Genomic DNA, 109,401 nt, shown 5'->3' with positions numbered 1-109,401 from the left:
CCGTGGCATCCGTGATGGCGACAACGTCAAGCTGAAGTCGCCGGAAGGCGCAGTTATCGGCATGAAGGCGATGGTCACTGAGCGTGTGACGGTGGGCGAGACCTTTATGCCCTACCACTTCGCCGGTGTGTTCGAAGGTGAGGAGCTGCAATACCCCGAGTCCGGTGGCGTCAGCACCAAGCCTTACGTGGTGGGTGAGTCCGCCAACACCGCATTGACCTACGGGTACGACCCGGTGACCCAGATGCAGGAAACCAAGTGTTCCCTGTGCGAAATCGTCAAAGCCTAACGTCGGCCTAAGGAGATAAGCCCATATGGCGACCATGAAATTCATGTGTGACACCAAGCGCTGCATCGAATGTAACGGCTGCGTCACCGCTTGTAAGAACGAAAACGACTCCGCCCTGGAGTGGGGCATTCAGCGCCGTCGCGTTGTGACCATCAACGATGGTAAGCCCGGCGAAGCCTCCATCTCCGTCGCTTGCATGCACTGCGCCGACGCCCCCTGCATGAAGGTGTGCCCGGTCAACGTGTTCAGCAAGACCGAAGACGGCATCGTGCTGCACGACAAGGAACGCTGCATCGGCTGTGGCTACTGCCTGTACGCCTGCCCCTTCGGCGCCCCGCAGTTCCCGAAGCAGTCCGCCTTCGGTTCCAAGGGCAAGATGGACAAGTGCACCTTCTGTGCCGGTGGTCCGGGCGTCGAGGCCGGCTCCGCCAAGGAGAAGGCCCTGTACGGTGCCAACCGTATTGCCGAAGGCAAGCTGCCGATGTGCGCCGAGTTGTGTTCCACCAAGGCCCTGCTGGCGGGCGATGCGGGCATGGTGTCCGACATCTACCGTGAGCGTGTGGTCACCCGTGGTCACAAAGACGGTGCCTGGGGCTAAAGCGGCCCGCTGAAACCGGGGGCGGTCCTAGGGCTGCCCCCTCAGTCCTTTGTGAAGGAGCAACTATGTTCACAAAACTGCTGAAGCCGCTGTTGATGCTGCTGGTGATGGCACCGGGCCTGGCCCTGGCGTCGGATCCCGGCACCGTGGCGGCCCAGTCCGGCAACGAAGCCGAGGTGGTGTGGCAGGCGATCCAGCAGGGCGCCGAGGGCCGTACCGTGTCCGAGGTGGAGTACCACGCCCAGCTGATCAATCCCCAGGATGAGCGCCTGCTGCCCCTGCGCAGCGACGTGCTGGCCCCGGGCATGGCCCTGGCGCTGTTTGGCATGATCGCCGCCTTTGCCGCCTTTATCGCGGTGAACGGGATCTCCAAGCTGCACGGGGGCTTCTCCGGCAAGATGGTGTACCGCTGGTCCAAGGCGGACGTGGCGATCCACTGGCTGGGGGCCATCCCCTGCCTGCTGCTGATCCTCACCGGCCTGACCCTGCTGGCGGGACGCCTGATCATCGAGCCCTACCTGGGCCAGCAGGCGTTCGCCACCATGGCGGCGGTCGCCAAGCCGGTGCACGACTACATGGCGATCCCCTTCCTCATCGGCTGGGTGCTGATGACCGTGAAGTGGGCCAAGAACCAGATCCCGGCCAAGTACGACCTGGCCTGGTTCATGGTGGTGGGTGGCTACATCAACTTCGGGCCCTTCAAGGGCAAGCACCCGGACGCGGGCTTCGCCAACGCCGGTGAGAAGGTGTGGTTCTGGACCTTCGCCTTCTGCGGCGCCATCATCGCCGCCACCGGGGTGATCCTGCTGTTCCCGGAGTACGTGGAGCCTTCCCGCAGCCTGAGTCTGCTGGCGCTGATCATCCACGCCGCCGCGGCGATCATCGTCACCGCTTTCTCCATCGTCCACATCTTCATGGCCACCGTCATGTCCGAAGGTGGCATGGAGTGCATGGTGTCCGGTTACTGCGACGAGAACTGGGCCAAGCAGCACCACAACGTGTGGTACGACGAGATCAAGGCCAACGGCACCCTGAAGTACAAGGAGTAAGGTGGCCGGCTAGGCCCTTTGCCCCTGCGCTGACAACCAAGCCCCGCCATTCGGCGGGGCTTTTTTGTGGCCTCAGATCTGGTCAGGGCCCTAGAGGGTTTTCATCAGGTTGCGGATGTGGCCGGCGACGTTGCCCCCCTCGATGCGGTTGCTGAACCACACCGCCACCGCGTCCCGCCGTGGCGAGAGGTAGATCCCCTGGCCCCGCATCCCCCCTTTGAACAGATCGCCGTCCGCCCACACGGCGTCGAACTGGTAGCTGGCCCCCAACGGGCGGTCCTCGGTCAGGGCCAGGAAGGGGCCGGCGGCCTCGCTCACCCCATACACCCCCGGCGTCACCGACCCCTGGAGGGTCTCCACCACCGCTTTGGGGATCAGCGGTGCGTCGGCGGTGGCGGCCCAGCTGTCGGTGAACAGCAGGGCATAGCGGGCCATGTCCTCCAGGTTGGAGCTGAACAGGCCGTGGACCGCCTCGTATCCGTCCGGGGTGAGGGTCATGGAGGCGTCGGCGCTCATCCCCGCCCGGGACCAGACTCGGGCTTCGATCACCTCCGACAGGGAGCGCCCCTCCACCCGGGCGATCAGCTGGCCCAGGATCTGGGTGTTGGCGGAGCTGTACTCGAACGCCTGGCCCGGCGGGCGCTTGGCGGGGATCCCCCGAAGCACCTGCGCGTAGTCGCCCCCCTCGCCGAATTCGGTGCGAAACAGCCGGGTGATGGCGGCGTCGGGATCGGCCCGGGCGGCGTCGTTCTCCTCGGCGTCGATCCCCGACTGCATGTTGAGCACGTCGATCACCCGGATGGGCCCCCAGGCGGTGTCGGTCAGCTCCGGCAGGTAGTGGGCCAGGGGCCGGGTCACCTCGATGCGCCCCTCCAGCTCCAGCAGTGCCACCAGGGTGCCGGCCAGGGTTTTGGCGTTGCTCATCCACACGTGCTGGGTGTTGGCGGGCATGTTGTAGTGTTCGAACACCACCTTGCCCCCCTGGAGGATCATCAGGCCGTTGATGGACGGATGGTCGCCGTGCAGCCACTCCCCCAGGGTGTGCCCCTGGAAAGGCGCGCGGTGAACCCGGGCGGGATCCATCAGGGCCCGGGCCAGGGGGCGGCAGGGACCGGCCCGCTTGATGCGGGCGCTGGGCAGCACCTGCTCCAGGTTGCGCCAGTACCAGCTGGCCTGCTCGCTCGGGTACATGAACTGGGTCAGGGAGAACTGTTCGCGGTAGAGCTGGCGGGTCTCGGTGTCCAGGGCCCCGGCACCGGGATCCAGGGCCAGGGTCAGGGCGACGGCGGATTTGCGTAGCATGGGCGACTTCGGTTGGCGGACTGGGCCCCCAGACTAGGGGGCGGCCCCATCCCAGGCCCTATCCTTTCACGACAGCCCGACGGCCATGGAGCAAGTTGTGGCCTCAGCCACCTTGGCGGTACTGGGAGGGGGTTTGGGCGCTGAAGCGGCGCATCGCCCGGGTGAAGTTGGCCGGCTCGGAGTAGCCCAGGCGCTGGGCCACCTGGTGCACCGCCAGCCCCTGGTCCAGAAGGGCGCGGGCGCGGGTAAGACGGCGTTCGTTGAGGTAGGTGCGAAAGGAGCGCCCCTCGGCCTGAAACAGGCGCTGCAGCGTCCGCTCCGACACCCCGAACAACTGGGCCACGAACGCCAAGCTGAACTTGTCGTGCTCCAGGAAGATCTCCACCACCTGCTTGACCCTGTCGAGACTGGAACCCACCACCTCCAGCTGGGCCGGCTCCGCGATGGGCTCCGACATCAGGGCCAGGGGCACGAAGCTGTCCGGGCAGCCGGTCAGCACCCGGCGCTCCCGGGTTTGCCCCATCAGCGCCAGGGTGGGTCGGGTGTTGAAGGCGAACCCCAGGTAGTCCGGACGCCACTGGGCGCCGAGAAACTGCCGCACAATGCCGACGATCTTGAAGGCGGTGAACTGGTTGGCGTGATCGTAGCCCCGGCTGCTGGCGGGCAGGGCGCTGCGGTGGAAGATCTTCAGCTCCCCCTGCTCGTGGCGCAGCCAGAGGCGAAAGTGGGTGCCCTGCAGGGCGTTGAGCCGCTGCAGGCTGCACAGGCACTCCAGTAACCCCTGGCTCTGGCCTAGCACCTGGCCGATTTTGGGGTGAAGATCCGGCATCCCCTTGAACTGGGCCGCGTGCAGGCCGATGTCCGGCTGCTCACTGGCCTGGGCCAGGGCTTCCGCCGCCAGACCCAGGGTGTGGCTGGGCAGCAGATCACTGGCCCGCATCAGCTGGGGCAGGGTCTGTCCGCCGGGCATCAGGATCCGGTGCGGCGCCCCGCCGCGCTCCTCGAGGTAGCGCAGGAAGGGCGTCAGGATGAGCGTCCGTCCAAGGGGCAGTGAAGTCATGGGTAAAAGAGGTCAAATGTTCGCCGTTTCAGGGCGGCGGATTGTAGCGCAGCTGGGTCGGTAAAAGCTGAACCCAGGCTGAAGATTCGACTTTGGCGAACGTTAGGCCCGGGTTTTTGCGATTTTAATTCTTATTAAACGGACTAATCTGGGGACAGACGTAACGGACAGGATGGAGAGTCCCATGAACGACACCAAACACGCGGCCCTGGCGGCCCCCACGGATCTGCTGGCCCGGGCCCTGATGGCCTTTATCTTTATCGCCGCCGGCTACCACAAGCTGGGGGGCTTTGCCGGCACCCAGGCCTGGATGGAGTCCATGGGCGTGCCCGGCGTGCTGCTCTACCCGGTAGTGGTGCTGGAACTGTTCGGCGGCATCGCCCTGTTGGTGGGGCTGAAAACCCGCCTGGTGGCCTTCCTGCTGGCCGGCTTCTGCGTGCTCTCGGCGGTGATTTTCCACGGGGATCTGGCCAACGACTTCAACGCCTTTGCCAAGAACCTGGCGATGGCCGGCGGCTTTTTGCTGCTCACCCTGCACGGTCCGGGCCGTTGGAGCCTGGACGCCAAATTGGCGAAGTAACCGCCCCCTAACCGCGCCTCAGGCGCCCAGATTGAGGAGCCCACCATGGGACAGCTGGTCAACGGCGTCTGGCAGGACGTCTGGTACGATACCAAGAACAACCGGGGCGAGTTCGTCCGCGAGCAGGCCCAACTGCGCAACTGGATCACCCCAGATGGGGCACCGGGGCCCACCGGCGAGGGCGGCTTCAAAGCCGAAAAGGGGCGCTACCACCTGTACGTCTCCTACGCCTGCCCCTGGGCCCACCGCACACTGATCTTCCGGGCCCTCAAGGGGCTGGAGGAGTACATCGGCGTCTCCGTGGTCAGCCCGGACATGCTGGACAAGGGCTGGAGCTACGACACCGATGCCGGCTCCACCGGCGATGCCCTCCACGGCTTCGACTACCACTATCAGGTCTACACCGCCAACCAGGCGGATTACAGTGGTCGGGTAACGGTGCCGGTGCTGTGGGACACCCAGACCCGGCGCATCGTCAACAACGAGTCGTCGGAGATCATCCGCATGCTCAACAGCGCCTTCGACCACCTGACCGGCAACACCGAGGATTTCTGGCCCGAGGCACTGCGCGAGGAGATCGAGGCGGTCAACCAGGACGTCTACGACAACGTCAACAACGGCGTCTACCGGGCGGGCTTTGCCACCAGCCAGGACGCCTACGAGGCCGCCTATGACCGGTTGTTCGCCGCCCTGGACCGGCTGGAAGCCCGGCTGGCCACCCGACGCTACCTGCTGGGGGCCCGGATCACCGAGGCGGATTGGCGGCTGTTCACCACCCTGGTGCGCTTCGACGCGGTGTACTACGGCCACTTCAAGTGCAACCGCCAGCTGCTGGCCAGCTTTCCCAACCTGTCCGGCTACGTGCGGGAGCTCTACCAGTGGCCCGGGGTGGCGGCCACCGTCCACATGGACCACATCAAGCGCCACTACTACTACAGCCACCAGATGATCAATCCCACCCGAGTGGTGCCCAAGGGGCCGCAGCTGGATTTCCTGGCCCCCCATGATCGGGATCATCTGTGACCGTGATAGTCCACCGCAATTGGCCCTCGCCGCCCGCCAAACCGGGGCAGAGGGCCTAAAATTAAAGGTGTCCCTGACCCACTCAGGAGGTACCTTATGGCCGTAGCCATTCGCGTCAGCGACTATCTCAAAACCCTGGGCGTCCAGTACCAGCTGGTGTCCCATCCCCACAGCCAGTCGGCCATGCAATCCGCCATCAGTGCCGGGGTGCCCGCACGGCAGACCGCCAAGGCGGTGATGCTGGAGGACCACGAGGGGCGCCGCGTCATGGCGGTGGTGCCCGCCGCCAACCGGGTGATCCTGCACAAGCTCAACCAGCAACTGGGCCGCGAACTGCACATCGTGCCCGAGACCAAGCTTAAGGACACCTTCGACGACTGCGAACTCGGCGCCCTGCCGGCGGTCGGCGATCCCTACCAGGTCCAGGCGGTGTACGACGATCAGCTCAGCGACGAGGCGGAGATCTTTATGGAAGCGGGGGATCACGAGAACCTCATCCGCATCCCCAAGGAGGCCTTTATGGCCCTGGTGGCCAACCACCAGCACGGCCGCTTCAGCGTCAACCGGGCGGTGGATTATGGCCAGCCCCGGCGGGGCTGGGATTGGCAGTAACGCCCTCGGCGTTCAGTCAGGAGGCCAGCCCAGCGGCTGGCCTCTTTGTCTGGGCTGACACTGCGTGAGCGATGACGCATAATGGCGGCCAATTGAGACCATTACGGGCAGGGACCATGCTGGCAGTACTGCAGGGCCGCGTTGACGCTTACTGGCGCCTGGCGCGCCTGGATAGACCCATAGGCACCTTTCTTCTGATGTGGCCGGCCTTGTCCGCCCTGTGGCTGGCGGCGGACGGCATGCCGGATCCCGTGGTGCTGGGGATCTTCTTCGTCGGCGTCTGGTTGATGCGGGCCAACGGCTGCATCATCAATGATTTTGCCGATCGCAAGCTCGATGGCCACGTGGCGCGCACCAAGTCCCGCCCCCTGGCCAGCGGCGAGATCCGCGCCAAGGAGGCCCTGGCGCTGTTCACCGTGCTGGGGCTGGTGTGCTACGCCCTGGTGCTGCAGCTCAATGCCCTGACGGTCCAGCTGGCCTACGTGGGCATCGTGCTGACGGTGATCTACCCCTTTACCAAGCGCTTCCTGCCGGCGCCGCAGATGTTTCTCGGCATCGTCTGGAGCTGGTCCATCCCCATGGCCTTTGCCGCCCAGACCGGTGAAGTGCCCACCCTGGCCTGGTACCTGTTCGCGGCCAACTGGTGCTGGACCGTGGCCTACGACACCATGTACGGCATGGTAGACCGGGAGGACGACCTCAAGGTGGGGATCCGCTCCAGCGCCATCTGGTTCGGCCGCTGGGACCGCGTCTGGATCGGGGTGTTCCAAGTGGCCACCCTGATACTGCTGCTGGGGATCGGTCTGCGCCTGGATCTCGGGGGGATCTACCTGCTGGGCCTGGCGGTCATGGCGGGGCTGTTCCTCTACCAGCAGGGGCTGATCCGGGCCCGGGAGCCCCAGCGCTGCTTCCAGGCTTTTCTCAACAACAACTGGGCCGGCCTGGCGCTGTTCCTGGCGGTGGTGGGCCACTACGCGCTGCAATAAGCGGCGGCGAATGACCCCTGCGGGCGGCCCAGGGGCCGCCCGTTTTGCGTGGGGGCGCCGGCCACTGCTATGGTGGCTCGACGGACGCTGAAGGAGCCGCCATGATCCCCTGTGCGCTGTACGACTACATCGAGATCGCCTGCCTGTTCCACTACCCGGTGACCCTCACCCTACGCAGTGGCGAGCAGCTCTGCGGCCAGGCGATGGACACGGTGCGCGATGCCGCCGGCCGGGAGTGCCTCAAACTGGCCCAGGCCGAGGGCGAGCAGCTGGTGGTGCTGGACCAACTGGCCCGGCTCCAGGTCACCGTCGACAACCCCCATTTTCGCGACGTGAACTTCTCCTAGGAGGGCCGATGCAGCTGCTGGTACGCAACAAGGTCAAGGACTTTGCCCACTGGCGCCGCCACCTGGAGGCGGACCGGGCGCGGGCGGCGGAGTATGGCCTCACCCTGGTGGCGCTGTGGCAGGGGGTCGATGATCCCAACGACGCCTTCTTCCTGCTGGCGGTGGCCGAGCGGGCCCGGGCGGAGGCCTTTATGGCGCTGCCAGAGTCGGCGGAAGTAGGTCGGCGCTCCGGGGTGCTGGAGGGGGAGGCAGTGTTCGTGAACGACCCGAACCGGCCCGCGTAAGGCAAAACAAAAAACACCGCCCTGGGGCGGTGTTTTTTGTAGGCGCGTCAGGCCGCCACCGGCGCCCGACGCAGCTGGGCGTCCCGGGCCACCGCCTCGGAGCGGCGGTACTGGGCCTCGGTCAGGGCAAACCAGCAGCGGTCCACGGTGCCGTTCTCGAAATGGCCGTACTCTTTGACGGTGCGGCCCAGGCCGGATTTCTCCAGCACCCGCTTGCTGGCCCGATTGCTGTCGTAACAGTCGGCCTTGACCTCGCCGGCACCCAACTGGTCGAAGGCGATGGCCAACAGCTGGCGGGCGGCGGCGGTGGCCAGCCCCTGACCCCAGCATTCGGGGCTCAGCTGGAAACCCAGCTCCAGCACGCCGGGGGCGTCGGACTGCGCCAGGGCCACCATGCCGAGGAAGCGACCGGCCGGGTCCCGCAGCGCCAGCACCGGGGCCTGAGCCTGGGCCTCGGCGCTCAGCCGCGGCAGCAGGTACTGGGCGATCACCGCCTCCGATGCCGGGGCAAAGAACAGGAACTGATGGACCTTGGGATCGTTGAGCAGGGCGGCGTAGGCGGGCAGATCCGCTGGCTGCATCAGGGTCAGGTGGTGTGAGTGGCTGAGGGGCAGCGCCTGGCCATTTAACGTGTTTTTCAAAGTCATAACGATCCTACGGGTCCGGGTCAGAGGGGCGGCGGGATTATCCATAAATGGGCCGTGGGGATCTGTGACCCCTGTACAAATAGGCGACAGTGAAAAACAAAAAACGGAACCGTTTGGTTCCGTTTTCTCGAAGGTCTGACCTCAGCGGGCACTCACTTCATAAAGGCGTAGGCGTCGCCATAGAGGTGGGCTTCGTCCACCCCGTGCTGGCGGAACCGCTCCCTGGCGGCGCCGGCCATGTCGAAACGCCCGGCGATGTAGACGTCGTAGTCGTGCAGGCTGACAAAATCCTCGCACACCGCGTCGATCACCGTGCCCTGGCGGGCGCCGGCCACCGGCTCGTCAAACACCGGCACAAAGGTGAGGTGGGGGTAGCGCTGGGCCCAGGCGTCGGCGACCGGGCGCAGGTACATCGCCTCGGCGTTGCGGGCGCCCCAGTAGAGGAAGGTGGTGCGGGTGTCGCCCTGGCGCAGCAGGGTGTCCAGCAAGCTGTGGATGTAGGAGAAGCCGGTGCCGCCGGCGATCAGGATCCGCGGGCGCTCGCTGTCGCTGCGCAGTTGCGCCTCGCCGAAGGGGGCCTCGATCTCGATGTGACTCTCGGTTTTCAAGCGCTCCACCACCTGCATCGGGTAGCTCTCCGCCACGGCGGCACCGATGTGCAGCTCCAGACGCTCACCGTCCAGGGGGCTGGAGGCGATGGAGAAGGGGCGCTTGTCCTCCTCGCCCATCACCACGGTGAGGTACTGACCGGCCTGGAAGGCCAGCGGCTGTTCGGGGACCAGCACCGCCTTGAAAACGGTGTCGCACAGGGGGGTAAGGGCGTCTATCTGACAGCGGATACGGCTCATGGGGTTCTCGTTATGGTTTTGCGTCATGCTTGGGATCGGCGTCCAGGCCCAGCTCGGCCCAGCGCTCAGTCACCCGGGTTTTGATCGCCTCGTTCATGACGATGGGTTCGCCCCATTCGCGATCGGTCTCCCCGGGCCACTTGTTGGTGGCGTCCATGCCCATCTTGGAACCCAGGCCCGCCACCGGTGAGGCGAAGTCCAGATAGTCGATGGGGGTGTTTTCGATCATCACCGTGTCCCGGGCGGGATCCATCCGGGTGGTGATGGCCCAGATCACGTCCTCCCAGTTGCGGGCGTCGACGTCGTCGTCGCACACCACGATGAACTTGGTGTACATGAACTGGCGCAGGTAGCTCCAGGCGGCCATCATCACCCGCTTGGCGTGGCCCGGGTACTGCTTCTTGATGGTGATCACCGCCATCCGGTAGGAGCAGCCCTCCGGCGGCAGGTAGAAGTCCTGGATCTCGGGAAACTGCTTGCGCAGGATGGGCACGAACACGTCGTTCAGCGCCACCCCGAGCATCGCCGGCTCATCCGGCGGCCGGCCGGTGTAGGTGCTGTGGTAGATGGCGTCTTTGCGCAGGGTGACGTGGGTGACCGTCAGCACCGGAAAGGACTCCACCTCGTTGTAGTAGCCGGTGTGGTCGCCGTAGGGGCCCTCCGGCGCCTCCAGGCCCGGCTCCAGGTAGCCCTCCAGTACGATCTCGGCGGTGGCAGGCACCTCCAGATCGCAGCTGACCGCCTTGGCCACCTGGGTGCGCTCGCCCCGCAGCAGGCCGGCAAAGGCGTACTCGCTGAGGCCATCGGGCACCGGGGTCACGGCGCCGAGGATGGTCACCGGATCCGCTCCCAGGGCCACGGCCACCGGGTAGCGCTCACCCGGGTGCTTCTCCTGAAAGTCGCGGTAATCCAGGGCGCCGCCCCGGTGGGCCAGCCAGCGCATGATCAGCTGGTTCTTGCCCAGCAGCTGCTGACGGTAGATCCCCAGGTTCTGGCGTTTCTGGTTGGGACCCTTGGTGATGGTCAGGCCCCAGGTCACCAGGGGGGCGACGTCGCCGGGCCAGCAGTGCTGGATCGGCAGCTTGGTCAGGTCGACCTCGTCGCCCTGCCAGACGATCTCCTGGCAGGGGGCCTTGCTGACCCGCTTGGGAGGCAGGTTGAGCGCCTGTTTGAACATCGGCACCTTGGCGATGGCGTCCTTGAAGCCCGAGGGCGGCTCCGGCTCCTTAAGGAAGGCCAGCAGCTCCCCCACCTCCTTGAGGGCGGAGGTGTCCTCCCGGCCCATGGCAAGGGCCACCCGCCGGGGGGTGCCGAAGAGGTTGGCCAGCACGGGCATCTCGCTGCCCTTGGGGTTCTCGAACAGCAGCGCCGGGCCACCGGCGCGCAGCACCCGGTCGCAGATCTCGGTCATCTCCAGGTGGGGATCCACCTCGGCGGTGATCCGCTTGAGCTCGCCCTGTTGCTCCAAAAACCCGATAAATTCTCTTAAGTCACTGAACTTCATTAGATTTTATTCTCTGGCCAGGTGTGACCTTCGTCAAAGTGCGCAGCTATTATAGCGATGCGGCCCGGCCCGGGACAGGGCTGGGGGAGCAAGGGAACCCGAAGCCCCCTCTGGCGGCCTAAACTGGCACTAGGCGCGAAAAGGAGTGAGCATGGTGACAATAAGCCAGCTGGCATTGGTGTGGCTGGTGCTGGCGAGTCCGCCGGCCAATTGGAACGCCGGCTACAAGGCCCAGCGCCCCATAGGCGCTCCGCCGCTGGAGCAGCGCTGGCAACAGCAGCGCCAGTGGCAGGAGAATCAGCGCTGGCAGCAGCAGACCTGGCAGCATCAGTATCAGCAGCGTCATGATCCGGCCCGCTGGCAGGGGCTGGACGACGCCACTGCGGCACCGGAGCCTCGGCTGCGCCTGGAGGGCGACGCCCGACCCCGCACCGAGCTGGACGCCCTGGTGACCGCTCCGGCCCCGGTCAACCCCGCCCGGGGCAACCCGCCCGCCGGCGCGGTGGAACGAACCTCGCCCCAGGGCCCTTACTGGCAGAACGAGCTGGGCTGCTACCGACGCAACTGGATGACGACTGACTATGTGCCGATCCCCTGTCCTTAAACCCCTGTTGCTGCTGACGGCCCTGCTGCTGGCGGGTCCGGCCCAGGCCGGTGGCAGCTGGGGCTGGTCGGTGCATTACGGCTCCCCCAGCTGGAGCTATGGCCACTACCGGTATGGCGACCCCTACTGGAACAGCCGCTGGCGCTACCCCTGGTACCGGCGCTCCTGGCAGCGCAGCTACTGGGACGATTACCGTCGCTACACCTACCCCCGCCGGCCCCGACCGGCCCCCGCCCCCAAGGTGGTGACCGCCGCCAGTGAACGCACCCTGAGCCAGGAGGCGGTGCCCGGCGGCAGCCGCGCCAGCCTGCCGGCCAACGCCCGCCTGTTGATGACCCCGGACGGCCCCCGCTACCAGTGGCAGGAGAAGTGCTATCGCTTTGATTATCTTGGCGATCGCTACCTGCCGGTGTCCTGCCCCTCGCCCTGACTCAAGTTTGCCCCCCGTTCGGTCGTTAACAGGACGGGGGTGCTGCGCTGCCCAGAGGTTAATCGCTTGGTGCCTGGGCGTGATGTTCTCCCCGAAAATCCGTCCCTTGCTTGGGTATAATCCGTCCGCCTTTTGGACAAGGAAGTAGTACGATGAAAGCGATTTACCTCGGGGCCCTGGCCCTGACTCTGGCCCCGGCGGTGTCCGCGGTGCCCTTTGCCGATGCCCGCTCCGGCGGCATGGCCGGCGTCGGGGTGGCCTCCGGCGACTTCACCCGCGCCAGCCAAAACCCCGCCCTGTTGACCCGATTCGAAGCGGATGACGATTTCTACTTCCAGCTCGGTGCCGGCGCCCTAGCCCGGGATTACGAGGAGGTGGTGGACGACATCGATGCCCTGCAGGCCAACCTGGATGCCTTCGAAGCCCTGATTGACCGGGGGGACCCCAATGATCTGCCCGCCGCCACGGCGCTCAAAGATGAGATCATCGGCCAGCTTAATGCCCTGGATCAGAGCCGGCCGGAAGGGGCCGCCGGCGCGCTGCTGGGCTTTTATGTGCCCAGCAAGAGCCTGGGCTTCGGCCTGAGCGTCAACGGCTACCTGGTGGGCAACGGCCTGGTTAACTACGTGCAGGAGGATGAGCAGCTGCTGGACGACGCCCTGATGGGGCAGCCGTTTGATCAGGACGACATCCAGTCCAACGCCGACGTGCATGCCGTGGGGGTGACCGAGGTGGCCCTGAGTTTCGCCCGGGAGTTCCAGAGCCCCTGGCTGGGGCAGTTCTCCGTGGGGGTGGCGCCGAAGTTCCAGCGCATCGACACCTACTACTACAACGCCACCGTCAGCAACTTCGACGAGGACGACATCACCTCCAACGACAACATGACGGACCGCTCCGACTTCAACCTGGACATCGGTTTCCACGGCGGCCACGGCCCCTGGCAGTTTGGCCTGGTGGGGCGCAACCTCATCAAGCAGAACCTGCGCAACGTCAATCATGAGGACGTGGAGCTCAAGCCCACCCTGACCGGGGCGGCGGCCTTCCAGCAGGGCGGCTTCACCGCGGCGCTGGACCTGGATCTCATCGCCGACGAGTCTTTTGCCCTGTTCGCCGAGTCCCGCCAGTGGGCCCGTTTCGGGGTGGAGTACGACTTTGGCGGCCACGCCCAGCTGCGGGCCGGCTACCGACATGATCTGGAGGGCAACTACGAGGACGTGCTGGCGGTGGGCCTTGGGATCTCTCCCGGCGACGTCTTTACCCTGGACCTGGCCGGCCAGTTCGGCAGCGACGACGAGCGCGGCGCCCAGCTGCAGCTGGGGCTGAAGTTCTAAACGGCAGCGAGTCGAAGCCTATCGCGCCCCGGCCTGTGCCGGGGCGTTGTTTTATCCGTGGCCTGCGGCCCGGTCGTCGTGGCGGCGATCGCTGATGCGGCGGTCGCCCTTGTCGTCATCAAAGCGGGCGTCGCCGCGCCGCTCCTGGTGTTGACGCCGCTCCTGCAGCTGGCGGCGCTCCTGTGTCGATTGGGATGCGGTCATCAGGGTCTCCGGGGCTGGGCCTTATAAGGGGTATAGCAGCCCCGCTGCCCTGAAAACAAAAAACACCGCCCGAAGGCGGTGTTTTTTTATGGCCGTGACCGGACTGGGACTCAGGACTTCGCCCGCTTCATGGCGTCGAAGAACTCGTCGTTGGTCTTGGTCATCGCCAGCTTGTCGATGAGGAACTCCATCGCTTCGATCTCCTGCATGGGGTGCAGGATCTTGCGCAGGATCCACATCTTCTGCAGCTCTTCGCTGCCCGCCAGCAACTCTTCGCGGCGGGTGCCGGAGCGGTTAAAGTCGATGGCCGGGAAGACACGCTTCTCGGCGATCTTGCGGGAGAGGTGCAGCTCCATGTTGCCGGTGCCCTTGAACTCCTCGTAGATCACCTCGTCCATCTTGGAACCGGTGTCCACCAGGGCGGTGGCGATGATGGTCAGGCTGCCGCCCTCCTCCACGTTCCGCGCGGCGCCGAAGAAGCGCTTGGGACGGTGCAGGGCGTTGGCGTCCACACCCCCGGTCAGGACCTTGCCGGAGCTGGGGATCACTGTGTTGTAGGCGCGGGCCAGACGGGTGATGGAGTCGAGCAGGATCACCACGTCCTTCTTGTGCTCCACCAGGCGCTTGGCCTTCTCGATCACCATCTCGGCCACCTGGACGTGGCGGGAGGCGGGCTCATCGAAGGTGGAGGCCACCACTTCGCCCTTCACCAGGCGCTGCATCTCGGTCACTTCCTCGGGACGCTCGTCGATCAGCAGGACCATCAGGACACAGTCCGGGTGGTTGTAGGCGATGGATTGGGCAATGTTTTGCAGCAACAGGGTCTTACCGGCTTTCGGCGGTGCCACGATCAGGCCGCGCTGACCCTTACCGATGGGGCTGGCCAGATCCAGAACCCGGGCGGTGATGTCCTCAGTGGAGCCGTTGCCCCGCTCCATGCGCAGCCGGTCGTTGGCGTGCAGGGGGGTCAGGTTCTCAAACAGGATCTTGTTGCGGGAGTTTTCCGGGCGGTCGAAGTTGACCTCACTGACCTTCAGCAGGGCGAAGTAGCGCTCACCCTCTTTCGGCGGCCGGATCTTGCCGGCGATGGAGTCGCCCGTGCGCAGGTTGAAGCGCCGGATCTGGCTGGGGCTGACGTAGATGTCGTCGGGGCCGGCCAGGTAGGAGGAGTCGGCACTGCGCAGAAAGCCGAAGCCATCCTGCAGGATCTCCAGTACCCCGTCGCCAAAGATGTCTTCACCGCTCTTGGCGTGGGCCTTGAGGATGGCGAACAGAATGTCCTGCTTCCGTGCCCGAGCGAGGTTTTCCAGGCCCATGGATTCCGCCAGGGCAACCAACTCGGAGACCGGTTTCTGTTTCAGTTCGGTAAGGTTCATATGGTGGGTCTTTTGATTTGTGCGCCCAAGGGACGAGCGCGGCTATGTCACTGTTGCTGTGATTTAAAAAAAGGAGAGTGGCCCAGCTAGGGCGAGAAATGTACTGGGTATTAAGCTAGCACCATTGGGCGGGAGCGTCCAGCGCTTTGGGCACGAAAACGGGCCGCCCCGAAGGAGCGGCCCGACCAAGCAATCTGTGCTAACTCGACTGCCCGATTCTGCGGCGCCGACCGGTTTACAGGTGGGCGTCGATAAACTCTTTGAGCTGGGTTTTGGAGGCGGCGCCCACTTTGGTGCCGGCCAGCTCACCGCCTTTGAACAGCAGCAGGGTGGGGATGCCACGGATGCCGTACTTGGGCGGGGTGTCGGTGTTCTGGTCGACGTTCAGTTTACCGATGGTGATCTGGTCGCCGTACTCGTCCGCCAGCTCGTCCAGTACCGGGGCGATCATCTTGCAGGGACCACACCACTCAGCCCAGAAATCCACCAGTACCGGCTTGTCGGCTTTCAGTACGTCGTTCTCAAAGCTGTCGTCGGACAGCTGTACAATCTTGTCGCTCATTCTTGGCTCCGTTTGTTGATCGGCACGCGCCTTCGCAGACGTCCCATGACATCCTATATGGGTCCACCGAATTCGGCTTTCAACCCCGGTGGATTAGCCGGGGCTAAAGTGGCGCCGAAGCCGGCGAGATATGGCGATTATTTGACTTGATTAGGTTCCCAATGGCAAGCGCTTCCGATATGCTGCACCGTTATGACTAAGACCCATCTGACCGAAACGAAATTCGCGGACTTTCCGTTGGCTCCCCAAGTGGTTGAAGCCCTGGATTCCGCCGGTTTCACCCATTGCACGCCGATCCAGGCGCTGACCCTGCCCATCCTGCTCTCCGGTAAGGACATCGCCGGCCAGGCCCAGACCGGGACCGGCAAAACCCTCGCCTTCCTGGTGGCCACCTTCAACGAGCTGTTGAACAAGCCGGCACCGGAGGCCCACGACGGTAAAAGCCCCCGCGCCCTGATCATGGCCCCCACCCGGGAGCTGGCGATCCAGATCTTCAAGGACGCCGAGCCGCTGTCTCAGACCACGGGTCTGAAGCTGGGTTTGGCCTACGGTGGGGAAGGCTACGACAGCCAGCGTCAGACCATCGAGGCCGGCATCGACATCCTGATCGGCACCACCGGTCGACTGATCGATTACTACAAGCAGGGCACCTACAAGCTCAACGGCATCCAGGTGATGGTGCTGGACGAAGCGGACCGCATGTTCGATCTGGGCTTCATCAAGGACATCCGTTACCTGTTCCGTCGCATGCCGGCCCCCGACGAGCGCCGTAACATGCTGTTCTCCGCCACCCTCTCCCTCAAGGTGCAGGAGCTGGCCTACGAGCACATGAACGAGCCGGAGCACGTTCAGGTGGAGCCGGAGCAGAAGACCGGCAAGCGGATCAAGGAGGAGCTGTTCTACCCCTCCAACGACGACAAGATGCGTCTGCTGCTGACCCTGATTGAAGAGGATTGGCCGGATAAGGCGATCATCTTCGCCAACACCAAGCACCGCTGCGAGGACATCTCCGCCTGGATGGCCGGCGATGGTCATCGGGTTGGCCTGCTGACCGGCGACGTCCCGCAGAAGAAGCGGGTGAAGATCCTCGAGCAGTTCAAGGCCGGTGAGATCGACTTCCTGGTGGCCACCGACGTGGCGGCCCGGGGGCTGCACATCGCCGACGTGACCCACGTGTTCAACTACGATCTGCCGGACGACGCCGAGGACTACGTCCACCGCATCGGCCGGACCGGCCGGGCCGGCGCCACCGGGCACTCCATCAGCTTTGCCTGTGAGCAGTACGCCCTCAACCTGCCGGCCATCGAGGAGTACATCAGCCACAGCATCCCGGTGTCCAGCTACGACGCCAGTGCACTGCTGACCGACATCCAGCGTCCCCAGCGGATCCAGCGCCACCGTCGCCCCGGTGGTCGGGACGGTCAGCGTCGGGACGGCCCGCGCCGCGACGGTCGCGGTGGCGGTGGCGGCCGCGGCCGGCCCCGCCGCTAAGCTCAGCACGCAGGACGGCGACCTCAGGGTCGCCGTTTTTTTTGCCCGCCGGCGATGGACGCCCTATCGACCCGGGCCTCGGGGGCTGGTACCTTCGAAGGCTCTGGAGTCGGCCTCAGGGCCAGGAGGAATCGTCCCTTTGATGTCCACACACAACCCCACTTCCCCTACCTCGGCCCCCCTGGTGGCGGCCATCACCCTCGGCTCCAACAGCTTCAACATGCTGCTGGCTACCCCCGACACTCCGGTGCCCCAAGTGGTGGCCAAGCACAAGCGCAAGGCCCGCCTGGCCCGAGGGCTGGCGGTGAGTGGCCACATCGGCGACGAGGCCATGGCCGAGGGACTCGACTGCCTGGCCTGGTTTGGCGAGCTGCTGCGTCAGTACCGGCCGGCCAAGGTGGCGGTGCTGGCCACTGCGGCCCTGCGCCAGGCGGACAACGCCGCCCACTTTATCGCCCAGGGGGAGCCACTGCTGGGTCACCCCATCGAGGTGATCAGTGGCGAGCGGGAAGCCACCCTCATCTACCAGGGGATGCGGGCCGCCACCGAGGTGAGCGGCCGGGCCCTGGTGCTGGACATCGGTGGCGCCAGCACCGAGGTGGTGGTGGGGGACGAGCAGGGGATCGAGTTCAAGCACTCCTTCGAACTCGGTTGCGTCACCACCAACCAGGGGGCCCTGGCCCAGGGGCTCAGTGAGCGCGCTTTCGCCGAGGTGGCCGAGCAGGTGGCTGTCGCCCTGGCCCCCTTTGCCGACGCCCTGGCCCCCTACCGCGGCGTCAATGCCCTGGGGGTGTCCGGCGCGGTGCGCAGCCTGTTCGAGCTGGCCGTGGCCCGGGGCGAGCCCATGGAGGCGATCACCCCGGCCCTGCTGGCGCAGGTGCAGGCGGAGATCCTGAGCCTGGGCCACACTGAACTGACGGGGCTGGACCCGGAACGGGTGCCCACCTTGGCCGCGGGGGTGGCCCTGCTGGCGGGCTTTATGGCGGCCCTGGGCCTGCCTAAGCTGACCCTGGCCGGAGGCGCTCTGCGGGAGGGGGTGCTGGTGGAGCTGACCCGGAGCGTGACGGAGTCGGTGGCGTAATAATCCAAATGGACTTTGATATGCCATTTGGGCATAAAGGATCCGGCGTCCCTTTGGGTATGCTGCGCGTCTGAGGGAGGACCCAGAGGATTGCTTTGGGTCGAAGGAAAATTACAATCACTCCCGCCACCATTTAAAGGCGAACCGGGATAACTGCCCGGATAAGGTACGAAAACTATGAATTTGTTTGTCCTGCTCAACGTCGCAGTGATGTTGGGTCTGTTCGTTCTGCTGTTCAAGATGCAGCAGAACCACGTCAAGTTTACCCGTCGGGTGTTTGTCGCCCTGGGACTGGGGGTGGCCTACGGTGCCATCCTGCAGTGGATCTACGGCGCCGGCTCCGCCACCGTGGCGGCCTCCATCCAGTACTTCGACATCGCCGGGCGCGGCTACGTCCAGCTGCTGAGGATGATCATCGTGCCCCTGGTGATGGTTTCCATCATCTGCGCCATCCTCAAGCTCAAGGACGGCGAGTCCCTGGGTAAGATCAGCGGCCTGACCATCGGTGTGCTGCTGGGCACCGTGGCGGTGGCCGGCCTGATCGGCTTCGCCGTGGCGAACCTGTTCGGCCTGACCGCCGAAGGCCTGGTGGAGGGCAGCCGCGAGGCACAGCGCGCCGCCGATCTGCTGGCCCGCGAAGGCACCGCCGAGGGAATTTCCATCGCTAAGACCCTGGTGGACGTCATCCCCGCCAACCCCTTCCTGGATATGACCGGGGCCCGGGACACCTCCATCATCTCCGTGGTGATCTTCTCCGCCTTTATCGGCGTGGCGGCCTTGGGGGTGAACAAGAAGCAGCCGGAGCTGGCGGCCAAGTTCGACAGCTTTATGCAGGTGGCCTACGCCATCGTCATGCGCATCGTCACCCTGGTGCTGCGCCTGACCCCCTACGGCGTGCTGGCGCTGATGACCAAGGTGCTGGCCTCCTCCAATTTTGCCGACATCCTGAACCTGTTTAACTTCGTGCTGGCCTCCTACTTCGCCCTGCTGCTGATGTTCGGCGTCCACCTGCTGCTGGTCTCCCTGGCCGGTGGCAACCCCTGGACCTTCGTCAAGAAGGTGTGGCCGGTGTTGACCTTTGCTTTCACCAGCCGCTCCAGCGCCGCCACCATCCCGCTGACGGTACAGACCCAGACCCGTCAGCTCGGGGTGCCCGATGGCGTGGCCAACTTCGCCGCCTCCTTCGGGGCGACCATCGGCCAGAACGGCTGTGCCGGCATCTACCCCGCCATGCTGGTGGTGATGGTGGCGCCGGTGATCGGCCTGGACATCATGAGCCTGGAGTTCCTGGCCACCCTGATCGCGGTGATCGTGGTGGGCTCCTTCGGCGTGGCCGGGGTGGGCGGTGGCGCCACCTTCGCGGCGCTGATCGTGTTCTCCGCACTGGGGCTGCCCAACGAGGCGATCGCCTTGATTGGCCTGCTGATCTCCATCGAACCGCTGATCGACATGGGCCGCACCGCGCTGAACGTCAACGGCGCCATCACCTCCGGCTTCATCACCAGCCGGGTGCTGGGCCAGACCGACATGTCCGTCTACAATGGCGAGCAGGAGTTGGAACTGGACCTGGAATCCGTATCCTAAGCCCTAACCGAATGCCCAGGGCCGTCCCGTGGGACGGCCCTTTTTTGTTGGAAGCCCTATGAAAATCCTGATCATCGGTGCCGAGGCCGCGGGCATGAGCGCCGCCGCCAAGGCCCGCCGCAGCGCCCCCGAGGCCAGCATCACCGTGTTCGAACAAAGCGACGTCGTCTCCTTCGGCGCCTGCGGCCTGCCTTACTACGTCGGCGGCTTCTTCGATGAGCCCGGCTACATGGCCGAGCGCAGCGTCGAGCAGTTTCGCCAGTCCGGCATCGATCTGCGGGTGCGCCACCGGGTGGAGCGCATCGACGCCGAGGCCAAGGTGGCCACCGTCATCAACCTGGACAGCGGCGAGACCTTCGAGCACGGCTACGACAAGCTGATGATCGCCACCGGCGCCAGCGTGGCCCGGCCCCCGGTGGCCGGGCTGGAACTGGAGCGGGTGTTCTTCCTCAAGACCATGGCCGACGGCCTGGCGCTGCGCGCCCTCACCGAGCGGCCGGAGATCCAGGATGTGGTGGTGATCGGCGCCGGCTACATCGGCCTGGAGGTGGTGGAGGCGATGCACCATCAGGGCAAGCGGGTGCGGCTTATCGAGCTGGCGGACCGGGTGCTGTCGGAGTCCTTCGATGCGGAGATGAGCGAGGTGATCCAGGCGGAGATCCTGCGCCAGGGGATCCCCATGCACCTGTCCGAGCGGGTAGAGGCGCTGGAGGGGGAGGGGGCGGTCACCCAGGTGCGCACCGACCAGGCCAGCTACCGAGCGGATCTGGTGGTGGTGGCCACCGGGGTGCGGCCCAACACCGACTTTTTGGCGGACACCGGCATCGAGCGGCTGGCTAACGGCGCCATCGTCACCGATCCCCAGGGACGCACCAGCCTGGCGGACACCTTCGCCGCCGGGGACTGCGCCACGGTCTGGCACCGGGTGCGCCAGCAGCCGGTCTACATCCCCCTGGCGACCACTGCCAACAAGATGGGCCGCTTGATTGGTGAGAACCTCTGTGGCGCTGAGAAGGCGTTTCCCGGCACCCTGGGCAGTGCCGGGGTCAAGGTGCTCGAGGTGGAAGCCGGGCGCACTGGGCTGAGCGCCGCCGAGGCCGAGGCCATGGGGCTCCAGGTCAAGACCAAGGTGATCCGGGACAAGACCACCACCAACTACGTGCCCTGGCAGCAGGACGTGGCGGTGAAGCTGGTGTACGAGGCGGACAGCAAGCGGATCCTCGGCGGCCAACTAGCCGGCGGCGCCGGCGCGGTGCTGCGGGTGGACACCCTGGCTGCCGCCATCCACAGCGGCATGACCACCGCCGATCTGGGGATGCTGGATCTGGTCTATGCCCCGCCTTTCGCCCGCACCTGGGACGCCCTCAATGTGGCGGGCAACGTGGCCAAGTAAGCCACCACAGCAAAAAGGGCGGCCCCAGGGCCGCCCTTTTTCGTGGCGTTGGGTTCAGTTGGCGTTGCCGTTCACTTCGATCACCGCCGGGCCCTGATAGGCGCTCAGATCGGTGATGTTCACCTTGCCACCGGGGTTGTAGCGGCTCAGGCGCTCAACGGAGCGGGGGTCAGGGTTGTAGCGGGCGGCAAAGCTGGCGATGCTCTCGTTGTTGCAGTCCACGGCGCGGGCCACGGATTTCTCGGTGTAGCCCTGGTACTTGATGGCCTGGTGCAGCTGCATCGGCTTCTGGGTCGCCGCGGCGATGCACAGCTTGGTGGCCGGCGAGTTGTCCATGGCGACAAACTGGTATTGGGCGGCCTGGGCGGAACCCAGGGTGGCGGTCACGATCAGGGCGGTCAGGGCGACGGTTTTCATAAGGTCATTCCTTGCAGGTCTACTAGGCCCTATAAAGATGACCCCTGGGGGCGGCGGTGCTGTTAACCGACGATGAAAGGATGTAAGAAGCTTACACTTGTGAATGCAGTGTTTGTTAGTGAGAGTTCAGCGTTATCAATTACTTAGGGAATTTTGACTGAACGCACTTCACACAGACTTTTGCATCGGGACATCAATTGACACACTTTGCGAATCAGCGGCGGATCAGGGCCACCTGACCGTCCAGGGAGTCGTACTGGATCACCCGGGCGGCGCGGTTGCGGCCCCGGGTGTCACCATCGCCCCGGTAGACGTAGCTGCAACTGACCCGGCCGGTGCCGGCCCCAGCGTTGTGGCGGTAGGCCTGGAACTGGGCGTCGTTTTGCAGTGAGATGCTGGGGGGATCCTCAAGCAGGGTCTGCCACAGGGCAATGCAGCCATTGTTGCCCCGGCCGATGTTGAAGTTGCCGTTGCCCTTGTCGATGCCGATGGGGAATCCGGCGGGGTTCATGTCGAGGATGTCGCCGGCGTAGCCGGGCATGTCCTGGCGGTCGGTGCCGCCGTTGGTCTGCCAGCGCAGGTGGGCAAACTGCACCGCCTGGCGGTAGTCGGCGGTCAGCTGTTTGAGCTGAACGTCGCTGGCGTCGTCGCCGAGATCCAGCAACTTCGGCAGGGCCACCCCGGCCAGGATCGCCAGCAACACCACCACCAGCACCAGTTCCATCAATCCCATGCCCTTGCTGCGTCTCATACCCACTCCCTGCTAATGCAACACTAGGATAACAAGGGCGGTGGGCTGAGCTCCAGACACAAAAAAGCCCACCGAACGGTGGGCTTTGGGTCCTGCGGCGCTTACTCGGCGCCGAGGATGGTGGCCAGGTCCTGCTCCAGGGTGACCTCCGGGGACTCGACGATGCGGCCGAGCTCCTCGCCATCGCGGCGCACCATGATGGTGGGGATGCGCTGGAAGTCGTACTGGGCGGCCAGCCCCTCGGGATCCGTGCGGCTGCGATCGATGCCGATGTACTTCACGGAGAGGTTCGGGTTGTTGGCCTCGGCCAGGATCTTGGCCAGGCGCGGGGTCTCCCGGTGGCAGTCCGGGCACCAGGTGCCGACGATCACCACCAGCTCGGTGGGGGTGTCGATGGCCGCCAGCTTGGCCACCAGAGCGGCGTCCGCCTGGTAGGCGTCGAAATTGGCCTCGTAGCCGGGCTGCTGGCGCAGCTCGTCGAAGCCCAGGTAACCGGTCAGGATCACTTCTTTTTTCTCTTCCTGGTCACAGGTGGCGAACAGGCCACCCTCCTCTTGCTGCGCGAAACCACAGCCGCCTTGTGCGGCCTGAACCGGCACCATCATCATGGGGGCCAGCAACAGTGCCAACAGAGTGCGTTTCATCATCAGTCTCCCTATCTTCAAACTCGCTGCTATGCCACCAGTATGAAGGGATTGGGGGGCAATTGTGCCAGTTAAGGGGTGGATTTGTGAAGCGGGGCAAAAAAGCCTCGGAAGCGTGAAAAAGGGCAGGAGAACCTGCCCTTTTCGCTTCGCGTTTGTGCCCTTGAGGCGACGATTATTCCGCTTCTTTCAACCAGCGGGCCACCGGCTTGGCGAAGTAGGTGAGGATGCCGTCGGCACCGGCGCGCTTGAAGCACAGCAGGGCTTCAAGCACCACCTTCTTCTCATCCAGCCAGCCGTTCTGGGCGGCGGCCTTGAGCATGGCGTACTCGCCGCTCACCTGGTAGGCGAAGGTGGGCACCTGCAGCTCGGTTTTGACCCGACGGACGATGTCCAGGTAGGGCATGCCGGGCTTGACCATTACCATGTCGGCGCCCTCTTCGATGTCCATCGCCACCTCCTGGATCGCCTCATCGCTGTTGGCGGGATCCATCTGGTAGGTGTGCTTGTTGCCACCGCCCAGGTTGCCGGCGCTGCCGACGGCGTCCCGGAAGGGGCCGTAGAAGCTGGAGGAGTACTTGGCGGAGTAGGCCATGATCTGGGTGTTGACGTGACCGGCGGCCTCCAGGGCATCGCGGATGGCGCCGATGCGGCCGTCCATCATGTCGGAAGGAGCCACCATGTCGGCGCCCGCTTCGGCGTGGGACAGGGCCTGCTTGACCAGCACCTCGGTGGTGATGTCATTGAGGATGTAGCCGGTCTCGTCGATGATGCCGTCCTGACCGTGGGTGGTGAAGGGATCCAGCGCCACGTCGGTGATCACCCCCAGCTCGGGAAACTCCCGCTTCAGGGCCCGCACCGCTTTCTGGGCCAGGCCCTCGGGGTTGTAGGCTTCCTCGGCCCCCAGGGACTTCTTCTCCTGCGGGGTCACCGGGAACAGGGCCACCGCCGGCACGCCCAGGGCCACCAGCTCTGCCACCTCTTCGAGCAGCAGATCGATGGAGAGCCGCTCGACACCGGGCATGGACTCCACCACCTCGCGACGGGCGTTGCCCTCCAGGACGAACACCGGGTAGATGAGATCGTTGACCGTCAGGGTGTTCTCCGCGATCAGGCGGCGGGAAAAGTCGTGCTTGCGGATCCGACGGGGGCGTCGGCGGGGAAAGGCTCCGGTAACTTGGCTCACGGATCACTCCTTGTCAAAACAAAACGGGGCGCTCAGGGCGCGTCACTGCCGACATAGTAGCAAACTGGTTTGTCGGTTGTATGGCCGAGGTCACAACTGAAACAACTGCACCACGTTGGCTTCGGTGACCTGGCTGACTTGCTCCGGGGTTTGCCCGCGCAGGGCGGCCACGGTTCGGGCGATGTGGGGCAGGTGGGCCGGTTCGTTGCGCCGGCTTTTCGGTTTGGGAGCCAGGTCCCGTGGCAGCAGGTAGGGGGCGTCGGTCTCCAGCAACAGCCGGTGATCGGGGATGCGGGTCACCAGCTGGCGAAGCTCGGTGCCCCGGCGCTCGTCGCAGATCCAGCCGGTGATGCCGATGTGCAGCTCCAGCGCCAGCGCCGCGTCCAGCTCCTCACCGGTGCCGGTAAAGCAGTGCAGCACGGCGCCGGGCAGGCGGTCCCGGTAGTGGGCCACCAGGGGCAGGAAATCGGCGTAGGCCTCCCGGCAGTGCAGCACCAGGGGGCGGTGTTGCTCCGCGGCGAGGCTCAGCTGGGCTTCGAAGGCGCGGCGCTGGTCGGTCCGGGGGGAGAAGTCGCGACAGTAGTCCAGGCCACACTCGCCGATGGCCACCACCGCCGGGTGGGCGGCCAGCTCGGTCAATCGACCCAGGCTGTGGTCATCCCAGTCCCGGGCGTGGTGGGGGTGCACCCCGGCGGTCAGCAGCGGACCGGGGTAGGCCCCGTGGTGGTCCTGCAGTGCCTGGGTCTCGGCCAGATCACTGGCCAGGGCGATCACACGGGGGACCCCGGCCTGCCGGGCCCGGGCCAGCATCTCGGCCCGGTCGGTGTCGAACTGACTGGAGAGCAGGTTGACCGCGATGTCGGTCAGCACGGCTCAGTCGACCCGCTTGACCCGGGTGGAGTGGCCGAAACCGGTCTTATGCAGCAGGAAGGAGCCCATGGAGGCGCGCTCGATCACCACGGTGTCGCCGGACTTGAGCTTGTAGCGCTTGGACTCGGTCTGGCGCCAGCGCTGGCCGTTGCTCAGGGTAACGGTCCACTGGCCGTAGGCGTTGGTGGTGACTTTGGTGACCGCCGCCTCGATGGCGTCGATGGCCTTGGCGGGGGCTTCCTGCTTGCCGAAATCCTGCTCCATGTCCGCTTTGGGGGCGGGGGCCGCCGCAACGGGCGCCGCCGGGGCGGCCGGTGCAACCGTGACCGGGGCGTTGGCCTGGGGCGGCAGGGCGCGGCCCGCGGCCTGGGTGAACTCATCGAAGCAGATCAGGCGGTCCAGCTTGTCGCCCTTGGCGGCGCACTGGGCGATGGCCTCTGCCAGCTGGTCGTAGCAGGCGAGGCGGTCGAGTTGATCGCTCTTGTCGTTGCAGCCGAAACCGGCGGCGTGGACGCCGCCGCTCAGCAGGGTGATCAGGAGAAGTGTGGTGCGCATTGGTTCCCTCCGTGGCGCGGTGACGCCTCAGTCCGTGGCTTCTTGTTCCTCCTCGCCCTCCGCCTTGGGGGTGTAGAAGCGGGCGAAGATCAGGCCACCTTCAAACAACAGCAGCATGGGGACCGCGAGCATGGTCTGGGAGATCACGTCCGGCGGGGTCAGGGCCATGCCAATCACGAAGGCGCCGACAACGATGTAGGGCCGCTTGGCCTTGAGGTCTTCCACCGTGGTGGCGCCAGACCAGCACATTAGCATTACCGCGATGGGGATCTCAAACGCCAGGCCGAAGGCGAAAAACAGCTTCAGCACGAAGTTGAGGTAGCTGTTGATGTCGGTGGCCACCTGGACCCCTTCCGGGGCGACGCTGGTGAAGAAGCCAAACACCACCGGGAAGACCACGAAGTAGGCGAAGGCGATGCCGGCATAGAACAGCAGGGTGCTGGAGAACAGCAGCGGCATGATCATCTTGCGCTCGTGCTTGTACAGGCCCGGGGCGATAAAGGCCCAGAGCTGGTAGAGCACGTAGGGGATGGCCAGGAAGAACGCCACCACCAGGGTCAGCTTGAAGGGGGCGAAGAACGGCGAGGCAACGTCGGTGGCGATCATCGACGCGCTTTCGGGCATCACCTCCAGCAGGGGCCGGGAGAGGTAGTGGTAGATGTCATTGGACCAGTAGGCCAGGGAGAAAAACACCACCAGGACGGAGCCGATGGCGCGCATCAGCCGGTTACGCAGCTCCATCAGGTGGCTGATCAGGGGTTGCTGCTCAGACATGATTACTCTTTGGAAGTGCTGTCAGTCGGCGCGCTGCCCTGGGGTTTGCTGGCCGCTGGTGCCGCGGCGGTCTCGCTGGACTCGGCGGCGGACGTGGAGGAGTCGCTGGCGTAAGGCCGGTTGACCGATTGGGCGGCGTCCCGCAGCTCCTGGATGGACTGCTGCAAACCGGGGTCGAGATCTTTCAGCCCCTTGGACTCCGCCTTCTTCAGGTCGGCCTGGAGCTGCTCAATCTTCAGCTCCTGTTCCAGCTCGGTGCGCACGGAGCCGGCCATCCGCTTGATGGTGCGGATCCAGCCGGAGACGGCGCGCACGGCCACTGGCAATCGCTCGGGGCCCAGCACAATCAGGCCGATAACCACGATCACCAGGATTTCGAAAAAGCCGAACCCGTCGAACATAGCGGGTTAGGCCTGTTCTTTGTTTTTCTGCTCAGTGGTGGACTGGGCAGTGGTGTCCTTGGCGTTGCTTTCCAGCGCTTTCTTGTCTGCGGCGGCCTGCTCTTCGTCGGACATGGCCTTCTTAAAGCCTTTGACGGCGCCGCCCAGGTCGCTGCCGATGCCGCGCAGTTTCTTGGTTCCGAACAGCAGGACCACGATCAGTGCGACGATCAGAAGTTGCCAGATGCCGAAGTTACCCATGTTGGCTCCCATTAACGGTTGGTGGCTGAGGCCAGGCCTCAGAAATCATCTTCAAGTGTACCGTGGTTGTTCACGGTTTCCTAATCTGCCAACTGGTGATCCAGGCCAGCAGACCGAGGGATCCCAGTAGTATCGAAGGCCAGATTGTAACGGTTTTCCCAACCAGAATTGTGCTGGAGATCACCAAACATCCACCGACGATGAGGAAAATGTGACTGCGGTGCTGACGGCGCCGCTCCTGGATGTAGGGTTCGAGCACCTGGCGGGGGTTGGTCAGCAGGGTGCGACCCAGGGTCAGGTTGTCGTGCAGCAGGTCCGGCAGTTCCGGCAGCTTCTCCAGCCAGAAGGGGGCGGCTTCGCGCACCCGGGCCCATTGGGCCGCCGGGCCCATCTGCTCCTGCATCCACTGTTCCAGGAAGGGCTTGGCGGTGTCCCAGAGATCCAGCTGGGGGTAGAGCTGACGGCCCAGCCCCTCGATGTAGAGCAGAGTCTTCTCCAGCAGCACCAGCTGGGGCTTGACCACCATGCCGAACTCGTGGGCGGTGCGAAACAGGTCCACCAGCAGCTGGCCGAAGCTGATCTCCGACAGCGGCTTGTTCTCCAGCGGGCTGAACACCTGCTTGAGGGCGTGTTCGAAGGCGATGGGATCCGCCTCGGCGTCCACCCAGCCGGTGGTCAGGAAGATCTGCGCCAGGTGGCGGTAATCCTGGTTGAAAAAGGCCAGGAAGATCTCCGCCATGTCCCGCTTGTCCTGCTCCGAGAGCTGGCCGACGATGCCGCAGTCGATGCCGATGTACTGGGGGTTCTCCGGGTGTTCGCGGGAGACGAAGATGTTGCCCGGGTGCATGTCGGCGTGGAAGAAGTTGTCCCGGAACACCTGGGTGAAGAACACCTCCACCCCGCGCTCCGCCAGCAGCTTCATGTTGGTGCCCTGGGCCTTGAGGGCCGCCAGATCCGTCACCGGGATGCCGTAGATCCGCTCCATCACCATCACCTCGGGCCGGCTGAACTGGGCGTGCACCTTGGGGATGTAGAGGGCCTCGGAGCCCTCGAAGTTGGCCCGCAGCCGCTGGGCGTTGTCCGCCTCCCGGGTCAGGTCCAGCTCCGCCAGGATGGTCTGGCGGTAGTCCTCCACCACCTCCACCGGGTGCAGGCGGCGGCCCGCTTTACTGCTGGCCACCAGCCGGGCCACCTGGGCCATCAGGGTCAGGTCGGCGTGGATCACCCGGTCGATGCCGGGGCGCACCACCTTGATCACCACCTCTTCGCCGCTGGCCTTGAGCCGGGCGGTGTGCACCTGGGCCACCGAAGCGGAGGCCAGGGGCTTTGGATCAAAGTCGTCGAACAGTTCGTGGATGGGGGCGCCGAGGGCGGCCTCGATGCGGGCCTGGGCCTGGTCAGAGTCGAAGGGGGGCACCTGGTCCTGCAGCAGCGCCAGGGCATCGGCCAGCTCGTCCGGCAGCAGGTCCCGGCGGGTGGAGAGCATCTGGCCGAACTTGATGTACACCGGCCCCAGGGATTGCAGGGCCAGCTTGAGGCGCACCGCGGGGCTTTGGTCCTGGTGGACCCGGGGCAGCCAGAACAGCAGTCGGTCCACCCAGTTGAGGAGGCCGGGGCGCCGCTCGGCGGGGATCAGGTCCAGCAACCGGTAACGGTGCAGGGTTTTGGCGATCTGCCAGCTGCGGCGCAACGAGGCCAGGGTCATCGGCCGGGCTCCAACCGGGCCAGGCGCGCGGCCAGCGCCTCCACCCGTTGCGCCAGGGTCGTGACCTCCTGACCGAAGCGGGCCACCTCCCTCGGGTCCGGGGCCAGGCGAAGCTCCTCGCGAAGCACCTCGCCGGTGTGCTGGTGCAGCCGGCCCAGATCCGTGCGGGCCCGATTGAGCAGGGCGCGACCGGCCTGGTCGACCCGGTAGGCCATGGCGTCGCCCATCACCTGGCTGAGCGGCTCGGCCAGATCCGGCTCGATGGCGCTGAGCAGGTTCATCAGCTTGCCCACCAGGGCCATGTCGCCCTGGATCTCCAGCTGACCGTCGTTGACCAGGGTGGAGAGGGCGGCGCCCTGACTCAGCTGGGTCAGGGTGGCCAGGCTCAGGCCGATGGCCGCCTGGGTGTCGCCGTCGTACTGGCTGTAGACCTGGATGGGATCGCTCAGCACCAGGTAGAGGGGAAAGGGGAGCTCGGAGAGCTGAACCGCCACCACCTGGCCTTGCCAGCGGGCCAGGGGACGGGGATCGGGATGAAACTTCAGCAGTTGGGCCAGGGCGGTTTCCAGCGCCCCGGCCGCCAGGGTGGCCATCCGCATCGGCGTTAGAACTTGTAGCCGCGGTGCAGGGCCACCACACCATTGGTCATGTTGACGTAGTCCGCCTGGTCGAAGCCGGACTCCAGCATCATCTGCTTGAGGGTTTCCTGATCCGGGTGCACGCGGATGGACTCGGAGAGGTAGCGGTAGGACTCGGCGTCCCCGGCCACCATGGCGCCCATCTGCGGGATCACCTTGAAGCTGTAGAAGTCGTAGGCCTTCTGCATCAGCGCGTTTTGCGGCTTGGAGAACTCCAGCACCAGCAGCTTGCCGCCGGGCTTGAGGATCCGCGCCATGGAGCGCAGCGCCTTGGCCTTGTCGGTGACGTTACGCAGGCCAAAGGCGATGGTGATGATGTCGAAGTGGTTGTCCGGGAAAGGCAGGGCTTCGGCGTTGGCCTGAACGTAGCTTACGTTGCCCACCACCCCCAGATCGTGCAGCTTGGAGCGGCCCACCTTGAGCATGGAGTCGTTGATGTCCGCCAGCACCACTTCGCCGGTCTCCCCCACCAGGTGGGAGAACTTGGCGGTGAGATCGCCGGTGCCGCCGGCCAGGTCCAACACCTTCATGCCGGGACGGGCGGCGGCGCACTCGATGGTGAACCGCTTCCAGTAGCGATGGACGCCGAAGGACATCAGATCGTTCATCAGATCGTACTTGGACGCCACGGAGTGGAACACGTCCGCCACCATCTCCGCTTTCTTGTCGCTGTCTACCTGCTGGTAACCAAAATGGGTCTTGTTGTCAGCGCCGTCAGCCATGCTGTGTCAATCCTGTAGAGCCTTCTGTCATTGGGGGCACAGTCTACACTTTAAACCTACTAACAGAAATGGTGCCGAAGCAAAGGGATGCTGTTCACTTCCTGAACTGTGATCCTAGGGCACTCAAACCCGATGACCCTATAAACCCCAGTGCGCCTGTTGATGATCGCTCTTGTGCTGTTGAGCCTGCCCCTGTGGGGGGATGACGCCACGGCAAAGTGGCGGCGTTACTTCGCGCCCCAACGCCTGGACGCCCTGGCGGAGCGGTTCGGCGAGGCCGGCCGCACGCGGGCCCAGTCCCTGGAGGCCTTCCTGGAGGCGCAGCTTGACGAGGCCCTGACCACCGAGCAGAAGCTGGAGCGGGTCAATGACTACTTCAACGGCTACGACTTTATCGACGATCAAACCCACTGGGGCCAGGCCGACTACTGGGCCACGCCACTGGAGTTCGTGGCCAGTGGCGGCGGCGATTGCGAGGACTTCACCATCGCCAAGTACTTTGCCCTGCGGGTGCTGGGGGTGCCGGCGGCAGAGATGCGGCTGATGTACGCCAAGTCGGTGACCCTGAACCAGGCGCATATGGTGCTGATCTTCCTGGAGCGGCCCGGTGCCATGCCCCGGGTGCTTGACAACCTCGATGGCACCATCAAGTTGGGGTCGGAGCGGCCGGACCTGGTGCCGGTCTACAGCTTCAACGGCGAGGGGCTGTGGCGGGCCCGGGCCTTTGATTCCGGGGTGCGGCTGAAAAGCGGCGAGAGCGGCGTGGACCTGTGGCAGGACCTGGTGTCGCGGATGACCATCGAGGCGGAGTAGGAGGTGTCATGACGCTGTTTCGACTGTTGCTGATCGCCCTGGTGGTGCTGGTAAGCAGCCTGACCGCCAGCAGCCTGTGGCTCTACCTGCGGGGCACCCAGGCCTACCTCAACGAGCAATTGGCGGTGCACGCTGCGGACACCGCCACCTCCCTGGGCCTCTCCCTCTCCCCGGTGCTGGAGCGAGGGGACTGGGTATTGGCCACCTCCATGGTGGACGCCATCTTCGACAGCGGCGAGTACGGCATGATGGTGGTGGATCAGATCGACGGTTTCGAGATCATCACCCGTCGCAGCACCCGTTTCGGCGAGCGGACCCCCGCCTGGTTCCGCCGCGCCTTCCCCCTGAGCGCGCCGGTGATGGCAACGGAGATCACCGGTGGCTGGACCCTGGTGGCGGAGCTGCGGGTGCAGGCCAACCCGGCTCGGGCCCAGGATCACCTGTGGCGGATCACCGAGCGGGCGCTGTGGGCCGCGGTGGTGCTGGCTTTGGTGGCCATCGGCGTCGGGACGCTGCTGCTGCAGCGGGTGCTCGAGCCCCTGGCGGCGGCCCGGCGTCAGGCGGACGGCATTCGCAAGCGACGCTACCTGCGCCAACCGGAGCTGCCGCGCATTCGCGAGCTGCGCTCCCTGGTGCTGGCGATGAACCAGATGGTGGGCACCTCCGAGGCGCTGTTCAAGGAGCAGTGCCAGCGCATCGACCGGCTGCGCCAGCAGACCCTGCTGGATCCGGACACCGGCCTGGGCAACCTGTGCCGGGCCCGCAAACGCTTCGCCCAACTGCTGCGGGACCGGGAGCTGGATGGCGGCATGGTGGCCCGGCTGCACCTGGTGGGGCTGGACAAGGTGGAGCTCAGCCAGGGGGTGGACGGCGAGCAGAGCCTGATGCACAAGCTGTCCGACATCCTCAATGACTGGGTGCTCAAACTGCCCCAGGCCCGGGCCTACCGCATCGGTTTTGCCGACTTCCTGCTGCTGCTGCCCGGCAGCGGTCCGGCGGATCTGGCCCAGTGGGAGGGGGAGCTGCGCCAGCGGGTGCTGGTGCTGCTGCGTCAGATGGGGGGCCAGCGGGTGCTGCTGGTGGCCACCCCCTACCGCCTGGAGGAGGAGGCCAGTGTGCTGGAGCAGGCCCTGGAGGCGCAGCTGTCCGAGGCCCTGGGGCGCCACGAGGACAGCCTCTACCTGATGGTGCCGGGGGATCACCAGGGGGTCTGTACCTTGCAAGAGCAGGAGCAACAGCTGTCGCGCATTCTGGATAGCCCACCCAAGCTGCTGGTGCAGCCCTGTCGGGGGGCCGACGGCAGCCTGCTGTTCAGCGAGATGCTGACCCGCTTCCACGATGGCCAGCGCTGGGTCTCACCAGGCCCGGTGATGGTGATGGTGGCCCGTCAGCAGCGCCACCAGACGCTGGATCTGATGGTGCTTGATGCGCTGCTGGCCCGCCCCAATCCGGCCCATCCGGTGTCGGTCAACCTGACCGTGGAGTCGGTGCTCGACCCGCTGTTTCTCACCCAGCTGCGCCGGCGCCTGAGCGAGGCGCCCCATCAGCTCTGTTTCGAGGTGCCGGAGCGGGCCTACCTGGTGGAGCCGTCACTGACCCTGCGCTTTATCCAGACCGTGGTGGAGTGCGGCGCGGAGGTCTGGCTGGATCACACCACCCCCGGTGGCCTGCCTTTGCTGACCAGCCACGGGCTTCGCGGGATCAAGTTGGATCCCACCTACACCCGGGACAGCCATCAGGAGGGCACCGAGCTGGTGGAGATGATGGTGGCCGCCGCCCACGCCCGGGGCGTGCTGGTGGTGGCAGACCAGGTGGAGGACAGCGCCCTGGCCGAGCGGCTCTGGCAGCTTGGGGTGGATGGGGTGCAGGGCTTTGCTGTGGCCCCGCCCGGGCCCCTGGGGCCGGAAGACGGCCCCACCGGGGTGTGAGGGTCAGGTCAGGGGCTGGGCACGCCCGGCCAGGTAGCTGAGCACCAGCTCGGCCAGGGCCTGGCCCACCGCCCGGGCACCGGCGGCGGGTCCTGCCGGGTGGCAGGCCGGGGCCCCTTCGCACAGGTGCAGATAGTGGCACTGGGGGTACTGGGCCAGGCGGAAGATGAGGTGACAGGCGTCCACCAGGGGCACCCCCACCCGGCTCTCGGCCGAGCTGGGCATGGATTCGATGGCGTCCAGGTCCAGCTCCACCCCCAAGGGGCGGTTGGTGACCGCCAGCTCCGCCAGGGTGTCGTCCAGGGCCTGACCCAGGGTGCGCTCCCGGCGCACCCAGATCTGTTGGAAGCTGGCGTAGTGGATCCCCAGCCGGCGCATCTGATCCAGGGCCGAGGCGTTGTTCTTCTGCTCGTGCAGGCCGATCACCCTATACCAGTTGAGGGCCCCGCTTTCCCAGGCGTAGGCGAAGCCGTTGCCGCTGTGGCGCCCCTCGGTGGCGCGAAAGTCCGCGTGGGGATCCAGGTTGACCGCCGCCAGGGGACGATCCAGCGCCAGGCTGGCCCCCTTGAGGATGGGGTAGGCATTGTTGTGGCCGCCGCCGATCACCAGCGGCTCCAGTCCGGCCTCGGTGATCGCCCGGATCACCGGGGTCAGCCGGGCGTCGAGCTCGGCGGTCAGGGCGCGCAGCCGGGCCAGGTCGTCGGCCCGGGCGTTGTCCAGGGTCGCGGCCTGCTGCTGCAGATCCGCAACGTCCAGCTGGCCCAGCATCAGGATGTCGCTGCCTCCCCGGTGATCGTTGGCCTGCAGATTGAGAAACTGCATCAAAAAGGCGTCCCAGGCGGCGTCACTGCCCCCCCGGCCGCAGTTGGCCCGCGGGCCCAGGTCCTCGGGCACGCCGAGCAGCACGTAGCGGGCGCCCTGCTCCCGGGCGCGGGCCAGGACGGTGGTCAGATCGGCGTTTGGCGTGGGCAGCAGCAGGTGCTCGCCCAGGTGTTGTTCCCCGGGCCGATGGCGCAGCCATTGACCGAGGGCCTGCGGGGTGGCCAGAGAGAGGGTCATTCGATCTCCAGCGGGTCCTGAGAGAGGATGATGCCGGTGCTGTCGACGTAGAGGTGATCCTCCGGCAGGAAAGTGACGCCGCCGAAGTTGACCGGCACGTCCAGGCTGCCCTCGTCGTTGTTGATGGCCCCCACCGGGATCGAGGCCAGGGCCATGATCCCCAGGTCCAGCTCCTCCAGGGCGTCCACGTCCCGGACCGAGCCGTACACCACCAGCCCCTCCCACTGGTTGCGCACCGCCAGGGCGGCGAGGTCGGCGTCGATCAGCGCCCGACGCAGGGAGCCGCCGCCGTCCACCAGCAGCACCTTGCCGCTGCCGTCGATCTCCAGCGCTTCGAGGATGGCACTGCTGTCCTCGAAGCATTTGACGGTGCGCAGCTCGCCCCCGAAGGAGGGGCGGCCACCGAAGTTGCTGAACATGGGTTCCACCACGTCCACCTGATCCCCGTAGAGATCGCACAGTTCAGAGGTGTTGTAATGCATGGCCGCTCCTCGCTTGGCGCTGTCGATACCGGATTCGGTGAGGCATGGGGTTCAAAGTAATGAAAAACCCGCGCTTTGCAATGGAAACCGGCGATCTCGTTGGGTCATCATCGGATTTGTGCGCCGGCCCTGTCACCGAACTGTCCCGCCACTGTCATCGTGGCGTCCCGGGGGTGTCACCCGGCTGTCATCGCCTTTGCCTAGCTTTTGAGTCGTCTTATCGTGAGGACTCGAGCATGTGGCAAAGGATGGATCAGCTGGATCGCGGTGTGTTCACGACACTGCAGCGCCTGCCGGCTCCCGGGCTCTGGCGGCCCCTGGCCCGTGGCGTCTCCCTGAGCGGTGACGGCGCCGGTTACCTGCTGGTGGCACTGCTGCTGGCGGAGGTGGGGGGCTTGCGGGGGCAGCAGTTCCTGATGGCGGGCCTGGTGGCCTACGCCCTGGAGTTGCCCCTTTACTGGCTGCTCAAGAACACCCTGCGCCGCGGCCGGCCCTGCCACAGCATGGGGGACGTCATCGCCATTGTGGTCCCCCACGACAAGTTCAGCCTGCCCTCGGGCCACAGTGCCGCGGCCTTCCTCTTCGCCACCCTGCTGGCCTGGTACTGGCCCCCGTTGGCACCGGTGGCCTACGCTTGGGCGACCTTGGTCGGACTGTCCCGGGTGCTCCTGGGGGTGCACTACCCCGGGGACATCCTCGCCGGCGCCAGCCTGGGCCTGTGGGCCGCCCACATGGGGCTCTACTGGGTACGCTGACCGGTTTTCACCAACAACAAAGGCAACAGTATGCGGATCCTTTATGGGGTACAGGGCACCGGCAACGGCCACCTGACCCGGGCCCGGGTTATCGCCCCGGCCTTTGCCCGCGCGGGCGTCGAAGTGGATTACCTCTTCTCCGGTCGCCCCCGGGACAAGTTCTTCGACATGGAGGTCTTTGGCGACTTCCAGTGCAAACGGGGCCTGAGTTTCACCACCCACAAGGGCCAGATCAGCCTGTGGCGCACCGCCCGGGACAACCGCCTGGGAGAGTGGTGGCGGGATGTCCGGCAGTTGGACCTGTCCGGTTACGACCTGGTGCTCAACGACTTCGAACCGGTCTCCGCCTGGGCGGCCAAGCGCCAGGGGGTCCCCTGCATCGGCATCAGCCACCAGAACGCCTTCAATCATCCGGTGCCGGTGACCGGTGACCAGTGGCACAACCGGCTGATCATGAAATACTTCGCCCCCACCAGCGTGGCGCTGGGCTGCCACTGGCACCACTTCGGCTGTGAGCTGCTGCCCCCCTTTATCGAGGAGATCGCCCCGGCTCCCACGGAGGCGGACAAGGTGCTGGTCTACCTGCCCTTCGAGGAGGCCGCCGACATCCACGCCCTGCTGGCACCGCTCACCGGGCACCGCTTTATGGTCTACCACGGCAGTGACGCCCCCGAAGGGTTGCCGGCCCACATCCACTGGCGGGGCTTCAGTCGCGAGGGGTTCCAGCAGGACCTGGCCAGCTGCGCCGGGGTGGTCTGCTCGGCGGGCTTCGAGCTGGTCTCCGAGGCGCTGGTGCTGGGCAAGAAGCTGCTGCTCAAGCCCCTGCAGGGCCAGTTCGAGCAGCTCTCCAACGCCCTGGCCCTGGAGCTTTTGGGGGCCGCGGAATCGATGAAAAGCATGGACCCGGAGCGGGTGGCCCAGTGGCTGCAGTCCCCGGGTATCGAGCCCATCGTCTACCCCCAGATGGGGGACGCCCTGGTGCAGTGGCTGCTGGCCCGGCGCTGGGATGACGTGGCCGGCTTGTGTGAGCAGGCCTGGTCCCAGGCCAAGCTGCCGGAGGCCTGGCAGCACAAATGGGCTACCGCCTACTAGGCGGGAGCGCCGAGACCGAAACCACCCGCTCGGGTGGTTTTTTTCTGCCCTGGCCTCCCCCCGGGCTCGGGGTCTCGGCACTGGGGTGATCCCGGCGGGCGGGCGGGCCGTTTAAGGACGGCAAGGGGGTGCGCACCATGGCAAACATTCTGGTTCTGGGGGCCAGCGGCTTTATCGGCGGCAACCTGGTTCCCCATCTGGCTGAGCAGGGACATCGGGTTCGAGCCGCCAGCCGACGGCTGGAGACCCTGGCGCTGCGGGAGTGGCCCGACGTTGAGCGGGTTTCTGCCGACGTGTTGGTCCCGGCCACCCTGGAGGCGGCCCTGTCCGACATCGATGTGGTCTACTACCTGGTGCACGGCATGACCGAGGGCCGTGGCTTTGAGCATCGCGAAGCCCTGGGGGCCGGCCACCTGGCCGAGGCGGCGCACCGGGCCGGGGTGCAGCGCATCGTCTACCTCGGCGCCCTTCATCCCAGTGGCGCAGACTCGCTGCATCTGCGCAGTCGCAGCGCCACCGGAGACGGTTTGCGGCAGGGCCCGGTCCCCGTGACTGAGATCCGCGCCCCGATAGTCATCGGGCCCGGGTCCGCCGCTTTCGAAGTGATGCGCGATCTGGTGTTCAACCTGCCGGGGATGATCACCCCCAAGTGGGTGCGTTCCCGGATGGCGCCCATCGCCCTGCCCAACCTGCTGCACTACCTCTCTGGCCTGCTCACCCTGGATGACCAGGGTGACCAGTGCTATGACGTGGCGGGGCCCGAGATGCTGAGTTACGAGGAGCAGATGCGGATCTTTGCCGAGATGGCGGAGCGGCCCCTGCACATTCTGCCGGTGCCCCTGTTGAGCCCCGGCCTGTCGGCCCGCTGGCTGCGCTGGATCACCTCGGTGCCCACCGGCATCGCCAAGGCCCTGGTGGGGGGACTCAAGCAGGACCTGCCGGCGGACGACGCCGCCATCCGAAGCAAGCTGCCGCAGCATCTGATGGGGTTTGAAGCGGCGGTGCGCTGGGCCCTGGCCACGGAGCGGGAGCAGGTGGCGGCCCAGCAGCCAACCCTGGCCAGTGCGCTCAAGCGGCGCTGGCGGCCCCAATACGGCTTCTACCCCAAGCAGGATGGGGCCAGTGCTACGGTGGCGGCGCCGGTGGAGCGGGTGTGGCAGGAGATCTGTCGCATCGGTGGCCGGCCGCGCTACTTTGCTCTGGACCCCCTGTGGCGGGTGCGCGAGGCGTTCGACAGCCTGATCGGTGGCCCCGGGCTGGATTATTTCCGTCGCGATCCCAACCGACTGCTGCCGGGGGACCGGGTGGACTCCTGGTCGGTGGCGGAACTGCAGCCCCAACGCAAACTGACGCTGCTGTTTGGCATGAAAGCCCCCGGCATGGGGGGCCTGACCTTCGATCTTGCCCCCACCGACACCGGCGGCACCCGGCTGACCCTGACCTGCTGGTGGTACCCCGCCGGGGCGTGGGGGCTGATGTACTGGTGGGCCATGCTGCCGGCCCACATCGTGCTGTTTCGCCGCATGGTGGCCAACATTGGCACCCTGGCCCAGGGGACCGACGACTCCGGGGCCCTGGCCCGAGCCTGAGGACCGGCGTCAGTCGGCGGGCTTCTCCAACTCGTACAGGGACTCCACCAGGGCGTCCACCCGGGTCTGCATCAGGGCCTGGGCGTCGTAGAGCGCCTGGTTGTAGAGCACCGGCCCCAGCTTGGCGATGAGAAAATCCAGCAGAAACTCCGCTTCGAACTGCCCCAGTTCCCGCTCCAGCTCGCGGTCACAATAATCGCTCAACTGGGTCAGCAGAGTGTGTCTTACTTCCGGGGTCAATTCGATGCTCGCCATGATGGGTTCCTAGTCGTCGCTGAGCTGGCCAAGGTAGCGGTAAACCAGCGCCCCCAGCAAGGCCCCGAGGATGGGGGCCAGCCAGAACAGCCACAGCTGGCTCACCGCCCAGTCCCCCACGTAGATGGCCACGCCGGTGCTGCGGGCGGGATTGACCGAGGTGTTGGTGACCGGAATGCTGATCAGGTGGATCAGGGTCAGGCAGAGGCCGATGGCGATGGGGGCCAGCCCCTGGGGGGCGCGGTCGTCGGTGGCGCCGAGGATCACGATAAGGAACATCATGGTCATCACCACCTCGCACAACAGCGCCGCGGTGAGGCTGTAGCCCCCGGGGGAGTGGGCGCCGTAGCCGTTGGAGGCGAAGCCGTCCGCCAGGGCAAAACCGGGCTGACCACTGGCAATCAGATAGAGCACCCCGCCGGCGGCGATCCCCCCCAGCACCTGGGCCAGGATGTAGGAGAGCAGCCGGTCGCCCCCGAAGCGGCCCCCGATCCACAGGCCGATGGTGACCGCCGGGTTCAGGTGACAACCGGAGATGTGGCCGATGGCGTAGGCCATGGTCAGCACGGTCAGGCCAAACGCCAGGGAGACCCCCAGCAGGCCAATCCCCACCTCGGGGAAGGCGGCGGCCAGCACGGCGCTGCCGCAGCCCCCCAACACCAGCCAGAAAGTGCCAAAGAACTCCGCAACCTGGGCACGCATAACCGCCTCCTATGAGCGTGGTTGGCCCACAAGTATGGCCCATTGTCAGCGGATCAGAACCAGCGGCCCACCTGTTGGCAATAGCGGTCGAAATCGGCGCCAAAGCGGGCTCGCAGGGCGCGCTCCTCCGGCTGGATCTGGAAACGGTTGAGGTAGAGGACGAAGGCGGGCAGCAGCGCCAGGGCCGCGGGGCTGGCCAGGAACAGGCCCCAGCCCAGCAGCAGGGCGAGCATCCCCAGGTACATGGGATTGCGACTGCGGCGGTAGATCCCCTGCACCACCAGCTGGCGGCTGGCCTCGGGGGTGGTGGGATTGACCGTGGTGTCGGCCCGACGAAACGCCAGGGCCCCCGCCACCAGTATGGTGACCCCCAGCGCCGTGGCCAGGGTGGTGCCGATAAGCCGCAGGGCCGGCTCCAGGGGCAGGGTCGGGGTCACTGGGGCCAACAGGGCCATCAATCCGGCCACCGCCACCATCAGCAGCAGTGGCGGCACCTTAAGTTCCAGGGCCTTCATTGGTTCCTGGCTTCCAGCTGCGCCACCCGGGCCTCCAGCTCGGCCACCCGGGCGGTGAGGGACGCCGATGCCTGGTGGCGTCGGCGTAGGCCGCTGATCTCCAGAAACACCAGGACCGCCACGCCGGCGATCACGGCCCAAACCATAAGATCCGATGGGTTCATCTCGACTCCATTCGATGCGGGACAGGCTCCCTAACCTACGGCGTGACACCCGGTTTGGCCAGCCCCTCAGGGCCGGGGGTGGCGCACCAGATCACGCAGGAAGGCCCCCACCTGGGCCACCAGCACCAGGGTGTAGGGCAGGGCCCCGGCAATGGCGATCTGCTTGTTCAGGTCGACGTCGTTGATCAGCACCAGGGCGATGGCCAGGGCCACCATCAGGGCGCTCCACAGCAGCTTGCTGCCGGGATCGTCGTTGCGGGTCAGCATGGTGCTGACGTAGATGGCGGAGTCGGCGCTGGTGACGATAAAGGTGATCAGCAACAGCAGGGCCGCCAAAGAGAGCAGCGTGCCCAGGGGCAGCTCGGCGAGAAAGCGGAACAGTCCCTGGGTGTAGTCCTGGTTCACTGCCGCCATCACCTCCGGCAGGTAGGGCTGCTGAAACAGGCTGCCGGCGAAGCCGCTGAACCAGAGGATGGAGGCCAGGGTGGGCAGCAGCACGGTGCAGAGCAGGAACTGGCGGATGGTGCGGCCGCGGCTGATGCGGGCGATAAAGGGGCCCACAAAGGGGGTCCAGGCCACCCACCACACCAGGTAGATCACCGTCCAGCCCAGGCTCCAGTCGTAGGAGGCCGGGTCGATGTCGAAGGCCACCTCCGGCAGCAGGGTCAGGTAGCGTCCGGTGGAGCTGACCAGCGCCGACAGGCTCTGGCTGGGGCTGACCGCCAGCACCACCAGCATCAACAGGCCCAGCATCAGCGCGGCGTTGAAGTTGCTCAGTCGCTTGATCCCCCGCTGCAGCCCCAGCATGGAGGAGCCGGTGAACAGCACGGCGATGGCCAGCAGCAGGGCGACGCGCAGCAGGGGGCCCCCCAGTTGCGGGGACAGAGTCTGCTGCAGGCCGGTCTGCACCAGTGCGATGGTGTTGGCGAAGGTGCCGGCGACGCCGAAGACGATGGCCATTACCGCCAGCAGGTTGAGCACGCCCCAGGGGCCGGGATCGGCCCGCTCCGTAAAGCTGGCGGAGATCAGCATCGCCCGGCCACGGTTGTAGCTGAACCAGGCGATGGCCAAGCCGGCGATGGCGTAGAGGCTCCAGGCGTGGAGCCCCCAGTGGAAGTAGGTGAGGGCCAGCGCTGTGTCCGCCGGGGCGGGATCACCGGCGGCAAAGGCGGGCGGGTTGGCCAGGTGGAACACCGGCTCCGCCACCCCCCAGAAGATGAGCCCGGAGCCCATGCCGGCGGTGAACAGCATCGCCACCCAGCTGGCGAACCCGAACTCCGGCTGGGTGTCGGCCCCACCCAGGCGCAGCCGGCCGTAGGGGCTCAGACAGAGCACCGTACAGAGCAGCACCGCCAGGGAGGCGATAACAACAAACAGCAGACCGAAACGGTCGATCACCCCGTGACTCAAGCGGGCCAGCAGATCGATGCTGACCTCCGGCAGGGTGAGGAAGAGCGCGGCGACCAGCGCCACCGTCAGCAGGGTGGCGCGGCCCCGGCGGGGCAGGGCGAACCGGTCAAACAAGGGGGACATCCTTTTCGGGGCGGGGAACCTTGGGTCCCCACCCTATGAAGCCCCCGCCGGGATTGCAAGCCCGGCCCCGGGGGTCAACTCATCAACGGCAGGCGGGTGCGGTACTCGCCGGTGGCCGCGGCGATGGCGTTGACCACCGCCGGTGCCACCACGGCGGTGGAGGGCTCGCCCACCCCGGTGGGGGGCTCGGCGGAGGGCATGATGTGCACCACCACCTCCGGCATGTCCCGCATCCGCGCCACCTTGTGGTTGTGGAAGTTGGACTGGCGCACCTTGCCGTCCTCCAGATCCAGGCGGGAGAAGAGCACCTGGCCAAGGCCAAAGCCGATCCCCCCCTCCATCTGGGCGGTGACGATGTCCGGGTCCACCGCCAGGCCGCAGTCCACGGCGCAGGTGATCTTGTCCACCTTGAACTCGTCTCCCTCCATGGTGACCTCCGCCACCAGGGCCACGTAGCTCTCAAACAGGAACTGCACCGCCACTCCCATGCCCCGGTTGGGCCCCAGGCTCTTGCCCCAGCCCGCCTTCTCGGCGGCCAGTTTAAGAACGGCGTTGTAGCGGGGGTTGGTGCCGTGGTCGAGGCGGAACTGCACCGGGTCCTTGCCCGCCTTGCGGGCCAGGGCGTCGATGGTCACCTCCTTGGCCAGGGCGGTGTGGTTGTGGCCCACCGCCCGCCACCACTGCACCGGCACGCCGTGATCCTGGTTGTGCAGCCGGATGTCGGTGTTGGCCACGGCGTAGGGCAGATCCGTGGCCCCCTCGATGCTGGTGTGGTCCACCCCGTCGTGGACCATAAAGGGCTCGAAGGGGGTGCCCTTGAGCACCGACTTGCCGGCGATCTGCTGCTGCCAGGCCACCAGCTTGCCGTTGCCGTCCACCCCGGCCTTCACCTTGTTGTAGTAGGCGGGCCGGTACCAGCCGGCGCGGGTGTCCACCTCCCGGGTCCATACCACCTTGACTGGCCGGCCGGGGAACTGACGGGCGATGTCCACGCACTCCATGCCGTAGTCCCAGGCGGGGTTGGCCCGGCGGCCGAAGCTGCTGCCCGCCAGCAGCACGTTGACTTTGACCTGCTCCGGCTGCAGCCCCAGCAGTTTGGCCGCGCCGGCCTGATCCCCGGTGGGCATCTGGAAGCCGCTCCACAGTTCGCAGCGATCCTTGTCCACCTGGGCCACGCAGTTCATCGGCTCCATGGCGGCGTGGGGCAGGAAGGGGGTCTCGAACTCCAGCTCCACCGTCTGGGCCGCCGCGCCCATCGCCTGGCCGGCGTCGCCTTTCTGCTCGGCCACCAGGCCCGGGGCCTTGGCCAGGGCCTGGAGATCCTCAAACAGGGTGGCGGTACTGAGGCGCTCGGCGCCGCTCTCGTCCCACTCCACCTTCACCTGGTCCAGGGCGCTCTTGGCCTGCCAGAAGGTGTCGGCGGCCACGGCGACGCCGTTCATAAAGGTGACCACCCCGGCCACCCCGGGCAACTGGTCGGCCCCGTTGGCCTTCACCGATTTGACGGTGGCGCCAAAGCGCGGCGGGTGGATCACCAGGGCGGTGAGCATATTGGGCAGCTGCAGGTCCTGGGTGTAGATGGCGGTGCCGTCGGTCTTGCCCAGATCCAGCCGCCGCTGGGGTTTGCCGATGTAGAGAAACTCCTTGGGGTCCTTAAGCTTGAGGCTGGCGGTCTGTGGGATCGGCTGGGCTTTGGCCGCTTCCGCCAGATCGCCGTAGCTGAGCCGCTCGCTGCCGTTGATCACCTGACCCTGCTCGGTGCGCAGGGCGCTGGCCTCCACCCCCCAGCGGGCCGCGGCGGCCCCCAGCACCATCTGGCGCATGGCGGCGCCCACCTGGCGCATCTGCAGGTAGGAGGAGGAGAGTCCGGTGCTGCCGCCGGTGCCCTGCATGGGGCCCCAGAGCAGGTTGTTGTACTTGCTGGCGTTGCCGGGGGCAGGCCGGGCCACCAGCTGGTCCCAGGCGGCGTCCAGCTCTTCGGCCACCAGCATCGCCAGGCCGGTGAAGGCGCCCTGGCCCATCTCCAGGTGCTTGATCATCACCTCCACCTTGTTTTCCGGGGTGAGGGTGACGAAGACATTGGGGTCCCAGTTCTGGGCCTGGCCGCTGGGGGCCTCTTCGGCCTGGGCCCGACCCGGCAGTTGAACGCCGAGAACCAGGGCCCCGCCGGTGCCGCCCACCACCTGGAGGAAGCGGCGACGGGTCATGCCGGTACGTTTGAACATCATGTCAGCCTCCCGTTACGCCTGGCGCTTGAGTTGGTCGGAGGCCCGCTTGATCGCCTGGCGAACCCGTTGGTAGGTGCCGCAGCGGCAGATGCACACCGACATGGCGCGATCGATGGCGGCGTCGTCCGGCTCCGGGTTGCGGCGCAGCAGGGCGGTGGCGGTCATCACCTGGCCGCTTTGGCAGTAGCCGCACTGGTGGACGTTCATCTCGTTCCACACCGCGATCACCGTGGCGCCCAGCTTGTCGTGGTTGCCCTCGATGGTGGTGATCGCCTTGCCTTGAACGCTCTTGGCCTTGGTGGTGCAGGCGCGCACCGCCCGGCCGTCCACCATCACGGTACAGGCCCCGCACTGGGCCATGCCGCAGCCGTACTTGGTGCCGGTCAGCGACAGGTGGTCCCGCAACAGCCACAACAGCGGAATGTCCTCCGCGGCGTCGACGGTGTGCTCCGTGCCGTTGATGTTGAGTTTCATCTCCATAACTGCCTCCAAACCAGTGCGCGCTCGCTCCAGGAGCGCAGCGAGGATGAGTGGGGAACCGGGCGGTGCAGATCCGCCGGGGTGTCGATGTCCAGGGCCGCGCGTGGCAGGTCCACCGGCTGCAGATCCGGCAGAGTCTTGAGCCAGCGACGGGCCCCCTGGTCGCCGGTCAGGGCGCCCAGTCGGGGAAAGTGGTCCCGGGTGAACAGGGCCGGGACCCCCAGGCGCCCCTGGTAGCGGGCGGCCACCGGGCGGCCATCCAGGATGTAGCGGTCCAGCAGCCGGCAGTAGTCCGCCTCGGTCAGCGCCACCTGGTCCGCCAGGGCGATGAGCACCGCGTCGTCCTGGCCCTGGGGCAGGGCGTTGACGCCGGTAGCGATGGAGCTGCCCATCCCCTGTTCGTAGTCGGGGTTGACCACATGGGGGGTGTCCCCCAGTAGGGGCGCCAGGCGGTCCGCCTGGTGGCCCAGCACCACCAGCACCTGTTCGCCCAGCAGGGCCTTAAGGGTGGCGAGGCTGCGCAGCAGCATGGGTTCGCCGGCCACATTGGTCAGCAGCTTGTTGTGGGGCCCGAACCGGGAGGAGGTGCCGGCGGCCAGCAGCAGGGCAGTGACCGCCGTCATTGCAGCACACCGCTCAGTGAGTGGCCGTCGGCATGGTGCAGGGCGGCGTGGCACTCGGCGAGGATCGACAGGGCGATCCCCTCCGGCAGCTCCGCCCCCAGGGCCAGCCCGGCGGGGCCGGCCAGGTTGGGGAAGGCGTCGAGTCCGGCCCCCTCGAGCACTTCGGCCCGGCGGTGACGGGGGCCCAGCAGGGCGCAGTAGGGGGGCGGGTTCTGGGCCAGCAGAGCCAGGGCTTCGCCGTCGAGCCCCTGTTGGTGGTGCATTACGATGGCCGCGTCCAGCTGGGCAAACCAGGGCTGGGCGGCGGCCTGGGTTGGGCTGCCGTTGAGCAAGCGGCATTGGCTCGGGAAGTGCTGGGGGCGACCGTGGGAGGGGCGGGGGTCCACCAGGATCACCTGCCACCCCAAATCCACTGCCAACTGGGCCAGGGGGCGGGCGTCCACCCCGGCGCCGAAGATCGCCAGCATCGGCGGTGGACGGTGGGCGCTGACCAGCCAGGTGCGGCCGGCCCGCTCCGCCATTCCGGCCCGGGGGGGCCGTTGGCCCCGCGCCAGCGCCAGGGGCTGCACCTGGGCCAGGTTGTCGGCGCCGTCCTGGGGCAGGCTCTGGTGGTAGAGCACGCTCTGATGATCCGCCAGGGCCTGGTGCAGCTCCTCCAGGGCCAGGTAGTGGTTGTCGGCGTGGACCGGTTGCAGCATCACCTGCACCACCCCGCCGCAGCCGATCCCCAGCTGGAACACCACGTCGTCCTCGTCCTGGCTGTCGTACTCCCGGGTCAGGGCGCGGCCGCTGGCCATCACCCGCATCGCCTGGCGCTGCAGATCGCTCTCCAGGCAGCCGCCACTGAGCAGACCCAGTTGCGCCCCGTCGCTGGAGAACAACATCAGGGCCCCGGCCTTGCGGTAGGCGGAACCGGCGGTGTGATAGACGGTGCCCAGCACCCATTGCTGGTCGTCCCGCTGGGGCAACCACTGGCGGATCAGGTGGAAGGGGTGGTGGGTCATGGGGCGCTCCCTGTCGTCGACTGTAACCAGTGTAGTCAACAGGAGCGAAGCTGATTCGGTCGGATTCGGGGCAGAAAAAAGGCCACCTTGCGGTGGCCTGGGGTCAGGACTGGTCCGGATCGAAAAACTGCACCTTTAGGGGGATCATCGGCTCCCGGCTGGCCTTGGCCGCCTTGAGCCGGGCCAGGTAGTCGGCCCACAGAGCCTCCTGGTTGCGCCCCATCTCGTGCAGCACCTTCCAGGAGTAGAGGCCGCTGTCGTGGCCATCGTCGAACACCAGCTTGACGGCGTAGTTGCCCACCGGCTCGATCTTGACGATGTTGACCTCCCGCTTGTTGGTCACCAGCACCGGTTTGCCGTGGCCGTGCACCTCGGCGGAGGGGGAGCAGACCCGCAGCAGCTCGCAGGCCAGCACGAAGTGATCGCCGTTGTCGAACTGCACCTCCAAGACTCGGGAGCCCTGCTTGAGTTTCAGACCGGTCACGCTGGGGGTCATAAGCGGCTCCTTCAGAGGATAAAGCGGGCCAGATCTTCGTCCTCCACCAGGGCATCCAGGTGGTCGTTGACGTAGTTGGCGTCGATGGTCAGGGCCTGGCCGCTCTTGTCGGAGGCGTCGAAGGAGATCTCCTCCATCAGTCGCTCCATCACGGTGTGCAGGCGTCGGGCGCCGATGTTCTCGGTGCGCTCGTTGACCTGCCAGGCCGCTTCGGCGATGCGGGCGATGCCGTCGTCGGTGAACGCAATGCTGACCCCCTCGGTGGCCATCAGCGCCTTGTACTGCTCGGTCAGGCTGGCGTGGGGCTCGGTCAGGATGCGGACAAAATCCTCGGCGGTCAGGGAGTCCAGCTCCACCCGGATGGGCAGACGGCCCTGCAGCTCGGGGATGAGATCCGAGGGCTTGGCCAGCTGGAAGGCGCCGGAGGCGATAAAGAGGATGTGGTCGGTTTTCACCATGCCGTGCTTGGTGTTGACGGTGCAGCCCTCCACCAGGGGCAGCAGGTCACGCTGGACCCCTTCGCGGGAGACGTCCGGCCCGGACACCTCGCCCCGTTTGCAGATCTTGTCGACCTCATCGAGGAAGACGATGCCGTTCTGCTCCACGGATTCGATCGCCTTCTCCTTGAGCTCCTCCGGGTTGACCAGCTTGGCGGCTTCCTCCTCCACCAGCAGCTTGAAGGCCTCTTTCACCTTCAGCTTGCGGCGGTTCTTCTGCTGGCCGCCCAGGTTCTGGAACAGCCCCTGCAGCTGGTTGGTCATCTCCTCCATCCCCGGGGGGGCCATCAGCTCCACCCCCATCTGGGGTTGGGCCACGTCCACCTCGATCTCCTTGTCGTCCAACTGGCCCTCGCGCAGCTTCTTGCGGAACACCTGGCGGGTGCTGCTGTTGTCGGCCTTCTGCTCGTTGCCCCACTGGTCCTTGGGGTTGGGCAGCAGGGCGTCCAGCACCCGCTCCTCGGCGGCTTCCTCGGCGCGGAACTTGTTGCGCTCCACCTCCTGCTCGCGGGTCATCTTGATGGCGGAGTCGGTCAGGTCACGGATGATCTGCTCCACCTCCTTGCCCACGTAGCCCACCTCGGTGAACTTGGTGGCCTCGACTTTGATGAAGGGGGCGTTGGCCAGCTTGGCCAGGCGGCGGGCGATCTCGGTCTTGCCCACCCCGGTGGGGCCGATCATCAGGATGTTCTTGGGGGTGACCTCCTGGCGCAGCTCCGGTTCCAGCTGCATCCGGCGCCAGCGGTTACGCAGGGCGATGGCCACCGCTTTCTTGGCCCCGGACTGGCCAATGATGTGGTTGTCCAGTTCGGAGACGATCTCTCTTGGGGTCATGGCAGACATCAGTTCGCCCCCTTGGCGTCGAGTTCTTCGATGGTTTGGGTCAGGTTGGTGAACACGCAGATCTCACCGGCGATGGTCAGGGCCTTCTCGCAGATGGTGCGGGCGTCCAGATCGGTGTTTTGCAGCAGGGCCAGGCCGGCGGCCTGGGCGTAGTTGCCGCCGGAGCCGATGGCGATCAGGTCATGCTCCGGCTCCACCACGTCACCGTTGCCGGAGATCAGCAGGCTGGTTTCGCTGTCGGCGACGATCAGCATCGCCTCCAGCTTCTGCAGGGTGCGCTCGGTGCGCCAGGCTTTGGCCAGCTCCACCGCCGCCCGGGTCAGCTGGCCCTGGTGGGCGCTGAGCTTGGACTCCAACAGCTCGAACAGGGTAAAGGCGTCGGCGGTGGCCCCGGCGAATCCGGCCAGTACCTTGCCACCGTGCAGGTGGCGCACTTTGCGGGCGTTGCCCTTCATCACGGTGTTGCCGAGGGAGACTTGCCCGTCTCCGGCAATGACAACTTTGTCGCCACGGCGAACAGACACAATCGTGGTCATGGAAAGCCCCTAATGTGTTGGGGGCGGCCGGCGGGCCGCCGCAGATCGAGGGCGCCGGGCAGGGCCGCGGCGCTTGGGATTAGTGTAGATGTGGGGATGAGGGAGGAGGGGATCAACCCTGGGGCGGGAAAATGCGCCAAACCGGGCCCGTCCGAACAGGCGGCGTTCAGGCTTGGGTGGGCCGGAACAACGGGGGCGGCGCCCGCCGCCCCCGGGGACTCATTAACGCTGCAGCCGGGCCAGGCGGGCGCTGAGTGTGGCCAGCTCCTGGCTGAGCTGGGCCAGTTCGGCCTCCCGGGCGGTCGCCGGCTGGTCCATCGCTGTGGGGGGCTCGGCTGCTTCGGTCTCCTGGGTCATCACGTCCAGGATCACCCCCACCATCATGTTGAGGAAGATGAAGGCGTTGAGGAAGATGAAGCTGATGAAGTAGATCCACGCCAGGGGGTAGGCCTCCAGAGTGACGTACATGACGTTGTTCCAGTCGTCGAAGGTGGCCACCCGGAACAGGGTCAGCATCGCCACCGAGACGTCCTGCCACAGCCTCGGTTCCAGCTCGGCGAACAGGGTGCTGCCCAGGGCAGCGTAGATGTAGAAGAACACGAACATCAGCAGGGCGATGTAGCCCATCTTGGGGATCGACTTGATCAGGGCGTTGATCAGCTGGCGCAGCTCCGGCACCAGGGAGACCAGCCGCAGCACTCGGAAGATCCGCAGCAGGCGGGCCAGCAACACGGTGTCGGCGTTGGACAGGGGCACCAGGCTGACCAGCACGATGGCGGTGTCGAACAGGTTCCAGCCGTTCTTGAAAAAGCTCGGCCGGCCGCCGTGGGCCAGGAAGCGCAGGGTCAGCTCGAGGGCGAAAAACACCGTGATGGCGCCGTCCAGGGTGGCCAGGGTGCGCTCCAGCCACAGCGGCAGCTGGTAGGTCTTGGCGCCGATGGACAGCGCCGAGAGTACAATGACGGCGATCACCGCCCCCTGGAAGGCGCGGCTGTTGACCCACCGCGCCAAAGATTGACTGAACTGCACCACCGCCTGCTGCATGGAAGACTCCGACTCGCCCGAAAAAAGGCGAGATTTTACGGGTCCGGCGGCAAAAGACCATCCGCTGGCGAAGCGGAGTCACCGGCCGTGTCCGCCCTGCCCCCTCAAACCCGGAACTGGACCAGCTTCTCCCGCTGCTCCCGGGCGATCCCCGCCACCTGGTCCGATTGCACCGACAGCTCGTTGATCTGGCTCTGACGCTGGCCGCTCTGCTGGGCCAGATCCGACACCGTCTCACTGACGTGGTGGCAGGCCTGGGTCTGCTCGGCGGTGGCCTGGGAGATCGCCAGGGCCCGCCGTTCCACCGACACCACGGCGCTCTGGATCTGGGCCATGGCGTCGTCCAGCTGGTGGCGCAGGGCGTGGGTGCGATCCATCTCCTCGCGGCTGGCCTGCATCCCCTGGCGGGCGTGCCGGGCGGCGTCGTGCAGGGTGTGGATCATGCTCTCGATGGAGTCGGTCTGCTCCCGGGTCTGGGCCGCCAGCTTGCGCACCTCGTCCGCCACCACGGCAAAGCCCCGGCCCTGCTCCCCGGCCCGGGCCGCCTCGATGGCGGCGTTGAGGGCCAGCAGGTTGGTGCGATCGGCGATGTGGTTGATCACCTCGGCGATGGCGCCGATCTGGTCCACCTGGGTGTCCAGCTCCCCCATGCGGGTGTCGTTGTCCGCCAGGTGCCGGGCCAGGTTGTCCAGGTGTTCGCTGGTGCGCACCAGGGCCTCGCGCCCCTCCTGGGCCAGGGCCGCGGAGTGGTGGCTCTCCCGCTCGCTGTCCCGGCTGTCGCCGGCGATGGACTGCATGCTGGCGTCCATCTCGGTGACCGCCGCGGCGATGCGGTTGATCTGCTCCGCCTGCTGCCCCAGCTCCGCCTGCTGGCGGTGGGTGACGTCGGCGCTGACCTGGGCGGCCTGGTCCAGCTCCTCCCCCCGCTGGCGCAGCTGGCCAAACACCTCCCGGTTACGCTGGCTGGCGCTGTTGAGCCACTGGGCCAGCTGGGCAAACTCCGCCGGCCGGTCCACCTCGCAGCGGTGGGTGAAGTCGCCGTCCGCCAGGGCGCGAATGGCGGTATTGAACCGGGCCAGGGTGCGGCGCAGCTGGCGCACCAACGCCAGGCTGAGGGCCAGCACCAGCAGCGCCGCCAACGCCGCCAGCACCAGCAGCAGCTGGCGACTCTGGGCCAGGGCTCCCTGGGTGTCGGCCCGGGCGTCGAGCACCAGGGCGTCGCCCCGCTGCTTGAGCCCATCGAGGATCGTCGACAGGGCCGCCTGCTGGGTGAGCAGGGCGTCCAGGTCCTGGCGGGTCTGGTGGTTCAGGCCGACCCGCTCTACCTCCAGGGCGAACAGGCCTTCGCGGCCGCCGGCCTCCTCCAGCACCTCGAGGGCGGAGCTGGCGGAGGGGTATTCGCCCAACTCGGCGTTGAGGTCCAGCAGGGAGTCGTATTGGAAGCGCATCCGGCCCAGGTAGGCCCGCACCTCGCGAAACTGGGCCTGGGCGACGCTGGGGCTGGAGGCGGTGGAGAGCTGGATGATCGCCCCCACCAGGCCGCCGGCCCCAGAGATGAAGCTGTCGTAGGTGTCGTTGGCGCCGGGCAGGCCGTCAAACAGCAGGGGGTAGAGGCGGGCCATCTCGTTGCGCACCGAGTTGACCGAGAACAGCAGGTAGTCACGGCCGCTGTTGAGGCGGTGTTCGATGGCCAGGCGCTCGGCGGTGCGCGCCATCAGCTGATCCATGGTGGTCAGGGTGACCTGGTTCTGGGCGTCCAGCTCGGCCAGGGCGTCGGTCAGCCAGGGGTAACCGGCCTGGTCGGCGAAGGCGGCCAACTCCGTCAGGTGGGCCTGCAGGGCATCGCGGCCGGCCTGGTAGTGCGCCTGGCGCTGCTCGAACTGGGCGGCATCCGGGCTCAGGTAGGCGGTGCGCAGCGCCTGTTCCACCCGCAGCGCCTGGCGCTCGATGTCGCTGACCGCTTCGGCGATGGGCAGGGCCTCCTCCTCCAGCTGCTTGAAGGCGCCGTTGAGCTGAGCCAGCCCCCAGAGGGCACTGGTGACCAGACCCAGGGCGACGGCAAACTGGAGGCCCATGGAGAGCACCACCTGCTGAACCAGGGTGCGTTGACGGAGAAACGTAAGCAAAGAGGACATAACCGAGACTGCTTGGTGAACCTGGCCATCCTAATTACGACGGTTCTGTGACATAAAAATGTATGGATGGATAAACAGAACATTCCCCTAATAACCCCATTTTGTGCAGTGTTATTGACGTCGATTATTTCACCATTGTGATCAGCCACAGTCAGGCCGCTGGTTCGACCTTTGTGTCGCGCAAATGTCACGCTTTTCGCCCAGTATGAATTTTGTCCAATGACTGTGAGGAGCTGTGACATGGAAAACAAAGTTGCGTTGATCACCGGGGGTGTGGGTGGCATTGGTCTGTACCTGACCAAGGCCCTGGCGGAGGAAGGCTATAAAGTGGTGGCCGGGTGTCGACCCAACAGCAGCAACGCCGAGCGCCTGGCCGGTGAACTGGCTCAGACCCACCCCAATGTCACCATACTGCCCTTCGACGTGGCCGACTTCGGCGAGTGCAACCGGGTGGTGCTGGACATCGAGGAGACCCTGGGGCCCATTGGCGTGTTGGTGAACAACGCGGGGATCACCTGGGACGGCACCTTGAAGAAGATGGAGCCGGAGCAGTGGCGGTCGGTGATGGACACCAACCTGGACAGTGTGTTCAACCTGTGCCGGGCGGTGCTGCCGAAGATGCTGGAGCGCAGCTACGGGCGCATCATCAGCATCTCCTCCATCAACGGTCAGAAGGGGCAGTTCGGTCAGTGCAACTACGCGGCGGCCAAGGCAGGGATGTACGGCTTCACCAAGTCATTGGCCCAGGAGGTGGCGGCCAAGGGGATCACGGTGAACACCATCTCCCCGGGTTACATCGAGACCGACATGATCCGCGCCATCGACGAGGGGATCCGCGACAAGATCCGCAAGCAGATCCCGGTGCAGCGCTTCGGTCAGCCGGAGGAGATCGCTCGGGCGGTGTCCTTCCTGGCCAATGAGCAGGCGGGCTTCATCACCGGCTCCAACCTGGCCATCAACGGCGGTCAGTATATGGCATGACGGTCAGCGGCTGGGCCTGTTCGGCCCGGTCGCACTCGACGCAGTGCAGACAGAGCCGCCACAGGGCGGCTTTTGTGTCGGCGTCCAGCGCTTGAAGATCGGCAATGCACAGGGCGCCGCTGCGCACCAGCGCCGCCAGTTTCTCCACCTCGATCCCCACCTGCAGTTGCATCCTCATCCCCTCGCCCAAAAATCAGATAATGAGAATTATTATCATTCACGTGAACGGACGCAAGGATAATCTTTTTACTCCGGCCGGTAGCGGCGACGTACGGCCTCGGACATGTGGGCCAGCTGGCTCTGCTTGAGGGCCTCGAAGGCGTCGTGCAGCGGGGCCGGATCCAGCCCCTCCAGGCACTGCAGGGCGTAGGCGGTGGCCTCCAGGGTGGAGAGGCTGTCGGCCCGGTGGGCTTTGCGGATCTCGTAGTTGCCCTCGGGGGCGGTCTCGAAGCTCAGCCGGGGCAGGGCCGCCAGCCAGGGGTTGAGCTTGAGCATCTTGTGGGTCTTGCGCCAGGTGCCGTCCACCAGCAGCAGGTGGGCCCCATCCCCGATCCGGGTGCGTTCCACCGGTTCGGCATCGGGTCCGGGGTAGACCAGGTAGCAGGGGGTCTCCCCCAATGCGGCGCGCAGGGGGGCGAAATCGACCTCGGTTTCCCCCAGCCACAACCGGGCCTGGCTCAGCACGGCGGTGGTCAGGGTGGCGGTGCCCTTGGCGGATTTGGCCTCCGAGGGGTGCATCAGGATCTCCACCGGGTGGCGGTGGGACAGAGGGCGCAGGGCGTGGCAGAGGCAGGCCTTGAGGGGGCGCTGGCAGCGGTGGCAGAGAGGGCGGCTCATGGGGCAAAAAGGGGGCCGAAGCCCCCTCAGTTCCACAGCCAGATCTGGCAGCCGTTGATCCCCACCTTCTGCAGGCTGTGGCGATCGCGCTCCGCCATCCGCTTGCGTTCGTAGGGGCCGAGCACCACCCGGTACCAGACGCCGTTGCTGCCCTCGGAGCGGCGCACCTGGGACTCGATCCCCTGGAAGGCGATGGTGGCCCGCATGGCGTTGGCCTGGTCGTCGGTGCGGAAGGAGCCGCACTGCATCAGGAAGGGACCGCCGCTCTCCTGCTCCGGCACCTCCACCTCCACCTCGGAGTTGGGCAGCACGTCGATGTACTCCCAATCCTCCTGCGGCTTCTCCGGCAGCGGATCCGGGTCCGGCGTCGGTTTGGCCTGGGGCTTGGGCTGACTGACCGGGGCCTGGGGCGCCGGCGTTTCGCCCTGGCGATCGCTGGCCCCCTGGATGGTCAGCAGCAGGTAGCCGAAGAAGCACACCAGGGCGGTGACCACCAGGGCCATCGGCCAGGGGAAGGGCTTCTTGGCCGGGGCCTTGCGACGGCCGCTGCTGCGGCCGGTCTTGCGGGGGGGACGTCCTCGTCCAGCGTAGTCCTTGGCCATGGTTTACATGCGTTCCAGGGTGTTGATCCCCAGCAGGCCCAGGCCCACTTTCAGGGTGTTGGCGGTGGCGGCACACAGGCGCAGGCGGCTGGCCTTGGCCTCGGCGGACACCCCCTCCTTGTTGATGGGGCAGGCCTCGTAGAAGCTCATAAAGGCGCCGGCCAGCTCGTACAGGTAGGTGCACATCAGGTGCGGCATCCCCTTGTTGGCCACCCCCTGCACCGCGTCGTTGAACTGCACCAGCTTCTGGGCCAGGGCCTCCTCCTTGTCGTGAGCCAGCACCACGGTGCCGTCCAGCTCGGCCGCCTCGACCCCTGCCTTGCGGAAGATGGACTGGATGCGGCTGTAGGCGTACAGCATGTAGGGGGCGGTGTTGCCCTCGAAGGTGAGCATGTTGTCCCAGTCGAACACGTAGTCGGTGGTGCGGTTCTTGGACAGGTCGGAGTATTTCACCGAGGCCATGGCCACGGTGGTGGCGATGGTCTCCAGCGCCTCACCCTTAAGATCCGGGTTCTTCTCACCGATCAGCTTGATGGCACGCTGGTGGGCCTCCTCCAGCAGGTCCGCCAGCTTGACGGTGCCGCCGGAGCGGGTCTTGAACGGCTTGCCGTCCTTGCCCAGCATCATGCCAAAGGCGCAGTGCTCGGTGGTGGTCCCTTCCGGCAGGTAGCCGGCTTTGCGGGCGATCAGCCAGGCCTGCTGCAGGTGCTGGGCCTGACGGGAGTCGATGAAGTAGAGGATGCGCTCGGCGCCGAAGGTGTCGACCCGGTACTTGGCCGCGGCGATGTCGGTGGTGGTGTAGAGATAGCCACCGTCGCGCTTCTGGATGATCACCCCCATGGGGTTGCCGTCCTTGCCCTTGAACTCCTCCAGGAACACCACCTTGGCACCCTGGTCCTCCACCGCCAGCCCCTGGTGGGTCAGATCGGCGACGATCTCCGGCAGCATGGGGTTGTAGAGGCTCTCGCCCATGATGTCGTCGTTGGTCAGGGAGACGTTCAGGCGGTCGTAGATCGCCTGGTTCTGGGCCATGGTGATGTCCACCAGCTTGCGCCACATGGCGTTGCAGTACGGGTCACCGCCCTGCAGTTTCACCACGTAGTTGCGGGCGCGCTCGGCGAACTCTGCGTCCTCGTCGTAACACTTCTTGGCTTCCCGGTAGAAGGCCTCCAGATCGGACAGGTCCATGTCGGTGGCGTTCTCGTTCTCCACCTTCTCCAGGTAGGCGATCAGCATGCCGAACTGGGTGCCCCAGTCGCCGATGTGGTTGGCGCGCACCACCTTGTGGCCCAGGAAGGCCAGGGTGCGGGCCACGGCATCGCCGATCACCGTGGAGCGGATGTGGTGCACCGCCATCTCCTTGGCCACGTTGGGGGCGGAGTAGTCGGTGACGATGGTCTGGGGCGCGGCCACCGGGGCCACGTTGGCGCGGGCGTCGGTGGCGATGGTCTCGATCTGCTGACCCAGCCAGCCGGCGTCGAGGAAGAAGTTGATGAAGCCCGGACCGGCGATCTCGGTCTTGGCCACCAGGGTGGACTCGGGCAGGTTGTCGATGATCAGCCCAGCCAGCTCGCGGGGGTTCTTGCCCGCCGGCTTGGCCAGCATCATCGCCAGGTTGGTGGCCAGATCGCCGTGGCTTTTGTCTTTGGTGCGGTCTACCTGGAGTCGCGGCGCGGCGTCAGCCGGGATGATGGCCTGGGATTTCAGGCGGTCGACGGTTTGTTCAAGTAACTGCTGGATATGGTCTTTCATCGCGACACCAAAAAAGAACTGGGGGAGCCTGCGGCGGGGATCAGCCGGCCGGCGGCGTTTCGAACCGGCTATTTTAACGCTGGATCTGGATAAAAACTATATCGCCGGAGCGGGAGTTGGCCCGCCGGCGTTACAGCAGATCCTGGGGGTCCCGCTCCAGGTGCCAGCGGCAGCGCTTCTGGCTGTCCAGCTGGCTGACCGCCACCAGCCAGGGCTCCAGGAGCTGCTGCAGGGTGCGGCGATCCTCCGCCAGCAGCAGCGCCTGGAAGCGGTACTTGCCCGCCTTGCGCTCCAGCGGCGCCGGCATGGGGCCGATCATCTGCACGCCGCCCTTGGGCAGCAGTGCCTTGGCCTGCTGGATAAAGCCCTGGGCCAGGTGGGCCTGGGTGGCCTCGGCCCGCAGCACCGCCAGCTGCCAGTGGGGAGGCAACTGGGCCTGACGGCGCTCGGTCAGGGCGTCCTCGGCAAAGGCGCCGTAACCGGCCCCCAGCAGTTGATGCAGCAGGGGGTGTTCCGGCTGGTGGGTCTGCAGCACCACCTCCCCTTTCTTGGCGGCCCGGCCGGAGCGCCCCGCCACCTGGGTGTAGAGCTGGGCCAGGCGCTCGGCGGCGCGGAAATCGGCGGAGAACAGCGCCGAGTCCACGTCCAGAAGCGCCACCAGGGTGACATCGGGGAAGTGGTGGCCCTTGGCCAGCATCTGGGTGCCCACCAGGATCCGCGCCTCGCCGGAGCGGATCCGCTCCAGCTTGGCCTCCAGGCTGCCTTTGCGGCTGGTGGAGTCGCGGTCGATGCGCACCGAGGGGGTGTCGGGAAACAGCCGCTCCAGGGCCTGCTCCAACTGCTCGGTCCCCACCCCGCGGGTGAACAACTGGGTGGAGCCGCAATCCGGGCACTGACGGGGCAGCCGTTTCTGACTGCCGCAGTGGTGGCAGATCACCAGGTTGGCGTGCTGGTGCACCGTGTAGAAGGCGTCGCAGCGCTGGCACTCGTGCAGGTGGCCGCACTCGTGGCAGAGCAGGGCCGGGGCGAAGCCGCGGCGGTTGAGGAACAGCATCACCTGGTTGCCGTCCGCCAGGTGCTGGCGGATGCGCTGGATGAGCGGCGGCGACAGGCCGGCGTCCAGGGGCAGGTGGCGGATGTCCTGCAGGATCTGGCGCACCGGCTGGCCCGCCCCGGCCCGCTTGGCCAGGGTGAGGTGACGGTAGCGGCCCTGCTTGACGTTGTTGAGGGTCTCCAGCGCCGGGGTGGCGCTGCCCAGGATGATGGGCACGTTTTCCAACTGGGCCCGCATCACCGCCAGGTCCCGGCCGTGATAACGAAACCCCTCCTGCTGCTTGAAGCTGGCGTCGTGCTCCTCGTCGATGACGATGAGGCCCAGATCCGGCAGGGGGGTAAAGAGGGCGGAGCGGGTGCCCAGCACGATGGCCGCGCCCCCGGCCCGGGCCCGCTGCCAGCTGGCCAGCCGCTCGTTGTCGTTGACGGAGGAGTGCAGCACCTCCATCGGCAGGGGGAAGCGGCGGCGGAAGCGGGCGATGGTCTGAGGGGTCAGGCCGATCTCCGGCACCAGCACCAGCACGCTCTGGCCCCGGCGCAGCACCTCCGCCATGGCGGTGAGGTAGACCTCGGTCTTGCCGGAGCCGGTGACTCCGTCCAGCACAAAGCAGCCGAAGCCCCGGTGCTGGTTGATGGCGCTGACCGCCACCGCCTGCTCCGGGTTGAGCACCGGCGGCGTCTCCCCCAGCGTCCACTCCCGTGGCCAGGGCTCGGGGGCCGGCGGCAGAACCTCCTGGGCGAGGATCAGCCCCTTGTCCGCCAGCGCCTTGAGGGCCGGACGGCTGAACTCCAGCGCCGTCACCTGGCCGTCCTCCAACGGGTGGCCCGCCTGCAGGTAGGCCAGCAGGCGCTGCTGCTGGGGGGCCCGTTTGAGACTCTCTGGCGTCGCTAGGCGGCCGGCCTCGGTCAATTGCCACTGGGTGCAGGGCTGGGGATCACTGCCCTCCCCCTTGCGCAGCTTCACCGGGATCATCTGCGGCAGCACCAGACCCAGGGGGGTGAAGTAGTAGCGGCTGGCGGTCTGGGCCAGTTTCCACAGGGAGGCGTCGAACAGCGACGCCTCGTCCAGGTAGGCCTGCACCGGTTTCACCTTGGCCGGATCCAGCCCCGGCTCCTCGGCGTGCGCCACCACGATCCCCACCTGGGACTGGGCGCCGAAGGGCACCCGCACCCGGGTGCCGGGGCGCGGCAGGGGCTGGCCGTCGATGGGGCGGTAGCTGAACAGCCGCGGCAGCGGCACCGGTAGGGCGATCTGGACGTACACGTGGGACCGAAATGTTCGAACAATGAAGGCTATAGACTAACAGAGCCCCGCCCAGGACGGGCACAAGTTCGCGCCCGGTTCCGCCACGGCGTATAAAATGAACAGAACCCTTGTGGGGCGGGCGGCTTTGCTATAAGATCTCGCGCCCTGAAACTATGTACAACCTAACGTGTGGTGTCCGGCACAGGATCGGATGGCGACACGGCCTAATTTGAGGTTTCCCATGAAACAAGGTATCCACCCGAACTACGCAGAGATCACTGCGACCTGCTCCTGCGGTAACGTGATCAAGACTCGCTCCACCGTGGGCAAAGACCTGCACCTGGACGTATGCTCCGAGTGCCACCCCTTCTACACCGGCAAGCAGAAGGTACTGGATACCGGCGGTCGTGTTGAGAAGTTCAAGAACCGTTTCGGCGCACTGGGCTCCAAGAAGTAAGTCCGGTTTCGCGAAGCAAGGGCGTCCCTCGGGGCGCCCTTTCTTTTTGCCTGTCGATCGCCCCGGTCGAGCCCGAGATCGCACTGGGAAATCGTTGTTATTGCGTTGTTTTATTTCGTAATTTTTTTACTTTTCACCCATCACTGGTAGGAACAGCGAAAAAGGGCGTGGATTCTCCCGTTCCCCCCTTGCAATTGCGGCCCAGAAGAGTATGTTTTGCGCGATCTCCCCCCCATTACCAACAGTGCCGTACTCGGGAATAACAACATCATGTCCGATCTCCGCGAACAAGCCCTCGACTATCATGCCCACCCCGTGCCGGGGAAAATCAGCATCGCCCTGACCAAGCCGGCAGAAACCCAGCACGATCTCGCCCTGGCCTACAGCCCTGGCGTGGCCGAGCCGGTGCGGGAAATCGCCACCAACCCGGCGGACGCCTACCGCTACACCAACAAGGGCAACCTGGTGGCGGTGATCAGTAACGGCACCGCGATCCTGGGTCTGGGCAACCTGGGGCCCCTGGCCTCCAAGCCGGTAATGGAGGGCAAGGCCCTGCTGTTCAAGCGCTTCGCCAACATCGACTCCATCGACATCGAGGTAAAGCACCGCACCATGGAGGAGTTCATCGATACCGTGGCCAACATCGCCGACACCTTCGGGGGCATCAACCTGGAGGACATCAAGGCGCCGGAGTGCTTCGAGATCGAGAAGCAGCTGATCGAGCGCTGCCAGGTGCCGGTTTTCCACGATGACCAGCACGGTACCGCCATCGTCACCGCGGCGGGCCTGCTCAACGCCCTGGAGATCCAGGGCAAGGATCTGGCGGAGAGCACCATCGTCTGCATGGGCGCCGGGGCCGCGGCCATCGCCTGCATGGAGCTGCTGATCAAGTGCGGGGCGATGCGGGAGAAAATTTACATGCTGGACCGCCAGGGGGTGATCCACACCCGCCGGGAGGATCTGAACCAGTACAAGCAGCTGTTCGCCAACAACACCGATAAGCGCACCCTGCAGGACGTGATTGCCGAGGCCGACGTTTTCGTGGGCGTGTCCGGCCCGGACGTGCTGTCCGCCGAGGACATCCAGCTGATGGCGGATAAGCCGGTGATCTTCGCCTGCTCCAACCCGGACCCGGAGATTCGTCCCGAGGTGGCCTTCGCCGCCCGTCAGGACATCATCATGGGCACCGGGCGCAGCGACTACCCCAACCAGGTCAACAACGTGCTCTGTTTCCCCTTCATCTTCCGCGGTGCCCTGGACGTGCGGGCCAGCGCCATCAACGACGAGATGAAGGTGGCGGCGGTGCACGCCATCCGCAACCTGGCCAAGGAGCCGGTGCCGGCCAACGTGCTGGCGGCCTACCAGGTGGAGTCCATGAGCTTCGGTGCCGACTACGTGCTGCCCAAGCCGATGGACGCGCGCCTGCTGCCCCGGGTGGCCAAGGCGGTGGCCCAGGCCGCCATCGACTCCGGTGTGGCGGGGATCGAGGCCCTGCCGGAAGGCTACATGAACGAGGCCTGAGGCGAAGCCAGGATTAAGCTTACTGGCCCGAGTCATTGATCAATAATGCAAAGCCCGCTTGAATCAGCGGGCTTTTTCCGTTTTGAATAGAGATACACCCGCGAGTGAACCGGTTTACTGCCATGTCTGCCCTGAGTCGATTGATCCCCCTCTGCCTGTTGAGCCTGCCCGCCCTGGCGGTGCCCGGCACCGAGGAGCAGCCCGCCTGGGGGATCGCCCTGGGGGCCCGCTACGCCGACATCCCCTACGCCACCGAAGTGGACCAGGTGATGGACATCACCCCGCTGATGTTCTTCCGCACCGAACACTTCTACCTGCACGGCCTGGAGGCGGGGGTGCACGCCTGGCAGAACGAGGATCACCAGGTCACCCTGTTCTCCCGCTACCGCTTCTTCGACATCCCCGAGGAGTACCAGAACGAGGTGCGGGAGGACAGCTTCGACACCGGCCTGCGCTACCGTTACAAGCCGCGCCCCCACGAGTACCTGGACGCCGAACTGCTGACCGACGGCAGCGGTCGCACCTACGGCCACTTCCGCTACGGCTTCCACCACCGTGAGGGGGCCCTGGAGGTTCGCCCGACGCTGCAGCTGGACTGGCGCTCCAGTGACTTCAACAGCCGCTACTACGGCCTCAACCTGGAGGAGGCGGACGCCGATCTGGGGGCCACCGCCGGGGTGGAGCTGCGCTACCACGTCTGGCGCAACCTCTACCTGATGGGGGAGGCGCAGCTGTCGGTGCTGGGGGGGGATCTTAACGAGCTCTCCACACTGGACTCCCGCTACAACGTGGAGACCTTCTTCGGCTTCGGCTTCTTCCCGGAGCCGGAGGGCTGGGGCCAGCCCTGGCGCTCCGACGCGCTGGAGGGGCACTACGTCCGCCTGGCCCACGGCTGGGCCACGGAGTCCAACATGGGGGACATCCTGGGCGGCAACTGGGTGGAGGATCCCTACGGCAACCAGCTCACTTCGGTGTTCTGGGGGCTGCCCCTGACCAACGAGCTGTTCGGCCTGCCCCTGGACATCTACTTCACTCCCGGGCTGGTGTACCACCACAGCTCCGAGGTGCAGGACCCCACCTACGAAGGGGTGCTGGCGATCAAGGCCTACTACAACTTCAGCTGGCCCATCCGCTGGCGGATCGGCGTGGCGGAGGGGCTCTCCTACGTCAAGGACATCACCTACATCGAGCAGATCGAGATGGATCGCAAGGGGTACCGCCCCTCCAACCTGATGAACTACCTGGACATCTCCTTCGGCGCCAACCTGGGGGATCTGCTGCGGGTGCGCAGCCTGGACAAGCTCTGGCTGGGCTACAGTCTGCACCACCGCAGCTCCATCTTCGAAACCGCCTCCCAGTTTGGTCGCATCAAGGGGGGCAGCAACTACAACACGGTCTACCTGCAGTGGCACTTTTGAGCCGTTAGCGCCGGTGGGCCGGTCTTCACTCTCAACCGGGCAACCTCGGGAGGCATTATGAGATGGGGATGGCTGGCACTGTGCTGGGTGTCACTGGCCGCGGGGGCGGCTCCGCCCGCCTGGCATTCGGTGCACCAGCTGGAAAGCGGTGAAGAGGTGGTGGTCTCGGTGCCCGGCGACGAGCCGGCGGCCCAGGGCAGCCTCACGGTCCGTGTCTACCACAGTCTGGCCCTGGGCCGGCTGGCGGATGGCCTGGTGGTGCCCCGCAGTGGCGAACTGGCCCGGGTGGCGCTGCTGCCCGAGGGGGTGATCTGGCTGCACCTGCTCAGCGAGGAGGGCAGCAGCCTGACCAGCCTGGTGCTGCGCTACGACGGCGGCACCCTCTACCTGATTGGCGACGTGCCCCCCCGAGGCAGCAAAAGCTTCTGAGTTGGCAGCCGGGCCGCTTTCTGCGAAGTTGGGCAGAGCCCTTCGGCAAGGATGACCCATGAGCGATCTCAATACCCGCCACAACCGCGCGGTCTGGTTCGACATCCCCGTCACCGACCTGGCCCGCGCCTGCGCCTTCTATCGGTCCGTGCTGGCCATCGAGGTGAGCCAGGAGCGGGTCGGCCAGTTCCAGTTTGGCGTGCTGGCCCACGACCAGGGCAACGGCGGCTGCCTGGTGCCCACCGAAGCCCCCATCGGCGATCGCGCCGGCGTGCTGCTCTACCTCAACGTGGAGGGACGGCTGCGGGACGCGGTGGCCCAGGTGAGCGCCCTGGGCGGCACCGTGCTGGAGCCGGTCCACCCCCTGGGCCCCCACGGCTACCGGGCGCTGATCCTGGACAGCGAAGGCAACCGCCTGGCGCTGCACGCCGGGAGCGACGCATGAAGCCTTGGCCCCTGCTCCTGGCCCTGCTGCTGGTTTCCCCGGCCTGGGGTTGCGATCTGCGCCAGCGGGCCCAGGCCTACTTCGACGTTTACGCCCAGCGCACCGACTTCGAGGCCCTGATGGCCTTCTACGCCGAAGACGCGGTGCTGGAGGACCGGGTTACCGGCCACCACGCCCAGGGACGGGGTGCGATCCGCGCTTTCCTGGACTGGTCCCGGGGCGGCTTCGCGGTGCAGGACGGCGGTCCCGCGCTGGTGCTGGAGCGCCTGCAGGTGACCGGGCACATCGCCCTGGCCCAGGGCCAGTTTCGCCCCTTCCGCTACCAGGGCCAGCCCCTGGGGCCCTGGCGCTTCACCATGCGGTTGACGTTCGATGAGCGCGGCCGTATCCGCCATCAGAGCGACTGGATCGCCTACCCGCCCAGCCTGCTGGGTCCGCCGTCCCACGGGGAGGCGCGCTGATGTCTTCGGCCTATCTCGGTGCCGGCACCCTCAACGCCCAGCTGTCGGAGCGACTGGCCCGGCAGGAACGGCTGCGCTATCGCCGGGCGGGGAAGGCCGACATCCCCGCCATGACCCGCATCCGCCTGGCGGTCACCGAGAACCGGCTGTCGGACCCGGGCAAGATCACGCCGCAGATGTACCACGACTACCTGGATCGTTTGGGGCGGGGCTGGGTGGCGCTGTTGGGGGACCAGGTGGTGGGCTTTGCCTACGCCGACCGACCCAACGCCGGCGTCTGGGCGCTGTTTGTGGATCCGGCCTACCAGGGGCTGGGGGCCGGTAAGGTGCTGCTTAAGATGACGGTGCAGTGGCTGTTTGCCGAGGGGGCGGAGACGGTCCGGCTTACCACCGAGGTGGGCACCCGGGCCGAGGGGTTTTACCGGGCCCAGGGTTGGCAACCTGGCCCGGTGGACGCCCAGGGGGAGCGGAGCTTCCTCCTGCGGCGCTAACGCGTATCGCTGATCTGAGCCATCGCCTCGAGCTCCACCCCCCGGGTTTCCCGCACCCAGCGCCAGACAAAGGCCACCGACAGGGCGGCACAGAGGGTGTAGAAACCGTAGGCCCCCGCCAGCCCGATGCCGGTGAGCAGCACCGGGAAGCTGACGGTGATCAGGAAGTTGGACAGCCACTGGGCCAGCCCCGCCACCGCCAGGCCGGAGCCGCGAATTTGGTTGGGGAACATCTCGCCGAGCATCACCCACATCACCGGCCCCCAGGACATGTTGAAGAAGAACACGTAGCCGTTGGCCGCCAGCAGGGCCAGCAGGCTGAACTCCCCCAGTTGCAGGCGGCCCGCCGCGTCGAAGCTGCCCTGGCTGAAGGCCAGCACCATCAGCGCCAGGGTCACCGTCATCCCCAGTGAGCCCAGCATCAGGAAAGGCTTGCGGCCCCAGCGGTCGATCAGCGCCAGGGTGATGAGGCAGGCGACGATGGAGGCGCCGCCGCTGATGATGTTGATAAGCAGCGCGTCCGCCTCGGAGAAGCCCACCGCCTGCCAGAGCACGGCGCCGTAGTAGAACACCACGTTGATCCCCACCAGCTGCTGGAACACCGCCAGCCCCAGCCCCACCCAGACCACCGGGCGCAGCCGCCCGCCGCTGAGCAGATCCGACAGCTTGGGGGTGTGATCCGACAGGGAGTGGTGGATCTCCTCCAGCTTGCGGTGGGCCTCCTGGGGGCCGTAGAGCTTGTGCATCACCGCCTCGGCGCGCCGGTCCTGGCCGGAGGCCACCAGGTAGCGGGGGCTTTCCGGGATCGCCAGCAGCGCCAGTAGGAACACGGTGGCGGGCAGCAGCTCAATCCAGAACATCCAGCGCCAGGCCTCGAACCCCAGCCAGAACTCGGCGGTGGAGGCGCCGGCAAAATGGGCCAGCAGGTAGTTGCTGATAAAGGCGCAGAACAGCCCGGTGATGATGGCGATCTGCTGCACCGTGGCCAGGGCACCCCGGTAGCGGGCCGGCGCCACCTCGGCGATGTAGGCCGGGGCCATCACCGAGGCGGCCCCCACCGCCAGCCCCCCCAGCATGCGGAAGAACACGAAGCTGGGGGAACTGCCGGCCATGCCGGAGCCCCAGGCGCTCACCACGAAGCAGACCGCGGCAGCGATCAGCAGGGTGCGGCGGCCGAAGCGATCCGCCAGGCGGCCGGCGAAGAAGGCGCCGATGGCGCAGCCGAGCAGCATGGAGGCGACGTTGAAGCCGGTGCCGGCGCTGTCGGAGTTGAAGGCTCGCTGCAGGCCATCGACGGTGCCGTTGATCACGCCGCTGTCGAAGCCGAACAGGAACCCGCCGATGGTGGCCACGCCGCTGATCAGGATGATGAAGAGGGTGTTGTCTTGGTGTTCTGCTTGGCTCATGGGGCGGGCCCGTGTCGTTTGATTAACACAGTGATAACAGAACCGGCGGTGCGGGATCCAGCGCCGGACCACCGGTTAACCGGATCCGACAAGGGCGGGACGGGATCCGGTTAACCGGCGGTCAGGGCGAACAGCGATTGGCCCAGCAGCAGGGTGCCGGCCAGGGTGCACAGGGCGAGGGTGGCGGCCTTGAGCCGCTCCGGGGCGAAGCGGCCCGCCAGGCGATCGCCGATGGCGAACCCCAGCCAGGTGGCCGGCAACAGCAGCAGGCCGCGCTTCAGCTCCTCCCAGCCGAAGGCGCCGGCCAGGATCAGCAGCACCAAGGCGATCACGCAGCTGAACAGGAAGAAGCCGGACAGGGTCTGGCGCATCAGGGCGGCGCTCTGGTTGTGGTTGAGCAGCAGCGCCATGGGGGGACCGCCGATGGCGGCGATGGCGGAGAACACGCCTGAGACGGTGCCGGCCCAGAACAGGTTGGTGCGATTCACCGGCACCGACAGCTTGCGCACCGTCAGGGCCACCGCACAGAGTACGATCAGCCCGATCCCCAGCCCCAGCCACTCCGCCGAGGCCACCACCAGCAGGTAGGTGCCAAGGATCCCGCCGGGGATCCGACCCAGCAGGGCCGGGCCCAGGATCCCTACGTCCAGGGCGGCGCGGGTGCGCACCAGGGTCAGGATGGAGAGCAGCATCCCCATCAAAATGATGGGACCGGGCACCCAGGCCGGGTCATGCAGGTACAGGATGGGGGTGACCACCACCGCCAGGCCGAAGCCGATGGCGCCCTGGACGGCGGCCCCCAGGGTCACCACCGCCAGCACCCAAAGCAGGCTGAGATCCAATTACCGCCTCGTCTCGCTCACCGGTTGAACCAACAAAAAAGCCTGCGTCGCAGGCTTTTTCTGATCAATCTTCGAGGCTGTCCCAATCGATGCCCAAAGATTCCATGATGCGTCGGGCTTCGGAGGGCACGCTGTCGGGCTTGTCCTTGCGCAGGTCCTCGTCCTCTGGCAGCGGCTGGCCGGTGTAGGCGTGCAGGAAGGCTTCGCACAGCAGCTCGCTGTTGGTGGCGTGGCGCAGGTTACCCACCTGGCGGCGGGTGCGCTCGTCAGTGAGAATTTTGAGCACTTTCAGCGGGATGGAAACGGTGATCTTTTTGACCTGTTCGTTCTTCTTGCCATGTTCCGCATAGGGGCTGATGTATTCCCCATTCCACTGGACACTCATCGATGCACCTTTAAGTCGTGATTACGGTTGCAAATTTTAACCACACCGACAGTAGAGTCAAATGGTTGCCGTCTTAACCTATGAACGTTTAGATGGCTAAACGTCTTGACGCCTAACCGTATGGCCGTTAACTTAAGCCTCTCGACCCCCCCGATATCCGCGTCAGACTGGAGGATGCACCGATGAGCCAGCGCCACTTCGCCACCATTGCCGCCCGTGAGGGCATCGACACCGATACCCAGCATGGGGCCGTGGTGCCGCCCATCTACCTTTCCACCAACTACACCTTCGAAGACTTCGGTCAGCCCCGTCAGTACGACTACGCCCGCAGCGGCAACCCCACCCGCTCCGCCCTGGCCGATACCCTGGCCAAGCTGGAGGGCGGCGCCGGCGCCGTGGTGACCGCCACCGGCATGGCCGCGGTGACCCTGGCCACCGCCCTGCTGGGCCCAGAGGATCTGCTGGTGGTGCCCCACGATTGCTACGGCGGCAGCTACCGGCTGTTCACCTCCCAGGCCAACAAGGGAGCCTTCAAGCTGGCGGTGGTGGACCAGGGCGACGAAGCGGCCCTGGACGCCGTGCTGGCCCAGGGGCCCAAGATGGTGTGGCTGGAAACCCCCTCCAACCCCCTGCTTCGGGTGGTGGACGTGGCGGGCATCGCCGCCAAGGCCAAGGCGGTAGGCGCCCTGGTGGTGGCGGACAACACCTTCCTGTCGCCGGTACTGCAGCAGCCGCTGAGCCTGGGCGCCGACATCGTGATCCACTCCACCACCAAGTACATCAATGGCCACTCCGACGTGGTGGCCGGCGTGGTGGTGGCCAAGGAGCCCGAACTGGCGGAGCAGCTGGCCTGGTGGGGCAACTGCCTGGGGATCACCGGCGCTCCTTTCGACGCCTGGCTGACCCTGCGGGGGCTGCGCACCCTGCCGCTGCGGATCCAGCAGCACCAGGCCAACGCCGAGGCGGTGGTGGCCCTGCTGGCGGATCACCCGGCGGTGGCCCAGGTCCACTACCCGGGCCTGGTCAGCCATCCGCAGCACGAGCTGGCCAAGCGTCAGCAGGCGGGTTTCGGCGCCATGCTGAGTTTCGAACTCAAGGGGGGCGAGACCGAAGTGCGCGCCTTCCTCTCCCGGCTCGAGCTGTTCTCCCTGGCGGAGAGCCTGGGCGGGGTGGAGAGCCTGGTGGCCCACCCGGCCACCATGACTCACGCCGCCATGGACCCGGAGGCCCGCCGGGTGGCCGGGATCTCCGACACCCTGATCCGCCTCTCCGTCGGCATCGAAGATCCGCGGGATCTGGTGGCCGATCTGAGCCAGGCCCTGGGCTGAGCGAACAAGGAGTCGAAGCCGATGTCCCGCAGTCATCTGCACAAATTTGGCGGCTCCTCCCTGGCGGACGCCGATTGCTACCGCCGGGTGGTGCACATCCTGCTGACCCAGGGCCAGGCCGATGATCTGGTGGTGGTCTCCGCCGCCGGCAAGACCACCAACGCCCTGATCGATCTGATTGAGCGCGCCACCCGTGGCGCGGACCTCAGCGCGCCTTTGGCCCAGCTGCAGGACTACCAGCGGGGCCTGATTGCCCAACTGCTGGTGGGCGACGAGGCCCAGTCCCAGCAGGCCCAGCTGGCCGCCGATTTCGGCCGCCTGAGCCAGTGGCTGGCCCAGCCCGCCAGCCACCGCAACCGCATTCAGGCCCTGGGGGAGGGCTGGTCCGCCCGCCTGCTGGCCGCCGCACTGCGTCAGCTGGGGGTGGCCGCCGCCAGCCTGGACGCCCGTGAATTCCTCACCGTCGCCCCGGGGATCACCCCCCAGCCGCGGGAGGCGCAAAGCCGCCAGGCCCTTTCCGGCCAGCTCGCCGCCCAGCCTCACACCCGCGTGGTGATCACCGGCTACATCGCTGCCGACGAGCAGGGGGAGACCGTGCTGCTGGGGCGGAACGGCTCCGATTACAGCGCCACCCTGATCGGCACCCTGGCCGGGGTGGCGGGCATCACCATCTGGACCGACGTCGAGGGGGTGTTCAACGCCGACCCCAATCTGCTGGACGACGCTCGGCTGCAAACCGCCCTGACCCTGGAGGAGGCGGACCGCCTGGCCCGGCTGGGCTCCCCGGTGCTCCACCCCCGCACCCTGCAGCCCCTCAAGCGTCAGCCCGGCAATCTCAACATCCGCTCCAGCTACACCCCGGAGCGGCCCTACACCCGGATCCTGGCCGGCGACGCCGAGGCGGAGCCGGTGGTGACCAGCCTGACCCGGGTGGCACTGCTGCACTGCCAGGGGGCGTCTGACACCCTGGCGGCGGCCTTTGCCGAGCTGGAGGCCGGGGGGCTGTCGCCCCTGGTCAGCTACCCGGAGCGCGGCGCCGTGGCGGTGCTGGAGGAGCAGGCCGACGCGGTGCAGGCCCAACTGCAGGACCGGATCGGCGGCGCCATCCGTCGGGACCTCAGCCAGGGGCTGGTGGGTCTGGTCAGCCAGGGTGCGCCCCGGCTGCGCGGCGCCTTCGCCCGACTGCTGGGTCGCCAGGCCTGGCCGCTCAAGGCGGATGCCCTGGCCCTGGTGACCCTGGTGCCCGCCGAGCAAGTGGCGGATCTCACCGCCCGGGTGCACCGCCGCTGTGCCGGGGCGCGCAAGCGCATCGGCCTGGTGGTGGCGGGCAAGGGCAACATCGGCAGCGCCTGGCTGGATCAGTTTGCCGGCTACCAGGCGCGCATCAGCCAGGAGCTGGAGGCCCAGCTCACCCTGGTGGCGATCATGGGCCAGGACCAGGCCCTGGTGGACGCCGAGGGGATCCTGCCGGGCCAGTGGCAAAGCCGGTTCGAGTCCGAGGCGGTGGATTACCAGCTGGAGGATCTGGTGACGGAGCTGGGCACCCTGCCCTTCGACGAGCTGGTGCTGCTGGACATCACTGCCAGCGCCCGCCTGGGCCTGGCCTACCCCAAGCTGCTGGAGCAGGGGATCCACCTGGTCAGCGCCAATAAGCAGGCCGGCAGCGGTCCCCTGGCGTTCTACCGCCAGCTCAAACAGCACCTGGCGGAGCGCCACCTCTACTGGCGCTACAACGCCACCGTGGGGGCCGGGCTGCCCATCTTCTACGCCATCGACGACCTGCGTCGCAGCGGCGATCGTCTGGCGCGGATCGACGGCGTGTTCTCCGGCACCCTGAGCTGGCTGTTCCATCACTACGACGGGCAGCGCCCCTTCTCCGAGCTGGTGCTGGCCGCCAAGGCGGAGGGGCTGACAGAGCCGGACCCGCGGGACGATCTCTCTGGCGTCGACATGCAGCGCAAGCTGCTGATCCTGGCCCGGGAGCTGGGGGTGGAGCTGGAGCTGGAGCAGGTGGCGCTGGAGTCCTTGGTGCCCGAGGCGCTGCGGCCTCTGCCCCTGGACCAGTTCCTGGCACGCATCGACGAGCTGGACCGGCCCCTGGCCGAAGCGGTGGCCGCCGCCGATGCCGAGGGCAAGGTGCTGCGCTACACCGCGGCGCTCTCCCTGGAGGGGGGCACCCTGCTGGCCAAGGTGGGGCTGGAGGCAGTCACCCCGGCACACCCCTTTGCCAGCCTGCCGGCGGGGGACAACCAGTTCCTGCTGCGCAGCGAATACTACCCGGAGGGCCTGGTGATCCAGGGCCCCGGCGCCGGACGGGCGGTGACCGCCGCCGCGGTGCAATCGGATCTGGTGGCAATCTGCCGCCGTTTACTGCATTAATGATCAAGCTTTGAGAGGGAGTCGGGGATATGGGATTTCATCACGCCCAACAGGTGGAAGCGTTAAACGAGCGACTGAGCTCACTGCGGGACATTCAGGTCTCCTTCGAGTTCTTCCCGCCCTCCACCGCCGAGATGGAGACCACCCTCTGGCACTCCATCGAGCGGCTGGCGCCGCTCAAGCCCCGTTTCGTCTCCGTCACCTACGGCGCCAACTCCGGAGTGCGGGACCGCACCCACAAGGTTATTGAACGGATCCACAATGAAACCGCCCTGCAGGCGGCGCCCCACCTGACCCTGGTGGACGCCTCCGACGAGCAGTTGGTGGCCCTGGCCAAGCAGTACTGGGCCCAGGGGGTGCGCCACATCGTTGCCCTGCGAGGCGATGTGCCCGCCGGTCAGCCCAACCCGAACCGCTACGCCGCGGATCTGGTGAGCCTGCTGCGGGGGGTGGGGGATTTCGAGATCTCCGTGGCCGCCTACCCGGAGTGCCACCCGGAGGCGCTCTCTGCCCAGGCGGATCTCATCAACCTCAAGCGCAAGGTGGACGCCGGTGCCACTCGGGCCATCACCCAGTTCTTCTTCGACATCGAGGCCTACCTGCGTTTCCGTGACCGTTGTGCCGCCGCCGGGATCGACGCCGAGATCGTCCCCGGGATCCTGCCGGTGACCAACTACCAGCAGCTGCTCAAGTTTGCCGATTTCGCCAAGATCCGGGTGCCCAACTGGCTGCACCACATGTTCGACGGCCTCGATGATGACCCGGCCACCCGCAAGCTGGTGGGGGCCAACGTCGCCATCGAGATGGCCAAGGTGCTGGCCAAGGAGGGGGTGGAGGAGTTCCATTTCTACACCCTGAACCGGGCGGAGCTCTCCTACGCCATCTGCCACGCCCTGGGGGTGCGCCCCTCATTGGGGGCCTGAGGCCGCAAGGGCAGGTCGAAACACAATCACGGGGGCCGCGGCCCCCGTTTTTTGTGCCCCCTATACTGGGACAAAACCTCACCCTTCCGGAGCCCCCCATGGGACGCGTTTTGCTGTTGAGCCTGGTGTTGCTGTTGGCCGGCTGCAGTGGCACCAGCAGCAGCCTGCTGGCCCCCGACGGCACCTTTTCCCTCACCCCGAAAGAGGCCGAGGCGGTGCTGCTGCGGGCCATCGCCGCGGAGTTTCCCGACAAGGATCCCATTCCCCTGGACGACGGCCGACTGGGGTTTCACTTCAACGTCTGGTGGTTGCTGGATCACGACAGGATCACCGTACAGGCGATCCCCCAGGGGGAGAACCGTTTCGCGTTCCGGGTGGACAACCAGGGCACCGCCCCGGCGGCGGGGGATCCCGCCCGGGAGCGGCTGATGGCCCGGCTGCTGGAGGAGGCGGGGCGGGCCAGCGCCTCTAGTGGGCCCTGAGCAGGGCCCAGGCCCCCTCGGTGACCGCCGCCATAAAGGGGTAGTCCAGCCGCTCGGCCTGGTCCCGGGGGCTGTGGTAGTCCCGGTGGGCGGGCACGCCCAGGTAGAGCCAGTTTTGACCGGCCTGGTGGAAGGGGTAGTGGTCTGATGCCTTGGTGCTGTCGTAGTGCCAGCCATCGTGGCCCTTCATCCTGCGGCGGCCCTGCTCCACGCACAGGTGGGGAGCCATCGCCGCCAGGGCGTCCTTGCCGTCGGCCCAACCGGGCCGCCACCACAGCTGGGCCCGACCGTCCCGGGGGGGCCGGCCCACCATGTCCAGGTTGAGCACCCACTCCAGCGGCTGATCCGCCAGGGCCCGCTGCAGCGCCTGGCTGCCGTGCACCCCGTTCTCCTCCGCGTCCAGGGCGGCGAAGATCACCCCCTGGGCCGTCGGCGCAGCCTGGGCCCGTTCCGCCAGGGCCAGCAGCACCGCCACCCCGCTGGCGTTGTCGTCGGCCCCGGGATGGACCTGGCCTTTCACCCGGCCCAGGTGGTCGTAGTGGGCCACCACCAGGCGGTAGGGGGGCGGCCCCGGCACCCAGGCCACCAGGTTCTGTCCGGTTTTGACCGCCCAGGGGGGACCGTACTGGAAATCCTGGCGCGACTGCCCCTGCCAGGGGGACAGGCCCAGCTCATTCAGACGGGCGGCCAGGTAGTCCGCGGCCAGTCGGGCGCCTTCTGTTCCGGTGCGCCGGCCCGCCATCCTCGGCTCGGTGAGGGCCTCCACGTCCGCGCTCAGGCTGTCGGGCCAGTGTTGCGGGGCCATCGGGCAGGGGGGCGGGCCGGCCTGGCAGCCGGTCAGCAGCAGAATCGCGGCGAACCCCATTCCCTTCATTGCGCCCCCTCGGTAAATCAATATTTTCTAAAAATTCCGTCGCTTACGTGATCCAGGCCAAGGTCCCGGCCAACGGCTTTTTGGCACCATGTCTCCCCAACACTCACAGCGAAGGACGAGACTGGGCGTGCGCAATAACCAACCTATCACCGGACAGGAAAAACGCTACCCTGGCGATGCCATCCTGCTTTCCACCACGGATCTCAAGGGCAACATCAAGTACGCCAACGGCGACTTCGCCGAGATCTGCGAGTTCAGCGCCAAGGAGCTGCGGGGGGAACCCCACAACCTCATTCGCCATCCCGACATGCCCCCATTGGCTTTCGAGAGCCTGTGGCGGCGGATCCAGTCGGGACAGTCCTGGTTTGGCCTGGTGAAGAACCGCACCCGCAGCGGCGATCACTACTGGGTCAACGCCTATGTCTCACCGGTGCTGGAGGAGGGGGAGATCCACGAGTACCAGTCGGTACGCCGTCGTCCCACCGAGGCCCAGATCGAGCACGCCGACGCCCTCTATCAGGCGGTCAACGCCGGCCAAACCCCCCGCTGTCTGAAACCGGCGAAAGTGGGCTTTCGCGGCCGGCTGCTGCTGGCGGTTGCCGCACTGGCGCTGCTGACCGGGGCCCTGGCCAGCTGGCAGCCGCTGCTGGGCACCGCCCTCGGCGCGGTGGTGAGCTTGGTAGTGATGGGCGCCCTGCTGGCACCGCTGATGAAGCTGGCGGAGCGGGCCAGGGGGATCATCGAGGACCCGTTGGCCCAGGGGGTGTTCACCGGACGCAACGACGAGCTGGGGCAGATCGACCTGGCGATGCACTTCCTCTCCACCGAAACCGGTGGGGTGGTGGGCCGGATGGCGGACAGCGCCAGTGCCCTGTGCGAGAAGGGGCGCCGGCTCAATGACACCGTACTGCAGACCCAGGAGCGGGCCACCCGGCAGAACGAGCAGACCACTGCGGCCGCGGCGGCGGTGGAGGAGATGAGTGCCAGCTTCAACGAGGTGGCGGACAACGCCGAACGGGTGGCCCAGGCCCTGACTCACAGTCAGGAGGTGGCCAACGAGGGGCGTCAGGTGCTGGAGCGGGTGACCGGCTCCATCGAGGGGCTCAGCGGCGAGGTGGCCCGCATCGCCGATGAGGTGGCCACCATCGAGCGGGACAGCCAGGCCATCGCCCAGGTGCTGGATGTCATTCGCGACATCGCCGAGCAAACCAATCTGTTGGCTCTGAACGCCGCCATCGAGGCGGCCCGGGCCGGCGAGTCCGGCCGCGGCTTTGCCGTGGTGGCGGACGAGGTGCGCAACCTGTCCAAGCGAACCGCGGACTCCACTGCCCAGATCGAGGCGATCGTTGCCCAGTTCCAGGGCTCCAGCCACGCCGCCAGCGAAGCGATGCGCCAGGGCCAACAGGCGGCCCAGGACACCGTGGCCATGACCCACGAGGCGGACCAGGCGTTCGACAAGCTGCGCCAGGACGTGTCGGAGATCAGCCTGATGAGCGGCGAGATCGCCACCGCCATGAGCCAGCAGCGGGTGGTGACCCGGGACATCAGCGAGGCGATCCAGACCATCAGCGATCTGGCCCAGTGCAGCTTGCAGCAGGCGGCGGACGCCGCCCAGGGGGGCCACGAGATGTCCCGCCTGGCCAGCAAGCAGGCTCAGCTGGCCCAGCAGTTCTGGCACAAAAGCGTGATGCGCGAGGCCTAGGGGCAACCCTGGGTGTGCAGCTGGAAGGGCTGGCCCGGCCGGTACTCCAGGTAGCAGGCCCCCCGCTCCAGATCGCCGTAGCCCAGGCGAACCCAGTCGGCGGTCTCCAGGCTGGCCAGGGCGTCGTAGCGGACGCGGCGTTGGGAATCGGTCTTCTGGCTCTCCTGCGCACTGAGCCCGGTGCTCATCAGCTCCAGCAGGTAATGGTTGTCTTGTGAACGGGGCAGGGGCCAGCGCCCGTCGAGGGGCCAGGGGCCAAAGCGGGTGTGCAGCTGCGCCTGGGCTTGTGCCGGGGCCAGCCCCAGCTCCAGCTTGGCCTGGGTGGTCAGGGCCAGCAGTTGGGGGTCCAGGGCCAGCTTGAGTTGGCGCAGCTTGGCGGGCTGGCTGCCCCCACCGGGGGTGCCTTGCCAGAGGGGGGCGCCGTAGTGCCAGGCCAGGCCGAGGATGGCCAGCACCAGCAGCAGGCCGACCAGGCTGAATCCATGTTGTTTTTTCACGAGAAACTCTCCTTGTTAGCCCCTTCAGCCTAGTTCATGGCGCGGACCTTTTCCGGGCGGATCGCTTACAGCGCGCTGGGCGTTCGGACGCTGGCCCAAAGGGCAACGCCTTGTTCTAATGATGTTTTACCCAAGGAGTGGAGAAAATGATGATGCGGTTATTGAACGCTGCGCTCTTGGCGCTGATGCTGGCCCAGCCGGCCTGGGCGATGGACGACGACGCGGTGGACGCCGCCCGGGACCTGCTGGCGGCTTCCCGCACCGAGCAGATGCTGGTGACGGTGCTGGACCAGATCCAGGCCAACATGCTGGCCCAGAACCCGGAGATGGTGGCGCACGCCCAGGTGATGCGGGACTTTATGGCGGAGCACCTGAGCTACGATGCCATGGAGCCGGAGCTGATTGCCCTCTACGCCGAAGCCTTCACCGTGGCCGAGCTGCGGGAGCTGGCCTTTTTCTACCGCAGCCCCGTGGGGCAGAAGTCCCTGGACCTGATGCCGGAGCTGATGCAGAAGAGCAACGCCCTCACCATCAACCGGCTGCAGGCGCACCTGCCGGCCCTGATGGCCCGACTCGAGGCGCTGGACACCCCCCACTGAGTCCGGACGCATACGTATTCATCCCCCGGGGCCATCCTCCCCTGTTAGCCTGAGGGCTGAGACAGGGAGGCCCCATGTTCCGACTGATTCTGCTTCTGCTGGCGCTGCCCGGACTGGCGCTGGCGCAAACCCAACCCTTGCCCCAGGTCAGTGCCGGCACCCTGGTCCGCCTGACGGATTTTCCCTCCGAGCAGGTACCCCCTCGCCATATCGAGGTGTGGACGCCGTCGGGCTTCCCCCCCGGTCAGCGCTTCGAGGTGCTCTATATGCACGACGGCCAGATGCTGTTCGACGCCGAGACCACCTGGAACGGCCAGGAGTGGCGGGTGGACGAGGTGGCCTCGGCGCTGATGGCCGAGGGTCAGGTGCGCCCTTTTATGGTGGTGGGGATCTGGAACGCCGGAGCGCAGCGCCACAACGAGTACTTCCCCCAGGCGCCCTTTGAAACCCTACCGGAGCCGACCCAGCGACAGTTTCTTGCCCTGGAGCGGCACCCGGGTCAACCGCTGTTCGGCGGTCCCCTCCACTCCGACGCCTACCTGCGCTTCCTGCTGGAGGAGCTGGCGCCCCATATCGAGGGGCACTTTCCCGCCAAGCCCGGTGCGGAAAATCGCTACCTGATGGGCTCCAGCATGGGCGGGCTGATCTCCTGGTATGGTCTGCTCCGCCACCCCGAGGCCTTTGCCGGTGCCGCCGCGCTGTCGACCCATTGGCCCGGGATCATGACCGCGGACAACCCGGCGCCGGCCGCTTTAAGGGCCTACATCGCCCAGCGGCTGCCTTTGCTGACCGGTCAAAAGCTTTATTTTGATTACGGCGACCAGACCCTGGATGCGCTCTACCCGCCGCTGCAGGCCCAGGTCGACCCGCTGTTTGCCAATTACCCCAAGGGTTTGTGGACCAGTCGCTTCTTTCCCGGCGCCGCCCATACCGAGTCCGACTGGGCCGAGCGGCTGGATCAGCCACTGCGCTTCCTGTTTGGCACGCAGTAACAGTAATGGATAAACAAAACGCCGCACTCAGGCAGAGTGCGGCGTTTTGTTTGGCTAGCGGCGTTTATTTTGGCTAGCGGCGCTTAGGCCATGTTGAACAGGGCCTTGAGGTCAATGGCCTGCCAGTCCTGGCCCAGGGCGGGCAGCTTGATCCACATGTTGAGATCAGTCAGATCGGTCACCACTGAGTAGTTGGTCAGATCCACGTCCTGGTTAGTGGGCTTGGTCACGCCACCGTTCTCCTTGAAGCTGCCGTCGGCGTTGTACAGGGGCAGGTCAAAGATCTCCCGCATCCCCTGGGCGTCGATGGTGCCGCTGCGCTCCTGGTGGCGGGCGGCCAGGTTATCCAGACGCTTGAGGGAGAAGCTCATGGTCTCGCGCTGGCCCAGGCCCCAATCGGGGTTCAGGAAGGTGTTGACGGTGATAAAGGAGTCCGCCTCTTTGTCCGCCGTCCGCAGGCGGTTCTCCTGGATGGTGTTCTCGTAGGAGCACGCCTTGCCCTGCTTGTCCGCCAGCATCCAGATGGTGGAGATGTCGGTGCGGGACGCCTGGAAGCGGGCGCTCAGAGCCTCGATGTTGTCGCTCTCGGCGAGGTAATCGAACACCGAGTTGAGGAAGGAGGGCTTCTCGGTGGAGATGATGTTGCCGCCCATGGAGGTGCCGTCGTGCAGGTCGGTGTAGACCCCTTTGTCGTTGACGCCGGTCACCAGCCACATCCAACCTGCCCAGCTGACGTTGGCCACCTTGTTGGAGCCGTCGTTCGGGTTGTAGACGGTCAGGTACACGGGGAACTCCAGGAACAGCTCGTTCCAGTCCATATTGCGGCCCACCAGGGCGTGGCCCTCGGCGGTGTTCTTGCCCCAGGTGGTCAGGGAGGTGCAACCGGAGAAGGAGTGGGCTTTGCCCTGGTAGATGGCCTGCGGGCCACTCTGGTCCAGCACCAGTACGTGCTCCACCGGCCAGCCGATGGCGTCGGCCACGCCCTGGTAGAACTGCTTGCGGCGCAGGGTCAGGGCTTCGAAGACGCGGCGGCCAAACAGCTGGGTGGCTTCGGCTTCGGTGGTGAAGCCGTTTTCGAACAGCGGCTGCACGGTCTTGTCCCACATGGTCTGCAGGTCGTCTTTGGTCAGGGCGCCGTACTGTTGGCCCATCTCGTACCAGCTGCCGGACAGCTGCAGGACATACAGCATCTTCTCGCCGGTGGTGAACTTCTTGCCTTGCTCGAACTGGGTCTGCAGGGTCAGGTTGGATGTGATCATAATTGCCTCTCTTAAAGCCAGTGGTGATTTGCGATGGCGGTAATTTAACCGCGGGCCGACCACGTGCTAACTCAGTTGGCGAGGATCCAGTCCGTCAAAAAGTAAAAAAGTGGAGGGCATTTTTATCTAAATGCATGTATCGAAAGCTTTTTAGATTTTGGGCTGGTTGTTTTATTCGTGGGATTGTTCATCTAAAAAAGTAATTTTCGTGCTTTTTTGCCTCCATCGGGGCGCGGTCGGGCCGATTTTGGGCTCGAAGTCGGCCCGCGACAGGGCGACGCCAGTGATCCCAGTGCGGCCATAAAGGCGGTGGAACGTCCCGCACTCAGGTCACCCTGGTCCAAGCGTCTGATGTTGGTTCGTGGCGTGATAAGGACGAAGCGATAGGGGGGCAGGAAGGTCGACCGGTGTTGCTGCGGGCAAAAAAAAGCCCGTGCGCTGCATGGGGCAGGGCACGGGCCGACGGGTCCGGTTAACGGGGGTGGTTATTTCAGCTTGAGCTGGCCCCACTGGGGCACAGACCAGTGGCGGCGCAGGGTGCCGTAGCGCAGCACCAGCACCAGGGCGATGGCCAGCAGAGCGCCGAGTTCGGCGTGTTGCGGGGCCAACGCCAGAAATCCGGCGTGCAGGGTGCAGCCCAGGGCCACAGGAACGATGTAGAGCTCCTTGCCCAGCAGCATGGAGGGCCGCTGCAGCAGCACGTCACGAACGACACCACCGCCGGTGGCGGTGATGACCCCGAGGATCACCGGTCCCAGGGGCAGGCCGAAGCCCAGTTCCCAGGCCTTGGTGGTGCCCAGCACGCCAAACAGGGCAATGGCAACGCTGTCCACCGCCTGGTAGAGCATGTTGAGGTAGCGGCGATCCAGCAGGGTATAAAAGAAGAAACCCAGCATGGCGCTGACCCCGGCGATCCATAGGTAGGAGGTATCCTCCGCCCAGAAGATCGGCACATCCAGCAGGGTGTCACGGATGGTGCCGCCGCCTACGGCGGTGACGGTGGCCAGCACCAGGATGGTGAACAGATCGACTTGCCGACCTCGGGCCGCCAGGACGGCGGACAGGGCAAAGGCCACGGTACCCAGTACGGAAAACAGATCGAACAGGAAAGCCATGGAGATCATTGCTTTGTGCTCCTAGGGGTTGGGGATACCAGGCCCCACTGCCGAGGGCAGTGGGGCAGGTCGCTCAGTGGTTGCAGCCGTCCAGGTGCTCCAGGGCGGTGTGCAGGCAGCACTCGTAGTGGGCCAGCTGGGCATCGGAGTCGTCGGCGCGCGGGTTGGTCTCGGAGTCGTTCAGGCTGACGTACTCGCGGCCGCCTTTCTTCTGCTCAAAGTCCGCTTTCACCTTTGCCAGCAGGGCCGGATCGGTCATCAGCTCCAGGCCCTGGGCGGCCAGGACGTTGGCGGCGCGCAGGCCGGCCTTGCGGCCGATGCTCATGCCGTTGCAGGCGGTGCAGCCCCACTGGTGCGGCGGAATGTGCAGCGGCCAGGCGGCAAACATCACCCCCATGGTGGGCACGTTCCAGCTGATGTCGCCCACGTCGGATGAGCCACCCACCTCGATGCCGGTGGAAACGGGCATTACGTCAGTGGCCATGCCGGACTCCGGCTTGCCCATCTCCCGCTGAATCGACTTGGCGAAGGCCTGCTCCTCCTCGGTCCACTTAATGGGGAAGTAGCGGTGCATGTGATCCGTGATGCGGGCGGCCAGCACGTCGTTGGGCAAGCAGTCGTAGATCCCGCCCAGGTTGGTCACCTCGGTGCGGGTCTGGGTGGAGAGCGCCGCGCCCTGGGCCATGTCTTCCAGCCAGGTTTTGTGCTCGCGCACGTTGTCGGCGCTCTTGCCGCGGTATCGCACCAGCACCTTGGCGTAGTCCGGCACCACGTTCACCGCGGAGCCACCCTCCAGGATCTGGTAGTGCAGGCGGCCGGTGGGCTCGAGCTGCTCCCGCATCATGTTGGCGGAGACCAGGAAGATCTCGGCGGCGTGGACGGCGTTGCGACCATCCCAGGGGGCGGCCCCGGCGTGGGCGGTGACGCCATGCCACTCCACGATAAGATCGATGGAGGCGGTGGAGTGGAAGTTGATGGCGGAGTTCACCATCGCCGGGTGGTTGTGCAGGCACACGTCCAGCTGGTCAAACACCCCGGTGGCAGCCATGTAGTTCTTACCGTTCAGGGCCTCTTCGGCGGGGCAGCCAAACACCTTGATGGTGCCGGGGATCCCGTTTTTCTCCATGTGGTTTTTCAGGGCGATGGCGGCGCCAATGGAGCTGGAGCCGATCAGGTTGTGGCCGCAGCCGTGGCCATTGGGGTTGCCGCTTTTGGCGGGCTGCTTGTGGGGCACGGTGTCGTTGCCCAGATCCGGCAGGGCATCGAACTCCACCAGGTAGCCCAGCACCGGGGCACCGCTGCCCCAGGTGGCGATCCAGGAGGTGGGCAGGCCGGCGATGTTGCGCTGCTCGATGGTGAAGCCGTGTTGCTCCAGTACGGCGCTTTCCAGGGCGGAGCTTTTGAACTCGTCGTAGCTCAGCTCGGCGTACTCCCAGACGTTGGAAGCCATGTCCCAGATCACGTCGGACAGGGCGTTGACCTCTTGGTCGATGGCGTTGAAGTCGGTCATGGTGATTACCTCGGTTTGCGTAGTTAAGGGTCATGTGCACCGGTGGCTCACTTTTTCACCAGCGCTCAATGGCCGGCATAGTACGGGGAGTGACTCGACGTGTTAACTCATCAAGCGAGGATCTGGTCCGTCAAACTCGGTTGGGTGCCGCGACCGCCGGCATGATGGTTATTCATCATCGGGTGGCAAAGGGTCGCTGTCGCCGGTGCACCACTTTCGGCACAGTGACGCCTTTTGCGAGCAAGCGGGAGCGGACGGTGGACGAGGCGCAATTCATCACGGCGTTGTGGGTGGTGGGGATCCTGGCGGAGGCGATGACCGGCGCCCTGGCGGCCGGTCGCCGGCAGATGGACCTGTTTGGCGTGGTGATCGTCGGCTGCGTCACCGCCATCGGCGGGGGCACGGTGCGGGATCTGCTGATCGGCAACTACCCCCTGGTGTGGATCGCCCACGTGGAGTACCTGCTGGCCATCGCCGTGGCGGCCCTGCTCACCGTGGCCATCGCCCCGGTGATGCGCTACCTGTCCCGCCTGTTTCTGGTGATCGACGCCCTGGGGCTGGCGGTGTTCTCCGTCATCGGCGCCCAGAAAACCCTGGCCCTGGGGCTCAACCCCCTGGTGGCGGTGGTGATGGGGGTGGTGACCGGCGTGTTCGGCGGGGTGATCCGGGACATCTTCTGCCAGAGTCTGCCCCTGGTGTTTCACAGGGAGCTCTACGCCGCGGTGGCCCTGTTTACCGCCGGTCTCTACGTGCTGCTGGACCATCTTAAGGTGGCCACGGACCTGTCGCTGCTGCTCTGCCTGGGCCTGGGTTTCCTGTTTCGTCTGCTGGCGATCCGCCGCCGCTGGACCCTGCCCCGGTTCCACTACCAGGAGTCGGCGCACTGAGGTTGATGGGGCCCTTTGCTTCCCCCCCGGCCGCCATCTGGTCTACACCTTGATAAGACCCTAGTTATCCGGAGGTGTGGCATGTCGGATTTGGACAACAAGGCGGTGATCGCCCTGCTCAATCAGATCATGGAGATGGAGCTGGCGGGGGTGGTGCGTTACACCCACTACTCGTTGATGGTTTATGGCTTTGGGCGGATCCCCATCGTCTCCTGGCTTAAAAGCAACGCCGATGAAAGCCTGGCCCACGCCCACCGGGCCGGGGAGCTGGTGACCATGCTTGGCGGCCACCCTTCGCTGGCCATCGGCCCGCTGCTGGAGTCCAAGCAGCACGACATCGGGGACATTCTGCGGGAGAGCCTGGCCCACGAGCGGGAGGTGGCGACGCTCTACTTCCGGCTGTTGGATCTGACGCGAGACAAGTCAGTGGTGTTGGAGGAGTACGCCCGCGAGATGATCGTGGCGGAAACCCTGCACGCGGATGAGGTGGATAAGATGTTGCGTAAACCGGGGGACACCGAGCGGTACAAGGGCTAGCAAAACGGGGTACCGCCCGGTGAAGAACTGGGGTTATTGGCCGCCGATGTCGGGGTTGATCACCTTTTCGCGGCGGTAGCCGGTCTGGTGAAACACCACTGGGCGGGGCTGGCGGCCGCGGATCAGCATCACTACGGCGCCGATCAGCATCAGGCCGAGCTGGAACAGCATCAGCAGCAGGGCGATGGGCAGCATCAAGAGCACGGCCACCGCCAACAGGGCACCGCCGAGCAGGGTGCGGGCGGGCCCACCTCGGCCTTGAGCCAGGGCGGCCTGACTGGCCTGCTGCCAGGTGCGAAGAAACCGGGTTTTCAATCGAGCCTCCTTTGATGGTCGGTTGAATCTGAAAACAGTGTGCCACAGTCCGGATGAACGGCAGCTGACTGCTTTGTGAGCTTTTGTTAATGTGGCGCGCCCCGGTGTTCGACTTCTCGATGATTCGCGCTTTTTTCCCTGCCATTTCAACGGCTCTGGCCTCCATGGACTATGCTTTTAGGTGCCCGCCACCGCTGGCGGACGACGCTCCCTCGTCCGAGGCGTTATGGAACTCTTCTTCATTCTGCTGGTGCTCCTGGTCACCACCCGCGCCTTCGGCGAGGTGGCGGAGCGGCTTGGCCAGCCGGGGCTGATGGGCGAACTGGTGGCCGGCATCGCCCTGGGCACCTTCGCCGCCCAATACCAGGATCTGCTGCCCCAGATCGCCGGCCTCAGCGCCAGTCCCGTGTTCTCCACCATCACCGACCTGGGGATGTTCTTCATCATGCTGTTTGCCGGGGTGGAGCTGCAGCCCAGCCGCCTGGTGGAGTACTCCAAGGGCGCCTTGGCGGTGGCCGTGGCGGGGATGGTGGTGCCCATGGCACTGGGGGTGGGGCTGGGTTACCTCTTCCTGCCCCCCGGTGAGGCGCTGCTGGCCCAGTCGATCTTCCTGGGCACCGCTTTGGCGATCACCGCCGTGCCGGCCACGGTGCGGATTTTGATGGATCTGGGGCAGATGGAGTCCCCCTCTGGCCAGATCATCGTCTCCGCCGCGGTGTTCGATGACGTTCTGAGCCTTATTCTGCTGGCCTGGCTGACGGCGCTGATCGGCGGCGAGCCCACCAGCGGCCTGATGGTGGGCACCCTGCTGTTCAAGGTGGTGTTGTTTTTCGTCATCACCGGGCTTATCGGCGTCTTCCTCTTCCCCCTGGGGGGGCGCTTTATCGGTTTGTTCAAACAGAAGGAGTTCGAGTTCAGTGCCCTGCTGACCGGCGCCCTGTTCTTCTCGGTGCTGGCGGAGCTGCTGGAGCTGCACTTTATCGTCGGTGCCTTTATGGCGGGGCTGTTCTTCGGCCGCAAGACCATCGATGAGGCGGCCTACCGGGCGGTGCGGGCCAAGACCTCCGCCATGACCTTCGGTTTCCTGGCCCCCATCTTCTTCGCCTCCGTCGGCCTGCACCTGGACTTCAGCGCCTTTACCGAGATCCCGCTGTTTGTGGTGGTGCTGCTGGTGGCGGCCTTCGCCGGCAAGTTCCTCGGCTCCGGCCTGGCGGCCAAGGGGATGGGGCTCAGCTGGCAGGAGTCCGCCGCGGTGGGCGCCGGGATGAGCGCCCGGGGGGCAGTGGAGCTGGTGATCGCCGACATCGCCCTTAAGGCGGGCCTGTTTGAGTTGGGGGACTCCCCCATCATCACCCACATGTTCTCGGCGGTGGTGATCATGGCGGTGGTCACCACCCTGGCCACGCCGCTGCTACTGAAATGGATCTACGGCAGCAACGGGACGGCCCAGTGAAGCCCCGAGGGGCCCTGGCCGGAGCGCTGCTGCTGTTCGGCCTGGCGGGTCTGGTCACCCTGGCCACCCAAACCCACCGCGCCTGTCCGGCGGCGGACCCGGACTACCTGGCGGGGGATCTGGGCCCCTTCTCCGCCGGCTACGACGAGGCCCGAACCGCCTTTCGCCGAGGGGCCCTGCGCCACGGCGGTCGCCTGGAGAGCCATCCCCTGCCGGACCATGGCGATCTCAGCCTGGATCTGGCCTGGTTCGGGCCCAAGCCTGCTGATCGGGTGCTGGTGCTGAGCTCGGGCACCCATGGGGTGGAGGGGTTCGCCGGCTCGGGTCTGCAAAGGGCGCTGCTGGAGGAGGGGCTGCCCGCCCGGCTGCCTGACGGGGTGGGCCTGATGATGATCCACGCCATCAACCCCTATGGCATGGCGCACCGACGGCGGGTCAACGAGCAGAACGTGGACCTTAATCGCAACTTCCTCGATCACCACGTCCCTCACCCGGATAACCCCGGCTACGATGCCCTGGCCACTGCGCTGGCCCCCCGCCAATTGGGGCCACTCAGCGAAACGCTGGCCTGGGGGCGGCTGTTTGGCTACCGATTGCTGGCGGGGCCCAAGGCCACCCAGGCGGCCATCAGCCAGGGGCAGTATCGCCACCCCACCGGCCTTTTCTTCGGCGGCCAGGGGCCCGCCTGGTCTCGGTACACCCTCAAAGCCCTGTTCCGTCGGCACCTGTCCGGGGCCGGTGAGGTGGTGGTGCTGGATGTGCACACCGGGCTGGGGGCCATGGGGGCCGCCGAACTGATCCTTAACCGGCCGGTGGACTCGGCCGCCTTCCGGCGGGCGCGGACGATCTGGCACGCGGTGCCGGTCAAGACCACGGTGTCCGGCGAGTCGGTTTCACCCCATCTGGCGGCCACCCTCAAGCTGGCCCTGGCGGACTGGCTGCCCGACGCCCGGGTAACCGCCGCCAGTCTGGAGTTTGGCACCCTGACGCCCCTGGCGGTGCTCAAGGCCCTGAGGGCGGAGAACTGGCAGCACCACTATGGCGATCCGGCCGCCCCCCGCGCCGCCGATCTCAAGCAATGCCTGATGCGCGCCTTCTACCCGGACGATCCCCAGTGGCGGCAGGCGGTGCTGAACCAGGGCCGCCAGGCGGTGATGGAGGCGCTGAGTTACCTGGCGCAGCCCGATGCGTCTTGATCGGGTCTGGGTTGTCGGGGTGGCAAGCCTGGTGGTGTTGGGCCTGCAGCTCGGTTACGTCATCCACCACGCCCCGCTCTGGCTGACCACCCCCCTCTCCCGCTTTATGCTTATCTGGGTGGGGCTGGCCGTCCTGGCTGGAGGCGTTTACGGCTTTTTCATCAACCCGATGGTCGCCTACAAGCGCAACGCCGAGGTGTGCGTCGGCGGCCTGCCCTTCCCCATGCATTACGGCATGCCGGTGGCGGGGGGGTGCCTGTCGGGCTATTTCAATCCCTGGTGCTTCTTCCTGGATCTGGCCTACGCCCTGGCGTTTTTCGGCTTGAGCGCGCTGACGGTCTTTATCAACGGAACGCTGGTGGGCAACTTGGGGTTTCTCGGCACAGTCTGGGTGTATGGCGCCCTGATCCGTTGGCTGGTGCGGGACTACCTGAAGGTCTACCCCATTCGCTTTGAGGCTGAGGGGTGAGCCCCTCCCCGTCCATGGTGGAGAACGTGGTACCCTGCTCCCACGACCACCGCCAGCAAACAGGAGCTAAGACCATGGCGTTCAAGGTGTACCTTTCCGGCGAGATCCATTCCGACTGGCGTCAGCAGATCATCCAGGGCTGCGAGGCCCGGGGGCTGGCCATCCAGTTCAGCTCGGCGGTGACCGACCACGCCGCCAGCGACGCCGCCGGTGACCGCCTGGGCCAGGAGGAGCAGGGGTTCTGGCGGGACCACAAGTCCGCCAAGGTCAATGCCATCCGCATCCAGACCGCCATCCAGGGCTGCGATATGGCGGTGATCCGCTTCGGCGATAAGTACCGCCAGTGGAACGCCGCCTTCGACGCCGGCTACTGCGCCGCCCTGGGCAAACCCTACATCACCTTGCACGACGCGGCCCTGGTGCACGCCCTTAAGGAGGTGGATGGCGCCGCCCAGGCCTGGGCCGAATCGCCGGAGCAGGTGGTGGAGGTGCTGGCCTACCTGATGAAGGCCTGATCCCGGACCGCCGCCGAGACGACGACCACACAAAAAACGGCGCCCTCAGGCGCCGTTTTTGCTTGGAGCCTCGGTGCTTGGCCATGGTCAGACAGCGTTAAAAGCGATAGGCCAGCTTGGCCATCGGCCCATAGAAACGGTGAGTCACGTTCAGGTCGCTGTACTCCGGCTGGTAATCGACCCCCACCTGGAAGTAGCTGTACGCCGCGGTGACACTGAGCGCATCGGTAATGTGATAACGTGCGGCGATCTCCGCTTCCCCCATCCATCCCGAGATCTCCCCCATGCTCAGGTAGAAGGCCTGGAGATGGCTTCTGATCTGCCACTTTTTGCCCAATTGGTACTCCATCTGCAATCCCAGGCTGGGCAGCGGCGCGGTGACGCTGTTGGCCACTTCCAGGTGCAATTCGCTGTAGGAGCCGGGCACATGGGTGGGAGCAGCGGTCATCTCCAGATCGCCACGGAATCCCAGCTTCAGATGGGTGAAGTGGAGGCCAGTGAGCAGATCGGCGGCGATCTTTTCGGATTGGTAAAAGCGGTAGCCGTAGCCGAAGCGAACGATGTCGACGTTCAGCTCGGTGGCCAGGTAGGAGCCGGTATCCACCTGGTATCGCTGGTTGTCCCAGGTGAATTGGAACGGATCCATCACGCCGTGGTTTTCGCCAGTGCGGTGCAGCCGGCGCCAGTCCAGGTAGATCATGTGGCGAGGCTGGAATCGATACTCCAGATCCAGGTAGGCCAGGGTCTGGTTGTGGGGCAGGTTCAATTCGGATTCGAAGTTGAGCAGGCGGTCCTGCTCAAAGATCGGGTCATACACCGTCAGATCGGTGCTACTCAGCGCCCAGAAGGCGCCCAGCTCGATCTCAAAGCTCTGCCCCCGGGCGGATTGGGCGCAGAGGACCAGCAGGCCTGCGATCCACCAGGGAGTTCGCCGAGCGATGGAGCGTGGCCGAGCCGGTGGCGGCAATCGATTGGTCATAGTGGTCCCCATCTGAGTCGGTCAGGCGTTGGGGGCGGCCTGCCCCGGCGATGGGGCGGCATCCTAACGGAAGTGGGCTGACGGAATAACTCGGTTTTGAAGGGTGGGAGCCGTCAATTGCACCATGGTTAACGCAGTGGCTGCATGGGGAAGAACAAAAACGGCGCCCCAGGGGCGCCGTTGTGATTGCCGTTTGCTGCGCTACTTCAGCATCGGCTTCAGGAAGCGGGCGGTGTGGGATTCGGCGCACTGGGCCACCTGCTCCGGGGTGCCGGTGGTGAGGATAGTGCCGCCGCCGGCGCCCCCCTCCGGGCCCAGATCCACGATCCAGTCGGCGGTCTTGATCACATCCAGGTTGTGCTCAATGACCACCACGGTGTTGCCGTGGTCCCGCAGCCGGTGCAGCACGTCCAGCAGCAGCTGGATGTCCTGGAAGTGCAGGCCGGTGGTGGGCTCGTCCAGGATGTAGAGGGTTTTGCCGGTATCCCGCTTGGACAGCTCCTTGGCCAGCTTGACCCGCTGGGCTTCACCGCCGGAGAGGGTGGTGGCGCTCTGGCCCAGGCGGATGTAGGAGAGGCCCACGTCCATCAGGGTTTGCAGCTTGCGGGCGATGGCGGGTACGGCATCGAAAAACGCCCGGGCCTCCTCCACCGTCATCTCCAGCACCTCGTGGATGCTCTTGCCCTTATATTGCACCTCCAGGGTTTCCCGGTTGTAGCGTTTGCCTTTGCACTGGTCGCAGGGCACGTAGACGTCGGGCAGGAAGTGCATCTCCACCTTGATCACCCCGTCCCCCTGGCAGGCCTCGCAGCGACCGCCGCGGACGTTGAAGGAGAAGCGGCCGGGCTTGTAGCCCCGGGCCCTGGCCTCCTGGGTGCCGGAGAACAGCTCCCGGATGGGGGTGAAGATCCCGGTGTAGGTGGCGGGGTTGGAGCGGGGGGTGCGGCCGATGGGGCTCTGATCGATGTCCACCACCTTGTCGCAGTGGTCCATACCGGTGACCTCCCGGTAGGGGGCCGGCTCGTCCACGGTGGCGCCATTGAGCTCGCGATGGGCGATCTTGTAGAAGGTGTCGTTGATCAGGGTGGACTTGCCGGAGCCGGAGACCCCGGTGACGCAGGTCATCAGCCCCACCGGGATGGTGAGGTCCACGTTCTTCAGGTTGTTGCCGCTGGCCCCGGACAGGCGGATCTCCTGCTTGGCGTCGTAGGGGGTGCGCTGGGCCGGTACGGCGATCTGTTTCTTGCCAGACAGGTACTGGCCGGTAAGTGAGCGCTCGCTGGCGATGATGTCGTCGTAGCTGCCGTCCGCCACCACCTCGCCCCCGTGCACCCCGGCACCGGGGCCGATGTCGATGATGTGGTCGGCGGCGCGGATGGCGTCCTCGTCGTGTTCCACCACCAGCACGGTGTTGCCCAGGTCCCGCAGGTGGGTGAGGGTGGCCAGCAGCCGCTCGTTGTCCCGCTGGTGCAGGCCGATGGAGGGCTCGTCCAGCACGTACATCACCCCCACCAGGCCGGCGCCGATCTGGCTGGCCAGGCGGATCCGTTGCGCCTCGCCGCCGGAGAGGGTCTCGGCGGAGCGGGAGAGGGTCAGGTAGTTGAGGCCGACGTTGACCAGAAAGCCCAGCCGGTCGTGGATCTCCTTGAGCACCTTCTCGGCGATCTTGGCCCGCTGGCCCTCGAACTGGAGGTCGCTGAACCACGCCAGGGCCTCACCGATGGACCACTCGGTCAGCTGCGGCAGGGTGGTCTCCGCCACGAAGACGTTGCGCGCCTCCTCCCGCAATCGGGAGCCGCCGCAGCTGCGGCAGTGGGTGGTGGAGATGTACTTGGCCAGCTCCTCGCGCACCGCGTTGGACTCGGTGTCCTTGTAGCGGCGCTGCATGTTGTTGAGGATCCCCTCGAAGGGGTGGCGACGCACCACGGTGTCACCGCGGTCGTTGACGTACTTGAAGTTGATGCTCTCCCGGCCGGAACCCTCCAGCACCAGCTGGCGGATCTTCTTCGGCAGGGTCTCCCAGGGGGCCTCGATGTCGAACTCGTAGTGCTCCGACAGGGAGCGCAGCATCTGGTAGTAGTAGAAGTTGCGTCTGTCCCAGCCGCGGATGCAGCCCCCGGCCAGGGACAGCTCCGGGTTGCTGACCACCCGCTCCTCGTCGAAGAACTGCTGCACCCCCAGGCCGTCACAGGTGCCACAGGCGCCGGCGGGGTTGTTGAAGGAGAAGATCCGCGGCTCCAGCTCGCTCATGGAGTAGCCGCAGAAGGGGCAGGCGAAGTTGGCGGAGAAGATCAGCGGCTCCTCGTCGCCCTCCATGGGGGCCACGGTGGCGATGCCGCCGGACAGCTCCAGGGCGGTTTCGAAGGACTCCGCCAGGCGCTGCTTGAGATCGTCCCGCACCTTGAAGCGGTCCACCACCACCTCGATGGTGTGCTTGACGTGCAGGTCCAGGGCCGGCGGATCCGAGAGATCGCACACCTCGCCGTCGATGCGGGCGCGGATAAAGCCCTGGGCGGCGAGGGACTCCAGCAGCTTGGCGTGCTCCCCCTTGCGGCCCTGGATCACCGGGGCCAGCAGCATCTGCTTGGAGCCGGCCTCCAGGGTCATCACCTTGTCCACCATCTGGGAGACGGTCTGGGCGGTCAGGGCCACCTCGTGCTCCGGGCAGCGGGGCTCCCCCACCCGGGCGAACAGCAGTCGCAGGTAGTCGTAGATCTCGGTGATGGTGCCCACGGTGGAACGGGGGTTGTGGGAGGTGGATTTCTGCTCGATGGAGATGGCCGGGGAGAGCCCCTCGATGTGGTCCACGTCCGGCTTCTCCATCAGCGACAGGAACTGACGGGCGTAGGCGGAGAGGGATTCCACGTAGCGGCGCTGCCCCTCGGCGTAGAGGGTGTCGAACGCCAACGAGGACTTGCCGGAACCGGACAGGCCGGTGATCACGATAAGCTTGTCCCGGGGGATGGTGAGATTGATGTTTTTGAGGTTGTGGGTGCGGGCACCCCGTACGTCTATGTTGTCCATCGGGCTCGGCACTTAGAGGTCGAAAGAATCATCTTACCCTGTCCCGGTGCAAAAGACAGGCGCGGCAAAGTGTGGCTGATTGTGGGCAAAATGATACCCAAGTCCCAGAACCGGGGCGCGGTTGTCAGGATGTGAGCGGGTCGATTGTCTCAATCGGGCGGCGGGGTTAGCCTAACCCGACCATTTTACTCGGGCATGACGGCCTCTACAGTGACGTAACCTCTGGTACACTGTCGCCCATTTCCGATAACAACCTTCGAGGATTTGCCCAGTGAGTCAGGGCCTCAATGCCATCGAAAAACGCGCGGCCTTCTCCCTGGCCAGCGTCTACGGCCTGCGGATGTTCGGCCTGTTCCTGATCATGCCGGTGTTGGCCACCTACGGTCAGGGCCTGGAGGGGTTCTCCCCCCTGTGGGTGGGGATCGCCATCGGTGCCTACGGCCTGACCCAGGCGTTGCTGCAGATCCCCGCCGGGATGGCCTCGGATCGCTTCGGCCGCAAGGCGGTGATCACCGTGGGTCTTATCCTCTTTGCCGTCGGCTCCGTGGTGGCGGCGGTGGCGGAGTCCATCTACCTGGTGGCCCTGGGCCGCGCCCTGCAGGGGATGGGGGCGGTGGCCTCGGCGGTGCTGGCCCTGGCCTCGGATCTGACCCGGGACGAGCAGCGGCCCAAGGTGATGGCGGTGATCGGCTCCTTTATCGGCCTCTCCTTCGCCGTGGCCCTGGTGGCCGGCCCCACCCTGGCCAGCCGAACCGGCCTCAGTGGCCTGTTCGCCCTCACCGCGGTGCTGGCGATCCTGGCACTGGTGGTGGTCCATGTGATGGTGCCCAACTCGGTGCAGAAGGCCCCCACCGGCGACCTGGTGGCGGTGCCGGCCCGGCTCTGGGGCCTGCTCAAGGATCCCCAACTGCGTCGCCTCGACGTCAGCATCATGGTGCTGCACCTGCTGATCACCGCGCTCTTCGTGGCCCTGCCCCTGGCCTTGGTGGACGCCGGCCTGGATAAGGCAGAGCACTGGACCCTCTACCTGCCCGCCATGGTGCTGGCGCTGGTACTGATGGTGCCCATCATCCTCTACGGGGTGAAGAAGAAAACCAGCCGCACCCCCTTCCTCTTTGCCATGGCGCTGCAACTGGCCGCCATGGTGATCCTCACCACCGGCGTGCAGGATCTGACCGCCCTGGCGGTGGGCACCGTGCTGTTCTTTATCGGCCTCAACTACCTGGAGGCGGCCCTGCCCAGCCTCATCTCCCGCCTCAGCCCGCCCGGAGACAAGGGTTCCGCCATGGGGATCTACTCCACCGCCCAGTTCGGTGGCGCCTTTCTCGGCGGGATCCTCGGGGGCGCTCTCTACCAGAGCCTGGGTGCCCAGGGGGTGTTTGGCCTCTGCGCGGCGCTGATCGCCCTGTGGCTGGCCTACATGTGGTGGATGCCGGAACCGGCCCTGGCCAAGAGCCTCACCCTGGAAGCCCAGGTGCGTGACCGCGCTCACGCCGGTGAACTGGCCAACGCCCTGTCGGCCCTGCCGGGGATCAAAGAGGTGATCGTCATCCCCGAGCAGCAGGCGGCCTTTCTCAAGGTGGACGAGGTGTTCGACATCGAACGGGCCCGGGCGGTGCTGCAGGGCTGAGCGATTTTCCGCGCTTCGCGAGCGTCGCGAGGCGTGAAGTTTTCCTTGCCACTGTGGTACGCTGTGGCGATCAAATTTAAGGTTGGAGAGAACGATGGCCGGTGGCATCAACAAAGTCATTTTGGTAGGTAACCTGGGGCAAGATCCCGAAGTGCGCTATATGCCCAACGGCAACGCGGTGGCGAACATCACCGTGGCCACCTCCGAGAGCTGGAAAGACCAGCAGGGTCAGCGCCAGGAGCGTACCGAGTGGCACCGGGTGGTGCTGTTCCGCCGCCTGGGCGAGATCGCCGGCGAGTACCTGAAAAAGGGCTCCAAGGTCTACATCGAAGGCAAGCTGCAGACCCGCAAGTGGCAGGATCAGAACGGTCAGGATCGTTACACCACTGAGATCGTGGCCAACGAGATGCAGATGCTGGACTCCCGCGGTGGCGGCCAGGGTGGCGGCAACTTCGGTGGCGGCCAGCAGGGCGGCGGCAACTTCGGCGGCGGCCAGCAAAGCGGCGGCAACTTCGGTGGCGGCCAGCAAAGCGGCGGCAACTTCAGCGGCGGCCAGCAAAGCGGCGGCAACTTCAGCGGCGGCCAGCAAGGCGGCGGCAACTTCAGCGGTGGCCAGCAGGGCGGCAGCAACTTCAGCGGCGGCCAACAGGGCGGCCAGTCCCGTCCGGCGGCGGCCAAGCCGGCGGCCCAGCCCCAGCAGAATCAGCAAAACCAGCAGAACCAGAACTTCACCCCGGACCTGGATGAGGGCTGGGATGACGACATTCCGTTCTGAGGGCCCGGCCCGCAGCCACGAATTAAGTTGACAGATCCCCGCGTAAGCGGGGATTTTTGTACCAGAATGCCGCATAGAAGTCGGAAGCGGCCTGGGATCACGGATGAAAAAAACGCACGAACAGACCCAACGGCTGATCAGTTTCTGGATCGCCTCTCTCTCCATGGTCACCCTGGCGCTGCTGCTGAGCGCCTGGACCGCCAGTTTCTCCCACGCCAATCGCAACCAGGACCTGGCGGTCAGCGCCCTGTCTCGGGTGGTGGAGATCCAGTACGAGCGGGGGGTGCCCCTGGACCAGATGACCGTCTGGCTGCCGGACATGCTCAAAAGCTACCGGGCCCGGGAGCTGCAACTGCTGCGCGGCGGCGACGTCGTCTACCAGTGGCGGGCAGCCGCCGAGGACCGGCGCCCCGCGGTCACCTACACCCGGGTGCTGCGCTCCGGCAACATCATGAAGGTCACCCTGGCCCGGCCCAAGTTGCTGCTGGGGTTTGGCCTGGAGGAGTGGGTGCTGATCGCCCTGGGGCTGGTGGCGGCCCTGGCGGTGGTGGTCTCCGGGTACCTCTGGCTCAACCGGGAGATGGCGGGGGTGGAGATCCTGGCCCGCCGGGCCCGACGCATCAACAGCGGTGACCTGGATGCCGCCGCCCACTCCTTGAAGGGGGAGCGTCCCCTGTCGGCGGGCCGGGCCCTGATCAAGCTGCACCGGCTGTGGCGCCGGGAGCGGGAAGCCAAGCTGGAGCTGGATCGGCGGATCCGCGCCAACACCTTCCTCGACAGTGAGCTGGGGCTGGGCAACGCCATGTTCTTCGAAACCCGCCTCACCGCCCTGGCGGAAGCGGGGGAGATGGAGGGGCAGGGAGTGGTGTGCCTGATCCAGTTCGGCGGCCTGGAGGGGCTCAATATCCAGAGCCGGGTGGCGGTGCTGCGCCAGTTTGTGGATCTCTGTGAGCCGCTGCTGGAGGAGCACGCCGATGCGGTGTTCGCCCGCCGTCACTGGCTGGAGCTGGCGCTGCTGGTGCCCATGCTGCCGCTGAAGGAGGCCGAAGGGCTGGCGATCCGGCTGCAGAAGATCAGCACCCGGCTGGAGCTGCCCCAAGGGGCGGACCGGGAGGAGCTGGTGCACCTGGGCCTGGCCTACTTCAACCAGGGAGACCGCCCCGAGCAGGTGATGGAGGAGGCGGAGATGGCGCTGCGGGCCGCCCAGCTGCAGGGCCACAGCAACTGGTTCATGTACGACAAGGGCGCGGTGGACCGGGAGCTGGCCCAGGGTACGGTGCGCTGGCGCAGCCTGATTGAGAACGCCCTGGCCCGCAAGGCCCTGGTGACCTTCTACCAGCCGATCCGCGACCAGCACGGCGAGCTGCTCTGCCAGGAGCTGTTCAGCCGCATGCAAGATCCCCAGGGTAATCTGGTGCGCGCCTCCCTCTACCGGCCCATGGCCCGTCGCTGCGGCTTGACCCCCCGCATCGAGCGGGTGCTGATGGAGCTGGGATTGCAGCAGATGCGCAACAGCGACAACCCCATCCCCTTCAGCATCAACATTGCCGCCGAGTCGTTGCTGCACCCCCGTTTCGGCAAGTCGGTGGCCCTGCTGCTGGCCAACTACCAGGCCCGCCGCGCCCAGCTGATCCTGGAGTTCAACGAGCGGGAGCTGGTGCAGTTTGCCGACCAGCTGGCGCCGGTGATCCTGGAGCTTAAGCGCCTTGGGGTGCAGCTGTCGGTGGACGGGGTGGGCCACACCGTGGAGCGCACCGATTACATCGACCGTTTCGGCGTCAACTGGATCAAGCTGCACCCCAGCCTGGTGCGCCAGCTGCCCCTGCGTCCGGAGAACCAACTGTTCATCACCAGCCTGCTGCAGGCGGCCAGCCACGCCAAGGTGCGAGTGCTGGCGGAGGGGATCGAGGAGGAGGCGGAGTGGCAGGCGCTCAAGGCGCTGGGGGTGCACGGGGGCCAGGGCAGCTGGTTCGGGGGCGCCGAGGCCTACGACGAGTCTGCCTCATTATGAGATGAGCAGGCTTCATCGTGATTTAATTGGCGGCGTCAAAGCTTTGACGGCATAATATTGTTTGTAATAACCAGTCGAAACGGATAATAAGTCTTACAAAGGCTTAACGGCGTAAGAACAATAATTTAGGGTCATTTTTAGGGGGCTTTGTGCTCAGTTGGTTAACAGGGAGGTCATCCCCCTGCCCGCTCTTGGGTGGGTGTCTGCACGGCGACAGCGCCGTCATTCTGGATCGCCAGGGTGCCCCGGTCACCCTCACTGGGCGTGACGCCAGCACCTGGCGACAGCTTCATAAAACCCTCGGTCCGGCCCGTCTGCAGTGGGTGCTGACCGACGGCCACTACCAGATCCACGCCGTGGATCGCCCCAAGGTAAGCGACGACGAACTGGCCGCGGCCCTGCCCTTTGCGGTGAAGGACCTGGTCAACCTGCCCATGGAGCGCATCCACCTCGATTACTTCCAGTTGGCGGTGCAACCGGCCGGCAGCGACAAGCTGCAGGTGGTGGTGACCGACCGTCAGCAGCTGGCCACCCTGGCCGGGGCCATGGACGACGCCGGTTTCCAGCCGGGGATCATCACCATCGAAGAGCTGGCCCTGCTCAACCTGCTGCCGGAACACCCGCGACCGCAGATGCTGCTGTGGCACCTGCCGGGTCAGCCCCTCAAGGTGCTGATCGGCGTCGGCGGTCAACTGCTGCTCAGCCGCCAGGTGCGCGGCTTCAACCAGCTCGACAGCCTGAGCGCCACCGAGCTGGATCAGGGCCTGTTTGACGCCCTGCTACTGGAGCTGCAGCGCTCCATCGATTACCTCGACCGCCAACTGCGCCAACCCGCCATCGCCGGCGTCAGTCTGGTGCTGCCCCTGGCCCAGCAAGCGTTGCTGCAACCCACTCTGGAAGCCCAGCTGGGGGTGCCGGTGGAGGGCCTGACCACGGCGGAACGCCCCCCGCACAACTGGCTGGCCCACGCGGCCGCCCTGGAGAGAGCCGATGAAGCGGAGCGTTAACCTCTACTCGCCGGCCCTGCTGCCGGACAAGGCGCGCCTGACCCTACCTCGCCTGCTTAAGGCGGTGGCCGCGGTGCTGGTGCTGGCCCTGGCCCTGGCCGGTCAGCTGCACCGCAGTGGCGATGCCCTGAGCGCCCAGTGGGATCAGGCCCGGGCCGAAGAGCAGGCGTTGTCCGCCGAGCTGGCCCAACTGGCCCAGCAGGTGCGTGCCCATCAACCGCGACCGGAACTGGTGGCGGCGGTGGAGCAGGCCGAGGCTCGCCTGGCGGCCTATCAGCGGTTGGCCCAGGTGCTGGACCGCGACGCCCTGCTGACCCAGCCGGGCTTCTCCAATCTGATGACGGACCTGGCCAACAGCAGCGACAACCAGGTCTGGCTGGAGCGCTTCCAGCTGGCCCAGTCCAGCGTGCTGCTGCGCGGCCAGGCCCAGCGCGCTGCCGCGGTGCCCGCCTGGCTGGACCGCCTCGGTCAGCAACCCTCCCTGCAGGGGCGCTCCCTGAGCCAGCTGAGCATCCAGGGGGAAGCGGGCAAGCCGGTGCACTTCGTGGCCGGCCACGGCCTGGCGGATGAGGAGGGGCAGCCATGAACGCCTGGACCACCCTGAATCGCCAGTTCGACGCCCTGAGCCGCCGCGAACGTGGCCTGATCGCCCTCACCAGCCTGGTGGGGCTGGCGCTGCTGTTGTGGGCCCTGGTGCTGGACCCCATGGCCCAGGCCAACAGCCGTCTCGAGCAGGGGCTGGATCGCAGCCAGCAGCAGGCCAAGGAGATGAAGCGGGAGATGCGTCAGCTGCAGAGCCAATTGGCGGGCAACCCCAATGACGAGCTCAACGAAAAACTGGCCAAGCTCAAGACCCAGCTGACCGACGCCCAGGCGGCGCTGGAGGAGGAGCTGGTGGATCTCATCCTGCCGGAGCAGATGTCCGGGGTGCTGGCCCAGTTGCTGGCTCGCACCGAGGGGGTGACCCTGATCGCCATGCGGATTCAGCCCCCGGAAGCCCTGGTGGAGGAGGGCGGTCTCTACCGTCACGGCGTCCACCTGGAGCTGGAGGGCAGTTACTTCAAGTTGATGGACGCGCTGGAGCGCATGGAGCAGCTGGAACAGCGTTTTTACTGGCGTCTCCTGGATTACCAGGTGACCCGTTACCCCAAGGCCCGGTTGCAGCTGCGACTGGACACCCTGGGCACAGAGAAGGAGCCGATCCGTGTGGGTACTCATACCGACGCTGTTGCTGCTGATCGCCCCCGCTGAGGCGGCGCAGGATCCCACCCGCCCGCCGGCCTGGCTGGCGGCACCGGTGGCCGAGTCGCGCCCGGCCGGCGTGCTGCAGAGCATCCTGGTGGAGGGCGACAACCGCCTGGCGGTGATCGACGGCGAAACCTTCCGCGAAGGCGACCCCTATGGACAGAGCCGGGTCCGGAGTATCCGGCGCGATGGCGTGGTGCTGGCCGATGGCCAGATCCTCAGCCTTTTTCCCAAGTTAAGTGAACGGAATCAGGAGACCCGATGGGACTGATGAAGCAACGGACCCTGGCCCTGGCCCTGCTCAGCGGTGCCTTGGCAGGGTGTCAGAACCTGCCGGAATCGCGCCCGGACCCAAGCGAGAGCAAAGCCGCCCTGGCCGAGGCCAGCGAGGCCGCCCAGGCGGTGACCCCGCCGCCGGCCCTCTCCCCGCTGTTGCAGCAGGAGCTGGAGGGCGCGCGCCCTTCCGCCCCCCAGGCGCCCCAGGCACCGCTCATCGACGTGGCGGCTCGGGGCGTGGACGCCCAGGTATTTTTCGCCAGCCTGGTGGAGGACAGCCCCTACAGCGTGGCGATCCACCCCGGGGTCAGCGGTCAGATCTCCCTGAACCTGCGCCGGGTCACCCTGGATGACGTTTTGCAGACGGTGCAGGACCTGTACGGCTACGACATCCGCCACCAGGGCCGGGTGCTGCAGATCTACCCCGCGGGCATGCGCAGCCAGACCTTCCCGGTCAACTACCTGCTGATGCAGCGCAACGGCCTGAGCCTGACCTCGGTCAACGCCGGCCGCCTGACCGACGACTACGGAAACAACAACCAGAGCGCCAGCGGCAACAACCGCAACGTCAGCGGCGGTCGCAACAGCAGCAACAACCGCAGCGGCAGCCGCCAGAGCAACTCCACCAACGGCACCTTTATCGAGACCCGCACCGAAACCGATTTCTGGGCCCAGCTGGAGAAAACCCTGGAGAAGCTGGTGGGCAGCGGCGAAGGTCGCCAGGTGCTGACCCTGCCCCAGGCGGGGCTGGTTTCCGTGCGCGCCTTCCCCCACGAACTGCGGGAGGTGGAACAGTTCCTCGGTCAGGCCCAGCAGAACCTCGAGCGCCAGGTGGTGCTGGAGGCGCGGATCTTGGAGGTGCAGCTGAGCGACGGTTACCAGCAGGGGATCAACTGGAGCGAGGTGACCGGCAGCATCGGCAGCACCGACATCTCCTTTGGCACCAGCGACGGCCAGTTCGGCAACGGGGTGACCGACGTCATCGGCGGCATCACCGGCATCAGTTTCAGTGGCACCGACTTCAACGCCGTGGTCACTTTGCTGGACACCCAGGGCGACGTGGACACCCTCTCCAGCCCGCGGGTGACCGCCATCAACAACCAGAAGGCGGTGATCAAGGTCGGCACCGACGAGTACTTCGTCACCGACATCAGCGCCACCACCGTAGCCTCGGACACCCCGATCACCACCCCGGATGTGGAGCTGACCCCCTTCTTCTCCGGCATCGCCCTGGACGTGACGCCGCAGATCGGTGAGAACGGCGAGGTGCTGCTGCACGTGCACCCCTCGGTCACCGACATCTCCGAGCAGACCAAGGTGATCACCGCCCTGGACACCACCCTGGAACTGCCCCTGGCCCAGAGCCAGATCCGAGAGTCGGACACCATGATCCGCGCCCACAGCGGCGACGTGGTGGTGATCGGCGGCCTGATGAAGACCCTCACCGAACAGGTGGAGTCCAAGGTGCCGGTGCTGGGCCAGATCCCCTGGCTGGGTGAGCTGTTCACCAACCGCAGCCAACGCAACGCCAAGACCGAGCTGGTGATCCTGCTTCGGCCGGTGGTGGTGGAGCCGGGCACCTGGCAGAAGCAGCTGGAGCGCTCGCGCCAGACCCTGGACGACTGGTACCCCAATAAGAGCTGACCCATGTACCTGTACCACTTCGGGCTGCGGGAGCTGCCCTTCACCCTGACCCCCAACACGCAGTTCTACTGCGAGCTGGCGCCCCACCAGGAGGCGCTGCAGGTGCTGCACACCGCCCTGGCGGCGGGCGAGGGGTTCATCAAGGTGACCGGTGAAGTGGGCACAGGCAAAACCCTGCTCTGTCGAAAACTGCTGCGGGAGGTGAGCGACCGTTATCAGGTGGCCTACCTGCCCAACCCCTTCCTGAGCCCCGACGAGATGCGTCGGGCGGTGGCCGCCGAGCTGGGGGTCAGCGTCCAGGCGGACCAACAACAGCTGACCGCCGCCATCAGCGACAAGCTGATGGAACTGGCCATGGCCGGACGCCAGGTGGTGCTCCTGCTGGACGAGGCCCAGGCCCTGCCGGACGACACCCTGGAGGCGCTGCGGCTGTTCACCAACCTGGAAACCGAGCGCTTCAAGCTGCTGCAGGTAGTGATGTTCGGTCAGCCCGAGCTGGACCAGCGCCTGGCTCAGCCCAACCTGCGCCAACTGCGCCAGCGGATCACCTTCTCCTACCAACTGCGGGGCCTGACCCGGGAGGAGAGCCGCAACTACCTGCAGCACCGCTTGCAGGTGGCCGGTTACCGGGGCGAGGCCCTGTTCAGCGCCGGCCAACTGGACGCCCTGTGGCAGGCCAGCGGCGGCGTGCCCCGATTGCTGAACGTGCTCAGCCACAAGGCGCTGATGCTCAGTTTCGGTCAGGGGGATCAGCGGATCCGCACCCAGACCATCAAAGCGGTGGTGGCGGACACCGAGGCGGCCCGCCCCTGGCCCGGACTCTGGCAACAGACCCGGCTGTGGTGGCTGGTGGCCCTGGCGGTGCTGCTGCTGGGCAGCGGCCTGGCCGCTCGCTGGTGGCCGGAGGGGCTGGTATGAGCGTGATCAACGACACCCTTAAGGCGCTGGAGCTGCGCGGCGGCCGGGGGGCGATGCCCCAGCCGGTGAACGCCAGCGCCAAGCCGGCGCCCCGACGCCGCTTCTCGCCCCTGTGGCTGCTGCCGCCCCTGCTGGCGGCGGCCCTGTGGGCCTGGTGGCCCACCCTGAGTCACGCCTGGCGTGCCGTCCCCCAGCTGGCCCTGTCGGCGGAGACGGTGCCCCAAGCCAGCGTCGAAGTGAGTGGCGCGGCGATCTCCGCGCCCACGGTGGCCGAGGAGACGGCGTCCGGCGACACCGCTTCGAAAGCGCCGGCCGAGACCCTGGCTCCGGCCGCGTCGACCGAGGTGACCGAAGCGGCGACCACACCCGCTGAAGCGGTTGCCGACCCGGCACCGGCACCGGCTCAGCCCGAGCCCAGTGCCGCCCCGGCGCCGGCCGAGGCCAGCACCGCCCCGGACACTGCCGCACGTGAGGTCGTGGCTCCGGTCGCGGCGGAGCCCATGCCGGATCCGAAGCCCAAGCCGGCGCCCAAACCGGCGCCCCAGGTGCTGGCGATCCAGCCCTCGGCCCTGAGCGCCGAGGAGCAGGCCCAGCGGCTGTGGCAGCGCGCCGGCGAGGAGGCGGATCCCGAGCCGCTGCTGGAGGAGGCACTGAGTCTGGCGCCCAACCTGCACGAGGCGCGCCTGGAGCTGCTGGGTCTGCAGGGCCAACGGGGCAGCGTGGACGATCAATTGATGGCCGCCGCCCGGGCCTACCCGGACCAGGCGGGCTACCCCTTGCTGGCGGCCCAGCAAAGCCTGGCCCGCGGCGAAACCGAACTGGCGGGCCAGTGGCTGGACTGGTCCACCCGCTTGACGCCGGATCCCCAGTGGCGGGCCAAACGGGCCGCCCTGGCCCAACAACTGGGCCGGCTGGCCCTGGCCAAAGACGATTACCTGGCGCTGCTGAAGGCGGAGCCCCAACGGGGCGCCTGGTGGCTGGGTCTGGGCTACGCCCGGGACAGCGAACGGGACCTGGGCGGGGCTAAGTCCGCCTATCGCCAGGCCCTGGAGAGTGACGATTTGAGTGCCGCCGCGCAGGCCTTTGCCCGCGAGCGGTTGACCCTGCTGGAGCGCCGATGAAGACCAAATTGAAGCAACGTCTGGGTGATCTGCTGGTCAACGAAGGGATCATCACCGACGAACAACTGCAACACGCCCTGGCGGCCCAGAAACAGAGTGGCCGCAAGCTGGGGCGCACCCTGATCGAGCTGGATCTCATCAGCGAGTCCCAGCTGCTCAGCTTCCTGGCCCAACAGATGGCCATCCCCTTTTTGGATCTCAGCCGCCGCCGCATCCCCAATGAGTTGGTGCAGCTGCTGCCGGAGGTCCACGCCCGCCGCTACCGGGCCCTGGTGGTGGAGGGGGACGAGGAGAGCCTGACCCTGGCGATGAGCGATCCGGCGGACCTTGGGGCCCTGGATACCCTGGAGACCCTGCTGGCCCCCCGCCAGATCAAGCTGGCGGTGGCCACCGAGGGGCAGCTGCTGGACGCCTTCGACAACCTCTACCGCCACACCGAGAAGATCGCCTCCATCGCCGGTGAGCTGGAGGAGGAGTACAGCGGTCAGTCGGAGTTCAGCCTGGATGCCCTGGTGGGCGAAGACGCGGACAACGACACCGCGGTGGTGCGTCTGCTGCAGTCCATCTTCGAGGACGCCGTACAGGTGCGGGCCTCGGACATTCACATCGAGCCGGACGAGAAGCTGCTGCGGATCCGTTACCGGGTGGACGGCCAGCTGATGGAGACCACCCTCTCCGAGTACAGAGTGGCCAACGCGCTGGTGCTGCGGATCAAGCTGATGGCGGGGCTGGACATCTCCGAGAAGCGCCTGCCCCAAGACGGCCGATTCCACATGTCGGTGAAGGGCCACGAGATCGACGTGCGGCTTTCCACCATGCCGGTGCAGTTCGGCGAATCCGTGGTGATGCGTCTGCTGGACCAGTCCGCCGGTTTGCTGCAGCTGGAGGAGACCGGCATGCCGGAGTCGCTGATCCAGCGGGTGCGCGCCCAGGTGGGGCGGCCCCATGGCATGCTCCTGGTGACCGGCCCCACCGGCTCCGGTAAGACCACCACCCTCTACGCCGTGCTCAACGAATTGAACCAGGCGGAGCGCAAGATCATCACCGTGGAAGACCCGGTGGAATACCGTCTGCCGCGGATCAGCCAGGTGCAGGTCAACCACAAAATTGGCCTGGATTTCTCCCAGGTGCTGCGCACCACCCTGCGTCAGGATCCGGACATCATCATGGTGGGGGAGATGCGGGATCAGGAGACCGTGGAGATCGGCCTGCGGGGCGCCCTGACCGGCCACCTGGTGCTCTCCACCCTGCACACCAACGACGCCATCAGCTCCACCCTGCGCCTGATCGACATGGGGGCCGCCCCCTACCTGGTGGCCAGCGCCCTGCGGGCGATCCTGGCCCAGCGCCTGGTGCGCCGGATCTGCGGCCACTGCGCCACCGAGCACCCACTGACCCCGGGGGAGAGAGCCTGGCTGGCCCACGTCGGCGGCGAAGCCCTGCTGGCCCACCCCTTCAAACGGGGCCAGGGCTGCCAGCGCTGCAACCAGAGCGGTTACCGCGGCCGCATCGGCGTCTACGAGATGCTAGAGCTGGATGAGCCCATGGTGGAGGCGCTGCGACGCAGCGACGCCGAGGCCTTTGCCCAGGCGGTACGGGCCAGTGGCCAGTTCCAGCCCCTGGCGCTGGCGGCTCTGGAGTACGCCCAGCAGGGGGTGACCACCCTGGAGGAGGCGATGAAGCTGGTGGAGGACGCCACCGAGCTCGGCGGCACCCTGTCCCAGCGGCTGTCGACCCCGGAGGGGGTGAGCTGAGATGGGGTTCTATCGTTACACCGGGCGGGACGGCACCGGCACCCGGGTCACCGGCGAACTGGAGGCGGCCAGCGAGAGCGCGGCGGCGGACCAGCTGATGCGCCGGGCCATCATCCCCCTGAGCCTGGAGCCCTTCGAGCCCAGCACCGCCATCGATTGGAAGCGGCTGCTGCAGCGGCGGCTCCCCCTGGCGGAGCTGTTGATGTTCACCCGTCAGATGCTCTCCCTGACCCGCTCCGGGATCCCGCTGTTGCAGGCCCTGGCGGGCCTGGCGGAGAGCCAGCGCCACCCGCTGCTGCGGGAGACCCTGCAGGACATCACCGAACAACTGACCGCCGGCCGCACCCTGTCGGCGGCCCTGAACGCCCATCCCCGGGTGTTCAGCCCCATGTACGTGGCCATGGTTCACGTGGGGGAGAATACCGGCAAGCTGGACGAGGTGTTCGAGCGCCTCTCCGGGCACCTGGAGCAGGAGCAGGACACCCGGCGGCGGATCCAGGCGGCGCTGCGCTACCCGGTGCTGGTGCTGGGGTTCATCGCCGTGGCGGTGGCGGTGCTCAACATCCTGGTGATCCCCAAGTTCGCCCAGATGTTCGCCAAGTTTGGCGCCGAGCTGCCGCTGCCCACCCGCATCCTGATCGCCACCTCCGAGTTTTTCGTCGGCTACTGGCCCTTGCTGCTGGTGGGCCTGGTGGGGGGGCTGCTGGGTCTGAAGATCTGGCTGGGCACCGCCGCCGGTCGGTTGCGCTGGGACACCTGGAAGCTTCGGCTGCCCATCGTCGGCTCCATCGTCACCCGGGCCAGCCTGAGCCGCTTCGCCCGCAGCCTGTCGATGATGCTGCGGGGCGGGGTGCCGGTGAACCAGTCGCTGTCCCTGGTGGCGGACGCCGTGGACAACCGCTTTATGCACGATCGCATCATCGGCATGCGCCGGGGGATCGAGGGGGGCGACACCATTCGCCGCACCGCCGGCAGCGCCGAACTCTTCACCCCACTGGTGTTGCAGATGATCGCCGTGGGGGAGGAGACCGGACGCATCGATGAGCTGCTCGATGACGTGGCCGCGTTCTACGAGCGCGAGGTGGATTACGAACTCAAGGGTCTGACCGCCAAGATCGAACCCATCCTGCTGGTGTTGGTGGCGGGCATGGTGCTGGTGCTGGCCCTGGGGATCTACCTGCCGATGTGGGACATGTTCAATGCCGTGCAGGGGCGCTGATGGACCGCCAGGACCGGGCCAGCGCAGAGCTGTTCCAGGCCTGGCACCTGGGGCTGGTGCTGCTGGTGGTGGCCACGGTGCTGGCCCTGGGGCTACGTTACTGGGGCAGCCCGGACCCGGTGCCCACGGAGCTGGTCAAGCGCCGCTGGCTGGACGCCATCACCCTGGTGCGGGGTCAGTGGTTGCAACACCCGCGGCAGACTGAGCTGGCGTGGCAGAGCCCCGACGGACAACCGGTTCAGTTGGTTCTGGACCCGGAGGGAGGCTGGCCTCAGCCCAGCCCCGATTGCGAAACCCTGTGGCGGGCCCTGATGGGCCAGCCCTCCCAGGGGATCCTGGCGGCCATCCGCTCGGACCCCCGACACCCGGATCGCTGCCATTACCGCTTGGGCAGTGACCGGGAGATGACCTATTTCGGTCGTACAGGCAGCCTGGTGATCCAGACTGTAGGTCGCTGAAGTAAAAGCCCTTTTAGAGGGGCGGAGTAAACGAAGATGCGTAACTTAACCTTTGACACGGAGGTGTTTATGAGTAAACGACAGCAAGGTTTCACCTTTGTGGAACTGGTGATTGTGGTGGTGATCCTGGGCATTCTGGCCGCAGTGGCCCTGCCGAAATTTATCAACATCACGGACGAGGCGGAGAAGGCCTCCAGTGAAGGTGTGGGTGGCGGTGTGGCCTCCGCCGTGGGCATCGTGCGCGCCCAGTGGGAAGTGGACGGTCGCCCCGCCGACAGCGTGGTGCTGGACGGCGTGGCCGTGGGCGTGAACCAGTTCGGTTACCCCAGTGGCGATGCTGGCCGTGCGCCGAACGGCATGAACAGTGCCGCCTGCCAGAGTGCCTTTAACGACATCCTGCAGAGCCCGCCGATGAACGTGCTCTCCAACGAGGACGCCCGCAACGCCCGTTACGCCATCTCCGTGGACAACGCCGCCGGCGGCAGCGTGATCGACCCCAACGGCAACACCGTCAACAACGTCGATCTCTGCGTCTACCACCTGGTAAGCACCCTGGATCTCGACCCCAACAACGGCCGTCCCAACGACGACGACGTGACCGTGGGCAAGGGGTTCACCTACAACCCGGCCTCCGGCCAGGTGCTGAGCTTCAACAACTGATAACCATTAACTGACCAATTTTGCTTTCTTTTTTTGCTAGGAGCGCTCTATGAAACGTCAACAAGGTTTTACCCTGATCGAACTGGTGGTGGTGATCATCATCCTCGGCATCTTGGCCGTGGTGGCCGCACCCAAGTTCATCAACCTGCAAAGTGATGCCCGCATCGCCACCCTGAGCGGCGCCGAAGGGGCCCTGAAGGGCGCCAACGCCCTGGTCTTCTCCAAAGCGGCGATCCAGGGCCTGGAGTCCGGCGATCAGACCACCGTTGAGATCGATGGCAACGGCACAACCGTCAACACCTTTAACGGCTACGTGAAAGATGCCGCTGCCATTGTGGAAGTGCTGGAAGAGTCCGGTATTGCCTCTGGCCCCGGTGTTTCCTGGCTGGTTGACGACAGCAGCGGCACTCCCATCCTGATCTACGATGCCGAGTACAACACCAGCACCTGTGCGGTACAGTACACTCCGGCCAGCGCCTCTGACGCGACCCCGACCTACGCCATTGACGAGTCTGGCTGCTAAATCGGACTGAACCTCAGTGACCAAAGGCTCTGTCTTCAGAGGCAGGGGCTTTACCCTGGTCGAGCTGGTGACCATCATCCTGTTGGTCGCCATTCTCGCCCTGTATGCCCTGTCCCGTTTCCTCGGGCCCTCGCAGTTCGCCACCGTCGCCACCCGGGATGCCCTGGTGGCGGAACTTCAGCGGCTGCAGCAGGGGGCCCTGGCGGGACAGGTCTGCACCTTCTCGGCCACGCCGAGCCAATTTTTCCTCACCGGCCCCTGCGCCGGTGAGGACCCCTATCCCCTGGACAACGTCACCCTGACGCTGTCCGGCAGCGACACCTTTACCCTCAGCCTGGACACCCTGGGCCGCCCCACTGGCGCCTGCGGCGGAGGCTGCGACCTGACCATCGACGGCGCCTCACCCCAGCGGGTGCGCATCGAACCCGAGGGCTACGTCCATGGCCTCTGAACGACGGCAAAGGGGCTTTACCCTGGTGGAGATGGTGGTGGGCATGGTGGTGCTCGCCATCGCCCTGGTGCTGATGGCCACCCTGCTTTTTCCCCTGGCAGAGCGCTCGGCGCTGGGCGTCCAGCGGGCCAAGGGGGCCCAGCTGGGTCAGGCGGTGCTGGCGGAGCTGGCCGGCCGCCGGCTGGACCAGGCCACCCCACTGGGGGGCGGGCCGGTTCCCGGCCTGACCTGCTGCGATGACAGCCCGGCGGTGTGCGCCGCCGCGGCAGCGGATCCCAGCGATCCCGGCAGTTGGGAACTGCTGGACCGATTCCACGACTTCGACGACAACGCCGACGCCCTGCTGGGTGGCGAGCGCTACGACGGCTTCGAGGTCACCATCCAGATCACCTGCCAGGCCCCGGCGGCCTTGGGCAGTGACTGGCGCGGTGGCAGCAAGCTGGCCCAGGTGACGATTCTCACCCCGGGCGGCGAGTCCCTGGCCTTCAGCCAGGTGCGGGGGAACTTCTGATGCGGCGCTTGCGGCCTCAACGGGGGCTGACCCTGGTGGAGCTGGTGGTGACCCTGCTGGTGATGGGGATCCTGGCCCTGGGCGTCACCGGCTTTATCACCTTCGGCACCCGCATCTACGTGGAGAGCCAGGCCTGGCAACAGGAGCTGGGCAAGGTGCGTTACGGCGCCCAGCGCCTCAGCCGCGAACTGCGCGACGCGGTGCCCGGCTCGGTCAGCGTCACCACCGACTGCATCGACTTTCTGCCCATCCTGGCCTCGGAGCGCTACCTGTCGGCGCCGGCCCCGGGCAACGGCAACCTGGACAAGGTGGTGGCCTACGCCCCCGGTTGCTGCACCGACAGCGACTGCGACGCCTGCGAAGGCCAACCGCTGGTCCTGCTGGACAACTACACCCCAGTCAGTCGCACCATCGACGATCACCAGTGTCAGGGCAGCAACTGCGAACGGGTGCGCTTCACCCTGGACAGCGATCTGCCCACCGGCCCCTTCTCCGCCGCCCGGCGCTTCTTTGTGGCCGGCGATCCCGTGCGCTGGTGCGTGACCGCCGGCGGGGATCTGGAGCGCAACGGGGTGCTGATGGGGGAGGGGATCCAGAACGATTGGCTCAACTGCGACCTGGCCAATCTGGATGACCCCGACTGCCCCTTTATGGAGCTGCCCCCCAGCCTGGCCCGCAACAACATCGTCCGCCTGCAGTGGTGGGTGGAGACCGCCAGTCAGCCCCAGCGCTTTGTCCAGGAGGTGCAACTTGAAAACGTGCCTTAAGCCTTCGCCGCGGCGGGCCCAGCGGGGCTCGGCGCTGATCATGGCGGTGTTCATCCTTACCGTGATGCTGCTGTTGGGCACCGTACTGGTGCGCACTCTCAATCAGGAAGCCACCAGCGTGGGCCTGGAGGTCACCGGCACCCGCACCTGGGCGGCGGCGCAAAGCGGCCTGGACTGGGCCCTGGCTCGCACCCTCAACCGCGGCGCCGACAGCGCCACCGCGGCCTGCACCGCCGCCAATGCGGTGCTGACCCCGGGCAGTGGATTGCCGGACAACGTCGGCTTTGACCGCTGCACCGTCACCGTCAGCTGCGATTACCGGTCGGCCCACGGCTCCGACGACGTCGACAACGGCTTCGAATACCGCGCCGAGGCCCAGTGTGGCCCGGACAGCCTGCGGGTGAGCCGAACCCTGGAGGCGCTGGCCTATGATTAACCGCATCCGGGCCCTGCTGGCCCTCTGCCTGTTGTGGAGTGCCACCGCCTCCGCCCTGACCCTGGAGTCGGATCCGGACAACAAGCTCAGGGTGGTGATCAACGAGATCAGCAACGAGAGCCAGTACGTCGAACTCTATTTTCCCAACCGCACCGATGTCAGCGGCTGGGCCCTGCGCTGGGCCAACAAGGGCAACCACAGCGCCAGTCAGGTGATCCCACTCTCCGGTCTGGGCGCATCGGACATCTACCCCGCCGGCACCTTCCTGGTGATCTCGCCGGTGGCCACCGACAACGTCAACGGCGAGGTGCTGCTGACCAGCGACGACGGCACCCTGTCCGCCAACGACCCCGTGGTGGTGCACTACGTCAACTTTGCCAACCGGGACAACAACTCCAACAAAAAATACTGGGCCATCGACGATGCGGACACCGGGGTGTTCATCCCCGGCGGCAACGACGGCAACATCTGCGCCCTGCCGGACGGCTCCGACGACGGCAGCGACTGGCAGGATTGCGAGCCCTCCCCGGGCGGCCCCAACGATCCGGACACCCCACTGCCGATCTTCCCGCCCATGCTGGACCAGTGTGAGGCGCGCTTTCCCACGCCGCTGAGCGGGCTGACCGCCGCCGCTCAGGTCACCGCTACCGATGGCCAACTGCTGGGCACCGATGGCGGCCAGCTGGGCTTCCAGTCCGCCAGTCAGCTGAACCTGGGGGGCGGGGTGTTCTGTGACGGGCTCAGCTGCACCGTCAACGGCAGCCTGGCCCAGTACGATCGCTTCCCGGCGTTTCAGGCTCCGCTGCCGGACGCCGCCGATCTCTTTGTGCCGCCGGCCACCAGCCGCACCCTGACCAACGCCGACGGCTTCGACTTCAATGAAGTGAATGCCCAGGCCGGGGCCAGCCTGACCCTTAACGGCGATGGGCCCTACTACCTCAACATCCTGGAGGTGGCGGATCTGGGCAGCCTCACCCTGGCCCCGGGGCGCTACTTCATCGACCGTTTGACCCTGGGGGACAACGTCACCCTGACCCTGTCCGGCGCCACCCAGTTGTTTGTCGGCGAGTGGTCCGTGGGCAGCGACACCCGGGTCAACACCCCCACCAGCGGCAGCGCCGGCACCGTGGACTGGCTGGAGGTCTACCTCTACCGTGACTTCGGTCAGGGGATCGACGCCGAGATCTCCGGCTACCTCTACCTGGAGGGGGAGGCCAACCTTGGCGACCAGGCCCGCTTTTACGGTGCGATCAGTGGCGCCCAGGCACTGAACCTGGGCTTTGCCGCCCAGGTGGATGGCCGCACCGCCTGTGCCGCGCCCCCACCGGCCACGGTGCCGCTGGAGCTGGGCACCCTCTCGTTGACGGCCACCGGCAACACCGGGGACACCAACCCCAAGGCCACCGCCACCCTGGTGTTCGACAATACCTACACCACGCCGCCAGTGGTGGTGGTCAGCCCCAGCCTGACCGAGCCGACCGGCAGCGATGGCCCCGCCACGGTACGGGTGATCGACGTCACCACCACCCAGGCCACGGTGGAGATGGTGGTCCCCCCGGGCAACCGGGACGCCGCGGTCACCATGCTGAGCGTGCCCTACCTGGTGATGGGGGAGGGGGAACTGGCACTCCAGGATGCGGGCGGCAGCGATCAGGTGTGGCTCAAGGCCGGCCGGGTGGAAACGCTGCGCCACCAGGGCAAGCGCACCAACACCGACAATCGGGGCTACGAAAGCTTCACCTTTCCCTCCGCCTTCGCCAGCACCCCGGTGGTGCTCACCCAGCGACTGACGGACAACAACGGCGCCTACCTGACCACCTTCGCCACCTCCGTCAGCGTCAGCGGGGCCAACCTCACCCTGGAGGCCAGCGAAGTGCCGGTGAACGTCACCGCCACGGAGACCGTGGGCTACATCGCCATCAGCGGCGGCGGCACCGTGGACACCAACGGCACCCTGCTACAGTGGCTGACCGGCGTGGGCCGCAACCACAGCCGGGGAGACCGCGCCACCCGAAACCTGGATCAGCAGTGCGCCGATTACTACGTGGGCAACGCCTTTTCCCCCGCCTTCAGTGCGCCCCCCCTGCTGCTGCACAACAAGCAGGCCCGGCGTGGGGGCGACGGCGGCTGGACCCGGGCTTGCCGCATTGAAAACGACCGCTTTACCGTGGGTCTGGACGAGGATCAGTCGCAGAACAACGAGCGCTCCCACTACTGGGAACCGGTGGCCTTCGTCGCCATCGAGGCGCCGGTCACCAGCCAGCTGTTCTACCGCATCGAGCACGATGGCAGTGGCGTGACCTGCCTGGGGGAACCGGTGACCGTCCGGGTGTGCAACGACGCCAACTGCAACAGCCCCTCCAGCGTGCCGGTGAATGTCACCCTGTCTCCGGGAAGCGGTTGGGACGGCGGCAACAGCCTCACCGTGACCGGCTCGGCCACCGTGGATCTCTGGCACGGCGCCGCCGAGCCGGTGACCGTGGGGATCACCAACCCCCAGGGCCCGGTCAGCTGCTGGGTGGGGGGCAGCGAAGTGGCTCTCAACCAGTGCATCATCAACTACGCCAGCAGTGCCCTGGTATTGGAGCCCGGGGCCCCCCTGGGTTGCCGGGACGAGACCCTGGTGGTCAAGGCGGTGCGGGCCAGCGATCAGGATCCCCTGCAGTGCGCCCCGGCGATGACTGGCAACCAGAGCCTGGATTTCACCCTGAGTGCGGTCAGCCCCGCCGCACCGGTGGGCGGCCCCACCTTCACCCTGGGGGGCAGTGCACTGCCGTTCGCCACCACCCAGAGCCGCACCCTGAACTTCAACGCCCAGGGGGAGGCCCAAGTGGCCGCCAACTACGATGATGTGGGCCAGCTGAAACTGACCGCCCGCTTCCAGCGCGACGAGGGGGGCGAGACCATTACCCTCGATGGCGACAGCACCTTCGTGGTGGCCCCCGCGGGCCTGCACCTGTCCAGTCCCGACAGCAACGCCCTGTGCGCCAGCGGCGACGCCAGCTGCTCCGCCTTTACCGCCGCCGGCCGGGACTTCAACCTCAGCGTCACTGCCGCCTGCTGGCAGGCCGACGGCGACACCGATTTCAGCGACAACCCGGTGGCCCGCAACTTCCAACACGCCGGGGTGGCGGTGGAGCCCGATCTGGTGGCGCCTGCCGGGGGCCAGACCAGCACCAGCGGTTCGGTCAGCGTGGCGATGAGCGCCGCCGATCAGGGGGTGGGCAGTGCCGCCACCCAGGTCAGCGAGGTGGGGGTGTTCCGCTGGCAACTGGCCGAGGACGCCGGTGGCCAGCGCCAACTGGATTACCTGGGCCGCAGCGTCAGTGCCACCTCCGCCGACAACCTGGGCCGCTTTACCCCGGCCACCCTGGCGGTGACGGCCAATGTGCCGTTGTTGGCGGGCTGCACCGTGCCCGGGGCGGCCCTGGAGATGGGCTACCTGGCTCAGTCCCTGGGCTTTGCCACCGCGCCACGGTTGACCATCCAGGGGCTGAACGCCAACAGTCAGGTCACCCAGAACTACAACAGCGCCTTCTGGCGCCTGGTCACGGATCTCACCCCCCGCAGCTACGCTGATGAGGCGGGCCGCCCCGCCATTGACGAGCCCACCGCCGGCAGCCTGCAGCAGGAGAACGTTGGGGACACCAGCCAGGACCGGGTGCTCTGGCTCGACGGCACCGAAATCGCCTACCGCCGGGACACCACCCTGGTGGCCCCCTTCGACGCCGCCATGGATCTCACCATCGACGCCGACGCGCTGACCGATCGGG

The 109,401-nt window shown here is 66.5% G+C and carries 114 protein-coding genes (2 of these 114 cut by a window edge); 62 read left to right on the top strand and 52 right to left on the bottom strand.

The genetic code is table 11. From position 1 onward, the window contains the following. The 3 genes from KUV81_RS14080 to KUV81_RS14070 all read left to right on the top strand — a co-directional run. Positions 1-289, top strand: the 3' end of a protein-coding gene (locus KUV81_RS14080) for a molybdopterin-dependent oxidoreductase (RefSeq protein ID WP_222544520.1). 2,573 nt of this gene lie to the left of the window's left edge; the window shows 289 of its 2,862 coding nt (coding positions 2,574-2,862); its start codon lies off the left edge, out of view; it ends in the stop codon at positions 287-289. A gap of 25 nt (positions 290-314) precedes the next feature. After that, positions 315-887 (top strand): formate dehydrogenase FDH3 subunit beta, encoded by a 573-nt coding sequence (gene fdh3B, locus KUV81_RS14075; protein ID WP_222544519.1) that lies wholly within the window; start codon positions 315-317, stop codon positions 885-887. A gap of 65 nt (positions 888-952) precedes the next feature. After that, positions 953-1,936, top strand: coding sequence for a formate dehydrogenase subunit gamma (locus tag KUV81_RS14070; RefSeq protein WP_222544518.1), 984 nt, complete (start codon positions 953-955; stop codon positions 1,934-1,936). Positions 1,937-2,026: 90 nt separating this feature from the next. Here KUV81_RS14070 and KUV81_RS14065 read toward each other — a convergent pair whose 3' ends face one another. Next, the gene (locus KUV81_RS14065) at positions 2,027-3,238 is read right to left on the bottom strand and encodes a serine hydrolase domain-containing protein (protein ID WP_222544517.1); all 1,212 of its coding nucleotides are present in this window, start codon (positions 3,236-3,238) and stop codon (positions 2,027-2,029) included. A gap of 103 nt (positions 3,239-3,341) precedes the next feature. Then, positions 3,342-4,298 carry a helix-turn-helix transcriptional regulator gene (locus tag KUV81_RS14060; RefSeq protein ID WP_222544516.1) on the bottom strand — a complete coding sequence of 319 codons (957 nt, stop codon included), beginning with the start codon at positions 4,296-4,298 and terminating at the stop codon, positions 3,342-3,344. A 184-nt stretch (positions 4,299-4,482) separates the two neighbouring features. Here KUV81_RS14060 and KUV81_RS14055 point away from each other — a divergent pair, with 184 nt between their 5' ends. The 6 genes from KUV81_RS14055 (at position 4,483) to KUV81_RS14030 (ending at position 8,130) form a co-directional block, all read left to right on the top strand. Beyond that, positions 4,483-4,878, top strand: a complete 396-nt coding sequence (locus KUV81_RS14055; protein WP_222544515.1) for a DoxX family protein — start codon at positions 4,483-4,485, stop codon at positions 4,876-4,878. Between the two features lie 45 nt (positions 4,879-4,923). After that, positions 4,924-5,901, top strand: coding sequence for a glutathione S-transferase family protein (locus KUV81_RS14050; protein ID WP_222544514.1), 978 nt, complete (start codon positions 4,924-4,926; stop codon positions 5,899-5,901). A 96-nt stretch (positions 5,902-5,997) separates the two neighbouring features. Then, positions 5,998-6,513 (top strand): aminoacyl-tRNA deacylase, encoded by a 516-nt coding sequence (locus tag KUV81_RS14045; RefSeq protein ID WP_222544513.1) that lies wholly within the window; start codon positions 5,998-6,000, stop codon positions 6,511-6,513. 116 nt (positions 6,514-6,629) lie between these two features. Then, a complete protein-coding gene (ubiA, locus tag KUV81_RS14040) occupies positions 6,630-7,499 on the top strand; it encodes a 4-hydroxybenzoate octaprenyltransferase (protein ID WP_222544512.1) in 870 nt (289 codons plus the stop codon). 101 nt (positions 7,500-7,600) lie between these two features. Further along, positions 7,601-7,846 (top strand): Rho-binding antiterminator, encoded by a 246-nt coding sequence (locus tag KUV81_RS14035; RefSeq protein WP_222544511.1) that lies wholly within the window; start codon positions 7,601-7,603, stop codon positions 7,844-7,846. Between the two features lie 8 nt (positions 7,847-7,854). After that, positions 7,855-8,130, top strand: a complete 276-nt coding sequence (locus tag KUV81_RS14030) for a hypothetical protein (RefSeq protein ID WP_222544510.1) — start codon at positions 7,855-7,857, stop codon at positions 8,128-8,130. A 47-nt stretch (positions 8,131-8,177) separates the two neighbouring features. Here KUV81_RS14030 and KUV81_RS14025 read toward each other — a convergent pair whose 3' ends face one another. From KUV81_RS14025 to ubiD, 3 genes are all read right to left on the bottom strand, one after another. Continuing rightward, a complete protein-coding gene (locus tag KUV81_RS14025) occupies positions 8,178-8,777 on the bottom strand; it encodes a GNAT family N-acetyltransferase (RefSeq protein WP_222544509.1) in 600 nt (199 codons plus the stop codon). Positions 8,778-8,929: 152 nt separating this feature from the next. After that, entirely contained in the window at positions 8,930-9,625 is a 696-nt protein-coding gene (fre, locus tag KUV81_RS14020; protein ID WP_222544508.1) for an NAD(P)H-flavin reductase, read from the bottom strand. 10 nt (positions 9,626-9,635) lie between these two features. After that, positions 9,636-11,129, bottom strand: coding sequence for a 4-hydroxy-3-polyprenylbenzoate decarboxylase (gene ubiD, locus KUV81_RS14015; RefSeq protein WP_222544507.1), 1,494 nt, complete (start codon positions 11,127-11,129; stop codon positions 9,636-9,638). A 151-nt stretch (positions 11,130-11,280) separates the two neighbouring features. Between ubiD and KUV81_RS14010 the strand changes: the two genes are divergently transcribed. The 3 genes from KUV81_RS14010 (at position 11,281) to KUV81_RS14000 (ending at position 13,494) form a co-directional block, all read left to right on the top strand. Next, positions 11,281-11,733, top strand: coding sequence for a hypothetical protein (locus KUV81_RS14010; protein ID WP_222544506.1), 453 nt, complete (start codon positions 11,281-11,283; stop codon positions 11,731-11,733). Further along, positions 11,711-12,163, top strand: a complete 453-nt coding sequence (locus tag KUV81_RS14005) for a hypothetical protein (RefSeq protein ID WP_222544505.1) — start codon at positions 11,711-11,713, stop codon at positions 12,161-12,163. Before KUV81_RS14010 ends, KUV81_RS14005 begins: the two co-directional genes overlap by 23 nt. A 152-nt stretch (positions 12,164-12,315) precedes the next feature. Beyond that, the gene (locus KUV81_RS14000; protein ID WP_222544504.1) at positions 12,316-13,494 is read left to right on the top strand and encodes a conjugal transfer protein TraF; all 1,179 of its coding nucleotides are present in this window, start codon (positions 12,316-12,318) and stop codon (positions 13,492-13,494) included. Between the two features lie 51 nt (positions 13,495-13,545). Here KUV81_RS14000 and KUV81_RS13995 read toward each other — a convergent pair whose 3' ends face one another. The 3 genes from KUV81_RS13995 to trxA all read right to left on the bottom strand — a co-directional run bounded on the left by KUV81_RS13995 (position 13,546) and on the right by trxA (position 15,636). Further along, the gene (locus KUV81_RS13995) at positions 13,546-13,698 is read right to left on the bottom strand and encodes a hypothetical protein (protein WP_222544503.1); all 153 of its coding nucleotides are present in this window, start codon (positions 13,696-13,698) and stop codon (positions 13,546-13,548) included. Positions 13,699-13,808: 110 nt separating this feature from the next. After that, positions 13,809-15,074, bottom strand: coding sequence for a transcription termination factor Rho (gene rho / locus KUV81_RS13990; protein WP_222544502.1), 1,266 nt, complete (start codon positions 15,072-15,074; stop codon positions 13,809-13,811). Between the two features lie 235 nt (positions 15,075-15,309). Beyond that, complete coding sequence (gene trxA, locus KUV81_RS13985; RefSeq protein WP_222544501.1) at positions 15,310-15,636, bottom strand: thioredoxin TrxA; 327 nt, start codon at positions 15,634-15,636, stop codon at positions 15,310-15,312. A gap of 192 nt (positions 15,637-15,828) precedes the next feature. On the opposite strand from trxA, the gene rhlB reads away from it, so the two are divergent. The 4 genes from rhlB to KUV81_RS13965 all read left to right on the top strand — a co-directional run bounded on the left by rhlB (position 15,829) and on the right by KUV81_RS13965 (position 21,185). Next, entirely contained in the window at positions 15,829-17,127 is a 1,299-nt protein-coding gene (gene rhlB, locus KUV81_RS13980) for an ATP-dependent RNA helicase RhlB (RefSeq protein ID WP_222544500.1), read from the top strand. A gap of 142 nt (positions 17,128-17,269) precedes the next feature. Next, positions 17,270-18,208 carry a Ppx/GppA phosphatase family protein gene (locus KUV81_RS13975; protein ID WP_222544499.1) on the top strand — a complete coding sequence of 313 codons (939 nt, stop codon included), beginning with the start codon at positions 17,270-17,272 and terminating at the stop codon, positions 18,206-18,208. Between the two features lie 177 nt (positions 18,209-18,385). Continuing rightward, entirely contained in the window at positions 18,386-19,792 is a 1,407-nt protein-coding gene (locus KUV81_RS13970; protein WP_222544498.1) for an L-cystine transporter, read from the top strand. A gap of 58 nt (positions 19,793-19,850) precedes the next feature. Further along, positions 19,851-21,185, top strand: a complete 1,335-nt coding sequence (locus tag KUV81_RS13965; RefSeq protein WP_222544497.1) for a CoA-disulfide reductase — start codon at positions 19,851-19,853, stop codon at positions 21,183-21,185. A gap of 54 nt (positions 21,186-21,239) precedes the next feature. Here KUV81_RS13965 and KUV81_RS13960 read toward each other — a convergent pair whose 3' ends face one another. The 12 genes from KUV81_RS13960 to ubiE all read right to left on the bottom strand — a co-directional run bounded on the left by KUV81_RS13960 (position 21,240) and on the right by ubiE (position 30,088). Continuing rightward, a complete protein-coding gene (locus KUV81_RS13960; protein ID WP_222544496.1) occupies positions 21,240-21,602 on the bottom strand; it encodes a DUF3718 domain-containing protein in 363 nt (120 codons plus the stop codon). A gap of 214 nt (positions 21,603-21,816) precedes the next feature. Next, positions 21,817-22,353, bottom strand: coding sequence for a pilin (locus tag KUV81_RS13955; RefSeq protein ID WP_222544495.1), 537 nt, complete (start codon positions 22,351-22,353; stop codon positions 21,817-21,819). Between the two features lie 101 nt (positions 22,354-22,454). After that, the gene (locus KUV81_RS13950) at positions 22,455-22,997 is read right to left on the bottom strand and encodes a thioredoxin family protein (protein WP_222544494.1); all 543 of its coding nucleotides are present in this window, start codon (positions 22,995-22,997) and stop codon (positions 22,455-22,457) included. A gap of 175 nt (positions 22,998-23,172) precedes the next feature. Further along, positions 23,173-24,183: a porphobilinogen synthase gene (hemB, locus tag KUV81_RS13945; RefSeq protein WP_222544493.1), complete on the bottom strand. Its 1,011-nt coding sequence runs from the start codon at positions 24,181-24,183 to the stop codon at positions 23,173-23,175. Positions 24,184-24,273: 90 nt separating this feature from the next. After that, positions 24,274-25,053: a TatD family hydrolase gene (locus tag KUV81_RS13940; RefSeq protein ID WP_315900087.1), complete on the bottom strand. Its 780-nt coding sequence runs from the start codon at positions 25,051-25,053 to the stop codon at positions 24,274-24,276. Between the two features lie 3 nt (positions 25,054-25,056). Then, positions 25,057-25,608, bottom strand: a complete 552-nt coding sequence (locus KUV81_RS13935) for a hypothetical protein (RefSeq protein ID WP_222544492.1) — start codon at positions 25,606-25,608, stop codon at positions 25,057-25,059. Between the two features lie 27 nt (positions 25,609-25,635). Next, a complete protein-coding gene (gene tatC, locus KUV81_RS13930; protein ID WP_222544491.1) occupies positions 25,636-26,382 on the bottom strand; it encodes a twin-arginine translocase subunit TatC in 747 nt (248 codons plus the stop codon). Between the two features lie 2 nt (positions 26,383-26,384). Further along, positions 26,385-26,783 carry a Sec-independent protein translocase protein TatB gene (tatB, locus tag KUV81_RS13925; protein ID WP_222544490.1) on the bottom strand — a complete coding sequence of 133 codons (399 nt, stop codon included), beginning with the start codon at positions 26,781-26,783 and terminating at the stop codon, positions 26,385-26,387. 6 nt (positions 26,784-26,789) lie between these two features. Beyond that, a complete protein-coding gene (tatA, locus tag KUV81_RS13920; protein ID WP_222544489.1) occupies positions 26,790-27,023 on the bottom strand; it encodes a Sec-independent protein translocase subunit TatA in 234 nt (77 codons plus the stop codon). Between the two features lie 70 nt (positions 27,024-27,093). Continuing rightward, complete coding sequence (gene ubiB, locus KUV81_RS13915; protein WP_222544488.1) at positions 27,094-28,728, bottom strand: ubiquinone biosynthesis regulatory protein kinase UbiB; 1,635 nt, start codon at positions 28,726-28,728, stop codon at positions 27,094-27,096. Further along, positions 28,725-29,321, bottom strand: a complete 597-nt coding sequence (locus KUV81_RS13910; RefSeq protein ID WP_222544487.1) for an SCP2 domain-containing protein — start codon at positions 29,319-29,321, stop codon at positions 28,725-28,727. Before KUV81_RS13910 ends, ubiB begins: the two co-directional genes overlap by 4 nt. 11 nt (positions 29,322-29,332) lie before the next feature. After that, on the bottom strand, positions 29,333-30,088 hold the full coding sequence (gene ubiE / locus KUV81_RS13905; RefSeq protein ID WP_222544486.1) for a bifunctional demethylmenaquinone methyltransferase/2-methoxy-6-polyprenyl-1,4-benzoquinol methylase UbiE: 756 nt from the start codon (positions 30,086-30,088) through the stop codon (positions 29,333-29,335). Between the two features lie 162 nt (positions 30,089-30,250). Here ubiE and KUV81_RS13900 point away from each other — a divergent pair, with 162 nt between their 5' ends. Continuing rightward, a complete protein-coding gene (locus KUV81_RS13900) occupies positions 30,251-30,901 on the top strand; it encodes a transglutaminase-like cysteine peptidase (protein ID WP_222544485.1) in 651 nt (216 codons plus the stop codon). Positions 30,902-30,909: 8 nt separating this feature from the next. Further along, positions 30,910-32,829, top strand: coding sequence for an EAL domain-containing protein (locus KUV81_RS13895; protein WP_222544484.1), 1,920 nt, complete (start codon positions 30,910-30,912; stop codon positions 32,827-32,829). 3 nt (positions 32,830-32,832) lie between these two features. Here KUV81_RS13895 and KUV81_RS13890 read toward each other — a convergent pair whose 3' ends face one another. Next, positions 32,833-33,888 carry a formimidoylglutamase gene (locus KUV81_RS13890; RefSeq protein WP_222544483.1) on the bottom strand — a complete coding sequence of 352 codons (1,056 nt, stop codon included), beginning with the start codon at positions 33,886-33,888 and terminating at the stop codon, positions 32,833-32,835. Then, on the bottom strand, positions 33,885-34,370 hold the full coding sequence (gene rraA, locus KUV81_RS13885; protein WP_222544482.1) for a ribonuclease E activity regulator RraA: 486 nt from the start codon (positions 34,368-34,370) through the stop codon (positions 33,885-33,887). Before rraA ends, KUV81_RS13890 begins: the two co-directional genes overlap by 4 nt. 236 nt (positions 34,371-34,606) lie before the next feature. Between rraA and KUV81_RS13880 the strand changes: the two genes are divergently transcribed. The 3 genes from KUV81_RS13880 (at position 34,607) to KUV81_RS13870 (ending at position 37,806) form a co-directional block, all read left to right on the top strand. After that, positions 34,607-35,125 carry a phosphatase PAP2 family protein gene (locus tag KUV81_RS13880; RefSeq protein WP_222544481.1) on the top strand — a complete coding sequence of 173 codons (519 nt, stop codon included), beginning with the start codon at positions 34,607-34,609 and terminating at the stop codon, positions 35,123-35,125. Between the two features lie 30 nt (positions 35,126-35,155). Next, positions 35,156-36,217, top strand: a complete 1,062-nt coding sequence (locus KUV81_RS13875) for an MJ1255/VC2487 family glycosyltransferase (protein ID WP_222544480.1) — start codon at positions 35,156-35,158, stop codon at positions 36,215-36,217. 137 nt (positions 36,218-36,354) lie between these two features. After that, complete coding sequence (locus KUV81_RS13870; protein ID WP_222544479.1) at positions 36,355-37,806, top strand: DUF2867 domain-containing protein; 1,452 nt, start codon at positions 36,355-36,357, stop codon at positions 37,804-37,806. Positions 37,807-37,815: 9 nt separating this feature from the next. Here the strand turns inward: KUV81_RS13870 and KUV81_RS13865 are convergent, their stop codons facing one another. The 14 genes from KUV81_RS13865 to KUV81_RS13800 all read right to left on the bottom strand — a co-directional run bounded on the left by KUV81_RS13865 (position 37,816) and on the right by KUV81_RS13800 (position 50,861). Continuing rightward, complete coding sequence (locus KUV81_RS13865; protein ID WP_222544478.1) at positions 37,816-38,061, bottom strand: DUF2164 domain-containing protein; 246 nt, start codon at positions 38,059-38,061, stop codon at positions 37,816-37,818. Positions 38,062-38,070: 9 nt separating this feature from the next. Further along, on the bottom strand, positions 38,071-38,763 hold the full coding sequence (aqpZ, locus tag KUV81_RS13860; RefSeq protein WP_222544477.1) for an aquaporin Z: 693 nt from the start codon (positions 38,761-38,763) through the stop codon (positions 38,071-38,073). Between the two features lie 53 nt (positions 38,764-38,816). Then, positions 38,817-39,278, bottom strand: a complete 462-nt coding sequence (locus tag KUV81_RS13855) for a methyltransferase family protein (protein WP_222544476.1) — start codon at positions 39,276-39,278, stop codon at positions 38,817-38,819. After that, a complete protein-coding gene (locus KUV81_RS13850; protein WP_222544475.1) occupies positions 39,275-39,442 on the bottom strand; it encodes a hypothetical protein in 168 nt (55 codons plus the stop codon). Before KUV81_RS13850 ends, KUV81_RS13855 begins: the two co-directional genes overlap by 4 nt. Before the next feature lie 66 nt (positions 39,443-39,508). Next, the gene (locus KUV81_RS13845) at positions 39,509-40,975 is read right to left on the bottom strand and encodes a BCCT family transporter (RefSeq protein WP_222544474.1); all 1,467 of its coding nucleotides are present in this window, start codon (positions 40,973-40,975) and stop codon (positions 39,509-39,511) included. A 74-nt stretch (positions 40,976-41,049) separates the two neighbouring features. Next, positions 41,050-43,203 carry a xanthine dehydrogenase family protein molybdopterin-binding subunit gene (locus KUV81_RS13840; RefSeq protein WP_222544473.1) on the bottom strand — a complete coding sequence of 718 codons (2,154 nt, stop codon included), beginning with the start codon at positions 43,201-43,203 and terminating at the stop codon, positions 41,050-41,052. A 12-nt stretch (positions 43,204-43,215) separates the two neighbouring features. After that, positions 43,216-43,677: a (2Fe-2S)-binding protein gene (locus KUV81_RS13835; protein ID WP_222544703.1), complete on the bottom strand. Its 462-nt coding sequence runs from the start codon at positions 43,675-43,677 to the stop codon at positions 43,216-43,218. After that, complete coding sequence (locus tag KUV81_RS13830; protein WP_222544472.1) at positions 43,674-44,306, bottom strand: NTP transferase domain-containing protein; 633 nt, start codon at positions 44,304-44,306, stop codon at positions 43,674-43,676. Before KUV81_RS13830 ends, KUV81_RS13835 begins: the two co-directional genes overlap by 4 nt. Continuing rightward, positions 44,303-45,310 (bottom strand): XdhC family protein, encoded by a 1,008-nt coding sequence (locus KUV81_RS13825; RefSeq protein WP_222544471.1) that lies wholly within the window; start codon positions 45,308-45,310, stop codon positions 44,303-44,305. The genes KUV81_RS13830 and KUV81_RS13825 overlap by 4 nt, the downstream gene beginning before the upstream one ends. 103 nt (positions 45,311-45,413) lie before the next feature. Beyond that, a complete protein-coding gene (locus tag KUV81_RS13820) occupies positions 45,414-45,806 on the bottom strand; it encodes a gamma-butyrobetaine hydroxylase-like domain-containing protein (RefSeq protein WP_222544470.1) in 393 nt (130 codons plus the stop codon). Between the two features lie 11 nt (positions 45,807-45,817). Continuing rightward, positions 45,818-47,146: an HslU--HslV peptidase ATPase subunit gene (hslU, locus tag KUV81_RS13815; protein WP_222544469.1), complete on the bottom strand. Its 1,329-nt coding sequence runs from the start codon at positions 47,144-47,146 to the stop codon at positions 45,818-45,820. After that, on the bottom strand, positions 47,146-47,682 hold the full coding sequence (hslV, locus tag KUV81_RS13810; protein ID WP_222544468.1) for an ATP-dependent protease subunit HslV: 537 nt from the start codon (positions 47,680-47,682) through the stop codon (positions 47,146-47,148). Before hslV ends, hslU begins: the two co-directional genes overlap by 1 nt. Positions 47,683-47,904: 222 nt before the next feature. Further along, positions 47,905-48,726, bottom strand: coding sequence for an ion transporter (locus KUV81_RS13805; protein WP_222544467.1), 822 nt, complete (start codon positions 48,724-48,726; stop codon positions 47,905-47,907). A 104-nt stretch (positions 48,727-48,830) separates the two neighbouring features. Continuing rightward, positions 48,831-50,861 (bottom strand): methyl-accepting chemotaxis protein, encoded by a 2,031-nt coding sequence (locus KUV81_RS13800; protein ID WP_222544466.1) that lies wholly within the window; start codon positions 50,859-50,861, stop codon positions 48,831-48,833. Between the two features lie 240 nt (positions 50,862-51,101). Between KUV81_RS13800 and phbB the strand changes: the two genes are divergently transcribed. Beyond that, complete coding sequence (phbB, locus tag KUV81_RS13795; protein WP_222544465.1) at positions 51,102-51,842, top strand: acetoacetyl-CoA reductase; 741 nt, start codon at positions 51,102-51,104, stop codon at positions 51,840-51,842. Here phbB and KUV81_RS13790 read toward each other — a convergent pair. The 5 genes from KUV81_RS13790 to priA all read right to left on the bottom strand — a co-directional run bounded on the left by KUV81_RS13790 (position 51,817) and on the right by priA (position 57,350). Next, complete coding sequence (locus tag KUV81_RS13790; RefSeq protein WP_222544464.1) at positions 51,817-52,014, bottom strand: hypothetical protein; 198 nt, start codon at positions 52,012-52,014, stop codon at positions 51,817-51,819. The two genes, phbB and KUV81_RS13790, sit on opposite strands and share 26 nt — an antisense overlap. Before the next feature lie 74 nt (positions 52,015-52,088). Next, positions 52,089-52,679: a tRNA-uridine aminocarboxypropyltransferase gene (locus tag KUV81_RS13785; protein WP_222544463.1), complete on the bottom strand. Its 591-nt coding sequence runs from the start codon at positions 52,677-52,679 to the stop codon at positions 52,089-52,091. Between the two features lie 26 nt (positions 52,680-52,705). Next, positions 52,706-53,281: an SPOR domain-containing protein gene (locus tag KUV81_RS13780; RefSeq protein ID WP_222544462.1), complete on the bottom strand. Its 576-nt coding sequence runs from the start codon at positions 53,279-53,281 to the stop codon at positions 52,706-52,708. 3 nt (positions 53,282-53,284) lie between these two features. Continuing rightward, a complete protein-coding gene (gene argS / locus KUV81_RS13775) occupies positions 53,285-55,033 on the bottom strand; it encodes an arginine--tRNA ligase (RefSeq protein WP_222544461.1) in 1,749 nt (582 codons plus the stop codon). A 130-nt stretch (positions 55,034-55,163) separates the two neighbouring features. After that, positions 55,164-57,350 carry a primosomal protein N' gene (gene priA / locus KUV81_RS13770; protein ID WP_222544460.1) on the bottom strand — a complete coding sequence of 729 codons (2,187 nt, stop codon included), beginning with the start codon at positions 57,348-57,350 and terminating at the stop codon, positions 55,164-55,166. A 223-nt stretch (positions 57,351-57,573) separates the two neighbouring features. Between priA and rpmE the strand changes: the two genes are divergently transcribed. From rpmE to KUV81_RS13735, 7 genes are all read left to right on the top strand, one after another. Then, on the top strand, positions 57,574-57,789 hold the full coding sequence (gene rpmE, locus KUV81_RS13765) for a 50S ribosomal protein L31 (RefSeq protein ID WP_222544459.1): 216 nt from the start codon (positions 57,574-57,576) through the stop codon (positions 57,787-57,789). A gap of 270 nt (positions 57,790-58,059) precedes the next feature. Beyond that, a complete protein-coding gene (locus tag KUV81_RS13760; RefSeq protein WP_222544458.1) occupies positions 58,060-59,310 on the top strand; it encodes a malic enzyme-like NAD(P)-binding protein in 1,251 nt (416 codons plus the stop codon). Positions 59,311-59,432: 122 nt separating this feature from the next. Continuing rightward, a complete protein-coding gene (locus KUV81_RS13755) occupies positions 59,433-60,728 on the top strand; it encodes a MipA/OmpV family protein (RefSeq protein WP_222544457.1) in 1,296 nt (431 codons plus the stop codon). A gap of 57 nt (positions 60,729-60,785) precedes the next feature. After that, positions 60,786-61,157: a hypothetical protein gene (locus KUV81_RS13750; RefSeq protein ID WP_222544456.1), complete on the top strand. Its 372-nt coding sequence runs from the start codon at positions 60,786-60,788 to the stop codon at positions 61,155-61,157. Positions 61,158-61,215: 58 nt separating this feature from the next. Next, complete coding sequence (locus KUV81_RS13745) at positions 61,216-61,602, top strand: VOC family protein (RefSeq protein ID WP_222544455.1); 387 nt, start codon at positions 61,216-61,218, stop codon at positions 61,600-61,602. Continuing rightward, positions 61,599-62,063, top strand: a complete 465-nt coding sequence (locus KUV81_RS13740) for a nuclear transport factor 2 family protein (RefSeq protein ID WP_222544454.1) — start codon at positions 61,599-61,601, stop codon at positions 62,061-62,063. The genes KUV81_RS13745 and KUV81_RS13740 overlap by 4 nt, the downstream gene beginning before the upstream one ends. Beyond that, positions 62,063-62,554, top strand: coding sequence for a GNAT family N-acetyltransferase (locus KUV81_RS13735; protein WP_222544453.1), 492 nt, complete (start codon positions 62,063-62,065; stop codon positions 62,552-62,554). Before KUV81_RS13740 ends, KUV81_RS13735 begins: the two co-directional genes overlap by 1 nt. Here KUV81_RS13735 and KUV81_RS13730 read toward each other — a convergent pair. The 3 genes from KUV81_RS13730 to metJ all read right to left on the bottom strand — a co-directional run bounded on the left by KUV81_RS13730 (position 62,551) and on the right by metJ (position 65,187). After that, complete coding sequence (locus KUV81_RS13730; RefSeq protein ID WP_222544452.1) at positions 62,551-63,960, bottom strand: sugar porter family MFS transporter; 1,410 nt, start codon at positions 63,958-63,960, stop codon at positions 62,551-62,553. The genes KUV81_RS13735 and KUV81_RS13730 overlap by 4 nt on opposite strands. Positions 63,961-64,070: 110 nt before the next feature. Beyond that, the gene (locus KUV81_RS13725) at positions 64,071-64,802 is read right to left on the bottom strand and encodes a sulfite exporter TauE/SafE family protein (RefSeq protein WP_222544451.1); all 732 of its coding nucleotides are present in this window, start codon (positions 64,800-64,802) and stop codon (positions 64,071-64,073) included. A gap of 64 nt (positions 64,803-64,866) precedes the next feature. After that, on the bottom strand, positions 64,867-65,187 hold the full coding sequence (gene metJ / locus KUV81_RS13720) for a met regulon transcriptional regulator MetJ (RefSeq protein WP_222544450.1): 321 nt from the start codon (positions 65,185-65,187) through the stop codon (positions 64,867-64,869). A 182-nt stretch (positions 65,188-65,369) separates the two neighbouring features. On the opposite strand from metJ, the gene metB reads away from it, so the two are divergent. From metB to KUV81_RS13700, 4 genes are all read left to right on the top strand, one after another. Further along, entirely contained in the window at positions 65,370-66,515 is a 1,146-nt protein-coding gene (gene metB / locus KUV81_RS13715; protein WP_222544449.1) for a cystathionine gamma-synthase, read from the top strand. 21 nt (positions 66,516-66,536) lie between these two features. Beyond that, positions 66,537-68,894, top strand: a complete 2,358-nt coding sequence (gene metL / locus KUV81_RS13710) for a bifunctional aspartate kinase/homoserine dehydrogenase II (protein WP_222544448.1) — start codon at positions 66,537-66,539, stop codon at positions 68,892-68,894. Between the two features lie 29 nt (positions 68,895-68,923). After that, on the top strand, positions 68,924-69,817 hold the full coding sequence (gene metF / locus KUV81_RS13705; RefSeq protein WP_222544447.1) for a methylenetetrahydrofolate reductase: 894 nt from the start codon (positions 68,924-68,926) through the stop codon (positions 69,815-69,817). Between the two features lie 98 nt (positions 69,818-69,915). Further along, positions 69,916-70,299: a hypothetical protein gene (locus KUV81_RS13700; RefSeq protein ID WP_222544446.1), complete on the top strand. Its 384-nt coding sequence runs from the start codon at positions 69,916-69,918 to the stop codon at positions 70,297-70,299. On the opposite strand, the gene KUV81_RS13695 is transcribed toward KUV81_RS13700, so the two are convergent. After that, a complete protein-coding gene (locus KUV81_RS13695) occupies positions 70,286-71,164 on the bottom strand; it encodes a M28 family peptidase (protein WP_222544445.1) in 879 nt (292 codons plus the stop codon). The two genes, KUV81_RS13700 and KUV81_RS13695, sit on opposite strands and share 14 nt — an antisense overlap. Positions 71,165-71,261: 97 nt before the next feature. On the opposite strand from KUV81_RS13695, the gene KUV81_RS13690 reads away from it, so the two are divergent. Further along, on the top strand, positions 71,262-72,875 hold the full coding sequence (locus KUV81_RS13690; RefSeq protein ID WP_222544444.1) for a PAS domain-containing methyl-accepting chemotaxis protein: 1,614 nt from the start codon (positions 71,262-71,264) through the stop codon (positions 72,873-72,875). Here KUV81_RS13690 and KUV81_RS13685 read toward each other — a convergent pair. Next, on the bottom strand, positions 72,872-73,372 hold the full coding sequence (locus tag KUV81_RS13685) for a prepilin-type N-terminal cleavage/methylation domain-containing protein (protein WP_222544443.1): 501 nt from the start codon (positions 73,370-73,372) through the stop codon (positions 72,872-72,874). The two genes, KUV81_RS13690 and KUV81_RS13685, sit on opposite strands and share 4 nt — an antisense overlap. Positions 73,373-73,521: 149 nt before the next feature. On the opposite strand from KUV81_RS13685, the gene KUV81_RS13680 reads away from it, so the two are divergent. Together KUV81_RS13680 and KUV81_RS13675 are read left to right on the top strand one after the other, a co-directional pair. After that, positions 73,522-73,971, top strand: coding sequence for a DUF2059 domain-containing protein (locus tag KUV81_RS13680; RefSeq protein ID WP_222544442.1), 450 nt, complete (start codon positions 73,522-73,524; stop codon positions 73,969-73,971). Between the two features lie 74 nt (positions 73,972-74,045). Then, the gene (locus KUV81_RS13675) at positions 74,046-74,963 is read left to right on the top strand and encodes an alpha/beta hydrolase (protein WP_222544441.1); all 918 of its coding nucleotides are present in this window, start codon (positions 74,046-74,048) and stop codon (positions 74,961-74,963) included. 83 nt (positions 74,964-75,046) lie between these two features. Here the strand turns inward: KUV81_RS13675 and KUV81_RS13670 are convergent, their stop codons facing one another. From KUV81_RS13670 to KUV81_RS13660, 3 genes are all read right to left on the bottom strand, one after another. Continuing rightward, the gene (locus KUV81_RS13670) at positions 75,047-76,222 is read right to left on the bottom strand and encodes a C45 family autoproteolytic acyltransferase/hydolase (RefSeq protein WP_222544440.1); all 1,176 of its coding nucleotides are present in this window, start codon (positions 76,220-76,222) and stop codon (positions 75,047-75,049) included. Positions 76,223-76,707: 485 nt separating this feature from the next. After that, positions 76,708-77,346: a trimeric intracellular cation channel family protein gene (locus KUV81_RS13665; RefSeq protein ID WP_222544439.1), complete on the bottom strand. Its 639-nt coding sequence runs from the start codon at positions 77,344-77,346 to the stop codon at positions 76,708-76,710. Between the two features lie 64 nt (positions 77,347-77,410). Beyond that, positions 77,411-78,847: an amidohydrolase gene (locus KUV81_RS13660; protein ID WP_222544438.1), complete on the bottom strand. Its 1,437-nt coding sequence runs from the start codon at positions 78,845-78,847 to the stop codon at positions 77,411-77,413. Positions 78,848-79,104: 257 nt separating this feature from the next. On the opposite strand from KUV81_RS13660, the gene KUV81_RS13655 reads away from it, so the two are divergent. Both KUV81_RS13655 and KUV81_RS13650 read left to right on the top strand, forming a co-directional pair. Next, positions 79,105-79,734, top strand: a complete 630-nt coding sequence (locus tag KUV81_RS13655; protein ID WP_222544437.1) for a trimeric intracellular cation channel family protein — start codon at positions 79,105-79,107, stop codon at positions 79,732-79,734. Positions 79,735-79,815: 81 nt separating this feature from the next. Next, positions 79,816-80,271 carry a bacterioferritin gene (locus KUV81_RS13650; protein WP_222544436.1) on the top strand — a complete coding sequence of 152 codons (456 nt, stop codon included), beginning with the start codon at positions 79,816-79,818 and terminating at the stop codon, positions 80,269-80,271. 33 nt (positions 80,272-80,304) lie between these two features. Here KUV81_RS13650 and KUV81_RS13645 read toward each other — a convergent pair whose 3' ends face one another. Continuing rightward, positions 80,305-80,586, bottom strand: a complete 282-nt coding sequence (locus tag KUV81_RS13645) for a hypothetical protein (RefSeq protein WP_222544435.1) — start codon at positions 80,584-80,586, stop codon at positions 80,305-80,307. Between the two features lie 226 nt (positions 80,587-80,812). Here KUV81_RS13645 and KUV81_RS13640 point away from each other — a divergent pair, with 226 nt between their 5' ends. The 4 genes from KUV81_RS13640 to KUV81_RS13625 all read left to right on the top strand — a co-directional run bounded on the left by KUV81_RS13640 (position 80,813) and on the right by KUV81_RS13625 (position 84,219). Continuing rightward, positions 80,813-82,039 (top strand): cation:proton antiporter, encoded by a 1,227-nt coding sequence (locus KUV81_RS13640; RefSeq protein WP_222544434.1) that lies wholly within the window; start codon positions 80,813-80,815, stop codon positions 82,037-82,039. Continuing rightward, a complete protein-coding gene (locus tag KUV81_RS13635) occupies positions 82,036-83,235 on the top strand; it encodes a M14 family metallopeptidase (protein ID WP_222544433.1) in 1,200 nt (399 codons plus the stop codon). Before KUV81_RS13640 ends, KUV81_RS13635 begins: the two co-directional genes overlap by 4 nt. Beyond that, positions 83,225-83,704, top strand: a complete 480-nt coding sequence (locus KUV81_RS13630) for a hypothetical protein (protein WP_222544432.1) — start codon at positions 83,225-83,227, stop codon at positions 83,702-83,704. The genes KUV81_RS13635 and KUV81_RS13630 overlap by 11 nt, the downstream gene beginning before the upstream one ends. 74 nt (positions 83,705-83,778) lie before the next feature. Continuing rightward, on the top strand, positions 83,779-84,219 hold the full coding sequence (locus KUV81_RS13625) for a YtoQ family protein (RefSeq protein ID WP_222544702.1): 441 nt from the start codon (positions 83,779-83,781) through the stop codon (positions 84,217-84,219). 97 nt (positions 84,220-84,316) lie between these two features. Here KUV81_RS13625 and KUV81_RS13620 read toward each other — a convergent pair whose 3' ends face one another. Continuing rightward, complete coding sequence (locus tag KUV81_RS13620; RefSeq protein WP_222544431.1) at positions 84,317-85,198, bottom strand: DUF481 domain-containing protein; 882 nt, start codon at positions 85,196-85,198, stop codon at positions 84,317-84,319. A 201-nt stretch (positions 85,199-85,399) separates the two neighbouring features. Further along, entirely contained in the window at positions 85,400-88,222 is a 2,823-nt protein-coding gene (uvrA, locus tag KUV81_RS13615; RefSeq protein WP_222544430.1) for an excinuclease ABC subunit UvrA, read from the bottom strand. A 271-nt stretch (positions 88,223-88,493) separates the two neighbouring features. On the opposite strand from uvrA, the gene KUV81_RS13610 reads away from it, so the two are divergent. The 20 genes from KUV81_RS13610 to KUV81_RS13515 all read left to right on the top strand — a co-directional run. Continuing rightward, on the top strand, positions 88,494-89,852 hold the full coding sequence (locus KUV81_RS13610; RefSeq protein WP_222544429.1) for an MFS transporter: 1,359 nt from the start codon (positions 88,494-88,496) through the stop codon (positions 89,850-89,852). A 94-nt stretch (positions 89,853-89,946) separates the two neighbouring features. After that, positions 89,947-90,627, top strand: a complete 681-nt coding sequence (locus KUV81_RS13605; protein ID WP_222544428.1) for a single-stranded DNA-binding protein — start codon at positions 89,947-89,949, stop codon at positions 90,625-90,627. 103 nt (positions 90,628-90,730) lie between these two features. After that, positions 90,731-92,638 carry an EAL domain-containing protein gene (locus tag KUV81_RS13600; RefSeq protein ID WP_222544427.1) on the top strand — a complete coding sequence of 636 codons (1,908 nt, stop codon included), beginning with the start codon at positions 90,731-90,733 and terminating at the stop codon, positions 92,636-92,638. 191 nt (positions 92,639-92,829) lie between these two features. Continuing rightward, positions 92,830-93,645, top strand: a complete 816-nt coding sequence (locus tag KUV81_RS13595; protein WP_222544426.1) for a hypothetical protein — start codon at positions 92,830-92,832, stop codon at positions 93,643-93,645. After that, positions 93,629-94,231 carry a PilN domain-containing protein gene (locus tag KUV81_RS13590; RefSeq protein WP_222544425.1) on the top strand — a complete coding sequence of 201 codons (603 nt, stop codon included), beginning with the start codon at positions 93,629-93,631 and terminating at the stop codon, positions 94,229-94,231. The genes KUV81_RS13595 and KUV81_RS13590 overlap by 17 nt, the downstream gene beginning before the upstream one ends. Further along, positions 94,228-94,896: a type II secretion system protein GspM gene (gene gspM, locus KUV81_RS13585; RefSeq protein ID WP_222544424.1), complete on the top strand. Its 669-nt coding sequence runs from the start codon at positions 94,228-94,230 to the stop codon at positions 94,894-94,896. The genes KUV81_RS13590 and gspM overlap by 4 nt, the downstream gene beginning before the upstream one ends. After that, positions 94,850-95,161: a general secretion pathway protein GspB gene (locus KUV81_RS13580; RefSeq protein ID WP_222544423.1), complete on the top strand. Its 312-nt coding sequence runs from the start codon at positions 94,850-94,852 to the stop codon at positions 95,159-95,161. The genes gspM and KUV81_RS13580 overlap by 47 nt, the downstream gene beginning before the upstream one ends. Continuing rightward, a complete protein-coding gene (gene mshL, locus KUV81_RS13575) occupies positions 95,152-96,810 on the top strand; it encodes a pilus (MSHA type) biogenesis protein MshL (RefSeq protein WP_222544422.1) in 1,659 nt (552 codons plus the stop codon). The genes KUV81_RS13580 and mshL overlap by 10 nt, the downstream gene beginning before the upstream one ends. Before the next feature lie 3 nt (positions 96,811-96,813). After that, complete coding sequence (locus KUV81_RS13570) at positions 96,814-97,728, top strand: ExeA family protein (RefSeq protein ID WP_222544421.1); 915 nt, start codon at positions 96,814-96,816, stop codon at positions 97,726-97,728. Further along, positions 97,725-98,849 (top strand): hypothetical protein, encoded by a 1,125-nt coding sequence (locus KUV81_RS13565; protein WP_222544420.1) that lies wholly within the window; start codon positions 97,725-97,727, stop codon positions 98,847-98,849. The genes KUV81_RS13570 and KUV81_RS13565 overlap by 4 nt, the downstream gene beginning before the upstream one ends. Then, positions 98,846-100,603, top strand: a complete 1,758-nt coding sequence (locus tag KUV81_RS13560) for a GspE/PulE family protein (protein ID WP_222544419.1) — start codon at positions 98,846-98,848, stop codon at positions 100,601-100,603. Before KUV81_RS13565 ends, KUV81_RS13560 begins: the two co-directional genes overlap by 4 nt. Before the next feature lies 1 nt (position 100,604). Then, entirely contained in the window at positions 100,605-101,822 is a 1,218-nt protein-coding gene (locus KUV81_RS13555) for a type II secretion system F family protein (protein WP_222544418.1), read from the top strand. Beyond that, the gene (locus KUV81_RS13550; RefSeq protein WP_222544417.1) at positions 101,822-102,280 is read left to right on the top strand and encodes a hypothetical protein; all 459 of its coding nucleotides are present in this window, start codon (positions 101,822-101,824) and stop codon (positions 102,278-102,280) included. The genes KUV81_RS13555 and KUV81_RS13550 overlap by 1 nt, the downstream gene beginning before the upstream one ends. Positions 102,281-102,349: 69 nt before the next feature. Then, the gene (locus KUV81_RS13545) at positions 102,350-102,940 is read left to right on the top strand and encodes a prepilin-type N-terminal cleavage/methylation domain-containing protein (RefSeq protein WP_222544416.1); all 591 of its coding nucleotides are present in this window, start codon (positions 102,350-102,352) and stop codon (positions 102,938-102,940) included. Positions 102,941-102,989: 49 nt separating this feature from the next. Then, entirely contained in the window at positions 102,990-103,463 is a 474-nt protein-coding gene (locus KUV81_RS13540) for a prepilin-type N-terminal cleavage/methylation domain-containing protein (RefSeq protein ID WP_222544415.1), read from the top strand. 16 nt (positions 103,464-103,479) lie between these two features. Further along, complete coding sequence (locus tag KUV81_RS13535; RefSeq protein ID WP_222544414.1) at positions 103,480-103,914, top strand: type IV pilin protein; 435 nt, start codon at positions 103,480-103,482, stop codon at positions 103,912-103,914. Continuing rightward, positions 103,904-104,425, top strand: coding sequence for a prepilin-type N-terminal cleavage/methylation domain-containing protein (locus KUV81_RS13530; RefSeq protein WP_222544413.1), 522 nt, complete (start codon positions 103,904-103,906; stop codon positions 104,423-104,425). The genes KUV81_RS13535 and KUV81_RS13530 overlap by 11 nt, the downstream gene beginning before the upstream one ends. Next, on the top strand, positions 104,425-105,192 hold the full coding sequence (locus tag KUV81_RS13525; protein ID WP_222544412.1) for a prepilin-type N-terminal cleavage/methylation domain-containing protein: 768 nt from the start codon (positions 104,425-104,427) through the stop codon (positions 105,190-105,192). The genes KUV81_RS13530 and KUV81_RS13525 overlap by 1 nt, the downstream gene beginning before the upstream one ends. Continuing rightward, entirely contained in the window at positions 105,176-105,628 is a 453-nt protein-coding gene (locus KUV81_RS13520; protein WP_222544411.1) for a PilX N-terminal domain-containing pilus assembly protein, read from the top strand. The genes KUV81_RS13525 and KUV81_RS13520 overlap by 17 nt, the downstream gene beginning before the upstream one ends. Further along, on the top strand, positions 105,621-109,401 hold the 5' portion of the coding sequence (locus KUV81_RS13515) for a DUF6701 domain-containing protein (RefSeq protein ID WP_222544410.1). Its footprint extends 515 nt past the window's final position; the window shows 3,781 of its 4,296 coding nt (coding positions 1-3,781); the start codon lies at positions 105,621-105,623; its stop codon lies beyond the right edge, outside the window. The genes KUV81_RS13520 and KUV81_RS13515 overlap by 8 nt, the downstream gene beginning before the upstream one ends.

Origin of the sequence: Ferrimonas balearica, from assembly GCF_019802085.1 — a bacterium.
GTDB classification, from domain to species: Bacteria; Pseudomonadota; Gammaproteobacteria; order Enterobacterales; family Shewanellaceae; genus Ferrimonas; species Ferrimonas balearica_B.
This window is presented reverse-complemented; position numbering and strand designations above follow the sequence as displayed.

What these genes read in the sequence shown, in the direction of transcription:
- KUV81_RS13745 (WP_222544455.1), top strand. Translation starts at nt 61,216, where the DNA reads ATGAGCGATCTCAATACCCGCCACAACCGCGCGGTCTGGTTCGACATC.
- KUV81_RS13850 (WP_222544475.1), bottom strand. Translation starts at nt 39,442, where the DNA reads ATGAACCCATCGGATCTTATGGTTTGGGCCGTGATCGCCGGCGTGGCG.
- KUV81_RS14010 (WP_222544506.1), top strand. Translation starts at nt 11,281, where the DNA reads ATGGTGACAATAAGCCAGCTGGCATTGGTGTGGCTGGTGCTGGCGAGT.
- KUV81_RS13960 (WP_222544496.1), bottom strand. Translation starts at nt 21,602, where the DNA reads ATGAAAACCGTCGCCCTGACCGCCCTGATCGTGACCGCCACCCTGGGT.
- KUV81_RS13870 (WP_222544479.1), top strand. Translation starts at nt 36,355, where the DNA reads ATGGCAAACATTCTGGTTCTGGGGGCCAGCGGCTTTATCGGCGGCAAC.
- ubiD (WP_222544507.1), bottom strand. Translation starts at nt 11,129, where the DNA reads ATGAAGTTCAGTGACTTAAGAGAATTTATCGGGTTTTTGGAGCAACAG.
- KUV81_RS13555 (WP_222544418.1), top strand. Translation starts at nt 100,605, where the DNA reads ATGGGGTTCTATCGTTACACCGGGCGGGACGGCACCGGCACCCGGGTC.
- tatB (WP_222544490.1), bottom strand. Translation starts at nt 26,783, where the DNA reads ATGTTCGACGGGTTCGGCTTTTTCGAAATCCTGGTGATCGTGGTTATC.
- fre (WP_222544508.1), bottom strand. Translation starts at nt 9,625, where the DNA reads ATGAGCCGTATCCGCTGTCAGATAGACGCCCTTACCCCCCTGTGCGAC.
- gspM (WP_222544424.1), top strand. Translation starts at nt 94,228, where the DNA reads ATGAACGCCTGGACCACCCTGAATCGCCAGTTCGACGCCCTGAGCCGC.
- KUV81_RS14035 (WP_222544511.1), top strand. Translation starts at nt 7,601, where the DNA reads ATGATCCCCTGTGCGCTGTACGACTACATCGAGATCGCCTGCCTGTTC.
- KUV81_RS13740 (WP_222544454.1), top strand. Translation starts at nt 61,599, where the DNA reads ATGAAGCCTTGGCCCCTGCTCCTGGCCCTGCTGCTGGTTTCCCCGGCC.
- KUV81_RS14030 (WP_222544510.1), top strand. Translation starts at nt 7,855, where the DNA reads ATGCAGCTGCTGGTACGCAACAAGGTCAAGGACTTTGCCCACTGGCGC.
- KUV81_RS13525 (WP_222544412.1), top strand. Translation starts at nt 104,425, where the DNA reads ATGCGGCGCTTGCGGCCTCAACGGGGGCTGACCCTGGTGGAGCTGGTG.
- KUV81_RS13545 (WP_222544416.1), top strand. Translation starts at nt 102,350, where the DNA reads ATGAGTAAACGACAGCAAGGTTTCACCTTTGTGGAACTGGTGATTGTG.
- argS (WP_222544461.1), bottom strand. Translation starts at nt 55,033, where the DNA reads ATGAAAGACCATATCCAGCAGTTACTTGAACAAACCGTCGACCGCCTG.
- KUV81_RS13780 (WP_222544462.1), bottom strand. Translation starts at nt 53,281, where the DNA reads ATGGCCAAGGACTACGCTGGACGAGGACGTCCCCCCCGCAAGACCGGC.
- KUV81_RS13825 (WP_222544471.1), bottom strand. Translation starts at nt 45,310, where the DNA reads ATGACCCACCACCCCTTCCACCTGATCCGCCAGTGGTTGCCCCAGCGG.
- metL (WP_222544448.1), top strand. Translation starts at nt 66,537, where the DNA reads ATGTCCCGCAGTCATCTGCACAAATTTGGCGGCTCCTCCCTGGCGGAC.
- KUV81_RS13695 (WP_222544445.1), bottom strand. Translation starts at nt 71,164, where the DNA reads ATGGGGTTCGCCGCGATTCTGCTGCTGACCGGCTGCCAGGCCGGCCCG.
- KUV81_RS13965 (WP_222544497.1), top strand. Translation starts at nt 19,851, where the DNA reads ATGAAAATCCTGATCATCGGTGCCGAGGCCGCGGGCATGAGCGCCGCC.
- tatC (WP_222544491.1), bottom strand. Translation starts at nt 26,382, where the DNA reads ATGTCTGAGCAGCAACCCCTGATCAGCCACCTGATGGAGCTGCGTAAC.
- uvrA (WP_222544430.1), bottom strand. Translation starts at nt 88,222, where the DNA reads ATGGACAACATAGACGTACGGGGTGCCCGCACCCACAACCTCAAAAAC.
- KUV81_RS13630 (WP_222544432.1), top strand. Translation starts at nt 83,225, where the DNA reads ATGCGTCTTGATCGGGTCTGGGTTGTCGGGGTGGCAAGCCTGGTGGTG.
- KUV81_RS13560 (WP_222544419.1), top strand. Translation starts at nt 98,846, where the DNA reads ATGAAGACCAAATTGAAGCAACGTCTGGGTGATCTGCTGGTCAACGAA.
- KUV81_RS13565 (WP_222544420.1), top strand. Translation starts at nt 97,725, where the DNA reads ATGAGCGTGATCAACGACACCCTTAAGGCGCTGGAGCTGCGCGGCGGC.
- KUV81_RS13690 (WP_222544444.1), top strand. Translation starts at nt 71,262, where the DNA reads ATGTCTCCCCAACACTCACAGCGAAGGACGAGACTGGGCGTGCGCAAT.
- KUV81_RS13995 (WP_222544503.1), bottom strand. Translation starts at nt 13,698, where the DNA reads ATGACCGCATCCCAATCGACACAGGAGCGCCGCCAGCTGCAGGAGCGG.
- KUV81_RS13735 (WP_222544453.1), top strand. Translation starts at nt 62,063, where the DNA reads ATGTCTTCGGCCTATCTCGGTGCCGGCACCCTCAACGCCCAGCTGTCG.
- aqpZ (WP_222544477.1), bottom strand. Translation starts at nt 38,763, where the DNA reads ATGCGTGCCCAGGTTGCGGAGTTCTTTGGCACTTTCTGGCTGGTGTTG.
- KUV81_RS13675 (WP_222544441.1), top strand. Translation starts at nt 74,046, where the DNA reads ATGTTCCGACTGATTCTGCTTCTGCTGGCGCTGCCCGGACTGGCGCTG.
- KUV81_RS13660 (WP_222544438.1), bottom strand. Translation starts at nt 78,847, where the DNA reads ATGACCGACTTCAACGCCATCGACCAAGAGGTCAACGCCCTGTCCGAC.
- KUV81_RS14055 (WP_222544515.1), top strand. Translation starts at nt 4,483, where the DNA reads ATGAACGACACCAAACACGCGGCCCTGGCGGCCCCCACGGATCTGCTG.
- KUV81_RS13665 (WP_222544439.1), bottom strand. Translation starts at nt 77,346, where the DNA reads ATGATCTCCATGGCTTTCCTGTTCGATCTGTTTTCCGTACTGGGTACC.
- KUV81_RS13625 (WP_222544702.1), top strand. Translation starts at nt 83,779, where the DNA reads ATGGCGTTCAAGGTGTACCTTTCCGGCGAGATCCATTCCGACTGGCGT.
- KUV81_RS13650 (WP_222544436.1), top strand. Translation starts at nt 79,816, where the DNA reads ATGTCGGATTTGGACAACAAGGCGGTGATCGCCCTGCTCAATCAGATC.
- KUV81_RS13600 (WP_222544427.1), top strand. Translation starts at nt 90,731, where the DNA reads ATGAAAAAAACGCACGAACAGACCCAACGGCTGATCAGTTTCTGGATC.
- ubiE (WP_222544486.1), bottom strand. Translation starts at nt 30,088, where the DNA reads ATGGCTGACGGCGCTGACAACAAGACCCATTTTGGTTACCAGCAGGTA.
- KUV81_RS13700 (WP_222544446.1), top strand. Translation starts at nt 69,916, where the DNA reads ATGGGACGCGTTTTGCTGTTGAGCCTGGTGTTGCTGTTGGCCGGCTGC.
- KUV81_RS14070 (WP_222544518.1), top strand. Translation starts at nt 953, where the DNA reads ATGTTCACAAAACTGCTGAAGCCGCTGTTGATGCTGCTGGTGATGGCA.
- KUV81_RS13935 (WP_222544492.1), bottom strand. Translation starts at nt 25,608, where the DNA reads ATGCGCACCACACTTCTCCTGATCACCCTGCTGAGCGGCGGCGTCCAC.
- KUV81_RS14025 (WP_222544509.1), bottom strand. Translation starts at nt 8,777, where the DNA reads ATGACTTTGAAAAACACGTTAAATGGCCAGGCGCTGCCCCTCAGCCAC.
- KUV81_RS13840 (WP_222544473.1), bottom strand. Translation starts at nt 43,203, where the DNA reads ATGATGTTCAAACGTACCGGCATGACCCGTCGCCGCTTCCTCCAGGTG.
- metF (WP_222544447.1), top strand. Translation starts at nt 68,924, where the DNA reads ATGGGATTTCATCACGCCCAACAGGTGGAAGCGTTAAACGAGCGACTG.
- metJ (WP_222544450.1), bottom strand. Translation starts at nt 65,187, where the DNA reads ATGAGTGTCCAGTGGAATGGGGAATACATCAGCCCCTATGCGGAACAT.
- KUV81_RS13895 (WP_222544484.1), top strand. Translation starts at nt 30,910, where the DNA reads ATGACGCTGTTTCGACTGTTGCTGATCGCCCTGGTGGTGCTGGTAAGC.
- trxA (WP_222544501.1), bottom strand. Translation starts at nt 15,636, where the DNA reads ATGAGCGACAAGATTGTACAGCTGTCCGACGACAGCTTTGAGAACGAC.
- KUV81_RS13865 (WP_222544478.1), bottom strand. Translation starts at nt 38,061, where the DNA reads ATGGCGAGCATCGAATTGACCCCGGAAGTAAGACACACTCTGCTGACC.
- KUV81_RS13540 (WP_222544415.1), top strand. Translation starts at nt 102,990, where the DNA reads ATGAAACGTCAACAAGGTTTTACCCTGATCGAACTGGTGGTGGTGATC.
- KUV81_RS13970 (WP_222544498.1), top strand. Translation starts at nt 18,386, where the DNA reads ATGAATTTGTTTGTCCTGCTCAACGTCGCAGTGATGTTGGGTCTGTTC.
- KUV81_RS14045 (WP_222544513.1), top strand. Translation starts at nt 5,998, where the DNA reads ATGGCCGTAGCCATTCGCGTCAGCGACTATCTCAAAACCCTGGGCGTC.
- KUV81_RS13910 (WP_222544487.1), bottom strand. Translation starts at nt 29,321, where the DNA reads ATGGCCACCCTGGCGGCCGGGGCGCTGGAAACCGCCCTGGCCCAACTG.
- KUV81_RS13620 (WP_222544431.1), bottom strand. Translation starts at nt 85,198, where the DNA reads ATGACCAATCGATTGCCGCCACCGGCTCGGCCACGCTCCATCGCTCGG.
- KUV81_RS13730 (WP_222544452.1), bottom strand. Translation starts at nt 63,960, where the DNA reads ATGAGCCAAGCAGAACACCAAGACAACACCCTCTTCATCATCCTGATC.
- KUV81_RS13975 (WP_222544499.1), top strand. Translation starts at nt 17,270, where the DNA reads ATGTCCACACACAACCCCACTTCCCCTACCTCGGCCCCCCTGGTGGCG.
- KUV81_RS13880 (WP_222544481.1), top strand. Translation starts at nt 34,607, where the DNA reads ATGTGGCAAAGGATGGATCAGCTGGATCGCGGTGTGTTCACGACACTG.
- KUV81_RS13785 (WP_222544463.1), bottom strand. Translation starts at nt 52,679, where the DNA reads ATGAGCCGCCCTCTCTGCCACCGCTGCCAGCGCCCCCTCAAGGCCTGC.
- KUV81_RS14000 (WP_222544504.1), top strand. Translation starts at nt 12,316, where the DNA reads ATGAAAGCGATTTACCTCGGGGCCCTGGCCCTGACTCTGGCCCCGGCG.
- KUV81_RS13820 (WP_222544470.1), bottom strand. Translation starts at nt 45,806, where the DNA reads ATGACCCCCAGCGTGACCGGTCTGAAACTCAAGCAGGGCTCCCGAGTC.
- ubiB (WP_222544488.1), bottom strand. Translation starts at nt 28,728, where the DNA reads ATGACCCTGGCCTCGTTGCGCCGCAGCTGGCAGATCGCCAAAACCCTG.
- KUV81_RS14050 (WP_222544514.1), top strand. Translation starts at nt 4,924, where the DNA reads ATGGGACAGCTGGTCAACGGCGTCTGGCAGGACGTCTGGTACGATACC.
- rho (WP_222544502.1), bottom strand. Translation starts at nt 15,074, where the DNA reads ATGAACCTTACCGAACTGAAACAGAAACCGGTCTCCGAGTTGGTTGCC.
- metB (WP_222544449.1), top strand. Translation starts at nt 65,370, where the DNA reads ATGAGCCAGCGCCACTTCGCCACCATTGCCGCCCGTGAGGGCATCGAC.
- fdh3B (WP_222544519.1), top strand. Translation starts at nt 315, where the DNA reads ATGGCGACCATGAAATTCATGTGTGACACCAAGCGCTGCATCGAATGT.
- hslV (WP_222544468.1), bottom strand. Translation starts at nt 47,682, where the DNA reads ATGACCACGATTGTGTCTGTTCGCCGTGGCGACAAAGTTGTCATTGCC.
- rraA (WP_222544482.1), bottom strand. Translation starts at nt 34,370, where the DNA reads ATGCATTACAACACCTCTGAACTGTGCGATCTCTACGGGGATCAGGTG.
- rpmE (WP_222544459.1), top strand. Translation starts at nt 57,574, where the DNA reads ATGAAACAAGGTATCCACCCGAACTACGCAGAGATCACTGCGACCTGC.
- KUV81_RS14065 (WP_222544517.1), bottom strand. Translation starts at nt 3,238, where the DNA reads ATGCTACGCAAATCCGCCGTCGCCCTGACCCTGGCCCTGGATCCCGGT.
- KUV81_RS14005 (WP_222544505.1), top strand. Translation starts at nt 11,711, where the DNA reads ATGTGCCGATCCCCTGTCCTTAAACCCCTGTTGCTGCTGACGGCCCTG.
- KUV81_RS13955 (WP_222544495.1), bottom strand. Translation starts at nt 22,353, where the DNA reads ATGAGACGCAGCAAGGGCATGGGATTGATGGAACTGGTGCTGGTGGTG.
- KUV81_RS13805 (WP_222544467.1), bottom strand. Translation starts at nt 48,726, where the DNA reads ATGCAGCAGGCGGTGGTGCAGTTCAGTCAATCTTTGGCGCGGTGGGTC.
- KUV81_RS13570 (WP_222544421.1), top strand. Translation starts at nt 96,814, where the DNA reads ATGTACCTGTACCACTTCGGGCTGCGGGAGCTGCCCTTCACCCTGACC.
- tatA (WP_222544489.1), bottom strand. Translation starts at nt 27,023, where the DNA reads ATGGGTAACTTCGGCATCTGGCAACTTCTGATCGTCGCACTGATCGTG.
- KUV81_RS13875 (WP_222544480.1), top strand. Translation starts at nt 35,156, where the DNA reads ATGCGGATCCTTTATGGGGTACAGGGCACCGGCAACGGCCACCTGACC.
- KUV81_RS13950 (WP_222544494.1), bottom strand. Translation starts at nt 22,997, where the DNA reads ATGAAACGCACTCTGTTGGCACTGTTGCTGGCCCCCATGATGATGGTG.
- KUV81_RS13640 (WP_222544434.1), top strand. Translation starts at nt 80,813, where the DNA reads ATGGAACTCTTCTTCATTCTGCTGGTGCTCCTGGTCACCACCCGCGCC.
- KUV81_RS14060 (WP_222544516.1), bottom strand. Translation starts at nt 4,298, where the DNA reads ATGACTTCACTGCCCCTTGGACGGACGCTCATCCTGACGCCCTTCCTG.
- ubiA (WP_222544512.1), top strand. Translation starts at nt 6,630, where the DNA reads ATGCTGGCAGTACTGCAGGGCCGCGTTGACGCTTACTGGCGCCTGGCG.
- KUV81_RS13835 (WP_222544703.1), bottom strand. Translation starts at nt 43,677, where the DNA reads ATGAAACTCAACATCAACGGCACGGAGCACACCGTCGACGCCGCGGAG.
- KUV81_RS13605 (WP_222544428.1), top strand. Translation starts at nt 89,947, where the DNA reads ATGGCCGGTGGCATCAACAAAGTCATTTTGGTAGGTAACCTGGGGCAA.
- KUV81_RS13890 (WP_222544483.1), bottom strand. Translation starts at nt 33,888, where the DNA reads ATGACCCTCTCTCTGGCCACCCCGCAGGCCCTCGGTCAATGGCTGCGC.
- mshL (WP_222544422.1), top strand. Translation starts at nt 95,152, where the DNA reads ATGGGACTGATGAAGCAACGGACCCTGGCCCTGGCCCTGCTCAGCGGT.
- KUV81_RS13530 (WP_222544413.1), top strand. Translation starts at nt 103,904, where the DNA reads ATGGCCTCTGAACGACGGCAAAGGGGCTTTACCCTGGTGGAGATGGTG.
- KUV81_RS13830 (WP_222544472.1), bottom strand. Translation starts at nt 44,306, where the DNA reads ATGACGGCGGTCACTGCCCTGCTGCTGGCCGCCGGCACCTCCTCCCGG.
- KUV81_RS13755 (WP_222544457.1), top strand. Translation starts at nt 59,433, where the DNA reads ATGTCTGCCCTGAGTCGATTGATCCCCCTCTGCCTGTTGAGCCTGCCC.
- KUV81_RS13760 (WP_222544458.1), top strand. Translation starts at nt 58,060, where the DNA reads ATGTCCGATCTCCGCGAACAAGCCCTCGACTATCATGCCCACCCCGTG.
- KUV81_RS13900 (WP_222544485.1), top strand. Translation starts at nt 30,251, where the DNA reads ATGATCGCTCTTGTGCTGTTGAGCCTGCCCCTGTGGGGGGATGACGCC.
- KUV81_RS13845 (WP_222544474.1), bottom strand. Translation starts at nt 40,975, where the DNA reads ATGTCCCCCTTGTTTGACCGGTTCGCCCTGCCCCGCCGGGGCCGCGCC.
- KUV81_RS13590 (WP_222544425.1), top strand. Translation starts at nt 93,629, where the DNA reads ATGAAGCGGAGCGTTAACCTCTACTCGCCGGCCCTGCTGCCGGACAAG.
- KUV81_RS13790 (WP_222544464.1), bottom strand. Translation starts at nt 52,014, where the DNA reads ATGCAACTGCAGGTGGGGATCGAGGTGGAGAAACTGGCGGCGCTGGTG.
- KUV81_RS13855 (WP_222544476.1), bottom strand. Translation starts at nt 39,278, where the DNA reads ATGAAGGCCCTGGAACTTAAGGTGCCGCCACTGCTGCTGATGGTGGCG.
- KUV81_RS13670 (WP_222544440.1), bottom strand. Translation starts at nt 76,222, where the DNA reads ATGATCACATCCAACCTGACCCTGCAGACCCAGTTCGAGCAAGGCAAG.
- phbB (WP_222544465.1), top strand. Translation starts at nt 51,102, where the DNA reads ATGGAAAACAAAGTTGCGTTGATCACCGGGGGTGTGGGTGGCATTGGT.
- rhlB (WP_222544500.1), top strand. Translation starts at nt 15,829, where the DNA reads ATGACTAAGACCCATCTGACCGAAACGAAATTCGCGGACTTTCCGTTG.
- hslU (WP_222544469.1), bottom strand. Translation starts at nt 47,146, where the DNA reads ATGTCTGCCATGACCCCAAGAGAGATCGTCTCCGAACTGGACAACCAC.
- KUV81_RS13750 (WP_222544456.1), top strand. Translation starts at nt 60,786, where the DNA reads ATGAGATGGGGATGGCTGGCACTGTGCTGGGTGTCACTGGCCGCGGGG.
- KUV81_RS13550 (WP_222544417.1), top strand. Translation starts at nt 101,822, where the DNA reads ATGGACCGCCAGGACCGGGCCAGCGCAGAGCTGTTCCAGGCCTGGCAC.
- KUV81_RS13800 (WP_222544466.1), bottom strand. Translation starts at nt 50,861, where the DNA reads ATGTCCTCTTTGCTTACGTTTCTCCGTCAACGCACCCTGGTTCAGCAG.
- KUV81_RS13680 (WP_222544442.1), top strand. Translation starts at nt 73,522, where the DNA reads ATGATGCGGTTATTGAACGCTGCGCTCTTGGCGCTGATGCTGGCCCAG.